Source organism: Mucilaginibacter sp. NFR10 (assembly GCF_900100445.1).
Taxonomy (GTDB): domain Bacteria; phylum Bacteroidota; class Bacteroidia; order Sphingobacteriales; family Sphingobacteriaceae; genus Mucilaginibacter; species Mucilaginibacter rubeus.
Window position 1 is genome coordinate 230,687 of sequence record NZ_FMTV01000007.1, and the last position, 115,343, is coordinate 346,029.

At 42.7% G+C, this 115,343-nt stretch carries 82 protein-coding genes and 1 tRNA gene (2 of these 83 running past the window's edge); 38 read left to right on the forward strand and 45 right to left on the reverse strand.

The window, feature by feature from the left end:
* The 6 genes from BLP33_RS21970 to BLP33_RS21995 all read left to right on the forward strand — a co-directional run.
* Positions 1-52: the end of a GntR family transcriptional regulator gene (locus BLP33_RS21970; protein WP_090533162.1), read on the forward strand. 683 nt of this gene lie to the left of the window's left edge; only the last 52 of its 735 coding nucleotides appear in the window; its start codon lies off the left edge, out of view; the stop codon is at positions 50-52.
* 70 nt (positions 53-122) lie between these two features.
* On the forward strand, positions 123-1,925 hold the full coding sequence (locus tag BLP33_RS21975; RefSeq protein WP_254780220.1) for a class I mannose-6-phosphate isomerase: 1,803 nt from the start codon (positions 123-125) through the stop codon (positions 1,923-1,925).
* A gap of 52 nt (positions 1,926-1,977) precedes the next feature.
* The gene (locus BLP33_RS21980; protein WP_090533163.1) at positions 1,978-4,860 is read left to right on the forward strand and encodes a glycoside hydrolase family 38 N-terminal domain-containing protein; all 2,883 of its coding nucleotides are present in this window, start codon (positions 1,978-1,980) and stop codon (positions 4,858-4,860) included.
* A 7-nt stretch (positions 4,861-4,867) separates the two neighbouring features.
* The gene (locus BLP33_RS21985; protein WP_090533164.1) at positions 4,868-6,274 is read left to right on the forward strand and encodes a sugar porter family MFS transporter; all 1,407 of its coding nucleotides are present in this window, start codon (positions 4,868-4,870) and stop codon (positions 6,272-6,274) included.
* Positions 6,275-7,356: 1,082 nt separating this feature from the next.
* Positions 7,357-10,497, forward strand: a complete 3,141-nt coding sequence (locus BLP33_RS21990) for a SusC/RagA family TonB-linked outer membrane protein (RefSeq protein ID WP_090533166.1) — start codon at positions 7,357-7,359, stop codon at positions 10,495-10,497.
* A gap of 11 nt (positions 10,498-10,508) precedes the next feature.
* The gene (locus BLP33_RS21995; RefSeq protein ID WP_090533167.1) at positions 10,509-12,062 is read left to right on the forward strand and encodes a RagB/SusD family nutrient uptake outer membrane protein; all 1,554 of its coding nucleotides are present in this window, start codon (positions 10,509-10,511) and stop codon (positions 12,060-12,062) included.
* A 443-nt stretch (positions 12,063-12,505) separates the two neighbouring features.
* On the opposite strand, the gene BLP33_RS22000 is transcribed toward BLP33_RS21995, so the two are convergent.
* Complete coding sequence (locus BLP33_RS22000) at positions 12,506-13,978, reverse strand: RICIN domain-containing protein (protein WP_090533168.1); 1,473 nt, start codon at positions 13,976-13,978, stop codon at positions 12,506-12,508.
* An 844-nt stretch (positions 13,979-14,822) separates the two neighbouring features.
* Between BLP33_RS22000 and BLP33_RS22005 the strand changes: the two genes are divergently transcribed.
* Entirely contained in the window at positions 14,823-18,938 is a 4,116-nt protein-coding gene (locus BLP33_RS22005) for a hybrid sensor histidine kinase/response regulator transcription factor (RefSeq protein WP_090533170.1), read from the forward strand.
* A 455-nt stretch (positions 18,939-19,393) separates the two neighbouring features.
* Here BLP33_RS22005 and BLP33_RS22015 read toward each other — a convergent pair whose 3' ends face one another.
* The 5 genes from BLP33_RS22015 to BLP33_RS22040 form a co-directional block, all read right to left on the reverse strand.
* Complete coding sequence (locus tag BLP33_RS22015; protein ID WP_090533173.1) at positions 19,394-20,992, reverse strand: RagB/SusD family nutrient uptake outer membrane protein; 1,599 nt, start codon at positions 20,990-20,992, stop codon at positions 19,394-19,396.
* 24 nt (positions 20,993-21,016) lie between these two features.
* Positions 21,017-24,169: a SusC/RagA family TonB-linked outer membrane protein gene (locus tag BLP33_RS22020; protein ID WP_175490086.1), complete on the reverse strand. Its 3,153-nt coding sequence runs from the start codon at positions 24,167-24,169 to the stop codon at positions 21,017-21,019.
* A 795-nt stretch (positions 24,170-24,964) separates the two neighbouring features.
* Entirely contained in the window at positions 24,965-27,343 is a 2,379-nt protein-coding gene (locus BLP33_RS22030; protein ID WP_229701682.1) for a glycoside hydrolase family 127 protein, read from the reverse strand.
* 165 nt (positions 27,344-27,508) lie between these two features.
* Entirely contained in the window at positions 27,509-29,203 is a 1,695-nt protein-coding gene (locus BLP33_RS22035; RefSeq protein ID WP_090533179.1) for a cellulase family glycosylhydrolase, read from the reverse strand.
* 778 nt (positions 29,204-29,981) lie between these two features.
* Entirely contained in the window at positions 29,982-31,565 is a 1,584-nt protein-coding gene (locus tag BLP33_RS22040; protein ID WP_090533180.1) for a GH39 family glycosyl hydrolase, read from the reverse strand.
* 816 nt (positions 31,566-32,381) lie between these two features.
* Between BLP33_RS22040 and BLP33_RS22045 the strand changes: the two genes are divergently transcribed.
* From BLP33_RS22045 to BLP33_RS22060, 4 genes are all read left to right on the forward strand, one after another.
* The gene (locus BLP33_RS22045) at positions 32,382-35,543 is read left to right on the forward strand and encodes a SusC/RagA family TonB-linked outer membrane protein (protein ID WP_090533182.1); all 3,162 of its coding nucleotides are present in this window, start codon (positions 32,382-32,384) and stop codon (positions 35,541-35,543) included.
* Positions 35,544-35,554: 11 nt separating this feature from the next.
* Positions 35,555-37,171 (forward strand): RagB/SusD family nutrient uptake outer membrane protein, encoded by a 1,617-nt coding sequence (locus BLP33_RS22050; protein ID WP_090533184.1) that lies wholly within the window; start codon positions 35,555-35,557, stop codon positions 37,169-37,171.
* A 34-nt stretch (positions 37,172-37,205) separates the two neighbouring features.
* On the forward strand, positions 37,206-38,414 hold the full coding sequence (locus tag BLP33_RS22055) for a glycan-binding surface protein (RefSeq protein WP_090533186.1): 1,209 nt from the start codon (positions 37,206-37,208) through the stop codon (positions 38,412-38,414).
* Positions 38,415-38,790: 376 nt separating this feature from the next.
* Positions 38,791-40,257, forward strand: a complete 1,467-nt coding sequence (locus BLP33_RS22060; RefSeq protein WP_090533188.1) for a cellulase family glycosylhydrolase — start codon at positions 38,791-38,793, stop codon at positions 40,255-40,257.
* An 89-nt stretch (positions 40,258-40,346) separates the two neighbouring features.
* Here the strand turns inward: BLP33_RS22060 and BLP33_RS22065 are convergent, their stop codons facing one another.
* The 10 genes from BLP33_RS22065 to BLP33_RS22110 all read right to left on the reverse strand — a co-directional run bounded on the left by BLP33_RS22065 (position 40,347) and on the right by BLP33_RS22110 (position 59,533).
* Complete coding sequence (locus tag BLP33_RS22065; protein ID WP_090533189.1) at positions 40,347-40,736, reverse strand: nuclear transport factor 2 family protein; 390 nt, start codon at positions 40,734-40,736, stop codon at positions 40,347-40,349.
* A 12-nt stretch (positions 40,737-40,748) separates the two neighbouring features.
* Complete coding sequence (locus tag BLP33_RS22070) at positions 40,749-41,588, reverse strand: MBL fold metallo-hydrolase (RefSeq protein WP_090533191.1); 840 nt, start codon at positions 41,586-41,588, stop codon at positions 40,749-40,751.
* A gap of 104 nt (positions 41,589-41,692) precedes the next feature.
* A complete protein-coding gene (locus BLP33_RS22075; RefSeq protein WP_090533193.1) occupies positions 41,693-42,274 on the reverse strand; it encodes a Crp/Fnr family transcriptional regulator in 582 nt (193 codons plus the stop codon).
* 334 nt (positions 42,275-42,608) lie between these two features.
* Positions 42,609-44,120, reverse strand: a complete 1,512-nt coding sequence (locus BLP33_RS22080) for an alpha-L-fucosidase (protein ID WP_217633209.1) — start codon at positions 44,118-44,120, stop codon at positions 42,609-42,611.
* A gap of 32 nt (positions 44,121-44,152) precedes the next feature.
* Positions 44,153-46,189 carry a beta-galactosidase gene (locus tag BLP33_RS22085; protein ID WP_254780222.1) on the reverse strand — a complete coding sequence of 679 codons (2,037 nt, stop codon included), beginning with the start codon at positions 46,187-46,189 and terminating at the stop codon, positions 44,153-44,155.
* An 85-nt stretch (positions 46,190-46,274) separates the two neighbouring features.
* Positions 46,275-48,683, reverse strand: a complete 2,409-nt coding sequence (locus tag BLP33_RS22090) for a glycoside hydrolase family 2 TIM barrel-domain containing protein (RefSeq protein WP_090533197.1) — start codon at positions 48,681-48,683, stop codon at positions 46,275-46,277.
* Positions 48,684-48,696: 13 nt separating this feature from the next.
* Positions 48,697-50,853 (reverse strand): glycoside hydrolase family 3 C-terminal domain-containing protein, encoded by a 2,157-nt coding sequence (locus tag BLP33_RS22095; protein WP_090533409.1) that lies wholly within the window; start codon positions 50,851-50,853, stop codon positions 48,697-48,699.
* Between the two features lie 32 nt (positions 50,854-50,885).
* A complete protein-coding gene (gene galA / locus BLP33_RS22100) occupies positions 50,886-53,756 on the reverse strand; it encodes a beta-galactosidase GalA (RefSeq protein WP_090533199.1) in 2,871 nt (956 codons plus the stop codon).
* Positions 53,757-53,826: 70 nt separating this feature from the next.
* Entirely contained in the window at positions 53,827-55,032 is a 1,206-nt protein-coding gene (locus BLP33_RS22105) for a glycoside hydrolase family 5 protein (RefSeq protein ID WP_217633210.1), read from the reverse strand.
* 346 nt (positions 55,033-55,378) lie between these two features.
* A complete protein-coding gene (locus BLP33_RS22110) occupies positions 55,379-59,533 on the reverse strand; it encodes a hybrid sensor histidine kinase/response regulator transcription factor (protein ID WP_090533201.1) in 4,155 nt (1,384 codons plus the stop codon).
* A 270-nt stretch (positions 59,534-59,803) separates the two neighbouring features.
* Between BLP33_RS22110 and BLP33_RS22115 the strand changes: the two genes are divergently transcribed.
* The 6 genes from BLP33_RS22115 (at position 59,804) to BLP33_RS22140 (ending at position 67,493) form a co-directional block, all read left to right on the forward strand.
* Positions 59,804-60,691 (forward strand): helix-turn-helix domain-containing protein, encoded by an 888-nt coding sequence (locus BLP33_RS22115; protein WP_090533203.1) that lies wholly within the window; start codon positions 59,804-59,806, stop codon positions 60,689-60,691.
* A gap of 489 nt (positions 60,692-61,180) precedes the next feature.
* The gene (locus BLP33_RS22120) at positions 61,181-62,827 is read left to right on the forward strand and encodes an alpha-L-fucosidase (RefSeq protein ID WP_090533205.1); all 1,647 of its coding nucleotides are present in this window, start codon (positions 61,181-61,183) and stop codon (positions 62,825-62,827) included.
* A 5-nt stretch (positions 62,828-62,832) separates the two neighbouring features.
* Positions 62,833-64,785 (forward strand): glycoside hydrolase family 97 protein, encoded by a 1,953-nt coding sequence (locus tag BLP33_RS27670; RefSeq protein ID WP_090533207.1) that lies wholly within the window; start codon positions 62,833-62,835, stop codon positions 64,783-64,785.
* A gap of 53 nt (positions 64,786-64,838) precedes the next feature.
* Positions 64,839-66,107, forward strand: a complete 1,269-nt coding sequence (gene fucP, locus BLP33_RS22130) for an L-fucose:H+ symporter permease (RefSeq protein ID WP_090533208.1) — start codon at positions 64,839-64,841, stop codon at positions 66,105-66,107.
* Positions 66,108-66,125: 18 nt separating this feature from the next.
* A complete protein-coding gene (locus BLP33_RS22135; RefSeq protein WP_090533210.1) occupies positions 66,126-67,142 on the forward strand; it encodes an aldo/keto reductase in 1,017 nt (338 codons plus the stop codon).
* Positions 67,143-67,157: 15 nt separating this feature from the next.
* Positions 67,158-67,493: an L-rhamnose mutarotase gene (locus BLP33_RS22140; protein WP_090533212.1), complete on the forward strand. Its 336-nt coding sequence runs from the start codon at positions 67,158-67,160 to the stop codon at positions 67,491-67,493.
* A gap of 238 nt (positions 67,494-67,731) precedes the next feature.
* On the opposite strand, the gene BLP33_RS22145 is transcribed toward BLP33_RS22140, so the two are convergent.
* A complete protein-coding gene (locus BLP33_RS22145; RefSeq protein ID WP_254780224.1) occupies positions 67,732-68,709 on the reverse strand; it encodes a glycoside hydrolase family 43 protein in 978 nt (325 codons plus the stop codon).
* 194 nt (positions 68,710-68,903) lie between these two features.
* Here BLP33_RS22145 and BLP33_RS22150 point away from each other — a divergent pair, with 194 nt between their 5' ends.
* From BLP33_RS22150 to hemN, 4 genes are all read left to right on the forward strand, one after another.
* On the forward strand, positions 68,904-70,091 hold the full coding sequence (locus tag BLP33_RS22150) for a PAS domain-containing sensor histidine kinase (protein ID WP_090533214.1): 1,188 nt from the start codon (positions 68,904-68,906) through the stop codon (positions 70,089-70,091).
* Entirely contained in the window at positions 70,088-71,140 is a 1,053-nt protein-coding gene (locus tag BLP33_RS22155; protein ID WP_090533216.1) for a response regulator, read from the forward strand. Before BLP33_RS22150 ends, BLP33_RS22155 begins: the two co-directional genes overlap by 4 nt.
* Positions 71,141-71,222: 82 nt before the next feature.
* Positions 71,223-72,260 carry a 2-hydroxyacid dehydrogenase gene (locus tag BLP33_RS22160; protein WP_090533218.1) on the forward strand — a complete coding sequence of 346 codons (1,038 nt, stop codon included), beginning with the start codon at positions 71,223-71,225 and terminating at the stop codon, positions 72,258-72,260.
* Between the two features lie 5 nt (positions 72,261-72,265).
* Positions 72,266-73,633, forward strand: a complete 1,368-nt coding sequence (gene hemN, locus BLP33_RS22165) for an oxygen-independent coproporphyrinogen III oxidase (RefSeq protein WP_090533220.1) — start codon at positions 72,266-72,268, stop codon at positions 73,631-73,633.
* 64 nt (positions 73,634-73,697) lie between these two features.
* Here the strand turns inward: hemN and BLP33_RS22170 are convergent, their stop codons facing one another.
* From BLP33_RS22170 to BLP33_RS22220, 11 genes are all read right to left on the reverse strand, one after another.
* Complete coding sequence (locus BLP33_RS22170; protein WP_090533222.1) at positions 73,698-75,473, reverse strand: hypothetical protein; 1,776 nt, start codon at positions 75,471-75,473, stop codon at positions 73,698-73,700.
* A 61-nt stretch (positions 75,474-75,534) separates the two neighbouring features.
* On the reverse strand, positions 75,535-76,221 hold the full coding sequence (locus BLP33_RS22175; RefSeq protein ID WP_090533224.1) for a sulfite exporter TauE/SafE family protein: 687 nt from the start codon (positions 76,219-76,221) through the stop codon (positions 75,535-75,537).
* Positions 76,218-76,637, reverse strand: coding sequence for a FixH family protein (locus BLP33_RS22180; protein WP_175490087.1), 420 nt, complete (start codon positions 76,635-76,637; stop codon positions 76,218-76,220). Before BLP33_RS22180 ends, BLP33_RS22175 begins: the two co-directional genes overlap by 4 nt.
* A 4-nt stretch (positions 76,638-76,641) precedes the next feature.
* Positions 76,642-78,015 carry a cytochrome c oxidase accessory protein CcoG gene (gene ccoG / locus BLP33_RS22185; protein ID WP_090533228.1) on the reverse strand — a complete coding sequence of 458 codons (1,374 nt, stop codon included), beginning with the start codon at positions 78,013-78,015 and terminating at the stop codon, positions 76,642-76,644.
* A 5-nt stretch (positions 78,016-78,020) separates the two neighbouring features.
* Positions 78,021-78,929: a cbb3-type cytochrome c oxidase N-terminal domain-containing protein gene (locus tag BLP33_RS22190; protein WP_090533230.1), complete on the reverse strand. Its 909-nt coding sequence runs from the start codon at positions 78,927-78,929 to the stop codon at positions 78,021-78,023.
* Positions 78,926-79,117, reverse strand: a complete 192-nt coding sequence (locus tag BLP33_RS22195) for a hypothetical protein (protein WP_090533231.1) — start codon at positions 79,115-79,117, stop codon at positions 78,926-78,928. Before BLP33_RS22195 ends, BLP33_RS22190 begins: the two co-directional genes overlap by 4 nt.
* Positions 79,118-79,125: 8 nt before the next feature.
* Complete coding sequence (gene ccoN / locus BLP33_RS22200) at positions 79,126-81,252, reverse strand: cytochrome-c oxidase, cbb3-type subunit I (protein WP_090533233.1); 2,127 nt, start codon at positions 81,250-81,252, stop codon at positions 79,126-79,128.
* A gap of 86 nt (positions 81,253-81,338) precedes the next feature.
* A complete protein-coding gene (gene ccoS / locus BLP33_RS22205; protein ID WP_090533235.1) occupies positions 81,339-81,500 on the reverse strand; it encodes a cbb3-type cytochrome oxidase assembly protein CcoS in 162 nt (53 codons plus the stop codon).
* Positions 81,497-83,881: a heavy metal translocating P-type ATPase gene (locus tag BLP33_RS22210; protein WP_090533237.1), complete on the reverse strand. Its 2,385-nt coding sequence runs from the start codon at positions 83,879-83,881 to the stop codon at positions 81,497-81,499. Before BLP33_RS22210 ends, ccoS begins: the two co-directional genes overlap by 4 nt.
* A gap of 158 nt (positions 83,882-84,039) precedes the next feature.
* Complete coding sequence (locus BLP33_RS22215; RefSeq protein WP_090533239.1) at positions 84,040-84,918, reverse strand: universal stress protein; 879 nt, start codon at positions 84,916-84,918, stop codon at positions 84,040-84,042.
* A 15-nt stretch (positions 84,919-84,933) separates the two neighbouring features.
* Positions 84,934-85,125 (reverse strand): hypothetical protein, encoded by a 192-nt coding sequence (locus BLP33_RS22220; RefSeq protein ID WP_090533241.1) that lies wholly within the window; start codon positions 85,123-85,125, stop codon positions 84,934-84,936.
* A 345-nt stretch (positions 85,126-85,470) separates the two neighbouring features.
* On the opposite strand from BLP33_RS22220, the gene queD reads away from it, so the two are divergent.
* From queD to BLP33_RS22235, 3 genes are all read left to right on the forward strand, one after another.
* Complete coding sequence (gene queD / locus BLP33_RS22225; protein ID WP_090533243.1) at positions 85,471-85,827, forward strand: 6-carboxytetrahydropterin synthase QueD; 357 nt, start codon at positions 85,471-85,473, stop codon at positions 85,825-85,827.
* 156 nt (positions 85,828-85,983) lie between these two features.
* On the forward strand, positions 85,984-87,018 hold the full coding sequence (gene adhP, locus BLP33_RS22230; protein WP_090533245.1) for an alcohol dehydrogenase AdhP: 1,035 nt from the start codon (positions 85,984-85,986) through the stop codon (positions 87,016-87,018).
* 285 nt (positions 87,019-87,303) lie between these two features.
* Positions 87,304-87,993 carry an OmpW/AlkL family protein gene (locus tag BLP33_RS22235; RefSeq protein ID WP_090533247.1) on the forward strand — a complete coding sequence of 230 codons (690 nt, stop codon included), beginning with the start codon at positions 87,304-87,306 and terminating at the stop codon, positions 87,991-87,993.
* A gap of 108 nt (positions 87,994-88,101) precedes the next feature.
* Here the strand turns inward: BLP33_RS22235 and BLP33_RS22240 are convergent, their stop codons facing one another.
* The 3 genes from BLP33_RS22240 to BLP33_RS22250 are packed head-to-tail and all read right to left on the reverse strand — an operon-like array spanning position 88,102 to position 89,098.
* Positions 88,102-88,305, reverse strand: a complete 204-nt coding sequence (locus tag BLP33_RS22240) for a hypothetical protein (protein ID WP_139160044.1) — start codon at positions 88,303-88,305, stop codon at positions 88,102-88,104.
* A complete protein-coding gene (locus BLP33_RS22245) occupies positions 88,283-88,597 on the reverse strand; it encodes a hypothetical protein (RefSeq protein WP_090533251.1) in 315 nt (104 codons plus the stop codon). The genes BLP33_RS22240 and BLP33_RS22245 overlap by 23 nt, the downstream gene beginning before the upstream one ends.
* 57 nt (positions 88,598-88,654) lie before the next feature.
* Positions 88,655-89,098 carry an Hsp20/alpha crystallin family protein gene (locus BLP33_RS22250; RefSeq protein WP_090533253.1) on the reverse strand — a complete coding sequence of 148 codons (444 nt, stop codon included), beginning with the start codon at positions 89,096-89,098 and terminating at the stop codon, positions 88,655-88,657.
* 369 nt (positions 89,099-89,467) lie between these two features.
* On the opposite strand from BLP33_RS22250, the gene BLP33_RS22255 reads away from it, so the two are divergent.
* Positions 89,468-89,953: a hypothetical protein gene (locus BLP33_RS22255; RefSeq protein WP_139160045.1), complete on the forward strand. Its 486-nt coding sequence runs from the start codon at positions 89,468-89,470 to the stop codon at positions 89,951-89,953.
* Between the two features lie 36 nt (positions 89,954-89,989).
* On the opposite strand, the gene BLP33_RS22260 is transcribed toward BLP33_RS22255, so the two are convergent.
* Positions 89,990-91,144 carry an ankyrin repeat domain-containing protein gene (locus tag BLP33_RS22260; RefSeq protein ID WP_090533257.1) on the reverse strand — a complete coding sequence of 385 codons (1,155 nt, stop codon included), beginning with the start codon at positions 91,142-91,144 and terminating at the stop codon, positions 89,990-89,992.
* A gap of 281 nt (positions 91,145-91,425) precedes the next feature.
* Between BLP33_RS22260 and BLP33_RS22265 the strand changes: the two genes are divergently transcribed.
* Together BLP33_RS22265 and BLP33_RS22270 are read left to right on the forward strand one after the other, a co-directional pair.
* The gene (locus BLP33_RS22265) at positions 91,426-92,724 is read left to right on the forward strand and encodes an epoxide hydrolase family protein (RefSeq protein WP_090533259.1); all 1,299 of its coding nucleotides are present in this window, start codon (positions 91,426-91,428) and stop codon (positions 92,722-92,724) included.
* Positions 92,725-92,798: 74 nt separating this feature from the next.
* Positions 92,799-93,209, forward strand: a complete 411-nt coding sequence (locus tag BLP33_RS22270; protein WP_090533261.1) for a cupin domain-containing protein — start codon at positions 92,799-92,801, stop codon at positions 93,207-93,209.
* 88 nt (positions 93,210-93,297) lie between these two features.
* Here BLP33_RS22270 and BLP33_RS22275 read toward each other — a convergent pair whose 3' ends face one another.
* The 3 genes from BLP33_RS22275 to BLP33_RS22285 form a co-directional block, all read right to left on the reverse strand.
* Positions 93,298-96,936, reverse strand: a complete 3,639-nt coding sequence (locus BLP33_RS22275; protein ID WP_090533263.1) for a family 78 glycoside hydrolase catalytic domain — start codon at positions 96,934-96,936, stop codon at positions 93,298-93,300.
* Positions 96,937-97,076: 140 nt separating this feature from the next.
* The gene (locus BLP33_RS22280) at positions 97,077-98,153 is read right to left on the reverse strand and encodes a YncE family protein (RefSeq protein ID WP_217633211.1); all 1,077 of its coding nucleotides are present in this window, start codon (positions 98,151-98,153) and stop codon (positions 97,077-97,079) included.
* Between the two features lie 212 nt (positions 98,154-98,365).
* Positions 98,366-99,013: an RNA polymerase sigma factor gene (locus tag BLP33_RS22285; protein WP_090533266.1), complete on the reverse strand. Its 648-nt coding sequence runs from the start codon at positions 99,011-99,013 to the stop codon at positions 98,366-98,368.
* A gap of 118 nt (positions 99,014-99,131) precedes the next feature.
* Here BLP33_RS22285 and BLP33_RS22290 point away from each other — a divergent pair, with 118 nt between their 5' ends.
* The 3 genes from BLP33_RS22290 (at position 99,132) to BLP33_RS22300 (ending at position 100,388) form a co-directional block, all read left to right on the forward strand.
* Positions 99,132-99,503 carry a hypothetical protein gene (locus tag BLP33_RS22290; RefSeq protein WP_090533268.1) on the forward strand — a complete coding sequence of 124 codons (372 nt, stop codon included), beginning with the start codon at positions 99,132-99,134 and terminating at the stop codon, positions 99,501-99,503.
* Positions 99,504-99,713: 210 nt separating this feature from the next.
* Positions 99,714-100,100, forward strand: coding sequence for a VOC family protein (locus BLP33_RS22295; protein WP_090533269.1), 387 nt, complete (start codon positions 99,714-99,716; stop codon positions 100,098-100,100).
* A 45-nt stretch (positions 100,101-100,145) separates the two neighbouring features.
* Positions 100,146-100,388: a hypothetical protein gene (locus BLP33_RS22300; protein ID WP_090533271.1), complete on the forward strand. Its 243-nt coding sequence runs from the start codon at positions 100,146-100,148 to the stop codon at positions 100,386-100,388.
* Between the two features lie 252 nt (positions 100,389-100,640).
* Here the strand turns inward: BLP33_RS22300 and BLP33_RS22305 are convergent.
* Positions 100,641-100,713 (reverse strand) — tRNA-Gly (locus BLP33_RS22305).
* Between the two features lie 313 nt (positions 100,714-101,026).
* On the opposite strand from BLP33_RS22305, the gene BLP33_RS22310 reads away from it, so the two are divergent.
* Complete coding sequence (locus tag BLP33_RS22310; RefSeq protein WP_090533272.1) at positions 101,027-103,132, forward strand: AAA family ATPase; 2,106 nt, start codon at positions 101,027-101,029, stop codon at positions 103,130-103,132.
* Positions 103,133-103,141: 9 nt separating this feature from the next.
* Here the strand turns inward: BLP33_RS22310 and BLP33_RS22315 are convergent, their stop codons facing one another.
* Complete coding sequence (locus tag BLP33_RS22315) at positions 103,142-103,363, reverse strand: DUF6965 family protein (protein ID WP_090533274.1); 222 nt, start codon at positions 103,361-103,363, stop codon at positions 103,142-103,144.
* Positions 103,364-103,589: 226 nt separating this feature from the next.
* Here BLP33_RS22315 and BLP33_RS22320 point away from each other — a divergent pair, with 226 nt between their 5' ends.
* The 4 genes from BLP33_RS22320 to BLP33_RS22335 all read left to right on the forward strand — a co-directional run bounded on the left by BLP33_RS22320 (position 103,590) and on the right by BLP33_RS22335 (position 108,291).
* A complete protein-coding gene (locus BLP33_RS22320; RefSeq protein WP_090533275.1) occupies positions 103,590-105,074 on the forward strand; it encodes a ligand-binding sensor domain-containing protein in 1,485 nt (494 codons plus the stop codon).
* A 320-nt stretch (positions 105,075-105,394) separates the two neighbouring features.
* Positions 105,395-106,438, forward strand: coding sequence for an SDR family oxidoreductase (locus BLP33_RS22325; protein ID WP_090533277.1), 1,044 nt, complete (start codon positions 105,395-105,397; stop codon positions 106,436-106,438).
* 14 nt (positions 106,439-106,452) lie between these two features.
* Positions 106,453-107,295 (forward strand): AraC family transcriptional regulator, encoded by an 843-nt coding sequence (locus BLP33_RS22330; protein ID WP_090533280.1) that lies wholly within the window; start codon positions 106,453-106,455, stop codon positions 107,293-107,295.
* Positions 107,296-107,490: 195 nt separating this feature from the next.
* On the forward strand, positions 107,491-108,291 hold the full coding sequence (locus tag BLP33_RS22335) for an SDR family NAD(P)-dependent oxidoreductase (RefSeq protein WP_090533282.1): 801 nt from the start codon (positions 107,491-107,493) through the stop codon (positions 108,289-108,291).
* Positions 108,292-108,370: 79 nt separating this feature from the next.
* On the opposite strand, the gene BLP33_RS22340 is transcribed toward BLP33_RS22335, so the two are convergent.
* The 3 genes from BLP33_RS22340 to BLP33_RS22345 form a co-directional block, all read right to left on the reverse strand.
* On the reverse strand, positions 108,371-108,622 hold the full coding sequence (locus BLP33_RS22340) for a hypothetical protein (protein WP_090533284.1): 252 nt from the start codon (positions 108,620-108,622) through the stop codon (positions 108,371-108,373).
* A 43-nt stretch (positions 108,623-108,665) separates the two neighbouring features.
* The gene (locus BLP33_RS27565) at positions 108,666-108,842 is read right to left on the reverse strand and encodes a hypothetical protein (RefSeq protein ID WP_175490088.1); all 177 of its coding nucleotides are present in this window, start codon (positions 108,840-108,842) and stop codon (positions 108,666-108,668) included.
* 70 nt (positions 108,843-108,912) lie between these two features.
* Positions 108,913-109,851, reverse strand: a complete 939-nt coding sequence (locus tag BLP33_RS22345) for a sugar phosphate isomerase/epimerase family protein (protein WP_090533286.1) — start codon at positions 109,849-109,851, stop codon at positions 108,913-108,915.
* A 142-nt stretch (positions 109,852-109,993) separates the two neighbouring features.
* Between BLP33_RS22345 and BLP33_RS22350 the strand changes: the two genes are divergently transcribed.
* Entirely contained in the window at positions 109,994-110,389 is a 396-nt protein-coding gene (locus BLP33_RS22350) for a hypothetical protein (RefSeq protein ID WP_139160046.1), read from the forward strand.
* Between the two features lie 2 nt (positions 110,390-110,391).
* On the opposite strand, the gene BLP33_RS22355 is transcribed toward BLP33_RS22350, so the two are convergent.
* The gene (locus BLP33_RS22355; protein WP_090533290.1) at positions 110,392-110,808 is read right to left on the reverse strand and encodes a VOC family protein; all 417 of its coding nucleotides are present in this window, start codon (positions 110,806-110,808) and stop codon (positions 110,392-110,394) included.
* Positions 110,798-111,301: a hypothetical protein gene (locus BLP33_RS22360; RefSeq protein WP_090533292.1), complete on the reverse strand. Its 504-nt coding sequence runs from the start codon at positions 111,299-111,301 to the stop codon at positions 110,798-110,800. Before BLP33_RS22360 ends, BLP33_RS22355 begins: the two co-directional genes overlap by 11 nt.
* 204 nt (positions 111,302-111,505) lie before the next feature.
* Between BLP33_RS22360 and BLP33_RS22365 the strand changes: the two genes are divergently transcribed.
* Positions 111,506-111,823 (forward strand): hypothetical protein, encoded by a 318-nt coding sequence (locus BLP33_RS22365; RefSeq protein ID WP_090533293.1) that lies wholly within the window; start codon positions 111,506-111,508, stop codon positions 111,821-111,823.
* A gap of 174 nt (positions 111,824-111,997) precedes the next feature.
* Positions 111,998-112,141 (forward strand): YjbQ family protein, encoded by a 144-nt coding sequence (locus BLP33_RS27895; protein ID WP_354486364.1) that lies wholly within the window; start codon positions 111,998-112,000, stop codon positions 112,139-112,141.
* Positions 112,142-112,188: 47 nt separating this feature from the next.
* Here BLP33_RS27895 and lysA read toward each other — a convergent pair whose 3' ends face one another.
* From lysA to BLP33_RS22385, 3 genes are all read right to left on the reverse strand, one after another.
* Positions 112,189-113,355 carry a diaminopimelate decarboxylase gene (gene lysA / locus BLP33_RS22375; protein WP_090533295.1) on the reverse strand — a complete coding sequence of 389 codons (1,167 nt, stop codon included), beginning with the start codon at positions 113,353-113,355 and terminating at the stop codon, positions 112,189-112,191.
* Positions 113,356-113,481: 126 nt separating this feature from the next.
* Positions 113,482-114,792, reverse strand: coding sequence for an aspartate kinase (locus tag BLP33_RS22380; RefSeq protein WP_090533297.1), 1,311 nt, complete (start codon positions 114,790-114,792; stop codon positions 113,482-113,484).
* A gap of 244 nt (positions 114,793-115,036) precedes the next feature.
* On the reverse strand, positions 115,037-115,343 hold the final stretch of the coding sequence (locus BLP33_RS22385) for a glycosyltransferase family 2 protein (RefSeq protein WP_090533299.1). Its footprint extends 824 nt past the window's final position; 307 of the gene's 1,131 nt are visible here — the last part of the coding sequence; the start codon falls outside the window, past its right edge — the gene reads right to left on this strand; the stop codon is at positions 115,037-115,039.

Below are 115,343 nucleotides of genomic sequence, written 5' to 3' on the forward strand. Positions count from 1 at the left end.
TTATAAAGCGGAAAGCTTTGTTTATACGGTAGAAAGCAGGCGCAGTTCCTAAATTTATTTTTTTTGACTTATTTGAATATAAACGAAATAAAATATGTTTGCACATTACAACATATTAATGCATGAATAAATCTATTTTATCGAACTCGGTTAATATCGAAACGATGAGGAACACCAAACAGTTTCTGCTTCCGGATTTGAAGAAAGCTGCGAAAAGGCAGGAGTATGACATTTACCCCACTTTCGACATTGCCGGGCCAATATATACCGGCTATAAAACTTTAGCCAATTGGATCATTGCATGCAACCATGATATCGTTATAGATGGTTATTCGGGCGTATATTGGGATGTACTTATCTCCTGTCTGAACGATGAATTTGCCGCTTCAGACATCCAGGCTAATTGGATTAATGTAAATAAAGCATTAAAACCGGAAAGCAATATTCATGAAATAACCGCTAATTACGATGGTGGCGATGACCCGTTATTTGGTAAGCTATACGATGGAGAATTGAGCGATTTTTTTGATGTAGAAAAGCTCCAAAGTCTTAAACCCGAACCAAACAAATTAAACATATTGTATGGTGCGGGTGCCGCTCTTGCCGGATGGAAATGTACATTGCTATATATCGATGTTCCTAAAAATGAGATCCAGTTCCGGTCAAGGGCCAACACAATCTGCAACCTTGGCGAAAAGCTGCCTTCCGATCCCAAAAATCAATACAAACGTTTTTATTTTATAGATTGGCCGGTACTCAATAAGCATAAAAAACAGCTTTTGCCTGCGATAGATGCAATCATCGATGAGCAAAGGATCAATAAAATTTCGTGGACAACTGGCGATGCGTTAAGAAACGGACTTAAAACCATGTCCAGTCACATGTTTAGGGCCAGGCCATGGTTTGAGCCCGGGGTTTGGGGAGGCCAATGGATTAAAAACAACATCAATGGCTTGAACAAAGATGTTGTAAACTATGCCTGGTCATTTGAACTTATCGCCCCGGAGAACGGCATTCTGCTGCAAAGCGGCAACAATATGTTAGAGGTATCGTTGGATACTTTGCTGTTACTGGATAACGAAGCCATTTTAGGCAAAGCGGCAGCCAGGTTTGGCGATGCCTTTCCTATCCGGTTTGATTTTTTGGATACTTTTGACGGTGGCAACCTTTCATTGCAATGCCACCCTTCTGTTGAATACATTAAAGATAACTTCGGCGAAGATTTTACGCAGGATGAAACTTATTATATCCTCGATGCAGAACCAGGCGCCGAAGTTTACCTTGGTTTCCAGGAAACTATCAATAAACAACAATTCAGGAGTGTTTTAGAGAACAGCTTTGAGCAAAACGAACCGGTAGAGATCAAAGACTACGTACAAACCTTCCCGGCAACCAGGCACGACTTGTTCCTGATCCCGAATGGTACGGTACATTGCTCGGGCAAAAATAATATGGTACTGGAGATCAGCGCCACGCCGTACATCTTTACCTTTAAAATGTACGACTGGCTCCGTCCCGATTTAAGCGGAAATCCACGAACGCTGAATATCGACCGGGCCTTTGAAAACCTCAATTTCGAAAGGAAAGGTGATGTAGTGACGGAAACCCTCATCTCCAAACAAACCACCTTAAAAAAAGGCCATGACTGGGAGATCATTAACCTATCAACTCATCCTGAGCACTTTTACGCTATTGAGCGCTTTGAGTTTGATACCGAGATAACTGAAGATACCAATAACCAATGCCATGTATTGAGCCTGGTTGAGGGCGAAAGTATTGCAGTGATCACTAACGATCGTGAACAGGTTATTCATTATGCCGAAACCTTTATTATTCCGGCCGCGGTTAAAAGCTATACACTTAAAAATACAGGCAAAACAAGGGTTAAGGTTGTCAAAGCTTTTGTTAAAGACGAATGTTGTTAATATCTCTGCTTAAATCAAACTCAAAACGCATCCTCTTAAAACCTTCTAAGTTATGAATAAGATTTTTTCCATCCTGTCGGCATTCATTTTCATATGCACATCAGCAATGGCGCAAACAGGTGGTAAGCATTTTAATGGAATCACCCTGCAACCAACAATAGCCTATATCAATTACCAGGGCGAGCCCCGCAGAATGGTCCGGCTGTTATTTCATGAGGGTAAAAACTGCGCAGCCACAGAGGCCACCGTTTCCTTCAATGGCATAACCGATCATGTTATAATACCGGCCAGTAAAGAGGGCACTGATGTATTTGAGCTTCCGCTTCCCGGCTCGCCAATAACTTCGGCAGCACAGGTTACGGTTATCTTAAATTCCGGCGGGCAAACCTATATGGCCCGCTGCATTGTTGAACCGGCCCGTAACAACTGGACCATATATATCCTCCCTCACTCGCATGTAGATATCGGTTACACCAACACACAGGCAAAGGTTTTGAAGCTGCACATGGATAATATTGATGAGGCTATTGATCTGGCTAAAAAAACAGCCAATTACCCAGTGGAAGCCCGCTATAAATGGACAACAGAAGCCATTTGGGTAGTTGATAATTACCTGAAAGCGGCAGATGAAGCTAAAAAAGAACGCTTTTGGGACGCGGTGAAAAAAGGATGGATTAATTTGGATGGTGCTTACGGTAATATCAACACCAGCATGACAGACTCCTACCAGTTGATGCAAATGTTCGCCAAATCGCAAAAACTGGCTAAGGCGAATGGGGTTGAGATCCATACCATGTTCCAGGGCGATGTGCCGGGCGCCAGTTGGGGTCTTGCTGCGCAAAGCGAACAAACCGGGATCAAATACTTTTTATCAGGCCCAAACGCATCCGACAGGATAGGCAACCTTGCCAAATGGCAGGATAAACCATTTTATTGGATTTCGCCATCGGGTAAACAAAAACTACTGTTCTGGCAATGCCAGCCTTACTCGATAGGCTATGCGCTAAAAGGAACCAGGATCCCTAATTTTTTTACTATAGAAGATCCTAAACCTTTTTACACTGGCCACCCATCGGATAATTTTCTAAACCCGCACCTTTTCCAATATCTCGGCGGCCTGGAACAAAATAACTTCCCGTATAACATGTCGTTGTTAACCTGGGCAATGAGCGATAACGCCCCTATCGATCCTGAACTTCCCGATGCTGTTAAAAGCTGGAACGAACATTTTGCCTCGCCAAAACTGGTGATCACCTCGGTAAAACAGTTTTTCCATGATTTTGAGAAACAATATCAAGACAAAATCCCGTCGTTCACCGGCGATTATACTGAGTACTGGACGGACGGCGTGTCGTCAGCGGCGAAAGAAACGGCCATCAGCCGCCAAACATCTGATAAGCTAAAACAGGCATCGGCCCTTTGGGCCATCCGTAATAAACGGGCCTACCCTGCTGATGATTTTGACGACACCTGGAAAAACCTGCTGCTTTACAATGAACATACCTGGGGCGCATATAACAGCGTTGACGACCCCGAAGATGCAAAAGTTAAAAGCGAGTGGACTATTAAAAAAGGCTATGCACTAAGCGCCCAAAAACAAACCGATTCGCTAAGCAATTTGATATTGGCTATAAAAACAGCAGCAGCAAATAAGGTAGACGTTTACAACACACTGTCATGGCCGCGTACCGATGTTGTTTATGTACCGGCCGGTTTAAGCAAAGCGGGCGACCTGGTTAAGGATGCAACAGGCAATGCAATCCCATCGCAACGCTTAAGCTCGGGCGAGCTGGCTTTTGTCGCCATCGGGGTACCGGCGTTTGGTAAAAAAACTTACACCATTAACCGTGGTAAAGCTTTTGCAAAGGGCAAAGCTGTCATTTCGTTAAACGGATTGGCTAACGGCATCTACACTGTCACAATTGACAGTAAAACCGGCGATATAAGCAAACTTGTAAAGATCGAGGGTGGCAAAAAACAGGTATTGGTGGATAGCACCGGTTTTAACAAATACATTTATATGCCCGGCGATTCGCTGCAGCGCCAGCAAACAAGTACCGACGCCATCATTAGCATTAAAGAAGATGGGCCATTGGTGGTGAGCCTTTTGGTTACCTCAAAAGCGCCCGGAGCCTATGGCTTAACCCGCGAAATCAAGCTGGTTAACGGGCTTGATAAAATTGAGCTGATCAATACCATTGATAAGGAAAGTATTCGCTCTAAAGAGAGCGTTCACTTCGCGTTTCCGTTTAGTGTTCCAGGCGCGCAGGTACGTTATAGTATTCCATGGGGAAGTGCTGCTGCCGAAGCCGACCAACTCCCTAACGCCAATAAAAATTGGTTTACCATGCAGCGCTGGGTTGATGTTTCAAACGCGGCGTTCGGTATTACCTGGTCAAGTCCGGATGCGCCTTTGTTTGAGATAGGCAAGATCACAACTGCCGATTTGCTTGGTGGTTTGCATCACGCGCCGCAGTGGCTAACATTCACGGCGCAGTCGCCAAAGATTTATTCGTGGGTAATGAACAACTTATGGCATACCAATTTCCGCGCCGAGCAGGAAAAAGGGCCGGCCACCTTCCGTTATATCTTCCGTTCACATGCCTTAGGATACGATAGTTTTGATGCCAACCGGTTTGGCCTTAATAATCATCAACCTTTAGTAGTTTCCGCTTCGGATAATCAGAATGACGAACTGTTTTTTAATATCGGTGGTAAGCAGATCTATGTAGAATCCTTAAAACCTGCCGATGATGGCAATGGCGTTATTGCGCAGATAGTGAGCACCGGTGATAGCGAAGTGAACATCACTCCGAAAGCAAAAGCGACGATAAAGATCTGGAAAAGCAATCTGGCCGAAGAAAAGGTGGCCGCGCTTGATAACAATTTTAAGATTCCGGCAAAAGGAATAATCACTGTACGCATCGAAAAATAAAATCGCCATGAAACAAAAACTATCGCCGGAAACCAAAACCTCCGCCCTGTTTTTAACCGCTGTAACCCTTATAGCCACATTAGGAGGCCTGCTTTTTGGTTTTGATATGGCCGTTATTTCGGGTGTGCTCCCGTTTGTGAAAAGCCAGTTCGCGCTATCGGCCGCTACCGAAGGCTGGTTCGTATCATCGGCACTCATCGGGTGTATTATCGGTGTAGCTTTTTCGGGGGACTTGAGCGACCGGGTAGGCCGTAAAAAAATGCTGATGTTATCGGCGGTGCTTTTCTTGCTTTCTGCCCTGGGTTCGGCCTTGTCATCGGGCTTTACCTTACTTATTTTAGCCCGGATGTTGGGCGGTATGGGTGTTGGCGTGGCATCAATTGTGGCACCGCTATATATATCAGAAATTGCCCCGGCACGGATACGCGGCCGCCTGGTAACTTTTTATCAATTGGCTATCACCGCGGGCATTCTTGTAGCTTACCTTACCAATGCCGGTTTACTTAATTTTTCATTACACCATAAGAGCAGTTACTTAGGTACAATTATCGATCTGGTGTTGGTTAAAGAAGTTTGGCGCAGCATGCTTGGCCTGGGCGCCATCCCTGCCCTGCTGTTTTTTGTTGGCCTGTGCTTTGTACCCGAAAGCCCACGCTGGCTTATTCAAAACGGAAAAACCGACGATGGCATTGCCGTCCTCTCAAAAGTAACCGACTATGCAACGGCTCTAAAAGACGTAACACTGATAAAGAACACCCAAAGCCGTGACATAGGCACCTACCGCGAGATATTTGCACCAGCTATGCGTAAACCATTGCTAATTGGCTTGCTGCTTCCGCTGTTCTCTCAGTTCAGTGGTATTAACGCCGTTATTTATTATGGCCCCAGAATATTGAGCGATGCAGGCATCAATATCAGCAACGCCCTGCTTAGCCAAATCATATTTGGCATTGCTAACTTTGCTTTTACGCTAATAGCTATTTGGAAAGTTGATAAGATTGGGCGCAGACCGTTATATATAGCCGGTGCTTTAGGTGCCACGGTTTGCCTTATTTTTACCGGCGTTTGCTTTTATACAGGTGCTACAACCGGCATTGCATTAGTTGTTAGCATCATCCTATTTTTAGCTTGTTTCGCGTTCTCGATAGGCCCGTTGAAATTCGTTATCGCATCCGAAATTTATCCAACAAGGATCCGAGGTCGGGCTTTAGGCTTAAGCATCATGACCATGTGGGTGGCAGATACAATCGTAGGGCAGCTAACCCCTATGTTTTTAAATTCAATCGGGCCGGCGGTCACCTTCTGGTTCTTTGCTGCGTGTTGCTTTTTTTCTTTACTGATTGTGTATAAAATGGTTCCCGAAACCAAAGGGAAATCGTTGGAGGAGGTTCAGGAAATCTGGGCTGGGCACTAACCTGAATTTGCATTCAGAAAGGTCACTTCAGAGTGCTGCTTAACCTTCCGCCTGAGGTTCATTCCCAGCAACAGGTTGGCAATTTTTTGAGTATCGCAGGTCGCCCCCAATCGTATTATTTAGGGCATTAACGTCCTTTATAAACTAAAAGGTATATTTTTAATCACTTAGTTTTTAGCTGAAGCAAATGCACCGCCTGTATGCCCGCCGCAGGACTTCCGGTCGGATAAATCGAGCTTTGTGAGGCCCCGGTAATAGCAGTACTTATCACCCAAAGCCTGATGGCATTAGCAGCGGTATTTACCGAATAACTTTGTGTAATAGTATGTCCTCCACCGATCTTCCAAGACGGGATACGATGCCGTCTTCCACTGGCAACGCTTCCATTGTACCCTTTGGAGCGATCTTCCGCCCGTCCGCATAGTTGATGCTGACCTGGCTTTATCTGTACTGGCTATTTTCAGCCTGGCATCATCAATCAACGCCTTTAATCCCTGGTACAGTGTAACTCAACGTGATCATTACTACAAGAAGTGCAGTTCATTTAACCGCTGGCCTTACATTGCCCAGTTGCCCGGTATGCGAATTGAATGGCGAAACCGGTGGCAATTGAAGACTATAAGTGCTACAAAACGCTTTCTCATTAGATGATTGCCTCCCTGGAGCAATATGCTGTGGTTTATCCACTAAGTGCTTTTTTCAACTAAAAATTTCCCTTTTGTCCCCTCTTTTTTGCTGGTTAGCCCCTTTTGTTTTCTGTGTTTTTCAAAGACTTTGCATCTCTCGAATGGTCATTAAGAGATGACCATTCGTGCAACCAATTATACTGTTAATTAAACCCATGATGAAAAAAAACCGAACGCAGCGCATGCTCCCAGGAAAAGGAAGCAGCATGCATCTTAATTGAAAACGATCTCGAGAAATGTCGGTATAAATACTGCCCGGGCAATTGTCCTTTATTGTTAACCCTGAAAGCTTCATTTAAATTATGCTTTTCGGTTGTTGGTGCCTTACATACCAACAGCGTTTACATAACTGTCTTTTGCCAATACCCAAAAATCTAAATTATTAATAACCCAATTATGAAACGAAAATTACTTATTTCAAATTATTTGTATTCCAGGGGTTTTCGCACCACACTTAAAACTTTGGCATTATTTATATTGCCAATCGGTGCTAACGCGTCAATTCCAAATTTAATTCACAAAAGCAGTCTGATAATCGCTCAAATAGTTCCTGATAAAGCTGCGATTACTGTAAAAGGATCCGTCATAGACGCCTCCAACGGCCAGCCCCTGGTAGGTGTTTCTATCAGTGTCAAAGGAACTAATAAAGGTACGCTAAGTGATATAAAGGGAAACTTTCAACTTAACAATGTGCCGGAAAATGCCGTGCTCGTTGTAACCTACATCTCTTACGAAAAAGTTGAAATAGCCGTAGGCGGAAAGACTGATATCGCCATAAAGCTTCAGCCATCGATGAAAACGCTCAACGATGTTGTAGTAGTAGGTTACGGAACGCAGAAGAAAGAAAACCTTACTGGCTCTGTAGGTATTGTAAATACGCAGGATCTGGAAAGCAGGCCTTTGACAAATACAGGTCAGGCACTACAAGGTACAGTTTCAGGTGTTTATGCGCTGCAAAGTTCAGGTAAACCCGGAGATGACAATACTGTCATCGACATCCGCGGCGTCGGAACTTTTGGAGATAATTCTCCTTTAGTGTTAGTTGACGGCTTTCCCGGGGCTATAGGCGACGTGAACCCTAATGATGTTCAATCAATTTCGGTGCTTAAAGACGCGGCATCATCGGCTATTTACGGTAACCGGGCTGCAAACGGCGTTGTTTTAATTACTACTAAACGAGGATCTGCAGGCAAAGTCCGTGTTAATTACAGCGGATATGCAGGTATTCAGAGCCCGACAAGGCTACCTAAAGTACTAAACTCGGTTCAATATACTACACTGCATAATGAGGCGGATATAAATAGTGGAGCGCCTCCTACATATCCCGACTCGATAATCCAAAAGTACGCGGCTCACAATAACCCCATGTATCCGGATATCAATTATTTTGATGTATACTATGGTAATGCTTACATGCAAAACCACCGGGTAAGTGCAACAGGAGGAAGTGATAACGTTAATTATTCTTTTATGCTTGGCCATTTGGATCAGGATGGGATTCTGGTTGCTACCAATTACAAGAAAACGGACTTCCGTCTTAACCTTGACAGCTATCATTTAAAAGATAAAAAGCTCCGTGTTTCGGGCAACATATCCGGCAACGTAGGGATAAAAAATGAACCAACCGATCTTTGGAACGCTGAATGGTACGCAACCTTAGCGCCAATACATCCGCTTAAAGATGCCAACGGCAACTGGGTTTCTGTTAATGGCGAACGCAACTATTACGGTGAAATTAAAGAGGGCAGTACAAACCTTACAAAACGCTATAATTTCAGCGGTCAGGCCGAAGCGGAGTATAAAATTCTGCCCGGTTTAAGTGCGCAGCTTACCTACGGTTATAACGTTATCTCTACTAACGGCAATGCCTTTCATGCCAATGTAACCTTACAAAACCAAAACGGAACAGTTACGCAGTTACCTTCTGATTTGACTACATCAAGCGAGATTGATGGCCACTCATTACTTACCGGTTTACTAAAATACAACAAGACCATTAACCGTCATTCATTCAATTTATTAGGTGGCTATAGCGAAGAGGAGTTTACTTACGATTGGCAAAGCGGCTATCGTGCACATTTTGTAAATAATTCTCAGCGGATATTGAATCTTGGCGATGCAGCTACGCAAACAAATAATGCCGGCAGCTATGCTCTTGGCCTTCGCTCATACTTTGGCCGTTTCAATTATGCTTTTGATGAAAAATATTTATTTGAAGCCAATATCAGGAGGGACGGCTCTTCCAGATTTGCACAAGGAAAACAGTGGGGTACATTTCCTTCATTCTCAGCTGGATGGGTGATATCGAAGGAAAGTTTTATGAAAAACCTGAGCTGGCTTGATTTTGCGAAAGTTCGTGCTTCCTGGGGCCGTTTAGGCAATCAAAATATCAGCAATTATTATAATGGCAGCGATATTCTGAATTCGGGCCAGAACTATTCGTTTGGCGGAACCCTTTACTCGGGTGTTGCCATTACCGCAATGACTAACAAAGATTTGACATGGGAAACAGCTCAGCAGCTTGATTTCGGCCTCGACATCTCTTTGCACAATAATATTGAAATTACAGCGGATTATTTTGACAAAAGGACTAAAAACCTGCTGTTGACCCAACCGATTCCACTAACAATTGCTCAATCGGCTCCAACGGCTAATGCAGGTGAAGTGCAAAACAAGGGCTTCGAACTCGGGATTTCGTATAAAAAGGCATTTGATAATGGTATTAAATTAAGGACTTCTTTAAATGTGTCGCACATTGTCAACAAGATCCTTGCTATGAATGTACCTCAGCAGTTTACATCACCAAAAGCTATTGTTGTTGGCTCTGCTATCAATTCATTCTACGGCTATCAGATGACGGGTATTTACCAGATCGCCGACTTTACATGGCAAAACAATAGTGATGCGTCTATACCTTATGCAAGCCGTACTTATACGCTTAAGCCAGGTGTTGTTAAAGTAAGTGATTATAACGCACAACCTGGCGATATTAAATATGCCGATCTTAATGGAGATGGTATAGTTGATCAAAATCATGACCGTAAAGTTATCGGGAAGCAGTTTCCAGGTGTAACGTATGCATTCAATTTCAATGTGGCCTGGAAAGGCTTTGACCTTGGCGCGTTTTTACAAGGCGTACAAGGTATGCAAGGTTATACCTACTATGAAATTGCTTCGCCTTTCAGCGGCTTTGCAAACCTTGGCACCTGGTGGTTAAACAGGTGGACACCGCAAAATCCTTCTAATACTTATCCGCGCATCACGTTAGATGGCGTAAAAAATAATATCCACTCTTCTTTTTATGTTGAGAATGCATCTTATCTGAGGATCAAAAATATTGAATTAGGGTACACCTTAAGTCCGGCTGCCATTAAGAAGATCGGTTTAAGCTCATTGAGGATCTATGCGAACGTGCAAAACGCCTTCACATTCACCAAATTCAAAGGCTTTGATCCCGAACAAACTACAGATCAAACAAGGGCCGAAGCGTATCCGCAGGTCCGTGTGATGACCGCGGGTGTAAATGTTAATTTCTAAATGATAAAATCATGAAAAATATATATAAAGTCTTAACTGTATTAGCTGTTATTAATCTTGCAAGCTGCAAGAAAGGTCTGTTGGACAAGACTCCAAATGACCGCTTATCACCATCAACATTCTACCAAAATGAAACCCAGGTAAAAATGGCCTTGGTGGGTATTTACAATGCGTTACAGCCCAATGCCACGCCGGCACAATTTTTCCAGTTTGATTTTGAATCGGATAACGCCTATTGCCAGGACGCGTGGCAGGGCTCGAAGGAAGTGGGGGAATGGCAAACAACATCCAACAGTTGGGCCCCATACGCTAAGTGGACGCAGGACTATACTATTATCTCCAGAGCCAATGAGTTCCTAAAGGATATTGCCGCTGCAAGCATTGATGCTACAGTAAAAAGCCAAATGACAGGAGAGGCTAAGTTTTTACGTGGTTACGCCTATGCTGATTTGATTGCTTATTTCGGCGATGTACCTTTAATTACCCAAGTTCAGTCACTTTCGGACGCATATGTTTCAAGAACGGCCAAAGCCACTGTGCTTACCCAGGTTGTAACTGACCTTACAGATGCCGCAGCAGCATTGCCAGCCTCTTACTCAGGTACCGACGTGGGCCGTGCAACAAAGGGTGCCGCCCTGGCCTACAAAGCAAAAGTGCTTTTGTATAATGGAAAATGGGCCGATGCCGCGCAGGCAGCGCAGGATGTGATTGATCTTAAAGCCTATAGTTTATATCCAAATTATGGTTTATTATTTGATGAAGCGCATGAAAACAACAGCGAGGTAATTTTTGATATCCAATATATTCCAACCACCCAACCACAACCATGGCCGTCATCTGCCCTATCTTTGAGCGTTTGGCCAACACCAAATGTTACCACCGATTTGATCGATTCATATTACATGACCAATGGATTGCCAATTACCAATTCGGCTTCTGGGTACAATTCGCAAAACCCTTATGTTAATCGCGACCCAAGACTGGCCGCTTCAGTGGTGCTGCCCGGCTCTCAGTGGGGTTCAACTACTTACATCCCCGCCACTGATGTAGTGCCGTCAGGGGCCCGTCCGCGTAAATACGCAGCAATTGGTATTGCCGACCCTAATAATTGCTCTTTAAATACTATCCTGATGCGTTATGCAGATGTATTACTGATTCGTGCAGAAGCCTTGATTGAATCCGGAAGTACTGCACCCGAAATTTATACACTCATTGACCAGATACGGGCAAGGGTAAATATGCCAACGGTAGAAAGTGTGGAAGGAGCCGGTTTAAGCCAGGCACAATTACGTGCCGTTTTGCGCCACGAGCGTAGGGTAGAGTTTTTTATGGAAGGCACCCGGTATGCAGATATGTTACGATGGAAAGATCAATCCCTTGTTCATGACGTGTATGGTTACGACAAATCGTTGCTAAAAAACCCGGCAAGCCCATCTACCTGGAAATTTAGCCAGGTTAAGTTAGAGACCAGGACATTTGACGCTGGCAAAGGGTGGCTTTGGCCTATTCCTCAGGCTGATATTGATATTAATAAAAAATTGTTGCCTAACAATCCGGGATATTAGGGCTCCCGGACATTACGTCAATAAATGATGTGATTGCCCCCCTCTTTAATTATACAACCCTCGATAGGACTGCCGATTGCGGCGAGCTATCGAGGGTTTTCGCATTATAAATGCATTTATAACGCATCTATCTTGTATCTTATTGAAAATTTTACGCCCTGTTAGTGAAAGATCGGAGAGTGTATGGCTGGTTAAAAGGGAATGTCTTTCGAATGTGATGCCGATCTATGTAAAACCTTCTCAAACAAAATTAAAACGCCCTTTGAGATATGATGGATATACTTTTCATTTATTTTAAGAAACGGCTTTTAAAGCCCGACGAATTTAGAATCTCTGTAATTATGAATTGATTGAAAACTAAAAAAGGCCGTCCTTTTGAGACAGCCTTCAACAATGTGTTTCTAAACTAAAGCCGGGTGCTTACCCTGGCAATTAAATATGTTCTATTGAGCAATAAGTTTCCATTGCTGGTTATAACTTGAACCCTGTGGCCACTGCTGTACAGCTGATCCATTGGCAGTTAAACCTCCGGTATCAAGGCATTTGCCTGTGGTTAGATTAATTACCCTATAATAGCCATCTCCGGTTGAAACAAGCGACCAACGTTGGTTTGTACTCGTGCCTACTACATACTGTAAAACATTTGACCCATCTGCGGTATTTGTACCCACATCAAGACATTCTTTTCCGGTAACACAACTTAAAGTATAATAACCGGCAGTGTAGCTTATATTCCATTTCTGGTTATTGCTTGTTCCTGATGCCCATTGCGCCACAGCTGCGCCATCGGTTGTACTGCCCAGGTTATCAAGCATAAGGCCCGATGCCCGGTTTTGAAGTTGATATCGCCCGTCAGCAACCGGCCCTATCCATACGGGTGCAGCGGTAAGCTTCCATGACCACCTGAACATATTTGCGGTACCCGGGCTAACCTCGGTAAGGTTATTGTTTGCAGTATACCACCGATAAGTATCAATATCATTAACGCCCGACCATGCTATTGTCCCCATTGAATTATCCTTGGCGTAGGCAAGCGATCCGGTGAGGAAGGCCTGGTCAACATATACGCCGGTATCCCATTGCCACCAGAAGCTCATGTTCCTGAAAGTTTCGATACCAACCTCGGTAACTATGGTACGTGACGCGTATGAACCTGTACGGGCCGACATGATATTATAGTAGCTTGACCAAACATTGTACGAGCCCCAGAACCACCAGTAGCAATGCAGTCCAAGATACTGGTTGGCTAACCTTGAATCGGCACCAACCGCAGTTACGTCGGCGGCATACCCTGTACCATCAAGGATACATTTTCCATCGGCCGGGCTATAAGTGGTTAAGAAACCAGCATATAAGTTGTTCAGGTCGGTACTTGAATAATCAACCGGCTCGTTGATAGGTTCATATAATACCGATGTATTGTTTTTATATACATTATTTACTGTTGTCCACATGGTATGCCATTGTGCAGTATCAGGTACATGATGTACCCCAACCGGCCAGTAACAAAGTATTACTTTACAGCCGTTTGCCACAACCGCGTTAATTGCAGCCTGGTAAACCGGCCAATAAGTCGAGCTTGAGGCAGTCCAGGGGTTTATCGGCATCCTGATGGTGGTGCCGCCGCTTGTTTTAACGGCACTGGATATATTAGTGGCCAAAGTAGCAGCTTGCGTAGCGGTAAGCGATGTAGTCATACCACTGGGCAATACAACCCTCCCATCTCCCTCGTTTCCGTTAGGGTCGGCCCAGTTTATACCCCTGAAACCGTTTGTATTGGTAGTTGAAAGGGCAAATGATTGTTTTCCAAATTTTTGGCCTGATAGGTCAGCGCCTTTTTGAATAGGGTTTTTAGAACAGCCCATGGCCAGGGCTAACAGGCAGTATAGTGCCCCGGTAGTTAAGTTTTTTCTCATAATTTTATATCAGGTGTTAAATAAGTAGCTCTTTTGATCAATCGGTTTTAATTTTTAATTATGGCGGGGCCCTTCCCAGCGTTAATATGAAGTGAATTATATGGGTTACCAGTAACCTGACCGAATGCATGTTCGGGCACAAATCAAATATTATCATGGCAGATGTTTTGAACAATAGATTTTCTGCCGATAATTAACTGTCAATCACTGCGGAATGTAACCATCAGTAATTTAATTAGCCGTTAAAAATGGCTATACGTAATATCGGAGGAAGAAAATCCGTGTTTATATGGTTGTCCTAAATTTCTTTTAAAAAGTAGGAATTGAAAAGGGGGTAAAGCCTCAATATTGGGGGGATAAAGTGGCATTTTATCAGGGTTTACTACAATAGCCCGGCTTTTAATTTGCTTTTTCGCCAATTCAACGAATGCCCTTTGCTCTTAATTATTGTTATAAATACAATTAATAATTATTTACATTTGGATGCCTTATAAACTTAGTGTTTCAGCATTATATGACAGGTTCTGCCAAAAGTTAAGCGAACTGACGAATCATTTTTCAATGAGTATTAAATGAGTTTTTGATGGTTACTGGCCCTGAGAGGAAAATTCATCAAATGAACATCTAATACCTGGATATTAGAAAATTATTTGCAGGCACTTCTGGCACAGCCAACAAACTCTGTTTTTACATTGCCGAATTGTTGAAGGTTACAAGTGTATTAAGTACAATATTAAATGCATGGCCCGCCTAAGCCAAGCGGCGATAACTGGTTTATAGTGTAAAAAATGTTAGTGATGATACGGAGTGTTGTATTTGCCTAATTAAAAATGATAACGGATTTATGCGTAAAGTTGTCTTGTTTTTTCTGATTAATCTTCTGTTTGTCAGTATTGTGAACGCGCAGGCTCCGGTAACTTTTCCAACTAACGATGCAAGGAATTTTGCATTAAAATCATATACCACTCATGATGGCCTGCCTTCTGAAAATGTAACAGTGGCACTTAAAGACAGCCGGGGGTATATGTGGATAGGGACGGATAACGGGCTTTGTAAGTTTGACGGCTACACTTTTGAAAGTTTAGTGAATATTCCCGGAAATACCGCGAGTATAAGTTCAAATTTTATCAGTGCGCTGGCCGAAGACAAGAACGGAAAGATATGGGTTGGCACCATGGACGGCTTAAACATTTTAGATCCCAATACCGAGAAGTTTGAACGATTTTATCATAGCGATAAGATCAAAGAGTCGGTAAGTAATAATAAGATTTTTTCGATCTGCTGCGACAAAGAAGGAACGATATGGATAGGTACGGATGATGGTTTTAATCAATACGTGTCAAATAAGCGATCTTTTGTTAGTTATAAACCCAATCAGAATGATCGATTTTCAATAAAAGGCAAGTCGGTAAATGCAATTGTTGAGGATGATAAAAAAAACCTCTGGCTGGGAAACTGGAATGGTGGATTAAATAAATTCGATAAGGTAAGTAAACATTTCAGCAATTATCCGCAGACTGAATCTCAGCTTAAAAAAAGCCCCAATGATATTTGGAGCCTTTTTTACGATAAAAAAAACGGTTGCATTTGGGTAGGTACCTATTGGAGCGGCCTTTTTTGTTTTAATCCTAAAAACCAGCAATATACACGGTTTTCGAGTCACGATAATATCAACGTAGGAGCTTTTAGCATTGATAAGGCTAATGACTCCACTTTAGTTGTTGGAAGTAACGGCGGGTTCTATTTTATAAATAAGGGTAATGGTCAATGGCGAAAGATTGGCGATATTAATAGTACTGCGGATGGATATGTTTATAATGATGGGGCCGGTATTATGTGGCTTTGTGGCAAAGACGCCTTAACAAAAGTTGATTTTACACAATATAAATTCCGTTTCATCCCCTTATCAATCGCCCCCCGCGAAGCAAAAAGTATGTTATTGCAAGGCAATATGTTGTGGCTGGCTACCAACGAAGGGCTATATAAGTTTGATTTACCGAAAAAGACAACAAAGTTATTTCAACATACCAATGATCCCTCAAGTATCAGCAGTAACCAGGTTGGTAAAATATATTTGGATAATGAGGGGGTGCTATGGGCAGCAACCGAAAATGGGTTTGATAAATTTGACAGCAGCAATAATAGGTTTATCCATCATTTTCACCATTCGGCCCTGAGTAATTTTTTTAATGAAGATGTTTTCAGGGATATTCTTGAAGTAAGGCCTCTCGAATATTGGCTCGCCACAGATGCCGGTTTAAAGATTTACCATGAAGAAACACAGCAATTTAAACATTATTATAATGACGACAGGAATCCCAATTCAATTGCCAGTAACCATATTTATAATCTTTTAAAAGATAGCAAAGGCAATGTATGGATCGGAACAAGCGGAAACGGTGTTGATCGTCTTGATCCTAAAACCGGGATTTTTCACCACTATACTTATAATGATAAAATTGCAGGCAGCCTCAGTAATAATATTGTGCATTGCATATTTGAGGATAGCAAAAAGAACATCTGGATCTGCACAGCCGACGGATTAAACAAATATGCTCCGGAAACCGATTCTTTTATTGTTTATTCACGTAAAAACGGATTTGCAAGCAACGTTTTCAACAGTGTAGTTGAAGATGAGGTGGGAAATCTTTGGATCAATTCTGCCACGGGGGTATCAAAGTTTACACCCCAAACATTAGCCATAACTAACTTTGATGAGGGCGACGGCGTATTTTCGCATTCGCTTATTTACAAATCCGCAGATGGGCAAATTTATTTAGCGGGAAATTCAGGTGTCGTGGTATTCGATCCGTCAAAAATTAAATTGAACGATAAAATCCCACCGGTTTACTTTACCGATTTTCAGGTGTTTAATAAATCTGTAAAACCGGGTGCTGATTCACCGTTGAAAAGACCTGTTGGTACAGCAGATACTGCCTTTCTTAATTATGATCAAAATGTATTTTCAATTGAATTTGTTTCGCTGAATTATACTCATCCGGAAAAAAATAGTTATCGGTATAAACTGGAAGGCTTTGACGAAAAATGGAATTTTAACGGTAACCAGCGAAGGGCTACTTACACCAATCTTAATCCCGGAACTTATAAATTTAAAGTTATAGCAAGTAATAATGATGGTATCTGGAACAAGACGCCCAAATCCCTGATCATCATTATTTCGCCGCCATGGTACCGTACCTGGTGGGCATATACAATTTATGCCATAATCATTGGCGGGGTAGTTTATCTGTATCTTTTATACCGGGACCGTCAGGCTAAATTAAAATATGAAATCCAGATAGCACATTATGAAAGCGAAAAGGAAAAGGAGCTCAGCGAGCGAAAGCTCGCCTTCTTTACCAATATTTCGCATGAGTTCAGAACACCATTAACATTGATCATTAATCCTATTAAGGAACTTTTATATAATGAAAATAAGACGGTAGATACCTCCAATTTAACCATCGTTTACAGGAACGCGCGCCGGTTATTAGGTTTAGTAGATCAGTTGCTGCTTTTCAAAAAGGCCGAATCGGAATCTGATCAATTGAGGATAAGTAATGTTAATATAATCGATTTATGCAGGGAGGTTTATTTATGCTTTGTACATGAAGCAAAAAGAAAACACATTCAACTTGAATTCATATCACCAACCGATTGTTTGAATGTTTATATCGACCGGGAAAAAACAGAGATCGTGCTGTTTAATTTGCTCTCAAACGCAATGAAGTTCACTCCAAAACTCGGTAGAATTCGGGTTTGTGCAGAGGAATTTGAACAGACAGTTTCAATAATCGTTGAGGATACCGGCTGCGGAATCCCACCTGAAGTTGGCGAAAGACTTTTTAGCCGGTTTTACCAGGTGTCTGATTTGGCCAGTACGTCAAACGGAGGGTTTGGCCTTGGGCTTTATCTTGTTAAAAATTTTGTAGAGCGCCAGGCCGGAACTGTTGAATATCACAGCGAAGCAGGAAAAGGGACAGCTTTTACAATCACTTTAAAAAAAGGGAAAGCGCATTTAAAAGATCAGATCATCTCAGAACAGCCAACAGCTACTTCTGAGTTTTTAAAAGAGTTGATAGATTCTGAAACTACAGCCCATGATATAGTGCCCGCAGCAGAGCCGGGAGAGGAAGTAATAGCGTCTGACCTCAAAACACTGTTAATCATCGATGACCACGAGGATATGAGAGAGTATCTCCGTCAGATATTTAAAATTGAATATAATGTTCTTGTAGCGCCAAATGGTGAGGATGGAATCAAAATTATTAATGAGCAGTGGCCGGATATAGTCATATGCGATGTGATGATGCAGGGCATGACCGGGATAGAAGTTTGCGCCGCTATTAAAGAGAATATGACAACATCTCATGTTCCCGTTATCTTATTAACCGCCAGTGCATCAAATGAAATTAAACTAAAAGGTATTGAAGGAGGCGCCGACGATTATATTGGAAAACCTTTTGACAAAGACATCCTGAAAGCACGGGTTAGCGGGTTGCTTAAAAGCCGAAACACACTTCAGCAATACTTTTATAATGAAATTACGCTGAACAATAACCCGCACACTATCTCTATCGAGTACAAAAGATTTCTGGATTCCTGTATCCGAATTGTGGAAGATCATATAACTGACCCCGATTTTAATCTGCAATCCTTAGCCTCCGAATTAAATATGTCTTATTCGGGGATCTACAAAAAAATCAAAATGATTTCAGGCCAGCCAGCTAATAGCTTCATAAGAGCTATCAGGTTAAGAAAAGCCGCGCAGCTATTTGTTCACAGCGATTTAAATATATTGGAAACCGCTTATGCTGTTGGAATAAAAGATATAAAATATTTTCGTGAGCAGTTTAAAAAGGTGTTTGATTTAAAACCATCTGAATACATCAAAAAATTTAGGAAGAATTTTAAAAACGCCATGGTTAATCAGGGGGCCGAAAGAAAAATAAACCTGTAATACCTGCCTTGTTTACCCTTTTTAAAAAAGTTAAACTTAATCTTAGCCAGTAGTTTATTGGCTATTTTAAACCTATCCCGGCTCATATGCGTTTGATTATACTTTACTTTTTTTGAAGAAGTATCGCGATAAAAACCGCCCCGGTAAACCGTTTCCCGACGGAAAAGCAAAACAATACTGCTTACTTAGTCCTATACGCTTTACAAGAAACGTGATGCATATTATGTGGTAAGGTTAGTGACAGGATTAGTGATGTTTTTGGCCTGTATCATGGTATTTATAAAAAGAGAAAGAAAAATTAAAGAAATCTTTCGCCAGGATTATGAAATAAGAGCAAGCTACAAAGCCTGCTCTTATTGGAATTTATGTTACTTAAAAGCTAAACCTATGGAAACGCCACCTATTAGTTCACGATCTGTATAGTTTAGTTGCAAACCAACTCCTTAATAGGCTTCTTAATTCCAGTCGCCTGAAATATCTTTTGCTATTGCAGAGTTGGCATTCTTTTCTGCCAACGGTATCGGGAACAACACATTTTTATCCTGGAAAGGTTGTGTGCCATCTTCAATTTGCCTTTCGGCGTTGATAGTTTGCTTGGCAATACCCCAGCGAATCAGGTCGAAATAACGAACTTGTTCTCCCGTTAGTTCCAATTGTCGTTCACGCATTAATATCCGCATTGCATCGGTTTGGCTGCCTAATGATGTATAAAGCGGCGCATTAACACTTGGCCTGCTGCGTACCTGGTTAATTAAGGCCAAAGGTTTATCACCCGTATTGCCCTGCTGAATATAACTTTCGGCCAACATCAGCAATACATCAGCATAGCGGATCACCTGGCCGTTGATACCGCTTTGCGGGCCACCAAAGGTAGCTACCTTGTTATAATATTCGTACTTAAGCCATTCGTAACCTTTTGTAGCGAAAGGATAAGCTATCGGACCGGTTGCACATTGTTGGCAATACTGTGTCTGTCCGCCGCTTGCGGCATCGCCGTAAAAAGTAAAAGCAGCACGTGGGTCAACGTAATTAACCGATGGATTTTGCGGGTTAGGGTAAGTGAACGCTTTAACAGCTGTTGTAGTTACATAAACGTTGTTCCAATCATTAAAGCCATATGATTGAGCGCGAACGGTATGTGTTGCCTTACCGCCCCAGGTTTCCTGGCCCCCAAACATATAATACTGGTTACCAATCCCCCAATCTGTCCACTGCTGGTTCATCACCTGGAAAATAGTTTCAGGGTTCAAGGCAGGATTATCCTGGTTAGGATCGTCAAACAGGTTATTATAAACTGGCGCCAGTGCATAGGTGTAAGGTTGCTGCGTTAGCTTGGTAAGCTCAGTCTGGGCCTGGGTCCATTTTTTTTCATAAAGGTATGATTTACCCAGCAACGCCACTGCAGCGCCCTGCGTGGCACGGCCATAGCTGGTTGCAGGGTAAGATATTGGTAAACCTGCTTCGGCATCTTTCAGATCCTGTTCAATAAAGGCCCATATATCTGCAACGGATGATCTCGGCATATTGATATCGGCAGGTGTTGGCAAGGGTAAATATTTGGTACGTAAAGGTACCCGTCCAAAACAATTAACCAGGTTAAAATAAGCATAGGCACGCAAAAATTTGGCTTCGGCAACATATTGCGCCTGGTCGGTCGTTTCTGCGGCGTTAGCTGGCTTCCACACCTGCGCCCTGTCAATAACTACATTAGCCCGAGCAATCAACTGGTAAAATGCCGACCAGGTGTTGTTCATTACGTCAAGGTCGGGGCCAAAATTATACTGGGCCACTTGCAAATAATCACCTAAAAGGGGCTGGTTGTTTTTAGCGTCATACCCAAGCAGGTCGAAAGTAGTATAATAATCACCAGACCAAAAGCCCGTATGCAGCAAAGCGGCGTAAGTGGCTACAACAGCCTGGTTTATTGCAACATCGCTATTAAAATAAGTATCGTAAGTGTAAGCACTTTTGTTTGTCAGATTCAGATCTTTTTTGCACCCTATTGAGAAAGCAAGAAGTGCTGTCATCAAAAGGAATTTTATATATTTTTTCATGTTTTTATTTTTAAAGAATGCCTTTTAAAATGCTGCTTGTATCCCGAATAAAAATGTGCGCGGTTGCGGTACCTGGCCGTTATCAATATTGCGGTTAAAAATAGTATCGTTTGAATTGTTATCGCCATAAACTGTACTTAACTCAGGATCATACCCTTTATAACCGGTGATAGTAAACAGATTTTCAGCGGCAACATATATGCGCAGTTTGCTTAAAACAGAACCTGAAAACGATTGCAGTGTGGCTTTACTAAAGGAATAGCCAAGGGTTATGTTACGCGCACGCAAATAGGAGCCGTTATCGATAAAAAAGTCTGATGGCCTTAAATTTCCGGATCCGGTTGCATTTTGCCCGGCTCTTGGCAGGAGAGCGTTATCGCCAGGTTTCTCCCACCTGTTTAATATAGCTGTTGAGGCATTATGTCCTGTTCCGGCAAACTCCAAACTCGATCTCAAATTGTTTCCAATCTGAACTCCCTGTACGCCTGATAATACCACATTAAGATCAAAATTACGATAAGTGGCCCCAAGGTTAATACCATATATGAACTTTGGAATAGCACTTCCCAAAACTTGCTGGTCTTTGCTGTCAACAACTCCATCCCCATTCAAATCCTTGAATATAAAATCGCCCGGAAGCAACCCTGTTTGATAAACCGCATTGGCATCGCCGGTTTTTTGCTGTGCCGTTTTATTCAGGGCGTCAATTTCGGCTTGGTCTTTAGCTACATGGCCAACCCTGTAACCATAAAATGAACCGATAGGATAACCTGCCTGTGTTAGTGTGTAAATTGCTCCTGTTCCACCAACAATCGGTGTTGGCGATTGTGTACCTAATGATATTGTTTTGTTATTATTGTAAGCACCGTTTACACTTACATTATAACTAAAACCGTTTTGGGGCTTTGAACGATAACCTAATTGAAATTCGAAACCTTTATTTTGGGCATCCGCCGCATTAACAATCTCGTTACTGTTTGATGTGTTTATACCCACACCCAAACTTGGCGGCAAAGGTATCGCTACTATAAGGCCGCTGCTTTTACGGTTATAGTAATCGGCCGAGAAAGTTAACTGGTTATTCAGGAACGTAAGGTCGATACCCGCGTCGGTTTGGTCGGTTGTTTCCCAATGTAATAAAGGGTTGGCGATAGTTATTACAGTTGTACCGTTAACAAACTGTTCGGTTTGGCCAAACGAATAAACGAGGTTTCCCGGCGGCCCGTTAAAGGTAAATACGCTGGTATTTGTAAGGCCAAATCTGTTATTACCTGTGCGGCCCCATCCTACGCGCAGTTTACCATCATTGATAAATGGCAATGCCGACTTGACAAAATCCTCCTGGGCAAAACGCCAGGCAAAACCACCACCCGGAAAGTTACCATAACGGCTTAACGGGCCAAAGTTTGACGAACCATCGCGCCTGATACTACCCGAAAGAATGTACTTATCATTAAACGAATAGATTAAACGGGCATAATAGGAAATGACGTTGCCAAATTGAGTGTAATAGCCCGATGAATTACCCTGCACGGTAAGCGTAGGCGCTACACCAATATCCCTTACAGCATCCGATAACATACCAGTGCCCAGTACGCTAAGATATTTGGTGCTGCCTGCATCAATATAACTGGTACCTGCAGTTAATGAAATATTATGTTTTCCGAAGCTGTGATTATATGATAGGTAATTTTCGATGGTATAATTAGAATAGTTATTTGACGCACGACCTGCCTGCCTGGTGTATGCAAGGTTGTTGGAGGTAACATATGGTATCTGGTACGAATCGTTCACGCTGTTGCCATATACACCTGATACCTGCGAACGAAGAGTTAACCCGTTGATAATTTTCACCTCGCCGAATACCTGCGGAAATAAAACGAGGTCGTGGCTGCTTAAGGTTTGTACACCTAAAATCTGCAATGGGTTTACAGCATTGCTGTTATCATCAACGTTGGTAAGGATAGAGTAACCACCGGGGATAGACGCATCATAAACGGGCTGATACGGTGCATAACCAAGCGCGTTACCAATACTTGTTACCTGGCCTGCAGTTTTAGTATACCGTAAGTTCAAGGTTTGTCCAAAATGGAAACGACCCAGTTTTTCATCTAATACAAACCGGTTATTAAACCTTCTAAAATTATAATCTTTAACTACGGCTTGCTGCGTAACGTATCCTGCCGACATGTTATAAGTAACCTTGTCGCTCCCTCCGCTTACGCTCAGGTCGTTTTGAGTTGAAACGGATGTTTTAAAAATCTCTTTCTGCCAATTGGTCCTGTCAACTAATACATATGGCGTGTTAAGTTTTGCCGGCACCGGGTTGTTATTGGTCGCGTCTATATCTTTAAGGAGCTTCACATAGTCGGCGGCACCCAGCAGATCAAGGTTTTTAGTGACGTTTGAAACACCCACCTGCGAATTAAATGTAATTTGAGTTGAACCCGCCTTACCTTTTTTGGTGGTGATGATCACAACGCCGTTTGCTGCAGCAACACCATATATTGCTGTGGAGGCAGCGTCTTTTAGTATGGTTATATTTTCAATATCCTGGGGGCTGATGGCGTTGAACAAATTGGCATCGCCCTGGATACCATCAATTACGTAAAGCGGACTAACATCGGTAAACGAGCCTGTACCGCGTACGATAATTTGAGCGCCCGAACCAGGCACACCGTTAGCCTGCATTACCTGAACCCCAGGTGCCTTGCCTATTAATAATTGAGCCGGACTTGTAGATGTGTTAGCCCCTGCGTCTTTAGCAGCTACCACATTTACCGAGCCTATCAGATCCTTTTTACGGGCGGTACCATAGCCAATTACTACTACTTCATTAAGGGCTTTACTATCACTTTGTAAATTTACATTCAGTACGGTTTTTCCATTTACTTTAATCCCTTGTTTTGTGTAACCAACAAAAGAAAATACAAGGGTAGCATCCCCTGTAACATTAAGCGAATAAGAGCCATCCGTCCGGGTAATAACTCCGTTTTCCTTTCCTTTCTCTGCAACTGTAACCCCGGGTAGCGGACTGTTATCATCGGCCGATTTTACGACGCCTTTAATGGTGACTGTTTGTGCCATTACGGGCAATGTGCTCATAAACACCAGCAGTAGCAGCAAGTGCCGTAATTTAGCTGCGCTTAGCAGCCTCGTAAAATTTGTAATTTTCATTTTCATAATTGGTTTTTGTTGTTAAGTAAAACTTTTATTTAACCACAATTAATTGTTAAATAAACACCAATATTAAAATACAATCGATTGCGAAAATATAGCAAGCATCTCCATCCTGATTGTAAGAAAATATTAAATGAGCTTTATGGTTTATATAATAAGTAATTCTGGCGTTCAAAAATACTTTGCGGAGTAGCGCCATTTGTTAAAAAATAGGTGTACAAATGTTTCAATTTGTATATTTTCATGTTCTTATCATGCATCGATAAGCGCATACCAATATTTGGCTGTTACCGGCATTTTGAATTATTGGTGTTCAAAAAACAATTGTTTGTATTAAGCGCTACTGGTTCCCAAGCTATGACGTTCGCATTGGAATAGTTTTGTTATTCAAGTTGTCATCATCCGAGTATGTTTATGCGGTAGAAAGGCAGCGTTCTAAGAATCGACAAGGTTGTTAAGGATTTGCTTAATGATACCTTATATGGTTGATTTGAGGTTCAACATTAATGACTATCATTTATCATTCATTGAAAATGAAGCGCGGTATTTGTTATCCCAAACCGATTCCACGGTTGCCCGGTAAAAGATTAAAAATTTTCTAAAAGTTTTACCAGACAGCCTGGTTTTAGAGGCAGGAATAATTTTGCGGTTAAACAGCGGTTTACTTCTGGAAAGGGCACAAAAAAGGGTCTTTTTGAGGCCCTGAATAGTATTTATATGTATCGAAAACATTTTACCACACAATAGTGAACCGATCCTGTTATTGCAACGACTTGGAATGGCTTTAAGCCCTCAATTATTCAAAAGTCGTATTTCATAAACAGGCCCGGCCATTGCACCCTTATCCGCCTGGAATTTTATCCGGAGACTTTGGTCTGCGTTGTATTTCAAATCTGCTGGCAAATCATATTCCACGGTATAGAAAGCGTCACGTTTACCATCCTTCAAGTCAACTCTGGCCAATTCCTGTTCATTGATAAGGATAGAAAACTTATGGTTCCTTTCAATTCCAAAATATGTGATACTAATTTTCTTTGCAGCTTTATTTTTATCGGTGAGCTTATAGCCGAACGAACCCGTTGCAGCCCTGAAGTGCCTATTGAAATTAACGCCGGCAAAAGAATTCTCTTTTTCCATGAAATGATCTGACTCAGGCTGTTGCTCACCCGGAGTTACCAAATCGATAGTATTGGCAGCCAGTTTTGCTTCCTTCATGTCCTCCTCCGCTAACTTAGCCTGCAATTCGTCAAAGCCTTTGGCCGATTCTTTTCGCCAGTACACTACATAACGGGCATCCTGTATCTTATAAAACGGCACCAGCTTCAGGTTTCGGTATTTAATCGGGTATATTAGTCGCCCGGCAGTAAAGGACATCGGTTTATTTTTATCACCAACTATCATGGGGGCATCATTAGCAGAATCGCTTACAAAAACCGGCATATCTGTAAGCTTATACAGGTTGCCCGCAGCAACATGGCCCATCCTGCTGTCATCGGCCTCACGGCCTTTTTGGGCAATTGTATCAATCACTGAAGCAAGCACGATCGGGCCATGCAATACGGCTTCATAATTGGAGCTGTCGGGAAGTTTCTCCGTCGTCGTCTGCATCGGTAATTGGACGGTGATGATATCTCCTTTCCGCCATTTTCTTTTTAACTGCGCATATGATGACGGCTGCGCTGTAACCTGAACAGGCCGGCCATTGATGTTAATTGAAAGTGCACCGGTTTTTACCCATGATGGATACCTGATGTTTATCCCGTATGCACTATTGCCAGTCTTCAAAATCTTCAGCGTAGTTGTTTCCTTGTCGGGGAACACGGTTTCCTGCTTAAGTTGCAAGCCCTTTTGCTTCCATATAAGCTGAGACGGAATAAACAGATTAACATATAGCTCGTTATCTGAATGGCTGTAGATCATTTCACCATACTTTGAATGATTTTCCATACCGGAGCCAACGCAACACCACATGCTTGTTTGTGGCTGGGAGTACACCCTGTAATGCCCGGGGCGCATCGGTGTAAAGTAAACAAAACCGCCCTTCTCCGGCCGCTGGGTTGTAAGGATATGATTATACAACGCCCGTTCGTAATAATCGATATAGGCAATATCCGGATCTGACCTGTACAGATCTTCGGTAAGCTTAAGCATGTTATAGGTATTGCATGTTTCGGGTCCTTCTACACTGGAGATCATGGTTGAGAAATCTGTAGCGGGGTTAAAATGTTCCCTTACGCTGTTACCACCTGTTGCTACCGACCGATGATGTACCACGGTTTGCCAAAAGAATACCGCAGCACAATTGTAGGCGGTATCACCGTTGTAATCAGCAATCCGCTTAAAACCTATCACTTTGGGGATCTGCGTATTTGCATGTAAATTATCCAGTTTATCCTGACCTTTTTCAAGCGGCTGAAGGAGAGCCTGGTGAGAGAAACTGTAGGCCGCGTCAAGGTATTTCTTTTCGCCGGTGATCCCGTATACATCTGCCAGTACCTCATTGACACCTCCGTGCTCATTCCCAAGCAGCTGCTGCATTTGTGACTGGCTAAGTGCAGTACTGATATTGTAAAACCAGTCTGCCAGTTTAATCAGCATGACTTTTGCTGTTTGATTATTTTCATACAGCCATGCATCGCGCAGCCCGGCAAATACTTTATGAATATTATAAAAAGGCACCCATTTCTTATTGAAATCTGTAAAATCACCCTTCATTACCTGGGGCCAAAGTTCGCGGCTTCCAGGCACGCCACCCAAATATCCGTCACCGTTTTTGTCCTGGCACAATTTAAGCTCATTGATCATGTAATCAAGGCGCTGGCGCATACGGTTATCACCGGTAGAAGCATACATCATAGCCAGGGCAGAAAGATAGTGGCCACCGATATGTCCATCCAGGCCCGAATTTTCCCAATTTGTATAACTTTTAGCTTTTTGTGGCAGCCCCGCCTCCCTCCTAAAAGGTGCAAGCAGGCGGTCGGGCTGCAGGGCAAGCATATAGTTGAGGTCTGTCTGCTCCTGTTCTTTAAAAATCCCCGGTAATAGCCTGACATCCTGTAGAGGAAAGCTTTTGACAACCTGCTTTTGTTGCGCCCACAGCAAAAACGGACTAAAAATCAATAAAAAAGCGATGCGTTTCATAATTGGGTTTTCATCGGCAAGATACATCATTAAGTGTTAAAACAACAATAAAAAGATAAAAGGCCTTCAAATCGCTAATTTGAAGGCCTTTACATTATTGTTCATTTTTAAATATCAACTACCGCTTATATCGCGGCGCATCTTTCATGCTTTTTGTGAAGAAAGAAAAAGATATAAGTTTTCTTAAGGGTTACATTATATTTTCACAAAGCCCCATTGCTGGTTACGCCCGCCAGAATAGGTCCATTGAACAGCAGCTACACCGTTATTAAGCGAAGCCCCGTTAACATCCAAAGCTTTCCCACTATTGGCATTGATGATTTTATAATATCCATTGTCTGTTAGCTGAATTGACCATTTTTGATTTGCGCCGCCATAGTAATCCCACAGGTCTACCTGTCCTCCGTCAGCTGTGTTCAAACCATAAACTTCGAGGCATTTTCCGGTTGCATGCATTGGAGTAAGCCTGTAATAACCGCCTCCCGCGTCTTCTACTTTAAATTGCTGGTTTGCCCCTGCTAAATAGTCCCACTGATCGGCCTGTGTTTGATTGGCAGTTCCCCAGCCCGCAAATTCCAGGGCTTTAAAACTGTTTCTGCTGTAAATCTGGTAAACCTGGCCAACCTGAATTATTGAAGAGGTATTATTTTGCGCTCCCTGCAAAATGGCGGCTAAACCTTGCTGATCGTAAACGCTGTTGTTCTGCCTGTTAAAAATCCGACCCGGATTGGTTGAGTCCGTACCACCTGAATCAAAATAAAATGGTTTTAATCCATATTGTAATGCCTGGTGGACAAAATAATTGAGGTAATAACCTCTGCTTGCAAGTTGCAGGTTTAACGCATCGCCGGTAAGACCTAATCTGCGGTTTACTGCATATTCTCCCAACATAACAGGAATGCCCTTATCAACAAACTTTGTTTTCATCAACGAAAGTTCTGAAGTCATATACGACTCTTCACCCCAGGTAGCATTTCGTGAAGCATCGGTTGTAGAATGATACCCGCTGCCCCAATAATAGAACATATTACCCCAGCTTGCATCCGATGTCAAAAAACAAAACTGAGCCGGATCATAATAATGTACTTCAACCATTAAACGGTTGCTTGCCGGATCAGTTGGAAGCGTATTCATCAAAGTGTTGGTGCCATCAATATTAGTACTTGGCCCTTGCACAAGCAGCACCCTGTAACTGTTATGCCCCCCGGTTGATCTGACCGCGTTAACAAATGTTTGATGATATGAAAGCAGCACACTCATCCCGGTAGCATCTGATACATTGGGTTCATTGGCGCTGGCAAAAATCACATGCTCGTCAAAACCACGCATTTGCGTGGCTATTTGCTCCCAAAAAGCTTTTTGTTTGGCGTTAACAGCGGCCTGTGCGGCGGTGGTACAATTGTTCTCCAGCCACCCGCCGTCCCAATGTATATTTAGTATCACATACAAACCGTCTTTAACGCAATATTGAACAACCTGTTGCACCCTGTTGAGCCATGATTGCTGAATTTGCCCCGTGGTTTGGTTAGAATACTGATCCCAATCGCAGGGGATACGAACTGCGGTAAAACCAGCTTGCTTAACTTTATCAATAAGTGCCTGGGTTACCAAAGGGTTACCCCAGGCTGTTTCGCTGCCTGATGCTTCGAGTGTATTACCAATATTCCACCCCAATTGGAACTTTGCTGCAAGCTGGGCGGCAGTACTGTTTACCCCTGTTTGATCAGGCGCAAGAGGCGACGTATTGTAATTTGGATAACTGGTTATAGCCAATGTTTTAACTGCTTTGGAAACAGGCGGCTTAACAACCGGGCTGGCAATTTTTTGCTTTTGGCAACGGGTAAGCAATAAAATCGCGGCTACCCCAAATAAATAGTTTAGTGTTCTCATATTTAAATATTAATTGATTCATAGCAAAAAAGAACAATTAAACAGTGCGCATAAACAAACGCTCTTTTAGCGATTGCGCTTCTGTTTTAAATCAGTTGCAGGTTATTTTTTGGTTAAAGCCACTCTTGGGCTATTGGTTTGGGAGCCAAATATATAGGCCGGTAAGGCCACAAAAGTGAATAAATAGGGTACCGAATGTTTAATTTAAAAGAAAATACAGTGCTAGTGACTATAATCTTGAATACTATAGGTATAATCCAAGATAAAATGTAACGAAAATTATTATCAACTAAGATTAAGGCCTTACTGAAGTAATTTAAACAAAACCAATTCGTTTTACTCCTTTAAGTTGTAAATAATATTAATTTAGTAATATCATTAATACCTCAACCTTCTTTAAATGATTAGCAAGATAGAAAAGACAGCCGCGACCATGTCTGTAGGCTCGCCGCTACAAAATTTCGAGTTTTATACTTCCATTACTTTATTAACGGCAGTGGTAATTTTTCAAATCAGGTCGTCAACGAAAAAAAAGAAGCCCTGAATATTATTTGAAGTACTCGTAAGATATTTATAAAATATAGAGTAATAAATGTTGCTCACCAGCAGGCAAATAAATATGCGTGCAGCTTAATTGAACTGCCGAAAATGAAAAGAAGACTGTAAGAGGCTTAGCTTTGCAAATTAAATAACAACCCATACCAGGAATACATCAGCAGGTGTACTCATTTAAAAGTATCACCTGCTGATGTATTAAAATGAGCTAACTGAAGGCTTACTAAAGTTTAACTATATTGATGAAAGCAACATCGTTTTCCCTGACAGGAAGATGCTTTAACACCTTACCTGATGCATTTACTGTAATATCCTCATGCCAGATGGCTGCACCACTATTTTCCTTTTTTAGCTTGTCAACCTGTGCTTTTGTCAGTTGATCAGGTTTATTGAAAGACAGGTACGTGGTGTATGGATCATTTACCTTATATCCCGTTTTATAGATTTCCATCCGATATTTGCCGCTGGGCATACCGGATATTACCAACTCAACCTCTCCTTTTGATTTAGCAGGTAGGTCGCGGACATAGTAAGCCTGGTTATTGACAGAATCAGGCAAAGTATAAGTGTAATCCCAAAGCAACACCTGAACATCCCCTTTTTTATTTTTACAAGCCCAGGAGGAGCTATCCTGATCTGTTATTTCCGTTTCACCCAATTTGTTTAAAAAAGAATAGGCAAAAAAAGCCGGCTTCTTTATCCCCTGAGTATTGAGTAAACCGAAACCTCCGTGGAATGGCGTAAACCGTGGTCCGGCTTCTTCAAAGATGTCAGTGAACGTCCAGTAAGACATGGAATTGGCTGCAGATCCGGTTTGCTTCAATTTTTCAAGTATATATGCAGCTTCGTGATAGCTATCGTGTATGGGATCTGACGGAGTATAAGATGAGCTCCATTCAGTATAATGTAACTCGAGGCCCGGAATTGTGGAGTTTTCTATTTGCTTGCGTGAATTCCGAACATCACCGCTAACGCTTCCTTTGTTTTTGTCAAGTACGGTACCGGTTGAACCGTACTCGTCCAAAAAGCCTTGTTTTACACCATAAGCATGGGTACTTATAAAATCAATAGGAACTGAATTTTTGCTGCAAAAATCTATCAAGTCAGGTACCCATGCCGCACCGGCAGTAGCCGGCCCTCCTACTTTATAGGCTGGGTTTACACTTTTTATCGCTTTCGCACTGTATTGATACAATTTAAAATAGTCATCTTGCGAACCGGTCCAAAAACCATCTTTGAGGTTCGGCTCATTCCAAACTTCAAAATACCATTTTTTTACTTCGTCAATTCCATACCGCTCGGTAAAATGCCGGGTAAGGTTACGGATCAAACCTTCCCATTTACTATAGTCTTTCGGGGGTGTTACATTTCCTCTCCACCAAAAAATTGTTTTATTACCACTTGCCAGCGCTCCCGGCATAAACCCCAGTTCAACAAACGGTTTCATGCCTATACTTAAAATATAATCATATAAAGCGTCAACGTATTGGTAATTATATTCCGGCTTACCATTCCTGTCTTCCCGGTAAACAGCCATATCGTCTGTAAGCAGGCCATGCATCCTGATATATTTAAAACCACATTCCTTTTGTACAGTGGCCAATTGTTGCTGCCAGTCGGCCCGCAAGCCTTCATTTGCACGCCCTGCTCCTACACATAAATTAAATGACGTATTAAAACGTCCTTTTTCTTTTTTAAAATCGATGTTAATAACCCTTTTAGCTTGATTTGCTTTTTCCGGGCTGTTACCCTGAGCAAAAACGTTACTAAAAAACAGGCTTCCTAAAATAATGGGTAAGATTTTCATATTGATTTTTATATCTCTGTTTACAAGACTTGTCTGATAATTATTACGTGGGATACAATATTAGTACGCAGCGATAAACGAAGCCAAACAATATTATATCAGAGGCGGCAAATTTATGTTGCACCACGCTCCTTATTGTTGGTAAATAGGGATACAAATGTTAATTTTCAAATGATGGAGTCTGCAATAACCCGCGCCGGTCTCTCCAACAAGTTTTAAAGTTGGTATTATTTTCGCATTTATTAGCACTTTTCGGCGATTTCACCTTCAAATTTCAATGTCAATAGCTGTTCTTAAACGCCTCTCTTTTACTTTTTTTGAGAATATTGTCGGCTCTGCAATGGCATTTCGCCTTCTATCATTGACGAAAATAAGTTTAATCAACTCATAATCAATTAGTTAATTTCAATTAACATTTGTACCCCCATTTGTAAACAATCGATTGCGATTTGTCATCTAATTTCATCCTCCATAAAGCGGCATATCTTCTATACCGATGCCGTAGTCTGATGCCTGAACAAAGGGACAGATGAGATAACCAATTTTATAATACCTAATTTAAACTAAGCATTATGCCAAAACGCGTACTTATTAATGCCTGTGCCATTCACGAGGCAGCCCATTAAAAAAATCAATTCAGGATTTATTGTAAATATCCCGTCCGCATTACATCGGTATACTTCTGTGTAAACATACCGATGCTGTCCCCGACTCCAGTTCCACAGCGTCAAATGTGAATATGACAGGATAAATCAATGTCCGAAACCAATCAAATAAACAAACCAAATAACCAAACAATTATGAACCCCAATTAACATGGAAAAAGATTTACGAAAAAGATTAAGACATGTAGTACTGCTGTTTACAACTTTGTTGTTGTTAAACCTTACAGGTTACGCACAAAGTGTTAAAATTACAGGTAAAATTACCAGTGCAGACAATAATCAGCCGCTGCCCGGTGTAACCATTAAAGTAAAGGATTCGCCAACAGGCACATTATCTGGTGCGGATGGCAGCTACAGTATCAATGCAAAAAATGGGGATGTGCTGATTTTTAGCTTTATAAGCTACAATTCCCAGCAAATATACGTAAGCTCATCTACAGTTATAAACGTAGCTCTCAAACCAGCAACCAGCGACTTGAACGAAGTTGTTGTAATTGGTTATGGTACCAGGAAAAGACATGACCTTACCGGTGCTATATCATCAGTAACAGCGGCAGACCTATTAAAAGCACAACCTACCACATTTGACCAGGCCTTACAGGGAAGGGTAGCGGGTGTAGTTGTACAACAGGTATCAGGCCAGCCCGGTGGTGATGTTAACGTGCAGATCCGCGGTTTGGGTGGTTTTACAGGTGCTCCTCCGCTATATGTAATCGACGGCGTACAGATCCCGCCGAATGGGCAATCGGCCATTCCCGGTAATGGCACCAACCCCTTATCCAGCATCAACCCTTCAGATATAGCTTCGATAGATGTGTTAAAAGACGCTTCAGCTACCGCTATTTATGGTTCGCAGGCATCTAACGGTGTGATAATTATCACCACTAAAAGAGGTACCGCGGGCCCGCCGCTTATTAGTTATGATGGCTACCAGGGCTGGCAGAAATTGCCGAAATATTATGATGTAATGGATTTAAGGCAGTATGCTACTTTCATGAACGAAAAATCGGCAATTATCGGTTATGACATGCGGCCGCAATTTGCAAATCCGCAATACCTGGGTGCTGGTACTAACTGGCAAAAAGCGCTATTCCGTACAGCACCTATGCAAAACCATAATTTAGCCATCAGCGGTGGTGATAACAGGACAAAATATTATATATCAGGCACCTATTTTTCACAAACAGGGATAGCGTTAGGCTCAGATTTTAAAAGGACTTCGGTAAAAGCAAATATCGATAATAAAACCACCGATTGGTTAAAGGTTGGTATCAACTTGAATATGGCGCATGTGGCCGAAAATGTTACCACTTCCAATACAGGTGTGATCTTGCAGGCGCTTAATCAAACGCCCGACGTAGCTGTAAAAAATCCTGATGGCACATGGGGTGGTAATGATCCCAATATTTATGGTGCGGTGGGCACTAACCCGTTTGCGATAGCAACTATTGTAAAAGATTTTAAAAGCCGCTACCAGTTGTTTAGTAATGCCTATGCAGAAATCCAATTCACCAGGGATTTAACCTTGCGCAATGAGGTTGCCGGAAATTTTGACTTTGCAACTGAAGATTATTTTAACCCAAGCTATGTTATGGGCGCTTACACCAAGAGCAATAACAGTGGTACTGCTTCAAGCGCGCAAAATTTCTATAACTCAATCTCGAATTATTTAACCTACCAGCACACATTTGCAAAAAAATATTGGGTAAACGTAGTGGCCGGCCATGAAGCCCAGTTGCTTAAAAATAGCGGCATATCGGCTACCCGAACCAATTTTGCAAGTAATAACGTACAAACAATCAGCAGCGGCGACGCCACAACTGCAACCAATACCGGTGTTAAAGGACAAGGCGCTTTAGAGGCCTATTTTGGCCGGGCTAACTTTACTTATGACGACCGCTATTTGTTAACCGCAACCGTACGTCATGACGGTTCGTCGAAATTTGCTGAAGCCAACCGGTGGAATACCACATACTCAGGTGCCCTTGCCTGGAAGATTAACCACGAAAGCTTTCTTAAAAGTGTAAAAACGATTAATGATCTTAAGCTTAGGCTCGGTTACGGATTGGTAAACAATCAAAATATTGCTGAATATGCTTATGGTTCAACTCTAAGTACAATATCCACCGGTTTATCGGGTAATTCGCAAATAACTACTACAACTGGTAACCCGAACATCAAGTGGGAAACTACAAAATCATATAACCTTGGTTTGGATGCAACTGTGTTAAACGGCAGGATCAGTTTAACGGCAGATGTTTATTACCGCAAAACCAACAACCTTTTGCTTAGCCTTACCTTACCGTATTATTCAGGCACATTTGCCGCCGGCGGATATTCACCCGGCGCAGTGCAGGCGCCATATGTAAACGTTGGCGCGGTAAGCAATAAGGGCTTCGAATTTTCACTTAATACACAAAATATCCGGTCAAAATATTTTAACTGGAGCACCAACATCAACTTTACCCGAAATATTAACAAAGTACTTGCATTGGTTGACGGCACCCCGGCAATCTACGGATCTGTTTCCAAAACTGTTGTTGGCCGTTCAATCGGCGAATTTTACGGATACCAGGTGCTGGGTATTTACAAAAACGCCGCCGACTTTGCAAAATACACCGCCTTGCCCCAAAATGGCAGCGGTCCTATACCTATAACGCCAGGCTCAGGTGGTGTTTGGGTAGGTGATGTTATTTTTAAAGACATTAACGGAGATGGTAAAATTGATGCAAACGATCAAACCTTTCTGGGCTCGCCCATGCCTAAATTTCAATTTGGCATCAATAACAGCTTTAGCTATAAAAATTTCGACCTGAATATTTTTATGGCCGGCAATTATGGCAATAAAGTTTATAACCAGTTAAAAGTTAACGGCGATAATCCAAATCAAAACTTTGGTTATTTCCCATCTGTGTTTAACTATGCAAAAATCGGGTTGATTAAATCGACCGGTTCAAGTTCGGATATTAATAACGTATACATTACAAACCCATCTACAAACATTACGCGTATTAGCCAGGCAAGCGGTAATGATAACCAGCGTTTCTCTGACAAATACATAGAAAACGGGTCGTTTTTAAAGTGCAAAAGCATCGCTTTAGGATATAGTTTTTCAAATAACCTTTTAAATAAGATTAAATTAAAATCATTGAGGGTATATGTCAACGTAACCAATGTGTTCACCATTACCAAATACACCGGCTACGATCCTGAGATTGGCTCATGGAACCCATTAGCAGCCGGTATCGATAATGGATATTACGCTCAGCCGCGTGTTTACACATTTGGCCTCAATTTATCCCTAAACAATTAAAATCAAGATTTATGAAACGTATTAAAATAAATATAGTCTTGCTGGTTATCGGTATAATTATGATAAGCAGCTGCAAAAAAGATTACCTTACCCGCCCCCCTCTAACCGGTATCACTACTGATAATTTTTATAAAAGCGGTTCGGATTTAAGATTGGCCACAGCTACACTTTACGCGCAGCCCTGGGCTACCTGGAATAACTTTCCATTGCTCGGTATCGGAGATATCATGAGCGGCAACATGTTACAGCCGTATAATGGCGATCTTGTTCAGCTTACTACCTTTTCCATCACGCCGCAAAACGGAACGCTAACATCGGCATGGCAAAGCTTTTTTAACGTTATAGCGCATTGCAATATCAATATTAAAGCCATTAATACCAAAATGCCCGATAGCGTAGCCGTAAAAAGTAAAACAGGCGCTCTTGGTGAAATCAGGTTTATACGTGCTACTTCTTATCTTTATCTTGCCCAGCTATGGGGCGCTGTGCCAATTATAGAAGATAACGACAAGTTGATAGCTAACCCATTGGTACCTCGCCATAAGCTTGAGGATGTATATAAGTTTATTATCAATGATTTAAGATATGCCGTTGCCAATTTACCGCGAACTGACCAGCCTGGCCGTGTTACTACGTGGTCGGCCCAGGGTATGCTGGCAAAAGTTTATTTAAGCAGAGCCGGTTTAAATCAAAAAGGCTCACGTAATCAGTCTGATCTGGACAGTGCTGCGTACTACGCCGGGAATGTTTGCAAAAGCAGCGGTTTAAGCCTTTTACCAAGCTACTACAATCTTTTCAGGACCCAGTATAATGACAATTCTGAATCACTATTTGCCTATCAGTGGGCGCCTGGCGTACCTTACGGGCAAGGTAATTCCATACAAGCCCAATTTGCACCAAGCGGCAGCATCGTTACAGGCGGGGGCGGCTGGGGCGGGGCGATTGGCCCAACAATAGATCTTGCAAACCAATATACTACTCAGGACTCGGTACGCCGTAAAGCCACATTTATGCTTACCGGCGACAAATACCGGGAGCTTAACGCGGCAGGCGGAGGTTACACGGCAACCGGCGTAAACGTCAAAAAACACATTGTTGGTACCGCCGCTGATAATAACTCACCAACTATGGACCTTTGGTCATCTATCGAGCATAATGCGGTATTACGCCTTGCCGATGTGTACTTAATTTATGCCGAAGCCCTATTAGGCAACAACGCATCTACAACAAACGCCGATGCATTACTTTACTTTAACCAGGTACGCAGCAGGGCCGGTGTTGATATTGTCACCGTCCTAACTCCTGATATTATCAGGAAAGAAAGACGGATTGAACTTGCATTCGAAGGCCAGTACTGGTTTGATCTTGTTCGTCTTTCTTATTACGATCCACAGGAAGCGATTAAGATACTTCATTTGCAAACTACCCCTACTGATAATCCGGATCCTAACAAGAGATATATACCCCGGTCACAATTTAGCTATGATCCGGCCACCGGAATTAAAACAGCTTCAAATAACAGCCTGATCATAACCCCGCCAAGCGCAAATACATTTACACTGCCTATACCGGCAAATGAGCAAACAGCAGATCCTAAGTTATTGGAGGCGCCTGTACCTTATTATTAGTAGTATTCTGAATCATTTGATAATTCTTAAAATCATGAAAAAATTAAATTATTATATCAAAAGCTGCCTGCTGGTTGCCCTGCTTGCTGCAGTGGTTTGTATGCAGTCTGGCTGCAAAAAGGATAATTCGTCATCATCAAAAGGGACCCCGGTAATTACCTCTATCCGTAATTATGTGGCCCATCCCGGCGATTCGCTTTTAAGCAGCGTGGGTACAGGCCAATGGATAGTTATTTCAGGTAAAAATTTAAAAGGTGCACTTGCTATCAATTTCGATGGCGTAAAAGGCTCGTTCAATGATGCCTGGTTTTCTGATACCAGCGCTATTGCCCTGATCCCGGCAGTTATCGCGTTCCCAACAATACCTTCAGATAAACTGAATACCATACAATACATAACCAATCACGGTCAAACCACGTTTTCGTTCCCTATTGTTCCCCCCGCCCCTACCATCTCGGGAATTTCTAATGAAGACGCTAATCCTGGTGATTCGGTTAAAATAAACGGCCTTAGCTTTTTCTTTGTTAAAAGTGTTAATTATGGCGGCATTGACATAACCAGCTATAAAGCATCAAATGACGGTACGTTCATCAGCCTGGCAGTACCTGCCGGCTTAACCAAAGGGCCGGTAACAGTATCCACCAAATCGGGGAAAGTTACGACTACTTACAATGTGCACGATTTTGTAACCGGTGTATTAAACAATTATGATAATATAAATAATTTTTCGTGGGGATCTGGTACATCCGATAATTCTGCCGGCTACCCTGGCAACACTGGCTATTATGGGATAATGAAAGCATCTAATGTTTCTGCGGGCGACGGAGCCTGGTGGACTGACGGTCATTCAATTAATATAAACCCGGCACAATGGGTGCCTAAAGCTAACTTAACAGATACCTTAAGCCATTATGCCGTAAAGTTTGAAATATCGGTGACTAAGCCATGGACAGACGGTTCAATCAAAATTCTAAAAGATTATGGAAGTTACACGGCGCTTTATCGCCCGTGGAATACAGCTTCCGGTTCAAAAGTCGCGTTTACTACAAAAGGCTGGCAAACAGTTACTATTCCGTTTTCAAGTTTTATAAACGACAAAGGTTTCCCTGCCGCAACACTTACAGATTTTCTTGGTTCAACCGGTGCTGGCGGCATCGAATTCCAATTTATCAATGACAGTTCAAACACAATCCAAACTTTTGAGGTGGCTATTGATAATATCAGGGTAGCAAGAATTAAATAAACGAGAGAGTTAGTTGATTATAAATGAATGCGCGGGGTCTTAACAGGCTCCGGCATTTTTTTAGCTGATGCCTGGATATAAAACTCTGAAAGCTGAGATACGGAGAAAACTCCGGTAAAGAATTTAATATAACTGTTCATAACCTGACAGCAGTTTAAATTAAAAAGTAAAAGTTAGTTGAATAAGTGAATGCCTGGGGTTGTAGCAGGGCCCCGGCATTTTTTAACGACATAAGCTAACAATGTTATGTGCGGTATGAAATTTAAAAACTATTCCGCATACATCAAATGACCATATCATAATTGTTCCAATACTTACCTAACCCAATAATCGCATGCAAAAACAAACAAAGAATTTATTACCAACCAGTTAAAAAATGAAAAAAACATTTTTCTTAAAACCAGTATTTTTAATAGCAATCGTATTGATTTCGTTTTTTTCGTGTAAAAAAACGAATAATGCACCGCCGGAACTTACCGTAAACCAAACAGCAATAACTTTTACACCTCAGGGCGGTACGCAGGATTTTTCTATTTCCTGTAATGCAACATGGAATATCGTTAATTCAGGCTCTACCTGGCTGCAGTTAAGCACCACCTCGGGCAACAGCGGCAGTATCGTCATTCATATCAAAACGTTATCAGAAAACGGTACAGGATCAACACGTTCCAGTACCTTGACCATAAACTCCTCAAACGGACAGGCACGAACCTTAAAAGTATCTCAAACATCTAACCTTTTTCCTAACTACAATACATCGCCAATAGCTCCTGATGCAACCGGGATGAGCAGTAACGCTGTTCAGCTTGCCGCGAAAATAAAATTGGGTTGGAATATCGGCAATACACTGGAAGCTTCTGGCGGCGAAACGGGCTGGGGCAATCCGCTAATCACTGAAGATTATGTAAAATTTGTAAAACAGCAAGGCTTTAATGCTATACGCCTTCCCTGCGCCTGGAACATGGGCCATTTAAGTAACCCGGCAACTGCGCAAATAGATCCAAACTGGATAAAAAGGGTAAAAGAAGTAGTAGGGTATTGCGTAAGCAATGACATGTACGTTTTGCTTAACATCCATTGGGATGGTGGCTGGCTTGAAAATAACATTACCCAAGCCAAACAAGATTCAGTTAATGCCAAACAAAAGGCATTATGGGAACAAATTGCAACAGCTATGCGCGATTTTGATGAACACCTGATGTTTGCCAGTGCCAATGAGCCCGCTGCAGATGATGCTGCGGCAACGGCGATACTTTCTACCTATCATCAAACCTTCATTAACGCAGTTAGATCAACCGGTGGTAAAAACGCCTATCGTGTATTGGTGCTTCAGGGCCCTTCTACTAATATGGAGAAAACGAGTGATTTCATGACCACTCTTCCGCAAGATCAGGTGACAAACAAGCTGATGGTAGAAGTACATTACTACTCTCCATTTCAGTTCTGCTGCCTGCTGGACAATGATGCAAGCTGGGGTAAAATGTTTTATTATTGGGGCACAGGGCACCACTCGGCTATTGAACCTGAACGAAATGCCACCTGGGGCGAAGAAAGTGATGTCGATGCCTCATTCAACCTAATGAAAACAAACTTCGTTGATAAAGGGATTCCTGTTCTTTTAGGCGAATATGGTGCCTACAGGCGTGACAATACTGCGCATGTCCCTTTAGATTTACCGACACACGAGGATGCGGTAGACTATTGGAATTTTTATGTTACAAAACAAGCGAAAACACGTGGCATGCTGCCATTTTACTGGGATACAGGCGGTGCCCTGGATAGAAGAAATTATACCGTAAAAGATCAGCGGACGATAACCGCTATTAAGCAAGGCGCAAATTAAAAAAAACGCCCGGGGCTTCCACTGACCCCGGGTATTTTTTTGTCGCCATCTAATCAATAATGAACTCAACTGAGCTCATTATTGATTATTCATTTTGTTGCGTCATTAACCGTTTTACTATCTACAAATTGTTCAAAAGATATTATGCTGTCGTTTTCCAATTGCCATAGATGCGCCACGCGCGCTTTAAAAAATTTGTTTGTTTCTTTATAGGTGCCGCTATAGGTACCAAAGGCAACTACTTTATCGCCGTCAGCAACATAATCCTCCGGCGTAAACTTATAATCGATCCACTCGGTAGCCAGGCGGTAAAATACATTTTGAGCAATCGCTTCAAAACCTATATAAGTGCCGGCGAGAGGAAATCCCTCGGCCTCTGTCCAAACAGCATCAGGTGCGAGAAATTTTTGAAGGTTTTTACCATTCTCTTCCGAAGATTTGCCTTCGTAAGTGCTCTTTACAATTTCAAGATTTGTCATTGCTTTTAATGTTTACCATTTCATTTCGCCTGTATTTACTTTAGCTCCAATCTGAAGTGCTATATCAAACTTAAGATCGGGATAATGGTTTTTTATAGCAGCAATCAACTCCGCTGATGTTTTATTTGCTTTCAGGGCTTCTTCGTAAAATAAAAGGTAGTTTTTAGTGTGGGACACTGACGCAGTATCGAAAGCGAAATACTGATCAGTATGGGCAGGAATTACAATAGATGGTGCCAGAGCAGTAATCTTATCCAGGATAGCAATCCATTTACCGCGGGCATCGGGCGTTTGTGCGTCGGCTGTCCATAGGTTGAAATTGCTGCCAAAAATATTAATGCCCCCTATTACAGCTTTTATAGAAGGGATCCATACAAAAGACCTCGAAGGGAACTCTTCAAGTCCGTATATTTCAATTTTTTCGTCATCCAATTCAAATGAACCATCCTTTAGCAATTGCGGCAATACCACATTTTTGGTAAGGGCATTGCCAAGGCGGCCTCCCCAAACGTCAAGCTTTTTTTGCGAGGTTGCTTTAATATGTTCAATAGTTGTATCATTTGCATAAACTGTGACTTCAGGAAAGTACCGTTTGAAGACCTCTAATCCAAAATAAAAGTCGGGATCGGCATAACTGATATAAATTAAAGATAATTTCTTACCCGAGTTTTTGATATGCTCCGCAACAACTTCCGCCTCGGCCAGGGTAAACTGGGCATCGATGAGTATTGCTTCCGTCTTCCCCGAAATAATTGTTGATGTTACGCCAAAACTGGTTTCTGCTGCAATAAATACATCAAGTGTAAGATTGCCTGATTGAAATTGTTTAAATTGCGGTGCCTGCGTTTCCATAGTTAAAAACCTTTTGTTAAACCTTGTTAATTAATAGAATAAACAAAGGTACCCATGGCTAAAACGAAAAACATTGAACAAGTTCAACAAACGCAAAAATACAGCTACTTCTCCTTTGCCAGTTTATTACGGATTTTGCTCAAAAACTCATGACTAATCCCCAGGTATGCCGCTATTTGCCTGTTGGATAACCGGTTGTATAAATCCGGGTACTTCGCTAAAAAATCCTGGTATCGTTTATCGGCCGTTTTACTCAAATTATCGATCATCCTGCGCTGCAAGGCTACATGCGTTTTCTGCGTCATGATACGGAACAGCTTCTCAATGGCAGGGAAATGCTCATAAGCGAGGTCCTTGTTTTTCCGGGAAATGACCAGGACTTCACTATCTTCCAAAGCTTCAATAAATAAATTTGACGGTTTTTGGTTAGAAAAACTGTCTATATCAGCAATCCACCAATCTTCGGGCGCAAAATAAAGAACTTGCTCAACACCTTTTGCGTCCACATGGTAAACACGAAAAAGTCCTTTCAGCACAAAACCTTCATGAGCACAAATTTGTCCTTCTGATAGAAAATAGCTTTTTTTCTTAAACAACCGGGGTTCAAAAAGATCATGAAACTGTTGCAGTTGATCTTCGCTGAGCGAAACGTGCCTGGCGATGTTATTACGCAGTAGTTGGTTCATAGAATATAATTAATAACACAGCACAGGAGAAAGCTAAGTCAAAGCATATTATATGACAACCTTTATACACCTGATATTTACTTTTCCATCTTCAAATACATTTTTAAATTAACAAATCTTCTATTAATTTACAGATAACGCGGTTTGATTTTTATAAAAATAAATATGGTAAAGAGCTGCTCATCGATTGCTTTAACGTAGCGAAAATAGTAGATCGAAGTTTATCATTGCAGGAATTGCACGCAGCTTCCTTTTAGTCTCCAGAAAAAGACAGGCCCTCCTGTTGAAGCAAAAGGGCCTGTCTTTTAATTTATTTATCTTAAGCCGATTTCCCTTAATCAGCAAGCTCAATCCTAAAACCTGATACCTTCCAGTCGGGCAAGTTTACGGGCTTTTTGATAACAAGTGCATCCGCTACCTGCTGCCATTGTATTTTTTCTTTGCTGCCCAAAAGTTTCACGGAGCGTATTTTTTTGATGTTTATTACCGACGATTTACCAAGCGATTTGATTCGAATATCCGCGGTGGGGGTGTCAAGCAGAAATGCATATAACTTATTGCCATTGCTGGTGAAACGGATATCTTCAGCAGTGTATTTCATCCGGTCTTCATTAAAGTTATCGGATTTAACTTTCACTGCGTTTTCCGGGCGTTCTCCAAATTTTTTCCATGGTCGTGATCCGTAGATCCCTTCGCCATTAGCAGCCGTCCATTTGCCTATCTCATCAAGTGTATTCAACATATCGGGCTCTAAATCCCCCTCGGGTGTTTGCACAATGTTTATCAGCAGGTTACCATTTTTACTTACTATGTCTACCAGCATTCTTATAATATCAGTTCCGCTTTTGTAGGTTTGGCCGGTACGATAAAACCAATCACCTATAGAAGTATCCGTTTGCCATGGATACGGGCTGATTGAATCCTGAACGCCCCGTTCAAGATCCTGTACCCACATACCCTGCGAAGGTTGCTTGCAATTATACACAGCGGTGAGCTGCCCATTGTTGTAGGCGACATTTCCGTTGTAAAAATTAGCTAACATGTCACGGCCAATATCCCCAAACGGGAAGCCGCCATCTGAATAAAGCAGGTCGGGGTGATAAGTATCTACCAGTTCTTTAATAGATTTATACCAGGTACGCTGCCATTCAGGATCTGTAGTATACCAGTCGCGATCATCGGCTTTCGCTTTCGGGTGATATAAGTCAGCATAAGCTGGATCATTCGCATCGTATGGAACACCCTTGTAAGCACCGGAGGTATCGGCATTATGTGAAGGCTGGTACCAGGTATAGCTTGCGCCCAAATGCTCCGACACGCCAAATTTAAGACCGTTCTTCTTAGCTTCCTTCTGCCAAATGCCAACCACATCTTTATGGGGGCCCATTTGTACGGCATTCCACCGGTGCAGTGAAGAGTTCCATAAAAAGAAATTATCATGATGAGTGCCCATGCTAACAAAATATTTTGCCCCGGCTTTTTTATATAGCGCCATCAATTTCGCCGGATCCCATTTTTCAGCCTTCCATAATGGTATGATGTCTTTATAACCAAACTTTGACGGATGCCCGTAATGTGCAACGTGATATTTATTTTGTTCGCTGCCCTGAATATACATGTTACGGGCATACCAATCACCCTGGCGGGGCACGGCTTGCGGCCCCCAATGCGCCCAGATACCAAACTTGGCATCTCTGAACCACGCAGGATACTGGTATTGTTTAAAAGAAGTATCCGAAGGCTTGAACGGGCCATTGTTAACGGACAGCTCTTGTCCGCGCAGCATCAACGACATCCCGGACAGGACGAAGCTAAGCGCGAAAATCTTTTTAAGGTTAGTTATCATTTTTTCAGGTATTTATATGTAAACAGAAAAATCTATCGCAGTTCGATAAATTCGGGCTCATACGGCGCAAGCGAAAAACTTCCGGCATAGTCTTTATCAAACAATATACTTTTAGATGCGTGTTTGGGGTCGATAGTCTGCGGCTTACTGGTTAAATTTAAATAAAGTATATGCTTACTGTCAATAAATCTCGCCATAACCCCTTCCGGTACTTCAGGGCCTTGCTTCAATGAAAACGAATCAGTAAGGCTATCAATTAAAGGATCTATTAATGCGGATTTAGCCGGGAGCCCAAGGTATATAGCAGTGCCCCTGCCATATTTGTTTGTAGTTATAACCGGGTAGCTTTTATCTAAACTGGTTATGCTGCCAAGCACTTTTGCACCCTGCGGATGAATGACATCAAAACGGGCTGATTCAGTTTTAATGTTCTTAGAACCGAAACCAACCTCTATATCCTTGTTTTTAAAATTTTTTGGCGAGATCTCGTTAAAATTTTCGGTTTCTTCATACCCGGAAACACGGATACCGAAAACATCGCTTAACAAACCCGGATGAGTTGCAGAAAAAACCTTTCCTGTTTCATTTGTAACCGCGGAGTTGGCCGTCATGATGACAGTGCTGCCGTTATAAATAAACTCCCTGATCTTTCTTGCGGTTACTGTGTCCATAACCGTAACACCCGGGATTACCAATAATTTATAGTTTAGCGGGCTTTTGGTAATTTCAACCACCCGCGTATCTATGTTCTTTCTAAAAAAAACATTAAAGCATTCGGCTAACTGTGCATCGTGCCTTTCGGGAAAGGCGCTGCTTGCTGTTTGGCTTGGGAAAGAAAATGCCAAACCCACATCTGCCTTAACTTTATAAGGAAAAAACTTTTCGATTTTCTTAAACTCGGATGCTATCTGCTTGTATTCGTCATATTTCCGGTTTACTCCGCCGTCCCAGTCCATCATGCCTTCCAGGTATTGCTCTTCACCGCCATGCATGCTTTGCCAGGTCCAGCCGCAAACCATTTGATTACCGTACATCAGTGAAGCGTAAGCTGATTTTCTGATGGAGTTTGGAACCGCTGTCATTGTTGTAAATTCTGTACACCAAAAGGGATTTGTACTCTCAAATTGGATCCTGGCGATTCCAAATGAGGCATCCATCAATCCGTAATTATTCACCAACGAGTTTCCAGGGTAAAAACCGCAGCCTTCTCGTGTCATTTTTCCTGAATAAGCAATTTGTGAATAATCAAAATAACGCTTATCGCTGTAATACCACGCGTTTGTATTAACAAATGCTTTGGGGGCATTAGTGTTCACTTTATCAATCACCTTCAGCAGAAATTCATTGATCTCATCTGATTCAAACCGGCGGAAATCCAATACTCTTTCCGGCGGCCCGCTGACATTGCCCGATGCCGGTAAGCCAACCTCATCAAACTCATTAATTTTTCGCGACCAACGCTGACCTGCCCATGCAATATTCAATTGCGCTATGGTTTTATATTTCTGTTTCAACCATTCAATAAACCGTAACCGGGCCTGTTCCGAATAAGATATCGGCCCGTCTCCCGACTCGTTATCAATGCCAAAAGCAAGCAAAGCCGGATGATGACCATATCTCTTTGAAAGCACATCGGTATATCTTACAGCATACTTTTGATATTCAGGGTCGCCAATATCCTCCATATACCGGTGGTTAGGATATAACCTGTTGCCCGAGGCATCGGTGACATTTATGGAAGGAATTTTATGCTGCAACCAGATGGGGGCCGGACGTATGGCGATATCCAAAATTACCTTGATACCGGCTTTATCCATCAAATCCATTACGGTATCGAACCATTTGAAATCAAAGTTCCCTTCAGAAGGTTCGTAGCTATCCCAAGCCAAATGCCCCATTCTTACAACCCTGAAACCGGCGTTCTTCATCAGTTGAATATCACTTTTCCATTTTTCTATATTCTTATCATCATGCGGGTGATAGTTGGTTCCAACAAACAGTTGCTGAGCGTTTAACCGTAAGGTAAATAGCAGCAAAAGCAGAATTGGAATGTATTTCATTCTTCTCATATTATATTAATTTTAGCCACAATATAGCCGGGCATTCATGTTAACTCTTTTTATAACCTCCTATTTGTTGCACATTTCCACCGGGTCAATGTGTGAGTGCTTTAACAGTTATGGTTGCTTCGGATAAACTTGCCGAACTAACGGTAAGCTTAATATCGCCGGCATTATGAGTGCTCCTGATTACCACCATGGCCCGGCCATGCCAGGCTTTGCGCGAATTGCCTATATATGGGTCGGTGTCCTTGACATTCGCATTATCCACTCCGGCTATTACACCAGGCCCTTCAATTTTAAATTGAAGTCGATCTGATGCGTTTGGTTGTAGTACGCCATCCTTATCAGTGATTTCAATTGAAACATAGGATAGGTCCTGCCCATTCGGCAATAGCTGCCTACGGTTGGCAATGAGCCTGATTTTAGCAGCGGAACCTGAGGTTTGCAGCGTAGTTGATTCAATTTCTTTATCATTTTCAACGCCCACTGCTTTGAGGGTCCCTGGCGTATAGGGTACCGAGAAAGTAGCTTTAAACTCCTGATTTACTGTTGTAGACTTTTCGCCGAGAAGTTTGTCATTGAAGTAAAGTCTTACTTTGGGATATTTGGAATATACGTCTACGTCTAATTTTCTGCCCTCAAAGCCTGGCCATGTCCAGCTTTCCCATGTAGGCCATACCGACCACCAGGTTTCTTTGATTTCCAGTGGTTCGGGCTTTGGTTCGCGGACAGCCATATACAACTTTTCCTTATCGTTGTACAGCATGCTGCGGTAGTGCGATATCGGCTTTCTCCATCCGGTTAAATCTATATCTCCGCAATACGCGCCATGCCACGGAAAGAAATCGTTTTCCCAATGCTCCCCGGGCACATCGCCCGAATAATACCAGCGGCCAATTCCCGATTCGCCTAAGTAATCTATCGCTGTCCATACAAAATCACCAATGATATAATTGTTGTTTTGTACCAGCTTCCAATTGGCAAAAGCATCCCGCGGGTATGATTCAGTCTGAAAAATAACACGGGAGGGCACCCTTTTATGATCTGCGGGAGCACCCTGCAGTTGATAATTATAACCGCAAACATCGTGAGCTGCCATAAGCGGATCTAAAGATTCCCAGTCGTTACCCCATTTTACAATCGCGGATGTTACCGGTCGTGTTTTGTCTATACCTTTCACAGTGCCCGCAAGCATTTTAGCGGTCGTAACAGCCTCCGGTTTGTTCCTTTCAACAACCTCATTACCAATACTCCACATAAAAATTGACGGATGGTTCCTGTCGCGAAGCACCATTGTTTCAAGATCAATTTTCGACCATTTATCAAAATATACCGAATAGTCGTGTTTGTTTTTACCAACCCTCCAGCCATCGAAAGCCTCATCAATAACTAACAAACCTAATCTGTCGCACGCTTCTAAAAAAGCTTCGGACGGTGGATTATGAGATGTGCGCACGGCGTTAAAACCGGCAGCTTTCATCAACTCAACCTTACGTTCTTCGGCCCGGTCAAAAGCAGCGGAGCCAAGGCAGCCGTTGTCATGATGGACACATCCGCCGCTAATCTTCACCGTTTTACCATTAAGCTGGAAACCATTTTCCGGCGTAAACTTTATTGAGCGGATGCCCAAAGTGGTCTTTGTCTCATCTATTTTTTCATCACCTTTTAATACCTGGGTTTGAGCCTGATATAAATGAGGGGTTTCCGGTGTCCATAATAATGGCTTCGATACTTTTATAATTTGAGTAACCTCTTTTTCGCTGTGTGCCGGTAACTCTACCTTTGTTGTATTATTTCCCGCATCTTTAAAGCTTCCGGACAGCAACCGGGTGGCAACTGCGATGTGCTGCGGAAAGTCGGTTTCATTTTTTACAGTAGCCTTAACCTGTACAGAAGCTTGTTTTGAAGAAACTTCGGGTGTTGTGATAGCTACTCCCCAATCGGCTATGTGCAAGGGATTGGTAACATCCATCCACACATGGCGGTATATCCCGGAACCACTATACCACCTGCTATTTATTTGCTGTGAATTATCCACACGTACGGCTATCACATTGTCTTTGTTAAAATCCAGGTAAGGCGAAAGATCATACCTAAATGATGAATAACCATAAGGTCGGATACCAAGGGATTTACCATTGATAAAAACCTCCGAGTTCATGTAAACGCCCTCAAAATAAACCGAAACGTTTTTTCCTTTCCACTCAGGGGCTACCTTGAACGTTTTTCTGTACCAGCCAATACCTGCCGGGAAATAACCACCTGCACCTCCTGTTGGATTTTTGAGGCTTACGCTCCCTTCAATGCTCCAATCATGCGGCAAGTCAAGGTTACGCCAGGCATTATCATTAAAATCCCGTAACCGTGCCAACGAATCATCGCCCAGGCTAAATTTCCAATTGTAATCAAACAAATGTTTTCGCCCGGAGCCAACCGAAGATTGGGCAAAACTTAGAACACTATAAGCCAAAAGCAAGATGACTATTGTTATTTTTTTCATAAAAGTAATATGCTTATTTAACTGCAATTTTTGTTTTGAGGATAATATTACGGGATGAATTACCTAATTCAAGAACGTATTCGCCGGCTTCAGTGTTCCAACCTTTTTTTGCTTCATCATAAAATGCCAGATCTGCAACTTTCACCTGCATTTCTATCGTCTTTTTTTCGCCGGCCTTTAAAAATACCTTTTTAAAGGCTTTGAGCTCTTTTTCAGGGCGCTGTACCGAACAAGCCGGATCATTCACATACAATTGCACAACTTCGGCACCACTTCTTTCACCTGTATTTTTGATCGTAAACTTCGCATGAATTATTTCGTCTATTTTATAACTTGATTTATCTGTAGAAAGCTTGCTGATTGAAAAATCAGTATAGGAAAGGCCATAACCAAATGGGAACAGCGGCACTATATTTTTAGTATCGTACCAGCGATAACCAACCAATATTCCTTCTTTATATTCGGCTGTGAAATTATCGCCTGGATAGGTGTTCAAATTAAATGCCGGTGAATCATTTAACGAAGCAGGAAAGGTAAACGGCAGCTTACCCGATGGGTTTATAGTTCCCTTCAACACATCGGCCAGCGCATTGCCGGCTTCTGAGCCGTTAAACCATGACCAAACAATAGTGTGATTTAACTTCTTGACTTCGTTCAGGTCAAATGGCGCGCCAGCCATTACTACAATAATGGTATTGGGATTAACGGCACTTACGGCGTTAACCAAAGCCTGCTCGCCAAAAGGCAGTTCCAGGCTTTTGCGATCATGGGCTTCACTTTCATATTCACGGTTTGAACCAATACACAAAATGGCAACATCACTGCTCTTTGCAAGCGCTACGGCTTCATTAATCAGGTCCTGATCAGGTTTATTATAGTCACCATTTTGTTCAGCAGTTTTACTCGCCTGGTACTTTGCCCTGTAACCCTGTGCAAACCTGATATCGGCGGTTTTACCGAACCTTGATTTTATCCCCGCTAATGCGGTAACCTCATATTTAGCCTTTACACCCGCGCCATATCCTCCTAACGCGAAAGTACGTACGGCATTATCCCCTATAACAGCGATGCGTTTGATCCCACTTGTTTTTAACGGCAATAATTGTTTATCGTTTTTCAACAGAACTATGGATTCTGAGGCGATATCATAGGCGGCTTTAGTGTGCTCCGGTGTTGCGATAGCGCCTTTTAGATGGTTGGTACTCATAGATGTATGGTACATGAGCCATAAAATCCTGCCCACTTTATCGTCAATAGTTTTTACTGAAACTTGACCGGCTTTAACAGCGGCAAGCAATGGTTTGGCCAGATACCATTGATCATAAGGTCCGCTTGAACCCATTTCAATATCCAGACCGTTGTTTGCTGCCGCGACAGTATGATGCGTGCCTGCCCAGTCAGACATAACTACGCCTTTAAAGCCCCAGTCTCCTTTTAAAACTTTGTTTAATAAATACCCATTTTCAGAACACCAATAACCATTTAACTTATTATAAGCCGACATAACGGTATAAGCATTGCCCTGCTGAACGGCAGCTTTAAAAGCAGGGAAATAGATTTCCTGCAAAGCCCTTTCATCAACCATTGTATTTACACTATCGCGGTTAAGCTCCTGATTATTGGCGGCAAAATGTTTAATACAGGCCGCCACATGCTGACTTTGAATCCCTTTTACCGATTGAATGGCCAATTGGCTATTTAAATAGGGGTCTTCTGAGTAATATTCATAAGTACGGCCGCAAATGGGCATCCTGCAGATGTTAAACGCAGGCGCAAGCATCACATTTTTTTTACGGGCATTCGCTTCCTCTCCTATCACCACACCGTATTTATTGGCCATTATAGGGTTCCAGGTAGCAGCTATTGCCGAACCATTGGGTAAAAACGTAGCCGAATCGGTTGTCCAGTTAGCCGAAGCCCAGTCAAAACGTTTTATTTCTTCGCGCACGCCTAATGGCCCATCATCACATGTCAATTCAGGGATACCTAAACGGGGCACACCTGCCGAAGAAAACAAAGCGTTGCCATGCAACATTTCTATTTTCTCTTCAAGTGTCATCTTTTTGATGATACTATTGATCTTTAATTTCAGGGCTGCCTCATTTTTGTTTTGTGCGGATACGCCACTAAACAAAAAAAGCGCGATAATACAGGTAATTATATATTTCATAAACATTATTTCTTCAAATTCTTTGTTTAACATTATTTATCAGCAGCTGTAATTTCAATAGCCGACTGCTTTAACCCCGGCGAGATTGCCTTCAAAACTATAGTGCCCGGCTGCCCGGTTGACTGAACAATAACCTGGGCATAACCACTAAAAAGTTTTCGCTTATATTGCTCTGCAGAGTAAACCAATTGGATAAGGCCGGGATCGGTATTAACGCTCGCCCAGATGTTTGCTTTAAGCAGGGGGGTAGCTACAATTGCGATGGTATTGTTGCCGGGGTGCAGTAATGAGGCTTCCAGTTTAAATTCGGTGTTCCCATCGCCTGCCTTGATTTCGTGCCCTATTTCCTTACCATTGATGTAGATGTTTTGAACTTTGCCGATATTTTTACTAAATAAAGTAGCCGTTGCGGGTGCCACATCAGCAGGCATAGTGAAACCAGCCCTGTAAACTACGGCTTTTACTTTTCGGCCAAATTCATCGTCCCTGGTATCTTTAAAAGCATTTTGCCAGCTACTATCGTCATAATCCGCTGCAACCTCGGCCTTTGCATTTAAATCGTCGACAAATTTCTCTTTGAAAGCGCCTATGTTAACAAGATCGATCCGTTCTAAATATTGATCCGCCTCCAGCGATGTTGCATCGCCGTTGCCCACTCCAATAATTTTACCGGGGCCTGTAATTGAAAAGCTCAGCTCATTTTGGGCGGTTGGCACCCGCAAGTTGTTTTTGTCATCGGCCTGTACGGTAATTATGGCAATATCTTTTTTATCAGCCTTAATCGCTTTGCGGTTGGCTGTTAACTTAACCTGATTTGGCGTAAGCGTAGTTTTAACAATATCATTACCGGCTTTAATGCCTTTTTTGTACCCTACAGCTTCCAGCGTCCCGGGCTCATATTTTACCTGCCATTCGAGGTGTCCGTTCGGCTCCATAGTTTTTTTGCCGAGACTTTTTCTGTTTAGGAATAGCTCCACCTCGTCGCAATTGCTATATGCGCATACTCTTATTTCCTGGCCTTCTTTACCTTGCCAGTTCCAGTGCGGCAACAGGTGCACCACTGTCTGGTTAGTCCACCATGATTTTAAATAATAGTAATCGTCCTTTGGAAAACCACAGGCATCAATCATTCCAAAATATGATCCTACTGAGGGCCATCCAAACGGCGTTGGTTCTCCCCGGTAATCAAAACCGGTCCAGATGAACATGCCGGCCAGGTATGGGCGCGAGGCATAATGTTTCCAGCCTTGTTCCAGGCTATAAAAAAAGTCGTTTTGTTTTCTGTCATATGCCACAAGCTGGTGCTTGTCCATATCATCCTCGTAAATCCCCCTCGAGGCAACTGTCGAGCCCTCTTCGGTACCCCAGCTAAATTGATTCGGATATTTTTTATGTTGCTCATCGGTATTTTTGGTAGCAACGTAGTTATAGCCGAGCACATCTATTACCGTTGATATCCCGGAGCCGATGCCGCCGCTTATAGCCGCGGTGATGTAACGTGTTGAATCAACCGATTTGGCAAAAGCCTGCATAGTGGCTGCTATCCGCGCCCCGGTAATGTTACCTTCAATGCCCCATTCTTCATTCCCTATCGACCAACTGATGATGCTGGGATGGTTACGGTCGCGTAGGATCATCCTTTTCAGGTCATTTAGTTGGGTGGATGTCACACCCATTAAGCGGTTTTCATCGATAACCAGCATACCTAACCTATCGCAGGCGTCAAGCAATTCGGGCGTTGGCGGGTTATGCGAACAACGATAGGCATTACAGCCCATGCCTTTTAAAGTCCTGATTCTGAAATCCTGTAAAGCATCGGGCATTGCTGCACCAACGCCGGCATGGTCCTGATGATTGTTTGTTCCCTGTATTTTTACGTGTTTGCCATTTAGAAAAAAGCCCTCGTTAGCGTCAAATCTTATGGTTCGGATCCCGAACGTTGTTACGTAACTGTCTATGATACTTCCATTCTCTTCAACTGTAGTAATCAGCTTATGCAAATAGGGTGTTTCTAATGACCAGAGTTTTGGATTGCTAACCGTCAAAATATTTTTAATATCCTGCGATGCGAAAGGCTTCAACGTAAGCCCGGTAGTCGTTTTCGTCGCAAGGGCTTTGCCACTATCATCAATAATTGTTTGAGTTATATTAAAACTTCTTGTTTTTTTGTCGTCATTGTTGATGGTAGCCGTTGCCGTAACATCGGCCACATTGCTTTTTACCGCTGTAGTAACGAACGTTCCATCGGGCACGATGTGAACCTGGTTTGTTTTGTTAAGCCACACATGGCGATAGATGCCCGCGCCTTCATAAAACCAACCTTCTTCCATAGTTACATCCGCACGTACGGCTATAACGTTGTTGCCGCCATAGTTTAAATATTCTGAAATATTATATTCAAAGCGATTATAGCCGCTGGGTTCGGTGCCTAAGTAATGTCCGTTTACCCAAACTATACTATTTCGGAAAACGCCATCAAACGCTATGGATATACGCTTACCAAGGTCGGAAGCCGGTATAGCAAAGGTTTTGCGGTACCAGCCCACGCTTGCCTCGGGGAAGTTACGGCCAATAGCTTTCGATCCGTGACTGAAACTGCCTTTCGGGCTAAATGGCTGTTCAACTGCCCAATCATGCGGAAGGTCGATCTTACGCCAGCCCCTGTCGTCAAATTCTGCCGATGCGGCGCCATCGCCATAACCAGTTTTGGCCAAATAGGAGAACCCGCCGGTCCCGTTATAGAAATCTTTAGAAACATCGTATGCATGGCCCAAAGCAAAGCGCCAGTCATTATCAATAGATAAATGTTCGCGTTTTGAAGCTATTTCAGGGGATTGGGCTATAGTTTTCCCTGTAGTAGCGAATATTAAAATCAAAAAATACAAAAAGTAGCTTGGTTTCATTTTTTTAAACAAGGTTTGGTATGAGCGTCTTATATGACAATCAGCGGATTTATTATCATTGCAAAAATTTTTAATTTGCACCCGCTACAAGGGCATTAATTGTGCGTTGATCAAGTATTTTATTATTTCGTCTATCCAGGGCAATACCTGTATCCCAAAAAAATGGTTTAAGGCCGTTGGCTATAGCTTGTTGGGTTGTAAACTTTATCCAATAATCTACAGCATCATTGTGTACCGCCAAATCTTTAGGGGCAGTTCGTCTGTAAGCGCCATATTCTCCCATCACAACAGGGATTCCTTTATCAACGAATTTTGTTTTCATGAGTTGGAATGTGCTCTTAACCTCAGCCTCTTCTCCATAAGTTGGGTTTCTCGCAGAATCCGATAATGAGTGGTGCCCGTTCCCCCAATAATAAAACATGCGGCCCCATGGTTCATCTTTTTCCATAAGGCAAAAATTAAAGGGAGAATAATAATGTACCTCAACCATTAACCGGCCTTTTACCTGATCGGTTGGCAGAGATGTCATAAAATGACTTGTTTTTTCCATGTTAGTAGATGGGCCCTGCAGTATCAATACACGGTAGGCGTTTTTACCACCGGTTGACCTAACCGCGTTAATAAAAGTTTGATGATAGGTAGCAAGTATTGCTGTTGCCGCGGCATCATCTGCAGCCGGCTCATTAGCGCTGGCAAACATCAAATGTTCGTCAAAATCGCGCATTGCTGTTGCAATTTGTTCCCAAAACGCTTTTTGTTTAGCGTTAACAGAATCCTGTTTTGCCGGGGTAATATTATTTTCAAGCCAACCGCCATCCCAGTGAATATTGAGCAACACATACATATCGTTTTTTACACAATATTGTACTACCTGTTTTACGCGGTTTAACCAGGCATCCTGTATTTTGGCAGTTTTTTTATCTGAATATTGATCCCAGGCGCAAGGGATACGAATAGCATTAAACCCGCTCCGCTTAACCAGTTTGATATAATCTTCTGTAATTAAAGGATTGCCCCAGCCGGTTTCGGCGCCGGGCGCTTCCATTGTGTTACCGATGTTCCAGCCTAATTTGATGTTTGCTGCCTGTTGCACAGCAGTGTTATCCATTCCCGTTTTATCAGGAGCCTTGGGCGAAATATTGTATGAGGGATAAATTGTTCTGGCAACGGCTGTATCCTTCATTGCCATTTGAGGACTATTGCAATAAGCGGCCTTGAGCGGAGAAGCCATCGAAAAAATAGCAGCAGTACACCAAAGTATACGTTTTAACATCATAATAAATTAAGCAGGTTTGAAAATTGGCTTAAGCAATGCCCAACTTTAATTGCGTTTTACAATAAAGAAACATTGAATTACGCTGCTAATCTAAATGCCGGGGTGCAATCGATTGTTCACAAATGGGGACACAAATGTTAAAACCACATATTTTGCTTATTTACAGCATGTTAAAGTATATTCACACCCAATAATCGGTCATAACTGAAACAGATGTTGTACTAAATTTAACAAAAAGACCCAAAAAGCATCAAGTTAAACCAATAGCAAAATCAGGTAAATCGTTTTAAAAAATAAAAAATGCAATTTCCTTGCGGTAAAACTGGCTGAAGGCTTATAAAAAAATTTATTTGTTCTTATTGCTGACGTACGCAGAAGGGAGACAATTAAATTCGGCCTTGAAGCATCGTACGAAATACTTTTGGCTTTTAAAGCCTACTTTGTAGGAGATCTGTGATATAGTTAACTGTGAATTCTCAAGCAACTGTGCTGCACGTTTGAGGCGGATGGTTCGGATCAGATCTACGGGAGATTTTCCTGTTAAAGCCAGCGATCTTTTATACAGGGTTACGCGGCTCACAAATAATTCGCTGCTCAATTCCTCTACCGAGAATTCGGCATTGTCAATGTTTTTTTCGATTATTTGTACCGCTTTTTTTATAAACGCTTCATCAAGTGATTCGATTTCTACTTCAGTTGGGGTAACGTCAAGCTGCTTTTGATAAGTTTTACGCATATCTTGCTGCATGGCCAATATGTTCTTTAATTTAGAAGTCAGAATCTCGAAATTAAAAGGCTTGGTCAGGTAATCATTGGCGCCGGTTTCAAGCCCTTCCAATTGCTGTTCTTCATCTGTAACAGCCGTAAGCAACACAACCGGTATATGTGATGTACGTTTATCGTTTCGTATTTTCCGGCATAAATCAATGCCATTCATTTCCGGCATGCTGATATCGCTGACTACCAGGTTAGGGTGAAGGGCCAGGGTTTTTTGCCATCCTTCCTTTCCATTGGCAGCCTCGATAATGTTGAAAGTATCATTTAAATTGTCTTTCAAATAAAAACGGAAATCCTCATTATCTTCAACCAGTAAAACAGAAAGCTTCTTAATTGAATTGCTGCCTCCCGCCTGCACCCAATCGGGGTTTTCGGATACTGCTGTCCGGGGGAAATCAGGTTCATTTATCGATACTTCTTCCTCTGTCACTAAATCAACAGGTAAAAGTATAGTAAAATAACTGCCCTGGCCGGGTTCACTTTGCACTGATATTTCACCGTTGTGCAGCTTTACAAATTCTTTGGTTATTGACAGCCCTATACCACTACCCTGGTTAACCATAGAGCCCGGCACCTCGTTTTGAAAAAAGCGCTCAAAAATTCTGTCCTGCTTATCTAACGGAATTCCAATACCCGTATCAATAACCTTTATCTCAAGCTGTCGCTCTTCAGGCGCTTTTTCAACCATCGCCAGTAAAACACTTATATGCCCGCCATCAGGTGTAAACTTAAAAGCATTGGAAAGCAGGTTGAAAATGATGCGTTCGATTTTATCGTGGTCAAAGTTGATAATCAGGTTTTGAATTTCCGAATCGAATACCAGCCTGATATGTTTTTTCTCAGCAACATCCGAGAACGAATAAACCATTTCCTTAATAAAATTGATAATATCACCACTCCGTGCATGCAGCCTAAGTTCCTGCACCTCCATTTTCCTGAAATCAAGCAACTGATTTACCATATTTAGTAACCGTTTGGCATTGCGGTTAATTAATTGCAACTGATTTCTCTGCTCTTCGGCCTCGGTTTGCTTTAAAATCTTATCAACAGGCGCCATTATCAATGATAAAGGGGTCCGGAATTCATGGCTTACATTGGTGAAGAACTTAATTTTCATCATATCAAGTTCATGCATACGCCTGGCCTCCTGCCGCTCATTTTCAATTAACAATTTAGCCTCGCGTTTCTCCTTTTCGATTTCAAACTGCCTTCTTATTTTTTGAATTCCGCGCCGGCGCATAAAAAATAGGATCCCAAATAAAAGTAATATATAAATAAAATAAGCTATTGTCGATTTCCAGAACGGGGGCAATACCTTAATTTTTAATGTGATATAATCAGGGTCCCACCGCCCTTCCTGGCTAATCGCCCTTACTTTAAAAGTATAATCGCCCCCATCAAGGTTGGTGTAGGTGGCTTTTCTCGTAGCATTATCGGCATCAATCCAATCCTTATCAAAGCCTTCCAACATATACTGATGTTTTACTTTGTTGGGATTAAAGAAATTAAGTGCGGCAAACTCAATGGTAAACACATTTTCATTGTGTGTCAGCGTCAGCTCGCGGGTAGCCGAAATAGCTTTTGACAATACCACATGTCCGTTAACTTCTTCATTAGCCTTGATACTTTTATTATAGAGCAAGAAATCAGTAAAAGTTAGTTTAGGTTTATTGATATTGGCATGTATAGCTATGGGGTCGAAAATATTGAAACCATGCCCGCCGCCAAATATGAGTTCGCCCTTGCGGGTTTTGAGCCCTGCCTGATCATTAAATTCCCGGCCTTGCAAACCATCCGTTTCATCAAAATTCTCAAACCTGAAAGCGTAAGGAGCCTTTTGGGCAATAAGCGTTACCCTGCTTAAACCATTAGCAGTACTCAACCACATTCTTCCTTTGCTATCTTCCAGTATTTGCAATATGGCATTATCTGGTAACCCGTTTCGCTTGGTTAACGATGTGAACTTGTTGGTTTCGGGATTAAGAATGCTTAACCCGTAGCGTGTAGCTATCCAGATCAAGCCGCGCCCGTCCTGGTTAATGCAGTTAATAGTATTACTAATCAAACTATTTGCATCATCTTTATTTATGCTGTAATGGATAAACCTGCCTGTATTTTTTAAAATCACATCGATACCAAAGTATCCTCCAACCCAAATATTGCCTTTGCGGTCTTCAAACAGAGCAGAAACGTAAAGGCACCTGATATCTGTTTGTTTAAAGGGACGGGAAAATTTCTTTTTTTCTCTGTCAAATATCTGGAGCCCGGCTGCAAATGTCCCTATCCATAACGTATGTGATGAATCTTCGAAAATACTCATCACCCGGTTATCGGCAAGGCTCCCGGCTATCTTATCGTCATGTTTATAGTGGGTAAACGTTTGTCCGTCAAAGCAATCCAGGCCGCCAAAATATGTCCCTATCCACAATTTTTGATCATGGTCGACACATAAACTGACAATAATATCATTGCTGAGACTGTTTGCATTTCCTGGTTCGTACTTATATTGTTTAAAGCTGCCGGTTTCACGGTTAAAATAAATCAATCCTCCTCCATTTGTACCAATCCAAATGTTCCCATTTTTATCTTCAACAAACTTGTTAGCATCTTCGAAACCCAAACTTTTAGGGTCTGAGGCGAAGTGCCTGTACAATGGGAACCGGATAATATTTTTGTGATAATAACTTACTCCTTCTTTAAAGGTGCCTGCCCACATAATACCCGAATCGTCCTTATAAAGGTTGATAACGCTGTTTTGACTTAATGATTTGGCATCATCTTCCCTGTTCAATAAATAGGTAAATGTGAAAGTTTTTTTATCTAACAAATTTATACCGCCGTGGTCGGTCGCTATCCATATTAACCCGTCATCAGCCTGGATAATGTTGCTGATGATATAAGATTTTAATTTGAGCCCCGAAGGTTCGTTAGCGATAGGCCTGAACGCCCTGCTTGAGGGACTGTAATAATACGCGTTGGCGTAAAAACCAGGTGTGTAAAACCATAAATCGTTATCCTTATCAACAGTAATGGCGTAATATGCATCTTTACTATTAACAGCTTTATTAAAAATATCTGTGCGGTAGGAAATTTTATTTTGACTGATATCAAACTTTTCAACCATTCCGTTACGGTATACCAACCAAAGGTTGCCGGCAGCATCCTGAGTTATGTCTGAAATGAGATTTGAATATAATGATACGCTTGAACGGTCGTGATAATACCGACGGGTTGTTTTGTTGACTCCATTATACCTGTAAAGACCGGAATCCGGGCACAAAAGCCAAAACTCGCCCTTACCACCGTGAATTATTTTAGATACGTTAGGATATCCAGGAACCTTTAACGAGCTCGTCATTACCGACATATCACTGTCAAACTGCTCCGTTTCCGGATTATAAAAACAATATCCTCCGCGGGTTGACACCCATAATTTTTTGCCGGGTCCTTCAAAAATACTGCTTACAAAATCATCGTTAAGTGACTTTTTATTATTAGCGTCGTGCTTGAATATTTTAAAACTATAGCCGTCATAACGGTTAAGGCCTGACGCGGTCCCAAACCACATAAAACCTTCAGAATCTTTAAAAATGCAGTTAACCTGGTTGTGAGACAAGCCATTGCTTCTGTTGAGCTGCGAAAACTGGTATTTGCCATTTTGCGCAAAAGCAACACGAAACGTCAACAACAATATAAGCACGCTTAGTGATAATTTATATCTCATAGCTTAGGAGTATTCATAAAAATAATCAATAAAAGACAGTGTTTGGTAAATATCGAATTTTAATATGCAAAGCAAGCCTGTTAATGCCTGGTATTAATGCAAAGTTTTGAGATATTCCTTCTTTATATTGGTTGATTCAAACCTACAGTAAGCCGCCATCTAAAAACTTAATTAAAATGGACTTTTTGTTGTAAAAATCCGACTTTACTATATTTGAGATATTCATATGCATTTAGGGATATCAATGCAATTTGCATATTTGTGATTCAGATGATCAAAAGAAATTTAAAACATACTTTCTCGCTCCTCAACGTTGACTATGTGAAGCTCAACTCCAAATGGAATTACAGGAATGTGATCAGTCCTTACTACCGTATTTATTATATAGATGATGGAGAAGGTGAAGTATCAGATGCCGCCAGTTCGTTAAAGCTTGAACCAGGCTATCTATACATCATTCCAAGTTTCACGCTATGTAACTTAGGGTGCAGTGATTATCTGGGCCAGTATTTTGTTCAGTTTTTTGAAGATTCGATAGATGGAAGTTCGCTTTTCGCTAACCACAGGGTTATATTGAGAACAAGGGCCACCGAAATGGATATCAACCTTTTTAACAGACTGCTTGAAATTAACCCGGGTAGAGGAATTAACCGGTCAGACAATCCCAAGGTATATGAAAAAGATATCTACTATAAGGAATATCAGGAACTTAATAATCAACAAAACACTTCCGTGTACCTGGAAACCCAAGGTATCCTGATGATGTTAACCGCAAAATTCCTTAACCCACAATTATTTAAGCATCCAGAACATAAATCTATACCCGTTAAAATTGCAGAAACCTTAAATTATATCCTTGTTAATTTACACATGGATCTAACTGTGAACCTGCTGGCTTCCCGGGCAAATCAAAATGTCGATTATTTTTCAAGGCAGTTTAAGCAGCACACAGGAACCAGGCCGTTGAATTATATAAATGAAAAACGAATTGAACGTGCACAATATTTGATGGCAACAAGCAGAATGGCTTACTCAGAGATTTGCACACAAACCGGGTTTGATAACCTTTCTTATTTTTCCAAAACTTTCAAAAAGCTAACCGGTATGTCGCCCAGCGAATATAAAAAACAGATGTACCAGGTTGGCTTCAATCATTAGTATCCTTATGCTTATCATTGTCGCTTTTTTCACCAATAATGCTGCAAATTGAGAATAGCATGGTCTGAAACAGCCAATACTTCCATTTTTACAATCCTGTTCCCAAGCTTTCTTTCACTACGCATCCTGACATGGCGTAAACAAACGCTTAATTTCCATTATTTGATAATCCTCAATAAATAAGCTATTTATAGTCAAACCTGAAAGATAATTTGATTTAAGTAGCATCCGATCCTTTTATCAATCTTAACTTCAATAGTAATATTAACCGCTCAAAAGTCGGTTTTGTATAAAAAAAAGTCCCATTAGGTCAACTATTTAAATATTATTTCAAAGAAATTTGATTGATGATCAATTACTGACCGACGTAAACTGAATTGCTCATCAACCAATTATAAATAACGATATATAGAAATTTACTTAAAGGCCTGGCTACTCGTTGCACAGCTGATCCAGACAGGTACTTTTTCAAAACTTCCAAACTCAATTATGAAAAGAAGAACATTAATAAAAGGCATGGCCACGGGGCTCTCGTCTTTGTATTTGTCAAAGGCTTTTGGCAGCAGTTTGCTGCAAACTAATTCAAACGCCGCAATTGCTTCGGGGCCTTTTAAACCCAGTTGGGATTCATTGACTCAGTACCAGGTGCCGGACTGGTTTCGCGATGCCAAGTTCGGGATGTGGGCGCATTGGGGCCCGCAGTGCCAGCCGGAACGTGGCGACTGGTATGCACGCGGCATGTACCAGGAAGGCAGCGACCAGTATAAATATCATGTTCAAAAATATGGGCATCCTTCCAAATTTGGTTTTAAAGACGTTATTAACGAATGGAAAGCCGAAAACTGGAACCCAGATGAATTGGTTGGCCTATATAAAAAAGCCGGCGCCAAATATTTTATGGCACTGGCCAATCACCATGATAATTTTGACCTTTATGACAGCAAATACCAAAGCTGGAACTCTACTAAACTTGGCCCTAAAAAAGACCTGATAGGCGGCTGGGCCAAAGCAGCTAAAGAGCATGGTTTGCCTTTTGGCGTAACCGTACACGCTTCCCACCCCTGGACCTGGTATGAGGTTGCCCAACGTGCGGATAAAACCGGCCCGTTGGCAGGCGTACCTTATGACGGCAAGCTTACCAAAGCTGATGGCGCAGGTAAATGGTGGAGTGGCTACGACCCACAGGAATTATATGCACAAAACCATCCTTTAAGTAAGGATAGCCTTGATGACAACAGTATGGGCAGTCACTGGGACTGGGGCAACGGAGCAAGCGTGCCCAGCAAAGCTTATTGTGATAAGTTTTTGAACCGCACCATTGAACTGATAGATAAATACGGCCCAGAACTAATTTATTTTGATGATACAGCCCTGCCACTATGGCCGGTAAGCGACGCCGGTTTAAAAATAGCTGCCCATATGTACAATACCAGCATTAAAAAGCATGGAAAACTACAGGCCGCGCTGTTTGCTAAAGTATTGAATGAGCAGCAGCGTAAATGCATGATATGGGATATAGAACGTGGCCAAAGTAACCAGATAGAACCTTTACCATGGCAAACCGATACCTGTATTGGCGGTTGGCATTATGATCGGCGCATATTTGATAATAAAGGCTACAAAAGTGCCAAAACAGTGGTACATACCCTGGTTGATATTGTAAGTAAAAACGGTAACCTGCTTTTAAATGTCCCGTTACGGGGAGACGGAAGTATCGACAGCGAAGAACGAACTGTTGTTGAGGGCATAGGAGCCTGGATGCAGGTTAACAGCGAAGCAATTTATGGCACCCGCCCGTGGAAAGTGTTTGGAGAGGGACCCGCAACAGATTCAGCGGCCCCAATTAGCGCGCAGGGCTTTAATGAAGGTAAAGGCAAACCATTCGGAGCCGAAGATATCCGTTTTACCGTAAAAGGCAAAACCCTTTACGCCATTATGCTGGGTTGGCCAACCGGGAATGAAGCCGTTGTTAAAAAGTTAGCAAAAAATAATGAAACAGGCAATGTAAGCAGTGTAAGCTTGCTCGGAAACGGCAAGTTGAGTTTTGAGCAGACTGAGGCCGGTCTTAAAGTAAAATTACCTGAGCAGGCGCCCGGTAAAGATGCGTTTGTTTTAAAAATAGAAGGAGCTGTTTAATTTATATGATGAACCTGAAAACTTGTTACGCCCTGATCACTGCCGTTTCACTGGCAGTTCCCTCTTTGGCGCAAACTTTTAAGCTGGTATCGCCGGATAAAAAAACCGTTGTGGAAATAAACAACACCAGCAACCTGCAATATGCTGTTTCCAGCAATGGTTTAACAATCGTCCACCCGTCATCACTCGGTTTCGAGTTTAAAGATGAACCGGCTCTCGGAACCGGCATGGCCGTAACCAGCCATGTGGAGCATTCTGTTAATCAAACGTGGGCGCCAATAGTAAAAGCTAAACACAGCATTGTAACCGACCATTACAATGAATTGGAATTATCACTGGTAGAAAAATCGGCACCAATGCGCCGCATGAACATATGGTTCAGGGCTTATAACGATGGTGTTGCATTTCGCTACCAGTTGTTCGGGGCTGATAAAATCGGCGACCGGCAAATAGTAAAGGAGCTAACCACTTTTAACTTACCGGCAAAAGCAAAAACCTGGGTTGCAGACTATGGCAGTTATACATCTTCACAGGAAACTGAATTTCAACCGAAAAACCTAAACCATATCACAGAAAAAACAATTGCGGGCTTACCTTTGCTGGTAGAATTAGATCAGCATCATTATGCGGCTTTTACTGAAGCCAATATTGATAACTATCCGGGATTTTATATAGGATCCTCAAAAACTGACACTGGTGCTACCGACAAAATCAGCCTGATCACCAAGCTATCGCCCTTGCCCGGTGAAAATGAGAATGGTGTTAAAGTACGCTTCACTAATAATTTGTTTACACCCTGGCGTGTAGTGATGCTGGCAGGTTCGCCTGGTAAATTAATTGAATCGGAACTGATACAAAACCTGAACCCGCCTAACGTATTAAAAGATCCCAGCTGGATCAAACCAGGCATGAGCGCCTGGGATAACTGGTGGAGCGGAGACGTAAAAGTAGACATGCTGACCATTAAAAAGTATATAGACCTGGCCTCGAAAGAGCGTTGGCCTTACATGCTTATTGACTGGCAATGGTATGGGCCATTTAACAAGCCGGAAGCAGATATTACCAAAGTGGCCCCGCAATTAAATATGCCCGAGATTTTAGCCTATGCTAAAGCCAAAAAGGTTAAATGCTGGCTTTGGTTATATAGCTCGGATGTTAACCGGAATGACAATTTTGAAAAAGCGTTTCCGATTTACGAAAAATGGGGCATTGCAGGTATAAAAATTGACTTCATGGACCGCGATGACCAGCAAATGGTGAACTGGTACCGTCGTATCATCCAAACGGCTGCAAAATATCATTTGATGGTTGATTTTCATGGTGCATTTAAACCCGACGGCATCGAGCGGACCTATCCCAACATGGTAACCAGGGAAGGAGTTTTGGGAGAAGAATATTCAAAATTTTCGACCAGGATAACAGCCGGGCATAATACCACACTCCCATTCACACGTATGCTGGCCGGGCCAATGGATTATACTCCCGGCGGATTCCTGAATGTAAAGAAAAGCGATTTCAGAAAGGGAAGCCCTACCCAGGTAATGAACAGCCGATGTGCCGAGCTGGCAAAATTCGTGATCTACGAAAGTCCGTTTATGGTTTATTGCGATGCGCCTGAAAACATTTTGGGCAAGCCCGGAGCCGATTTTTTAAACGATATACCAACCGTTTGGGATGATACAAAGGTACTCGGCGGTTACCCGGGCCAATATGTCATTATTGCCAAAAGAAGCGGGAAAGACTGGTATATCGGCGCGATGACAAACGATTCTGAAAGAACTGTACAATTGAAAATGGATTTTTTACCGGCGGGTAACTACACGTTATCATCATGGAGCGACGTGTTATCATCTCCTCAAGACCTAACCCGGTCTGAAAAAAAGATATCGGCTAACTCGGTGATCAGCGTCCATATGGATACAGCAGGCGGATGGGCAGCTAAAATAACTGCCCAGTAATTAATTGAGAACCTTTAATCCGGCATACAAAAGTTTAATACAATGATCAGATCATGACAAAGAATAAAACTCTTTTTCCATTTATATTAATAACCAGCCTATTCTTTCTGTGGGGGTTTGCACATAACCTCGACCCGATATTGATACCTCACTTAAAGAAGTCGTTTACGCTTACCACAGTGCAGGCTACGCTGGTGGATTCCGCGGTATTTATTGCCTATTTTTTGATGGCTTTACCGGCAGGTTTCATCATGAAAAAATACGGCTACAAAACAGGCATCATCACCGGCTTGCTTGTTTTCGCGGTTGGCTCCTACCTGTTTATACCGGCCGCCAATACGCAACAGTACACGTTTTTCCTGGTAGCTTTGTTTATCATTGCCTGCGGATTAACCATTTTAGAAACCGCAGCCAATCCTTATGCCTCCTCATTGGGTGATCCGTCAACTTCGATACAGAGGCTTAACTTTGCACAATCATTTAACGGGCTTGCTGCCACGCTGGCTCCGATAATTGGCGCACGTATTATATTAACCAAAGGTTATACAGCAGCACAATTAAGTGCCATGACAGAGGAAGGCCGAAAACTTGCACTGGCCGCCGAGGCTTCTTCTGTGAAAACACCTTATTTTATATTAGGTAGTGTATTGGTGTTCATAGCGATACTTTTTGCATTTACGCGGCTGCCCCGGATCCAGCAACACGAGGGACATGCTGCCAGCAAAAATATTTTCCACGCCTTGAAGCATCGTCATTTGGCTTGGGGTGTGGCCGCTCAGTTTTTCTATGTGGGTGCCCAGGTTTGTGTGTTCAGCCTGTTTATTCTTTACGCCACAAAATCTGCCGGCATCACAGAAGTAAAAGCGGCAGATTATTTGGGGTTATGTGGTTTTGCATTCCTGATAGGCAGGTTTATTGGTACTTTCCTGATGAGGTATTACAGCTCGGCTGTTTTACTTGCAGTTTATGCGGGTATCAATATTTTGCTATCCGCAATCGCCATTTTTGGTCACGGCATGATCACGGTTTACACAGTAATTGGGATCTGTTTCTTCATGTCAATCATGTTTCCAACCATTTTTGCCCTGGGTATAAAAGATTTAAAAGCTGATACAGAATTTGGCAGCAGCCTGATCATTATGTCTATTGTCGGTGGTGCTGTTTTACCAAGGATATTCGGTTATATCAGCGATGTAACTGGCAATATTCAAAATGGTTATGTGGTACCGTTGGTATGCTTTGCGGTGGTGGCCCTTTTTGGATTAAAAGGACATCGTGTAAAAGTGGGGCCGGAAAATGTACCGGCTTCAACTATCCTTTAACAATTCTCCATTTTCAATATGCAGGAAATTAATTTACCTAAAGTAATTTTTGGAACCAGCGGATTAGGAAATTTATATGTAGCACTTCCGGACGATGTTAAATGTGCTATTGTTGCCGAAAGTATCAGGCATTCTCCTAAACCGGCTGTATTTGACTCAGCAGGGAAATACGGCGCGGGGCTCGCGCTTGAATCATTGGGAAAGGCTTTGGCAATACTAAATGTCTCCCCATCGGAGGTACTGATCAGTAATAAATTGGGCTGGCTGCGTACGGAGTTAAAAAACCCCGAACCTTCTTTTGAACCGGGTGTTTGGCGCGACCTGAAATATGACGCCGTTCAGCGAATAAGTTATGAAGGCATCCTGGAATGTTATGAACAGGGAAATGAGTTGCTGGGCAATTATCGTGCACAACTGGTATCTGTACATGATCCTGATGAATACCTTAATGCAGCAAAAGATAAACAGGAACAAGCACAACGCTATCGGGACATATTGGAAGCCTACCGTGCGCTGAATGAATTGAAACGGAATGGCAAAGTAAAAGGTATTGGTGTAGGTTCGAAAGACTGGCGGATCATCAAAAAGATAACGCAGGATGTAAAATTGGATTGGGTAATGATCGCCAATAGCATGACAATTCATAGCCATCCGCCAGAATTAATTGAATTTATGCAGGAGCTTGAAAAGCAAGGAACTTTGATCATTAATTCCGCCGTTTTTAACGGCGGCTTTTTAACCGGGTCTGATTATTATAACTATCGGTTAACGGATCCGGTAAAAGACAAACATTTACATCGTTGGCGAGAGTTGTTTTATGGCTTATGTTCAGATTATAAAATAAAACCGGCGGATGCCTGCGTGGCTTTTGGGTTAAATGCTCCAGGCGTTAAAAGTATCGCCCTGAATACCACAAATCCCGACAGGGTTTTACAAAATGTTTCGCTGGCTTCATTAAAGATCCCAACACAATTTTGGAAAGAAATGAAAGAATATGGCTTAGTTGACGAATCATACGCTTCCGCTTATCTGTAAAAATTAAATATCACTATGAAAAGATACTGTTTGGCCCTCGATTTAAAGGATGATCCGCAATTGATAGCGGAATATGAACATTGGCATAAGGCTGAAAATAGTTGGCCGGAAATACGCAAAAGCATACTGGACGCGGAAATTCTTGATATGCAGATCTATCGCACGGGAAACCGGTTGTTTATGATCATGGAAACGAGCGACCATTTTGAGTCGAAAAAAAAAGAAGAAATGGACGCGCTAAATCCTAAAGTACAGGAATGGGAGCAACTCATGTGGCTATTTCAACAACCCCTCCCCTGGGCAAAAGAAGGAGAAAAATGGGTGATCATGAAACAGATTTTTAAACTTTAAGAACGGGTGATATACAGATAATATTGCGAAGAAACAGGGCTGAACGATCCATTGCGTAACGCTCAATAGGCAACATAAGATACTGATTTTTAATAAATTAAAAACACGACTCCCGATTCCGGGCATACAACGGGAAAGACACAAATCATAGCGGTCTTTCCCGTTTTCAGCTATTGGGTTATTTAGTGTTTATGACTTTCGGCTAAGGGCTAAACACCAATTTATCGTCAGCACTACATCAGTTAATTATTTTCACTTCGCCGTTGATTACCTCGAATGGTATCCACAAATAACCGGATTTCTCCAGGTCAAGTTTGTTCCACAAATCTCCCATGAAGATAAAATTTGAAGGTTTTCCGTTTATCGGCAAAACATAATTTCCCTGTGCAAAAAATGTTTGTTCTGCATTAGCACCGCTGCAGGGGTTGCCTATCTCAGTCCACGGCCCCATGATACTATCAGCAGTTGCGTAAGATGCCGCATTGGGGCTCCAACCTGAGCATCCCGAAGTAATCAGGAAATATTTGCCGTTTTTTTTGAAAAGTGCCGGGCTTTCGCGGTTTCTGTCGATCAGAATCCGGGTGTAATGTTCCGTTGGCTTCAAATAATCATCTGTCAGCTGGCAAACATGCATAGTGTTGTTACCTTCGGACGAATAAACAACGTAGGCTTTCCCATCGGTATCCTTAAAAAGTGTCATGTCACGCAGCATTTGGTTGTTTGGTTTGATACTGCCCAGGTATGTGTATGGCCCCCCGGGCGAATCGCTTATGGCAATACCGGCCTTTGAATCCTGGTAATCATTTCTGTCATTATGGAACCACATCACAAATTTTTTGGTTTTCTCATTGTAAAGCACCTTGGGCCGTTCAATTACCCTGCCGGTATCCAGATCATTTGACGGGTCACCTGTCACAGATCTTAATGCAGTTCCCAGATTTTTCCAATGTTTCAGATCCGTCGACGAATAACATGACACCCCGCCTGCAGGAACCCGGTAATCTTCCCAGCTTTGTCCGGGGACCAGCCAGGTTTTGCCTTTTTTAATTTCGCCAAACAGGTAATATACCTCATTATAATAAAGTACCCCTGCCCCATGAGCATTAATCTGATTTCCATCAGTGTCCTTAAAGTCTCCGCCCGAAATCATGTTTTGCGATCGTGCCTCGTTATTGAAAAACATGGATAAGATCAGGATCAGTACCGTATACTTCATATATTTTGTTTTCTATTTAACATATCGAATAGCGTTTAAAAATAGGTAAAAAAAGGATGGTTGCTCTACACTCAACCATCCTTTTACTTTGTGCCTCACCATAAAAAGTGATTGTGATCACTTTTTATGGTGAGGCACATCATATTGAAGACTAAATCCATTCGTGATCTTTGTCATTAAACAAGGAAACGCTGATGGAGAATGCCGCGCTGCTAAAAGCAATTATTGAAAATGCCATAGACGGCATTATTACCATAAACAGCCACGGAATTATCGAATCTATCAATCCGGCAGCATGTAATCTGTTTCAATACAGCCCCGGCGAAGTAATTGGTAAAAATGTATCTGTTTTAATGCCGCTGCCCGATAAGGAGCTGCACGATGGTTATATAAACCGTTATCAAAACACAGGCAAGGCGCACATTATAGGTTTTGGCCGCGAAGTTAAAGGTTTAAAAAAAGATGGCTCGGTATTCCCTTTCCGCCTGGGGGTAAGTGAAGTACAGTTTTCAGGCCGAAAAATCTATACCGGTTTTATCCATGACCTAACACGCGAAAAGGAGGCAGAGGAAAGATTAAAGGAGTACGCCGTCCATTTAGAAGAACTGGTGGAAGAGCGTACAATTTCTTTAAAGCATTCGGTAAGCGAATTGCTGCAGGCTAAAGAAGAAGTTAGCCTGTCATTAGAGAAAGAAAAAGAACTTGGCCAGATGAAAAGCCGTTTTGTATCAATGGCCTCGCACGAGTTCAGGACCCCGCTGAGCAGTATCCAATTGTCGGCCATCCTTGTTGAAAAATATGCGCAGGAGTTTAGCAATCCTAACATCAGCAAACACATCGCCAAAATAAAAACGTCGGTAGGTAACCTTACGGGTATCCTGAATGATTTTCTGTCGCTCGAAAAACTCGAAGCCGGCAAGGTCGAGCCCGTATTTACCGAATTTAACCTAGTAAAATTTGGCGAGGAAATAACAGAAGAAATGCAACTGGTAGCCAAACAAAACCAAAATATCATTTATCAGCATACCGGTACTACCAGTGTTTTTAAATTGGATCCCGCACTGTTAAAAAACTGCATCATTAACCTGATCAGCAACGCCATCAAATACTCGGGCGAAAATACCTTTATTGAATTTAACACGGAGGTAGCCAGCGATCAGTTGGTTGTTGTGGTTAAGGATAATGGTATAGGCATCCCTGAAAGTGACCAGAAGCACTTGTTTGAAGCGTTTTTCAGGGCACACAATACCGGCAATATATCAGGTACTGGTCTCGGCCTTAATATAGTGGCGCGCTACGTTGGCCTGATCAACGGCACGGTGCAATTTGAAAGCAAAGTTAATTACGGAACATCATTCACGCTCACATTTTCGCAATCATGAAAAAAAGTATCCTCATTATTGAAGACAATACCGATATAAGAGAAAGCACCGCCGAAATACTGGAGCTTTCCGGCTACTTGGTATTACAGGCCGGTAACGGCAAAATTGGTGTGGACTTAGCTATAAAGCATAAACCCGACCTTATTTTGTGCGATATCATGATGCCCGAGCTTGACGGGTATGGCGTGTTATTCATGCTCAGCAAATCGCCCGAAACGGATAATATACCCTTTATATTTTTAACCGCGAAAGCCGAACGGGTAGACTTTAGAAAAGGTATGGAAATGGGTGCCGATGATTATCTTACCAAACCTTTTGACGACATAGAATTGCTTAATGCCATTGATAGCAGGTTGAGCAAAAAAGAAAAACAACAGGCATTTTTTAGCAGGTCGCTGCAAAAAATAGAGCACCTGGCCATCAATTCGCGCAACGGCGCTGCCGAGTTAAACGCACTGATAGCCAGTCGAAAAATAAGGCAGATAAGAAAAAAACAAGTATTATTTTACGACGGCGATAGCCCGCAGGGAATTTACCTGGTAATGGAAGGCAGCATAAAAACATTTAAACTGGCCGAAGACGGCAGGGAACTGATGACCGGCTTATACAAAGCCGACGACTACCTTGGCGTACATGCCCTGCTACTTGATAATGCTTACGGCGAAACTGCCGAAGCAACCGAAGACGCGGCCATATGCCTGCTGCCGAAAGATACCGTTTTAACCATGCTTGACCGATATCCCGACGTTGGCCGGCAATTTTTGAAAATACTGTCAAACAATATCAAAGAAAAGGAAGAACAGCTAATCGAGCTGGCCTACCATTCGGTAAGGAAACGGCTGGCGCAGGTATTGGTAAGACTGAACAAACAAAACGGGGAAAAACAGGAATTTAAAATATCAAGGGAAGAAATGGCTTCAATGGCCGGTATGGCTACCGAAACGGTAAGCCGTACGCTTTCTGATTTTAAAGAGGAAGGCCTAATAGAAAAAAAAGGTGCAACTATCAATATAACAGACCTTAACAAGCTGGGAAAAATGAGAAACTGACAAAGGTCATTTTTTTCACTGACCGCACTCATGGTTTTGCCGGTGCCATCCGGGTAGTTTTGTTTAATATAAATGTGCACAGATGAAAGTTGTAGCTTACAGTATCAAGGCGTTCGAAAAGGAATTTTTGGCCAGAGCGAACCAAAAAAAACATGATATTACCCTTATCTCTAACCCATTAAATTCTGAAACCGCGGTTTATGCCGAGGGTAAGGAAGCGGTGGTTGTTTTTACCAATGACGATGTATCTGCCTATGTTATCAACCAACTGGCCGATCTTGGCGTTAAATATATTGCTACCCGGTCGGTTGGTACAGATCATATAGATAAGGAAGCAGCAGCTTTGCGCAACATAAAACTGGCCAACGTACCTGAATACTCGCCGCAGGCTATTGCCGAACATACCGTTGCCATGGCACTTGCCCTAAACAGGCATTTAACCGAATCAAACGCCCATAGCCATCTGTTCGATTTCAGGCTGAATGGCCTCATGGGGTTTAATTTATACGGCAAAACAATTGGCATTATTGGCCTGGGGCATACCGGGCAAGCGGTTGCCGCTATCTTTAACGGCTTTGGCTGTCGTGTTATTGGCTACGATCCGCTTGCCAAATCAAACTTGCCGGGAGTTGAACAAATGGCTATGAATGACCTGCTTGCTACCGCCGATATCATTTCATTACATGCCCCCCTCAGCCCTGAAAACTACCATATGATCAATAATGACACCCTTGCTTTGATGAAAGATGGAGTCATGCTCCTGAATACTTCGCGGGGAGGGTTAATTGATACTGAAGCGGCATTACAGGCCCTTGAAACCGGTAAAATAGGCTATTTAGGACTCGACGTTTATGAAAAAGAAAAAGGCCTCTTTTTTGAGCAGCATCAACATGATACCGATAAGGACCCATTGCTTGAAAAACTGATGACGTTTAAAAATGTCCTCATCACCCCCCATCAGGCTTTTTTAACCAGTGAGGCATTACAGCAAATTGCTAATCAAACCATAAAAAATCTTGATCAGTGGCAGGCTAAAAAGTGCGTTGGAAATGCGTGTGTGTGTGCAAAAAACTGCAAAGCGACCGGTGAGCTATCAACGGTTGATACTACCAAAGCTTAATATTTATGAAAATCCCTCAGCACCTTATTGATAAATACAACGTTGCTGCTCCCCGTTATACCAGTTACCCTACGGTACCTTATTGGAACACTGAAAACTTCGACGAAGAGGAATGGCGAAAGTCAGTATCGCTTTCTTTTAAGGAGAGTAACGATCGTGACGGGATCAGCCTGTATATTCACCTGCCATTTTGCGAAAGTCTGTGTACATATTGCGGTTGTAACACCCGCATCACCAAAAACCACCGGGTAGAAGAGCCATACATTAAAGCTGTTTTGATGGAATGGGCCATGTACCTCAATACCTTTGAAAGCAAACCCGTTATCAGGGAAATACACCTCGGCGGCGGCACACCTACATTTTTTAAACCAGAACACCTGGCCATACTGATCAATGGTATATTAAATTCATCAACTATCCATCCCCGGGCCGAGTTTAGCTTTGAGGCGCACCCCGCTAACACAACTGTTGATCATTTACAGGTTTTATACAATCTTGGTTTCAGGAGGATAAGCCTCGGCATTCAGGATTTTGATCCCAGGGTTCAGTTTATCATTAACCGGATCCAGAGTTTTGAACTGGTAAAACTGGTTACCCAGCAGGCACGACGGATCGGGTACACATCCGTTAACTTCGATCTGATATATGGCCTCCCGCTTCAAACCATCAACGGGCTAAAGGATACCATTGCCCAGGTGGCGAAATTAATGCCCGATAGGATCGCTTTTTACAGTTATGCCCATGTACCGTGGATAAAACCCGGTCAGCGCCGTTTTACCGAAAACGACCTGCCAGATGCTAATGATAAAAGAGCTTTGTATGAATGCGGACGCGAATTATTTACAGCGTTGGGCTATCATGAAATTGGTATGGACCATTTCGCCTTGCCCACGGATAGTCTTTACTTAGCCGAACAAAATGGTACGCTGCACCGTAATTTCATGGGTTACACCCATCAATATACCCAATTAATGATTGGTTTGGGCGTATCCTCCATAAGCGATAGCTGGTATGCCTTTGCCCAAAATGTAAAAAAAGTAGAGGAATACCTGCAATTAGTTAATGCCGGCCAGCTGCCGGTATTTAAAGGACATATGCTTACAACCGATGATCTGAGCATTCGCAAGCATATTTTAAATATCATGTGTAACGGCAAAACTTGCTGGAACCTGCACACTGAAGCAAGTGAAGCTTTTTTAGAAGGACTGGACCGCATGCGCCAATTTGAACGGGACGGACTGGTTGAGCTAAATTCATGGTGCATTACTGTTACCCCCATGGGTAAACGCTTTTTACGCAATATATGTATGGCGCTTGATGCCCGCCTATGGGCCGACAAGCCAACTACGCAATTATTCAGCATGACTGGATAAGGCTTTGACAAAACCAACTATCAGTTAAACAAAGAAACCGGGATTGATTCCCGGTTTCTTTGTTTTAGATATTTAGCAATTGCAGTTTCTCTTCTGATGAGAGCAGATCCTTTAACATCCGCTCCAGGTAATCCTGGGTTTGGTTGCTTATTTGTGGGATCAATTCTTTATAGTATGTGATACCCTGCTGTAATTGGTCTTTAAATTTGATCAGGTATTTTCCTTTCTTTTCGTTGAGGTTTGCTACATAGCCCGAAATGTCCTTTTTCAGGTAATCGATATAAAGGTTTAACTCATTGATAAACATGTTAGGGCGGGTTGCTGCCTCAAGCAGGTTGATGCGCCCATAAATGTGGCCAACCATATCATCAAGCGTATACACTCCCGAAAAGAAGGCGATATTCGGTCCAGGACAAATGGTTACCGCCTTGTTTTCCCGGGCTTTCAGGATATCGTTTTTGATATAAGCGGATGCACAGAGCCCTTCGCATAAGCAAACCTTTTCGGTAACAGCATCTATTTGCTTTTGAATTTCAGCTGCCGGAAGCTCACTGTGTTTTAGCTGCTTTATTTTCAAATGCTGGTACTCACGTGATGCTGTGCAAATGGGATGTTCGGTAAACTCGGTATTTGATACTAAATATTTTTTATTGCAGGGACTGCCCGGCCTGCCATTTGCTATCCTGCTAAGTCTTTGCTCTTCGCCCGAGCTTTTGCTGAAGTTATTAAACAGGATACCCAGCGGCGATGACGAGCTTACATAAAAATCATCATGGCCGGCGCCTGCCAATTGTTGTAGCGTATGTTCATCAACGTTGGTGGCTTCGGGTACCAGCAGGAACGGACTGCCCCAACCGGTAGCATCCATCTGATAATGCTCCCGCAAAAAAACATCTTCCTGCATAGTGCCTATCCCACCTTGTACGCTGATCTTTTGCGCCGGGTTGGTCTCTGTAAAACCCCTTTCGGCAAGTGCCGGTTGATAAAGGGCAAGCAGTTCGTGCATCATGTGTTCCCGTTTCAGTTTAAACTCTTCCAGGATCGGCCCGAGCAGCAGGCCATCAGTAGCAAAAGCATGCCCGCCGCAATTCAGGCCCGATTCAATTCTGAATTCTGATACCCACAGCCCCTTCTTTGCTAAAAACTTTGCCTGGATCAGCGCCGAACGAAAATCGCTCACCTTTAAAACGATCCGTTTACGGAGCTCGTTATTGCCGTCAGGATAAAAACACTTAAAAGTTTCCAGGTAACTGTACAGCCTCGGGTTCATTCCCGCCGAAAGTACTACTGATGAATTCAGCTCGCTCTCAGCAAAGCCTTTTAAAGCAGCAAGGGCGTCGGTATGGGTATCGCCGGTATAATTGCCGTCCGCATCAAAGTTCATTTTATCAACTTTGGCCATGATATTTACATCAATAGCGCCTTTGTTCATTCTGGCGCGCAAAAGATCTTGAAAGATCTGTTTACGTTCCCCCTCAGGATACTCGTTCATCAGTTCGTAACCCTGCTTTAAAGGCGAAGCCTCCGGTAGCAGGTTAAAGTAACGGTCGATGTCCATTCCCTGGTTAAATGGCATTTGTTTAAGTTCTTCAAACTGCTTATTTACCAGCTCGTTTAATAAATTAAGATAGGCCATAATCCGTTTTGAACGGCTGTCGGGCCCATTTTTTAAAATAGGCGTAAATGGCAAACCATTTTGAGTTGAGTGATACTGCCGCATACGCTCAACGAGTTCATCATCAACAATTGAAACAACGGACGAGATACCGTACCGGGCCACTTTTAGCGGTGTATCAACAGAGTATCCCAAACCTAAAACAGGTATATGAAAGCTGTGCATATAATTAATTTAATATTATGTATTTAGAATAAACATGAGGCTCATCAATGTACCTATGGTGTTACTTACAAATAACGGTTCCGCTGGCCGATGGCGGACTCAGATAAGGAATGTCAAGCGCGAGCCCGCGCAGTAAAAACCAGACGCCAAGGCATAGCATAAAATAGGGAACCATCCTGTTCATTTTTCTTCGGATGCCCTGGTTAACAAATCCACTGCCAACAGTGACTGCCAGCATTAAAGGCAGGGTACCCAAACCAAACCAAATCATGTATTGCACGGAAGCACCCACTGACGAAGTGTTTACCGCACCGATGAGCGCCAGGTAAACAAAACCGCAGGGTAAAAAACCGTTTAACAAGCCTATGGCCAAATGGCCGGCCCGATGCTGTAACGCATAAGTAAGCAACGCATTAAAAGGCTTCAGCAGCCAGTTGCTACTGCTGTTGTTACGAATTTTCACCTTCCACAATCTTGAACCGGCCGCCAGCAGGATCAGTATTCCGCTAATGATGCTTACCCCCTGCTGCAAACCAGAAAGCCATAATTGCTTACCGATGAGCCCGGTTATTAAGCCGAGGGTTGCGTAACTTATAGTACGCCCAAGGTTATATACCAACTTATCCCACAACAGCAGCCAAAAGCTACTGTGGTTAACCGGGATAGCGAAGGCGAGCGGGCCGCACATTCCTATACAGTGAACACTGCCAAACAAGCCTATAAAAAAAGCGATTTGACTGGTGCTCATGGTATAAATATTTCTTTGGTGTACAGGTATTTTTTGCCATTGTTTTCCCAATTAAAAACAAGCTGCCACCTACCTGACTTTACATCAGTTAGGGGAATATTAACATTACCCGTCAGGCTGCTCTCCAGATTAACATGCCTGTCCATTTTGCCGTTGTCCGGGCGCTTCAAATCTGCTGTTCCCTTTACAGGACCCGCAAACTTTACTAAAAGGATATTGTTGCTGATGCTGATTGATGGCTGTGCTTTATCGTTAAGTACTTGCTTCTCTTTATCATAATCGGCATTAAAGGCAAGCCCTTTTTCGTAATAATGCGGATCGACATCGTCGGGCTGCCTGAACATGGCAACGCCCATGGCTACAATGTAACTCATAAAAGCCAGCATGCCTATTACTATCCCTTTCCCCCAGTTCATATGTTTAATCATTTGTTGGTGCTATAAAATTGGTTTTGACAGATTGAACCACCTTACCGCCAAGCAACAGGTTCAGTTTAATGGTAGTTTTGGCGGCATATATTTTTGATGCAGGGAGCATGACAAAAAACACCGTTTTAGCCGATCCGCCCTTTGCAACCGGTCCGGGCGCCTGGATATAACTGATCTTAACAGCCGGATCATCCGCCCCTATCCTGATCACTCTATCCTGATTGGTTTTATTAATAATTTCGGCATTATAAATATTACTGATGTAGCCGCCCGGCTGTTGCTGATAAAGCATTCCCGCACTGCGCATAACGGTGATATCCATATCGCTCCGACTGAAAATAAAATAACCAAGTACAGCTACCAGCACGGTTATTACCGCGGTATATCCCATCATGCGCCCGGTAAACGAGGGCTTTTCTTTCAGCCTGATCATATTTTCGGAGAAGTAGCCAATCAGGTTGCGGGGCTTTCCTATCTTGTCCATTACCTGGTCGCAGGCATCTATGCAGGCGGTACAGTTGATACATTCAATTTGAGTTCCTTTACGAATATCAATACCTGTAGGACAAACAGCAACGCATAGGCTGCAATCAACGCAATCGCCTTTCAGGTTAAAGGGGTCCGCGTTACGGCTTAACTTGCCGCGTGGTTCGCCGCGCACATCGTCATAAGCTACTACTAAAGTATGCTCATCAATCAATACACTTTGTAAACGCCCGTAAGGGCATATCAATGTGCAAACCAGCTCACGTACCTGGCTGTAAATCAAATAAAATACAATCGTGAATACCCATATACTGATAAAACCGACCCAGTGGGCTGTAACAGGTTCAACAATAATTTTAACAAGGCTTTCGCTGCCGATGATATAAGCAAGGAAAGTGTTGGCTATCAGAAAGGAGACCAATACAAACAAAGCATGTTTGGCTGTTTTTTTGATGATTTTTTCCCGTGTCCAGGCACCAGCGTCAAGCTTTTTACGCTTATTGGCATCCCCTTCTATCCAAATCTCTATCTTTCTGAAAACCATTTCCATAAATATGGTTTGCGGGCAGATCCAACCGCAGAAAATACGGCCGAAAGCAATAGTAAATATTACCACGCAAACCAAAAAAACAAGCGAAGCCAGCATGAACAGAAAAATATCCTGCGGCCAAAACACCTGCCCCAGCAGTACAAATTGCCGGTCTATCACATTGAGCAGCAACAACGGCTGGCCATTGATTCGTAAAAACGGCCCGGCAAAAAAGAAAATGAGATAAAAATAGCTTAACCAGCTTCTCCATTTATAAAACCTGCCTTTACGTACCAGCGGATACATCCACTGCCTTTTCCCGTTTTCTTTTGCCGCCAGTAAACCGTCCATAATCGTTATATTTTTGCTATCGTTTTGCCTTTTGCCGCAACGTCATCTGCATCTTTTTCGCCCTGCGATTCTTTAGGATTAGCCGGATTGCTGCCATGCAATGATTTTATATAGTTTGCCACATCCGAGATTTGCTTGGGCGATAACTGTTTCTCCCAATTGGGCATCCCTTTGGCCTGTACGCCGTATTTTATGGTTTTAAATACATCATTGATCTTACCGCCGTGCAGCCAGTAATCATCGGTAAGGTTGGGGCCAACTACCCCTTGCGCGTGATCGCCATGACAAGGAACGCAGCTTTGTTTAAAAACCGCCTGCCCTGAAGCCAGTACAGCCTGATCGGTAACGAGTTTAACTGTGGTTTCGTCAACCCGGTTAGCGGCCTTGCTCAGGTATTCTTTTTTGGCAATGTCTGCCTGGGCCATCTCCGTTTTATATTCATCATATTGCAACTGCCCAACACCAAATACATGATAAATGAGTATGTAACCAATTGCAAAAATAATGGTGATATAAAACAGGTAGCTGAACCAGCCTGGAATAGGATTATTAAGCTCCTGAATACCGTCATAATCATGTGCTATGATCAGCTCCTTTTCTTCAGACATCGGTCTTAGCGACAGTAATTTGTTCCAAACCTCCGTTTTAGGCTTTTTAACTTTTTTGGCGGGTTTCATCTCCGCTATGATCTGCTCTTCTGTATACCCCTGCGCCCGGAGCGTTATTTTTGTCAATACCCTAAGCGCCCTGAGCAACACCAGCATTGCTACAATAAACAATGCCAGCATGGCTATAATTGCTCCATACCCTATCTCGTTCATCAAATCGCCCGGTATCAGGCTGTCATCGGCGGCCATTGCCGGATGTAACGGTATCATCAATACAAGTAAAATTAACAGGCGGCGGTATTTCATAAGTTGTAAGAATTAAGGGATTCACCATGACTATTCTTCAAAGGCAGATTACGCATATGATCTACATGCTGTTTCCTGAGCCTGAAAAGCAGGATAGCTACTACAATAAAAAATACGAGGAAGATCCCCAGAGAAAATAACAGGTAACCCTGGGCACCCGAAATGTGTTCTGTAAATTGCTTAAACATTGCTTTTGTTATTTAGCGGCGGTTTTGCTTGCTTTGATATCGGTACCCAAACGTTGCAGGTAAGCTATCAAGGCTACTATTTCTTTATTGTTTTTAACCTTTATATGATCGTTATACAGGTTATCGGCAATTTCTTTTTCCTGTTTACTAAGATCGTTGTTGGCTATTTTTTCATATCCTTCGGGATATGGGACGCCCAGTGTGCGCATGGCCTTTATTTTGGCGGCTGTGGTAGCCGTATCAAGATTTTGGGTTAACAGCCAATCATAATTTGGCATAATACTCCCCGGCGACATGAGGCGCGGGTCCATCAGGTGGTTATAGTGCCAGGCATTACCATATTTGCCGCCCTCGCGTGCCAGGTCGGGCCCGGTACGTTTTGATCCCCATAAAAACGGGTGATCATAAACAAATTCACCAGCCTTGCTGTATTCGCCATAGCGCTCGGTTTCTGAGCGGAAAGGTCTTACCGTTTGTGAGTGGCAGTTTGAGCAGCCCTCTCTGATATAAAGGTCACGTCCCTGCAACTCAAGTGGAGTATAAGGTTTTACCGCTGCTATAGTTGGGATATTTGATGATATAGTTAGCGTTGGCATCAACTCAATAAAAGTACCTACCAGTATAACCAGCAATGCGGCTATCATCATTTGTATTGGGCGGCGTTCCAATACCCGGTGCCATGTTTCTTCATGCCCGGTTTTGCTTAAAGTCGGCAGCGGCATAGCCTGGGCAGGCTCATTTGCAACGAGTTTGCCCTGCAGCGCGGTGCGGCAAAGGTTATAAGCCATTACAATAACACCCAGCAGGTATAATCCACCGCCTACAGAACGCATAACGTGCATAGGCAATATGCGCATGGTGGTTTCCAAAAATGCCGGATATTTCAGAATTCCTTCGGGTGTAAACTCTTTAAGCATTAAACCCTGGGTAAAACCGGCCCAATACATTGGCACGGCGTAAAACAGGATCCCGAGCGTGCCTATCCAAAAATGGAACGAGGCCATCTTCTTTGAATATAACTGCGTTTTATAAATACGCGGAATAAGCCAGTAAAGGATGGCAAAGGTTAAAAAGCCGTTCCAGCCCAAAGCGCCAACGTGTACGTGAGCAATTATCCAATCGGTAAAGTGGCCTATGGCGTTCACCTGTTTCAATGAAAGCATAGGGCCTTCAAAAGTGGCCATACCATAAGCAGTTAAGCCAACTACCATAAACTTCAGGATCACATCATCGCGAACTTTATCCCAGGCCCCTCGCAAGGTGAGCAAACCATTGATCATACCGCCCCAGCTTGGTGCTAACAGCATGATAGAAAAGGCCACACCTAATGACTGCGCCCAACCGGGAAGCGTGGTGTACAGTAAATGGTGCGGGCCGGCCCAGATATATATAAAAATGAGAGCCCAAAAGTGCAGAATACTTAACTTATAGGAATAGATAGGCCTGTTGGCCATTTTGGGCAAAAAGTAATACATCATGCCCAGGTATGGGGTGGTCAGGAAAAATGCCACCGCATTGTGGCCATACCACCATTGTACCAGTGCATCCTGCACGCCGGCATATACCATGTAACTTTTAAAGGCTGATACCGGCAGTTCAAATGAATTTACAATATGCAATACGGCAATGGTGACAAACGTGGCTATGTAAAACCATATGGCAACATATAAATGCCGTTCGCGGCGTTTAAATATGGTTCCAAACATATTAATGCCAAACACAACCCAGATAAGGGTAATGGCAATATCTATTGGCCATTCAAGTTCGGCATATTCATGCGAGGTGGTTAAACCTAAGGGCAACGTAATAACAGCCGAAACAATGATGAGCTGCCAGCCCCAAAAATGAATTTGACTAAGAGCATCGCTAAACATCCGCGCTTTTAACAGCCGCTGTAATGAATAGTAAACACCCATAAAAATAGCGTTACCCACAAAAGCGAAGATCACCGCATTGGTGTGTAAGGGCCTGATGCGGCCAAATGTAGTGTATTGGTTGCCCATGTTCATCCCCGGGCTATACAATTGTATGGCTACGATGAGGCCTACGGTCATCCCAATTATACCCCAGATCACCGTGGCGATACCAAAATTCCGGACGATCTTGTTGTCATAGTAAAAATTTTCGGGCTGCATATGATATTAAATAATTTGATGGTGTAAAAGTATTGAGGGGCTGCCGCCGACAGAATGATGACGGTTTGCCCGAATAATGACATTGGTCATTTTTTATCTTTATCATTTGGTTCATCATCCAGCAGGATCCTTACCGATGGGGTATACAGATCATCATGCTGGCCGTTACGCTGCGCCCAAAAAAAAGCGCCTAAAAACACGAGTGCAAGCAGCACGCTGCACCCGATCAGGAAATAAATAATGTTCATGATAATTTTCTTTTTTTAGCGGCGAGGTGTGTTGCTATGCTTGTGAACGAAATGATAGTTGCAGTACTTAAAGGCATCAATATGGCCGCTATGAGCGGTGAAAGCCTGCCGCTTACTGCATAGCTTAATCCTAATAGGTTATAGCAAAGCGATATAAAAAACGAGATGTGGATAATGGTGATACTATCCTTTGATAAATTAAGAAATGCGGGCAGCAACCTGAGCGAACGCCCATCTAAAATAGCATCGCTGCCGGGCGAAAAATTGTTAACGTTATCCGTAATAGCTATCCCCAAATCACTTTGTTTTAAAGCACCCGAATCATTCAAGCCATCACCTATCATCATTACCTTTTTACCGGCCAGCTGTAAAGCCTTTATAAAATCAAGCTTTTGCTGCGGCGATTGGTTAAACAGCATATATCCCTCCCCCTTAAAATAAGGCAGTAAATTTTTCCGCTCCCGGTCCTGGTCGCCTGATAACAAGTAAATTTTATAATCCGCGGCCAGCCGCGCAATATCTTCAAGCCCTTCGCGATACTTGTTAACAAAGCTGAAATAACCGGCGTATCGCCCGTTAATCATCAGGTGTACTTCGGTTGATTTTGCGATGTCTACTCCTCCTGTTAAAAACGACTGGCTGCCCACCTGAACATTATGCCCATCAACCCAGGCAGTGATACCTTTTCCGGCTATTTCCCGGTAATTACTTACCCGAAGTTTTTCTGCGCCCTTGAGGTAATCGCAAATCTGAACGCTTAAGGGATGCGCCGAATTACTGCAAATGCTGTATATGAGTTGTTCATCGTAACTGCTTAGCTGCGCATTGTTGCTTACACCGTTTTCGCCGCCAATAGTAATGGTGCCGGTTTTATCTAAAACGATGGTATTGATACGGGCCAGCTGTTCAACAACGGCGGTGTTTTTGAGGTAGAAAAAATTACGATCAAAAACGCTGAGCGCCGCCGACATAGTGAACGGAGTACTTAAGGCCAGTGCACAGGGGCAGGCAACAATCAACACAGCTGTAAATGCCGAAAAAGCACGGTAAACATCGACCGGCAGCCAAAAAACTAATGAACCCAATGCAATCACCAGTAAAACAATGCTGAAATACTTACTTACCTTTTGGTTAAAGGTTTGCATCCGGTTGTCCTGGCTACGGCTAAAAGCTTCATTGTTCCACAATTGGGTAAGGTAGCTTTGTGATACTGGTTTAATTACCTCCAATTCAATAGCTTCGCCCATTTGCCGGCCACCGGCATAAACCACTTCACCCCAAACCTTTGTCACGGGAGCTGACTCGCCGGTAACAAAGCTAAAATCAATCCGCGCTTCGCCATTTAGTAATATCGCATCGGCCGGAATAATCTCATTACTACGAATGCGGATCCGCTGACCTACTTTCAGGGCTGATAAGGGCAGCGGCTTTTCGATACCGTTCTCAACAATCTGTACGGCAACAGGGAAAAACGAACGGTAGTCACGCTCAAAAGAGATATGGTAATAGGTTTTTCGCTGAACAAATTTACCTACCAGTAAAAAAAACACCAGCCCACAAAGCGTATCGGCAAACCCAGCCCCCGCATGGGTTAGTACCTCAATCAGCGTACGCAAAAAAAGCACGGCTATGCCCAGCGCCAGCGGAAAATCGATATTCAATATCTTATTACGCAGATTTGTGTAGGCCGATTGGAAATATTCCCTACCGCAGTAAAAAACAACCGGCAACGAAAACAGCACGTTCAACCAGCCAAAAAAATGCCTGAAAGTTCGCTCATATTCCGACAATCCCAAATACTCGGGAAAACTAAGCAGCATCACATTTCCAAAACAAAACCCAGCTACTGCTATCTTTTTTACAAGATTATCGCCAGCACCGGTTTGTTGTTTTTTAATAACATCCTGGAGGTTAATAAGTGGCTCATAGCCGATATCAACCAACAGCTCCACAACCTGCCTTAAACTTATCTCCCTGTTATTAAAGCGCAGGTTTACCTGTTTCTTTAAAAAGTCAATCCGGCTGTAATAAATGGCAGGGTTAAACCTATTTAACTGCTCAAGCAGCCAAATACAGGAGCTGCAATGGATATAAGGAATATAAAGCGTTAGTATAGTAATATTTTCGTCTGTAAAATCAACCAGGTCGGCCATGATCGAAGGATCATCAAGGTATTCAAATCGCTTTTCCACAAGGGTCCGGGTTGCGCCGGGGTGTTCATTATAACTGTAGTAGTTACATAACCCACTACTGGATAGCACTTTATAAACACCTTTACAGCCAGCACAGCAAAAATCTTTGCCATCTAATACATAATGATCTTTATCACAATCATTACCACAGTGGTAACAGGTAGTTTGGGTAAGTATATTTACAGCCATTGATGATCTATTTATAAGATCAAAAATGGCTGTAATCCGGCACCTGAAAAATGATGGCTGTTGGATGGAAAAGTGATGAGTATCATTTTTCACAACTAAAAAACAAAGAGTAACACGCGTTACTATGTGATCTTATGCGCTCCCTCCCATCTCCTGTTTTAGAAATGCAACGGCGGAAGCCCTTCAGGCAACACCAGCAGAGGTATTTCAATATGATGCGAAAGTTTTTTAGTATAACTGATACCAAACAAACGCTCAAGGGGATTAACTTTACGGTGTACCATCACCAGCATATCGATCACTCCGTGTTCGCTGAGCCAATCGAGCCCGCGCATTATACCCGTACCTTTAATGTGCCTGTAATAAATTTTAGGATAGTTGGCTTTACAGGTAACTTCATTTAAAAAAGCTTCTACCTCCTTTTTTTCATCACCTGTTTCATATTTCTCGTCGGTTACATGGGCTATCAATAGCTCTGCATTAAAATAACGTGCCAGGCTTGCCACCGAATGGATCATTTCTATATCGCTGTTGTTCAAATCGGTAGCGAAAGCTATTTTGGTTACAGGGTGATATTTTGCTTGCGATGGGATGAGTAAAACCGGAAAGGCGGCATCGCTGATCATATCCTGTGTGTTGCTGCCTAAAAAAAATCTGCTCATAGCCCCCGCTCCCGACATGCCCATAACAACCATTACGCTCTTTTCTTCACCTATTTTGCCTGTTACTATATCAATTACCTCGCCTACGTCACAACAGGTATTAATAACACTATGGCCCGCACCCGCTTTGGCGTAAGGAGTTTCCTGTTGTAAGGTTACAGAAAGTTGTTCCAATTCCTTATCTGCATCTGCTTTGAGCGAAGTATAATCTTCTAAAGGCCAGGCTACCTGCGCTGCCATGGGCGTTTCTGAAGGTATTTTAATGGCATGACATAATATCAAGCCCGCTTTTATATTTTGCGCAAGGTTTATAGCATAGCTCGCGGCGTTTTTTGCAGGTTCCGAAAAATCGGTGGGTACTAAAATAGTTTTCATGGCTTAAAGGATTGATTAATGGATATGATTAATGTTTTCTATGATTCGTTCGATATTGTATAGCTGGCTCTCAACTTGGTTATCAAGGTTATATATGCCGTAATATTTAACCGGCTGCCCGTCAATAATAACCGCTGTATAACTATCATTTTTTTGCAGGTGTATTCTAAAAACAACAGGTATTTTATCGCTTTCAAGTGTTTTCATAACATCGTTCCTGACGATGTAAAGTTGCAGCGCAGCGGGTGTTAAAATAGTGACGATTGTCATTTATCAACCTGATTGTAAACATCTATAAAACAACATCTAACCCCAAAAACCAATAATAAAAAACTATTTGCCGCGTAAAAAACTTATACCGCATTGTGAACTTGAGGATACGGGTAAGTACTTCTAAAATCATTGCTGCCGGTATCGTAAATATAACCCGGAGATATTTTAACCAATGCGCGAGTGATTTCAATCAACGAATAAAGAAATACAGATCATTTTATCAGAGTACTTTTCGCGCTTCTTTTGCCCGCAAACTAAAAACTGCAAAAAGCGTATTATATGATCATTTACAAAAGCTTCACTTTCGATTCTGCACATTTTTTACCCAACGTTCCGCCGCACCACAAATGCAGGAACATACATGGTCATACCTACCATTTAACAGTTTATTTTGAAGGCGAGGTAACAACACCCGAAGGATGGGTGCTTGACTTCGCCCTGATCAAAAACGCGGTTAAACCGATAGTTGATCAATTGGACCATACCATTCTGAACGAGGTCCCTGGTTTGGAAAACCCCACGGCCGAAAACCTGGCCGTATGGATTTGGAACAGCGTAACAGGAAAATTGGATGGGCTTACTAAAATTGAATTGAAAGAAACGCCGACATCGGGAGTTATTTACGAGGGAAAATAGCGCGGCTATCTTTCCCATCTTGTATTTTCATGCAGTCTCCCCCCAGATTGAATGTGCCATATCATAACAGGAGGTGATTTTGATCACTATTTAAGCCGCTAAATTCCGCAAGCTTTGTATCAATAAAAAAATCATTAGTCATAAGCCATTGAAAATATGATACCTAAAAAAATGAAAGCCGCCGTAGTGCACGAGTTTGGCCAGCCTTTGCAAATAGAAGAAATGCCGGTTCGCGAGCCGGGCCAACATGAAATACTGGTTAAAGTAATAGCCAGTGGTGTTTGCCATACCGACTTGCACGCGGCAGACGGCGACTGGCCGGTTAAACCCAAAATGCCACTGATTCCCGGCCACGAGGCCATTGGTTATGTAGTAGCGCTTGGCCCTGATGTTAAAGGCCTGAAGGAAGGTGATATTGTGGGTGTACCCTGGCTGTACAGCGCCTGTGGATGCTGCGAATTTTGTATTACGGGTTGGGAAACCTTATGTAACGACCAGCGAAATGGCGGCTATAGCGTTGACGGCGGTTATGCAGAATATGTGGTGGCCGATTCCCGTTATGTTGGGCATTTCCCGGCAGGCTCGGATTGTACCGCGATGGCACCGATCATTTGCGCAGGTGTTACCGTTTACAAAGGCCTTAAAGAAACGGAAACCAAACCCGGCGAATGGGTAGCTATTTCCGGCATAGGTGGCCTTGGGCACTTAGCTGTACAATATGCCAAAGCCATGGGCATGCATGTTGCGGCTATTGATGTAGACGATACAAAACTGGAATTAGCTAAAAACCTTGGCGCCGAGTTAACAGTTAATGCCAGAACTACCGACCCTGGCGCGTTTTTACAAAAAGAAACAGGGGGGATGCATGGCGTGTTGGTTACCGCTGTATCACCCATCGCGTTTAAACAAGGCATATCCGCGTTAAGAAGAAAAGGGACTATCGCGCTGAATGGATTACCGCCCGGTAGTTTCGACCTCCCCATATTTGAAACCGTGTTGAACCGCTATACCATCAGGGGATCAATTGTAGGCACTCGTAAAGATCTGCAGGAAGCTATCGAGTTCGCCGTGGAAGGAAAAGTTAAAGCCACCATACATACCGCGAAGTTAGAAGACATCAATACAGTTTTGGCCGACCTGAAAAATGGTAAGGTAGACGGCCGGGTTGTACTTGAAATAGCTAAACCCTAATCTGCAAATAACAAAAACTTTTACCGCAGGCCGGATCAAACTGCTCATTGACGCAATATACCGTACCTAAGCGCCTCCTCAAACTAAGTTACAATAAAAAGATCCGCTCCCTGGGCGGATCTTTTTATTGCGGGCAACGTCAGCATTATACTCGTTTCCGGGTTGCTATCCGGTAATAAACCGGGTAAACGTGAAATGATAAGTATCATGAGAACAACTGTTTCCTGTCAGGCAAAATTTATCACCTGCGGGATACATTTGACCCATAATTTAATACAAATCATTATGAAAAAGATTTTCTTTACTACCGTAATCTTATTTTTATTAAACGGGATAACCGCTTTCGCTCAGCAAAAAAATGAATGGGACATCCGCATCAGGGCAATTGGGGTTATCCCCCAGGAAAGCGCGGCGATAGGCGTCATCGGCGGAGATATAAACATTTCCAATACTGTTGTTCCCGAGCTCGATTTCACCTACTTTTTTGCCAAAAATTTTTCTGCAGAATTAATCCTGGCGACAACAAAACACCAGGTAAAAACAAAAGGCTCCAACCTGAGTGCTATTGGTGCCGGCTCTTCGGCCGATGTTGATCTCGGTAAAGTATGGTTGCTTCCGCCTACGCTTACTTTGCAATATCATTTGCCCACAGGTACCCTTTTTAAACCCTATATCGGCGCGGGGCTTAACTACACTATTTTTTACAATGCCGATAAAGGTCCAACCGTAGGCGGCATTGATTACAACAACAGTTTTGCTTTTGCAACTCAGTTGGGTGCTGATTTCGATATCAGTAAAAAAGTATTCTTGAATATTGATCTGAAGAAAATATTTCTCTCTACCGATGTAAAGGTTGATGCATCCAATTTAACGCCTGCGGGCAAACCCGAACTTGCGCCGGTTTTGAAAAACATACCGGCTGATGTAAAAATCAGGCCATGGATCATCGGCGTAGGTATGGGTTACCGTTTTTAATCCCTTATAGCAAGGGATACCCTGCGAAAGCCTGGTGTATGAAGACCACACCCAATCAAGAAAGAAATACGATTTCACGAAGCTAAGGGCAGAACAACTGTCTTATTATTATATCGCCCAGTCATCGCTGTCTGTTTTGTTTATACGAAAAAGAATGCCCGATATCCAAAGCAAGGCGCCGGTGAGCAATAATTTCTGATTCATTTCGGGCAAGCGGTGACCTGGGCTGGTTAACCATAAAAACAATTCTGTCAATAACACCAGTATCGTGAGCATACCGATGAGCATTTCACTCCATTGTTGCCTGTCCATATCCGTTAAATTCTGTGAGGTTTTTCTGCCGGAAGATACCCCGGACAATCAATTTGATATTGCAGGTTAGCTCCTCAAGAGTACAGGATATCGACTTAATTTTTACCGGGATTTCACCCGTCGTTTCCATCAGGTCGATATGAAGTAAATCGGAGCCCGAATGTTCTCTGCCCTTAAAGCTGTCAAAAAGCAGGTCGGCGAAATTTCGGTCATTACCTAAAAAATACTGTCCATAACTATCAAATCCTGCCGGTGTTCTAACGCTCAGCAAAATATAAAACCCGAGTTCCATAGCTATAAATTAAAGGCTCCTGCTTTAACAGGAGCCTCATTTAAAAAACTAATCCACTTATTTAATTTCAATTTGCCTGCGTATAGCCTTAGCTTCTTCGCGTTTAGCAATATCGATCTTCAGGACGCCGTCTGTATAAGACGCCTCAATATTTTCGGCATTGGCGCTGTCGGGCAACGTAAACGAACGTACAAATGAACTGTAACTATACTCACGTTTACTGTAATTTTTTTGAACGTCGCTGCTTTCGTTTTGTCGTTCTACCGAAATGTGCAGCACATTGCGGTCAAGGTTAATTTTGAAATCTTCTTTTTTCAGGCCGGGCGCAGCCAGTTCAACATGATAATGATCCTCGGTTTCGCTGATGTTAGCTGCTGGAACGCGCGCTACCAGGCGGTCATTGAAAAAAGAATCGTTTAAGATTGATTCAAAAACATCATTAAATGACGGTAATAACGAACTGTTATTCTTTTTGTCGGCATTAAATTTAACCAATGTCATAGGTCTTCCTCCTTAAATAAATTAATGATTAAAACTTATATTAATTAAACCGGTTCATTCAATTCAAAGCTAATGCCAGTGTAATAAATACTTGAGATCACTGAAAAAATTTCACAAAAAATGCTTTTTTTTCAGTTCGACCTGACAAATATTCAATATGCCATTGCTTTTTAACATTCGTATTAAAGCAAAGCAATAATGGTTGATATTTTTACGACGTGTGCCGCTTTGTTCAAGCTAAAAAAGCATTGGTAGAATCGCGGCCAATTACCCCCCTCCGTTCTTTGGGGCCTAAAACAATAACTATTTTATTTTGGTTTAAATCATAAAGTACAAATCATGGTGCCTATCAGGTTAATAACAGATGATGTGAGCAGAAGAATCACTTATTTTTATTCCAAACCCTTTTATACCAGTTTTGGATTGATGTTTAATCTTTGCTTTGGAGCACCCTTAATAGTCTTTTTTGGCAGCATGGGCGGCTGGATAATATTTGTACCATTGTTGCTGGCCTGGGCTGGCATTTTTTACCTGATCCTTTCCGTTAAATCAAAAAAGATCAAAAAGGCCAAAGAGGTTTATGAATTCGGTTATGAAACAACTATCTATTTTCAGGGGATAGATTATAATTACAGCGTACAGGTAAACGGAGCGCCGCAACCGGTGATCCTCCTCCGCATAAACAGCGAAACTATCAGGGTTAAAACATTTAACCAGCGCGTGATCAGGGCATTTGACGTTCCCGTTCAAAAGGCTTATATGATGGATAAATACCCGGATATCATACTGCCTGAAAATCTTTTTTCGATGAATATGGCTAACCCATCGACTAAATTAAGATCGATTGACAGGTAGGAAAATTGCCATGCAAGCTCCTTTCATAGGGTCAGGCTATGTTTCAGCTCTTTTTTCATCGATATAAATTTGCCAGTCATCCTTAATAACTGCACCCGAGGCTATCAGTATTTCCATGATTTCCAGGTGGCCCGGCCTCCGGCTGTTGTACAGCGCCCAAAGCGTGGAGCCCAATACAGTGCCCCCGTATCCATTCAATGCTTCCATGTCTGCGCCTTCGTTCAGCAGCATCTTTACCAATTCTACCTGCCCCCCGTAGGCCGCCGAATGGAGTGGCGTGGTATTGTCCCAAACGGTGCGCACGCCGCAGCCGTGGTTCAGTAAAAATTCAACTACCGGGCGATGACCGCAAACACAAGCCCAGATCAGGCAGCCATCGCGCTTCGCAGCCATGCTTTTATTAATAAGTTCTCCCTGTTCATTAAAATAAGATTTAACCTTTTCCAGGTCGCCAATACCACCGGCACCTTCCAATTCAACTTCCGCGCCTTTGGAAGCAAGATAACGGACAGGTTCATAACGGCCATTATGCAGACAGGCCAGGATCAGGTTGCCATCGGTATAATCCGCAGCTACCGCATGATTGGGGTCGGCACCATGCCTGATCAGGATATCCATCAGCTCTTCCTGTATTCCTTTGATAACCGGGTGCACACTGGTGGCAACAAGTCCGAGTGTAGATGTTCCCCGGTACATATCGCCCCAGGCATCAACTTCTGCGCCTGCGTCTAAAATTATAGCCGCAATTTCCACGGCATTTTGTGGTGTTTTCTGGCGCCATGCTTCAAAGCCATTTGCACCAACATAATTTAACAATGTGCTGTGATGATTGCGCCGCGAACGCTCATTTATCAGGCCTGGCCTTTGTGCCAGCAGCTTTTTGAGCGTATCCGCATCTCCGGCAGCTATAGCATCTGCCGCTTGCTCAAATTGCTGCAAGGACGGATTTGCTGATAACCCGGTTTTAAATTTTTCATAATGTGCCCAGCTATCAAAATAGTTTGCATGAGATATAATTAACCGGGCATTCTCCTCGGGGCTATTTTCCGGTTGATAACCCGTATCCCCAAACCACTGCGACAACTGTGACCTATCGCCATAATTCAGTATAAAATCGGCCAGGGTAGTAACATTGCCATCGCGGGCTGCCTGGTCTGCTATACTCTTTTGGGTTATAGATATGTCAGTCATGATTTTATTCGTTAAAACTTCATTTTTTTAGAAGTATAAACTGGCAATCTTAAAGCCTGATTTAAGTGATTTATACATTGGCAATTGTTTATCAAATATACATTAGTCAAATCTTGTTAGCTATTCTTTTTCGGCCGGTAAGCGGTCATTTTCTCCTCCTTAACCTGACTTTTGCATCCGTTAATGTCTGTCTGAAGGATTAGTTAGTCCGCTTCACCATAAAGGAGCTTCATAACGGATAGCTACTGCTGTAGTTTTACCAAAAATTAGATACTCAAACAATGAAAACTGTAAAAAACCTTCTTGTAAGTACCATTATTGCAGGAACCTTTCTGGTGCAGGGCACAACCGGCTATGCGCAAACGGGAACTCCTGCCGAAGTACAATCCAATGAAGTCATTCGCCCTTTCAAGGTTTATATTCCTCAAAAAGAAATCACTGATCTTAAACGCCGCATAGCAGCAACGCGCTGGCCAGATCATGAAACCGTTGCCGACCGTTCACAAGGTGCTCAGCTTGAAAAGCTACAGGAACTTGTTAATTATTGGGGCAAGGGCTACGATTGGCGCAAAGCTGAAGAAAAACTAAATGCTTTGCCACAATTTACAACTACAATTGATGGCGTTAACATCCACTTTATTCATGTACGCTCACCATACAAAAATGCATTGCCGCTCATTATTTCACATGGCTGGCCTGGTTCTGTGTTTGAATTACTTAAGATCATTGGCCCGCTTACTAATCCGACCGCATTTGGGGGCCGGGCAGAAGATGCTTTTGATGTAGTGATTCCATCCCTACCGGGTTATGGCTTCTCTGGCAAACCAACCGAAGCTGGCTGGGGCCCAGAGCGCATTGCCCGCGCATGGGATGTGCTTATGAAACGACTTGGATACACCCTTTACGCGGCACAAGGCGGCGATTGGGGCGCAGTTATCACCGAAGCAATGGGCAGGCAGGCGCCGGCAGGTTTGGCAGGCATTCACCTCAATTTACCGGCCACAATACCTGTTGAAGTAGATGCGGCGCTTACCACCGGCAGCCCCGCTCCTGCCGGACTTTCAGGTAAAGAACTTGATGTATTTAATGCCTTAAGCAAATACAGAAAAACAGGCGCCGCTGCATACAACGTAATAATGACTGCCAGGCCACAGGCCATTGGCTATGGCTTAACAGATTCACCTGCCGGCCTTGCAGCCTGGTTACTAATTCATCCCGGTTTTTCACAATGGACTTATGATGATGACTCAGACAAATACCCAACAAAAGATGAAGTACTCGACGACTTTACTTTGTACTGGCTTACAAACAGCAGTACTTCTGCAGCGCGCCTTTATTGGGAAAATGCCGGACGCGGCCCCATAAGCGCCACTGCGCAAAAAACCACCGAGATCAAATTGCCGGTAGCTATTACCGTATTTCCGGAAGATGTTTATCGCGCTCCCGAAACCTGGGCCCGGCGTGCATACCCTAACCTTACTTATTTTCATGAGGTTGACAAGGGTGGTCACTTCGCAGCGTGGGAACAACCGCAATTATTTACTGAAGAGTTGCGTGCAGCATTCAAACAACTGCGTTAAATTACTTTAGGGCAATGGAGTAATCACATTGCCTGCTTTTAAATAAATTACAAACAACTAAAATCAAAAAAAACATGAAAACTAATAAAAACAAATTGGCTACTGCCATTATTATCACAGCTCTTGCAGTACTTACACTTCCATCATCTGTCTTGGCTCAGCAAACGGTAACTGGCCGCACGGAGTTACAGCGACATGACCTTAGTGTTCCTGGCCGCGAAATGGTGCAGATCCGTGTAGATATTGAAAAAGGGAAGGCTTATCCTGAGCATAAACACCCCGGCGAAGAAATTATTTATGTACTTGAAGGGTTACTGGAATACCAGGTAGCAGGCCAACAACCGGTAACACTTAAAGCAGGCGATGTTTTGTTCATTCCTTACGGAACCGTGCATTCGGTGAAAAATGTAGGAACCACCAAAGCGCGTGAGCTTGCTACCTATATTGTTGAAAAAGATAAACCACTTGTTACACTGATCAAGTAAGGTTCATTATAGATTTTGGAAGTATCGATCCCCAACCTCATCAATAATCATTACGATCAATACTTCCAAAATTGCTTCGGGCATAGCTTTATAAGCTTGATGTAAACCGGTAAGCTCCCGGCATCAAGCGATAAATTGCTTTGTTTCCTTCAAACCTGATAAAGCTGATACCCTTTGCCCCTGCCACAGGCTTACCACCTTCAGTTATGCCTTTAACAGTTACTGCCGGAAGAAACAATGTAGCTGAGGTATTCGCCGGAACAGTTGCATCATAGGTCAATGTTTTACCGCTTACGGACCAGCTACTGTTTATCCGTCCATAAGGCGAATCATAAGATCCTTTAGCCCAGCTCATCTCCCCGGTCGGGTCAGGTTCAGGCTGCAAAATAAATTTCTTAAAACCAGGTTCATCACGCTGAATCCCGATAGAATAAGCAATCATCCATTGACCAACAGCGCCAAATGAATAGTGGTTAAAAGAGTTCATGCTGTTATTACCGCCAAAGCCGTTTTCTACAGTATACCCGTTCAGCCTTTCCCAGATAGTTGTAGCGCCCTGATTAATAGCATACAGCCACGATGGATAATGCTCGTTCTGCAACATTTTATAAGCAAGGTCCGAGTGCCCGTTATCTGAAAGGGCTTTACTGATCGCGCCCGTACCTACAAATCCGGTCATGAGGGAATAAGACGGACGGACGATCCCCTGATCATCTTTATTCTCGTGTTCAACGGCAGCCTCAAGGTTCTTTGCCATATAACTGATATTTTCGTTGCTAAATACGCCAAGTGCCAAACCTGTTGCATAGGCCGTTTGCGTATCCGAAACTTTAAACTCTTTTTTACCGGGCTCGCCAAACATCCCACCACCAACAACACCTACGGCTTTTTTATCAGCGTTAACAAATGTTTTGTTGAAGAAAGCTTTTCGCTCTTCATATTTTTTCCTGAATTTCTCAGCATCATCTTTCTTTCCTAAAATGCCAGCCACCTTTGCCATAATGCCCAAATCATAAACATGATAAGCCGTAACCGGGAAAGCAGTGCCAAGCTGCATATACTGTGGCCCAAGCCAGTCGCCCAGCACACCATCCGTACTGAAGCCGGTTTTAGGATCAATAGTTGAGTCGATGTAATCCATATACCTACACATGGCATCATAATGTTCGGCAAGTAATGATACATCATTATATTGCTGGTAAGTTTCCCAGGCTACAGTAATGCCAGCGCTTCCCCAAATCACGCCGCCAAATCCGCCGCCAACAGGTGCAATATCGGTAAATCGCCCTTGCTCGGTTTGCAAATCGCGCATAGCCAGCATGTGCCTGCGCAGAAACTGATCGGCATTGGATACATAGGTTGCAGTACGCGAAAAAATACTGATATCGCCCGACCAGCCCATCCGCTCATTCCTTTGCGGGCAATCGGTTGGTATAGTAAGGAAGTTATCGATGTTTGACCACGTTAGGTTGGACCATAGTTTGTTCACCTTTGGATTGGAGGTAGTGTAATCGGCAGTGAGTTTTTTTACAGAACTTATAACCAGACCCTGTACATCCTCTAACGGCAGCGGCCTATCAATGCCGGTAATTTCGATATATTGATAACCATGCGATGTAAAATGCGGTTGGATCACCTGATCGCCATCCTTCATGATATAAAGATCCTGACTCAATGCTGCGCGGTAATTTTCGGTCATGATCATACCTACATTTCTACCGGACTCCTTCAGGTTGGGATACAGGATTTCGGCATAACGTAAGGTTAGTTTTTTTCCGGCGATACCATTTTTGATGCTGATCTTGGGCACACCTACAAAATTCTGTCCCATGTCATATACATAAACACCTTTTCTAACTTCCCTCACTCCTTTTGCAGTAAGGGTTTTATAAATTCCTGCCGATGTTCCGATCTGCCCGATCATCGAAATATGATCAAAATCCAGCGGGATCTTTTTCCCGAAATAGTCAACGTCATCCCCCGTATATGTTGTTCCTTTCAGAGATACTTCCTGCGCCTTTTGCCAGTTATGATCATCATAAGCTACCGTGTTCCAGTCTTTAACTGCAACTTCCTTTGTGGCATCGTCAACCTCGCCCATATCCAAGCTGCTGTAAACAACAGGGCCATCGTTAAAATATTTCCAGTTTTTGTTATTGGTTTTGATCACCTCCTGCGAACCATCAGTATAAGTAATAACCAGCTTGGCTAATAAGGATTGCCTGTCGCCAAAATGGTTCCAGACCGAGCCGTAGCTCAACAAACCGCTCCACCAGCCTTCGCCGAGCATAGCACCAATAGCGTTTTTCCCTTTACTTACCACACCGGTTACATCGTAGGTTTGATAAAGATGAGTTTTGTTATATTGTGTAAGGCCGGGGTTGTAATAATCGTTACCTACCCGTTTGCCGTTAAGATAGATTTCATAAATCCCCCTTGCCGTTACATAAAGCCTTGCCTGCGAAATACCTTTATCGGCATTAAAAACCGAGCGCAGCATAGGCATAGCGTTATGACTGGGATCGGCAAGGATAAATGCGCCTGCACTTCCGCCATCTACCTCATATTTCCCATCTTTTATAACTAAACCGGATGAAGGGGTAATAACAGCTTCTTTAAAAATCCCTTTGTAATTATGTTCTTCGGGCTTTTCGCTGAATAAATTGTTGCGCGGCGACCTGAAATTGGAAACCGTCAGCTCAGAAAATTCGGCTTTCTGACCTTTATCTACAGAAAAACCTATCTCCCCAAGCATTCCAAAAGAGATTACATCATGGCGGCCAAGCGGATTAAGTGTTATCACGGCGTCGCGGTTTGCAGGCACAGGCTGGGCTATAGCAGTTGCATCTTTCTCATCGGCTAAAAATATTTTATTATCATCAACAGTGAATGTAAGTGTACCAAGCTCATTATTGATCAATATGGAGTGCTGTTTGTTCTTATTACCGTTGCCAATCAGGTCGGTTTTTATTGGAAAGCTTTTAAATACTTTACCCAATGTATCTTTTTCCGAATACCCTGCTCTGTATACGTTGATCCGTGCATTGCTTCCCTGATCCAGACCTGAAATATCCACCTCCACTTTAAAATAAGATTGGTTCTTTTTATTGGCAAGCTGAAAAATGTTCCTGTTACTATCCATCAGCCGTGGGTCATTAGCGGCAAAAATCATGCTTGCCCTGGAGCTGCCCGGAGCGATAGCCACTTTATATTTCAGGTTATACAGCGGCAGGTAATGTGCATAAAGCACCAGGTCATTATCTCCTCCCCCTATCCATTGCGCGCCATCCCATGCCGACATTCCCGTGTCCATGAGCCCCGTTTCAAACCAGGAGCCCGAGGAAGAAACACCGCCTGCCTGATCCCAAACAGTTACCGTCCAGCTATAGCGGGTTGCGGCTTTAAGCGGCGAGCCTGCGTAAACCACAGCTAAGGCTGTTCCGCTTTTTATTCTGGTGCTATTCCATACCACTTTTCCCTGTGCATCTTTTACGATGATCTGATAAGCAACCTGGTTATAGCCTCTCGATCCTTCAGGGGCCAGCATTTGCCAGCTAAACCGGGGCAGTTTAACATCAATCCCAATAGGATGCTCAGTATATTCCACCTGTAGGTTAACTATCCGGGTCCCTTTTACAGCACCGTAAAGGTTAATTTGTATAAATGAAAATAACAGTAATAAAATCAGGGCAGCCGGTTTAGTTATCGGGGCAGGATTTTTTGTCATAATTGGGTTTACAGTAAAAATAATTGGTAAAGCAATATGCTAATAAAATGATACTTAACTGTCCCTTACTTACCCCTTTGATTGCAAATACTTTTTTATAGGACTAAAAGCAGAATACGAAGCCTAAAGCTAATAAATTATCACGGCATCAACGCCCAGGCCAAACCGTCAGCCCCGCGAATATCAATATGCCCGGTCACTTCTAATTTATTAAGGTCGATCACTGCCACATAATTATCACCAGTGCAGCCGATAAATGCACGTGATCCGTCGTCGTCTACCAGAATCCCTGCCGCCCCATGGCCTGCATTTATACGTTTTATTTCCTGATGCGAAGTAGCATCAAAAACGAACAAGTCGCCGGTACGAAGACTGGTAACCAATACACGTTTGCCATCAGGCGTAAATTTAAGCCGGTTGGCACCCGTTACCTTTGCATCAATTGTGGCAGTTACCTTTTTGGCCGTGATATCGATGATCGAAATATTGCCATCCTCAGCACCTGCAGTCCATAATTCGCGCCCTTTGGGTGATACATCAAAACCCTCAGAACCTTGAGCTACCGGGATAACGGTCTGTACCCAGTCATGACGTGCCGGAGGTGCAAAACCGCCCGGAGGCCCCATTGGCTTCAGCAAACTATCCTCCAAAATGCTTACCGTTGCTGAAGATACATTTGTGGTGAACACCTTTTTCCCATCATCGGTTACATAGATCATGTGCGTTCTATCCTGGCCTGTTCCCATGGCCCAGTCAAATTTGCCGGTTGCAGGATCATAGCGGCCAACAGCTTTAGCGCCTTCGGCCGAGAACCAAACTTTTCCTCCTGCAAATGTTAACCCATGTGGCCCCATCAATGGTTTGGTATCAATGGCGGGCAGCGCTTTTTGCGCCACAAGATCAATTACGCTCAGCTCGTGCAGGCTTCCTCCACCGTAGATGGAAACATAAGCCGTCTTTCCATCGGCTGAGGCAATAACTTCATGAGGATCGGAACCCACGGGCACGCGTGTAATAACCTTTAAAGTCAGCGGGTTGATGATCGCCAAATTATGATCGCTTTTTGAAAGTGCAAGTAAAACCCGTGAGGGTGTGGCCTGCGCTGAACATTTGTTTGAAATAAAAACCATCGGAATCCATAATATGCTTACGACGAGTAATTTGACCATGTCAAATCTCATCGCTTTAAAATTAGGGGCGAATGCTGTTTTATTCATGCGGTTTACTAATTGAAGGGCGGTTTATAAGTCGTTTAAAAGTAACGAAGCCGATCATTAAGAGTGATCTCTCCTTAAAACAAATATACTGATCCCGGCTTTGCTATCTCTGCCAGTGGCAAACAAATCGACGAAGACCAGATTGTTACCCATCGCGGTTTGTTTTTAATAGATTAACTATAGTAAAACCCAAATTTCTGATAACATTATTATCAACCTGCATTGATTTTATGCATCACATAATTAACGATCACATCGCAACGAGTAAGGTTAAATTCCAGAAGTTCTTCGGGCTGCCAATAACTATTTAACTCGGTGCGTAACATTTCTTTGGCCCGGTTCAATCTTATTTTAACATTAGACTCCCCTATTTCCAGCGCTTCCATTGTTTCATTAGTGGTCATTCCCTGTATCTCCCTCATTACAAATACCAACCTGTATTTTTCGGGGAGCGTTAATACCGCCTTTTCTAAAATAGCTTTTAATTCTTTGTTCATAAGATTATCTAAAGGTGTTTCAGGTTGGTGATCAATGCGAATATGTTCCGTAAGTTTTTTTTCTAATTGAGCTTTCCTCTTTTTGTGCAACAGGCTCTCGTTAATCAGGATCCGGATTAGCCAGGTGCTAAAACTCGATTGATGTTTGAAATTAGACAACTGGCGATAGGCGTTCAGGTAGGCCGTTTGCATAATGTCTTCAGCCTCCTTATCGTCGTTAATGATGGACATGCTGATCCTATACAATCTTTCGTTGAATTTGCGCATTAGTTTTTCATACAAATGCTTTTCGCCATTAACTACTCGTTTTACAATCTCCTCGTCACTGAAAGTATCGGTCATATGATCGGCAGGTGGGTTCATAAAATCTGATTTATATAATAGAGTACTGTAAAGCTAAAGGGTTACAGATTACCTCTAATTAAACTTTGTAACCCTTTGTTCAAAGGCAATCTCTAATGGATATTAATTCAAAATAATCATGGAAGATCAAACTAAAAACACTCAAACTCTTTTAAAGTTTACTTATGGTTTAGTGCCTGTTGTAGCGGGAGCCGACAAATTCACCAACCTATTGACTGATTGGTCACATTATCTCAATCCAACAATTAAGGCCATGCTTCCTTTCGGCGAACATGTATTTATGATGATTGTTGGCATAATTGAAATTGTGGCCGGAATATTAGTGCTTTTTAATCCGCAAAAAGGAGCTTATCTTGTTAGTGCCTGGTTAGTATTAATTGCACTTAGTTTATTGGCAAGCGGCAACTACTTAGATGTGGCTGTGCGTGATATTGTAATGGCCATCGGAGCCTTCTCATTAGCAAGACTATCTACTATAGTCAAAAATTAATATCATTAGCACCATACAGTTGTAGTCTTGTACAATTATTTATAATGGGGCCATAAAGGACATTATACTGCAAAATCTGTCGGGTAAAACTTATATCCGACAGACTTATTTATATATTCACATTATTTAGGAAGGAGAAACATATTTCACATATTGCCAATCCAGTACCTGCTTCATATATTTATATCTGCAGTCTTGTAAAATCAACTTATGAATCAGCCACATATAGCCGGCATTGCTCCATTCTTCATTGTAAGCAATGTCACAACGGCAATATCCTTTTATCTGGAAAAACTCGGTTTTGATACCGTTTTCCAGGAGCCGGATCACGATCCGTTTTTTGCTATTGTACAGCGGGATGGGGCAATGATCTTCCTGAAATCTGTAAGCGGGGATCCGCTTCCGAACTACAAGCAAGCCCCGGATGCCCGGTGGGACGCGTATGTTAGTGTACCTGACCCGGATACGCTGGCCGCAGAGTTTATATCGCGCGGTGTTAGCTTCACTGTACCGCTACAAAATACTCCTGATGGCTTGCGCGGCTTTGAATTGGCAGACGCTGACGGTTATATTTTATTTTTCGGTCATCCCCGTTGATAGAAATAGTTACTAAACGGGTATACTTTTTGCAAAAGGTATAGCATGGATCAAAATTATTTACTGAACTCCGTAGATGGGGTCGACGTTATCTTAATTCCCGGTTCAGGCAGTAGCGTCTGCGTTTTCGAACCGGAAACGCAAACCAGTGCGGGTTCGTCCCAACTATTGCGGGCCACAATACTGGATAAAGAACTGGTTTTCCAGCCCACAGGCAATAATATTATTTCAGAAGATGAGCTATTAAAAGTTATCCGCTGGTACAGTTACCGCAAAACTTTTTCCTGAAATATTGAGGCAATTTTTATAAGCAAACAGCTTTTACGCCCGCCCATAAGCTCAATTAGCGTATATAAACTTTCCCGAACCGGGGAAGAATTAACCCTGCCATGACGCTGCCTCGGCCAACCCTCACTATCTATCTTCATTGTATTGATATTGTTACAGATAGGCTTTTACTAAAATTATTCCTTCATCGGGTAGTTGAATAGATGATTAGAGGTATAAAAAAGCCTCTCCCTGGATAGGGAAAGGCGTAAGAGCGAAAGACGAGATTCGAACTCGCGACCCCGACCTTGGCAAGGTCGTGCTCTACCAACTGAGCTACTTTCGCATTGGTGGCCGCAAATATATAACTTCCACCAGGTGCTGGCAAAATATTTTTAAAAATTTTGCAAATTAAATTTAACACACTTTTAATCAAATACTTACACCCGTCGCCAGACCTATTATAGTTTGTAATTAATGTCCGTGTAAGAAACAGGCACTTAAAAAAAGGCAAAGAAGGTAATTAATTTATCCTTTTGGGTGTGTTTTATTTAAAGTCGTTTTCTGATATGTTGACAAACAGTTTCCAGCACTATCGCACCTAATTATTAAATTTGAAGATAATTTCCTGATCCGGGGAGCGATAATATAACAAGTGTATGGTGTTGGAGTCTTTTCATGAACTCGTCCTTAAATTTATTGAAAATACTAACCGGCCGATATTTTTAACAGGTAAGGCAGGCACCGGTAAAACCACTTTTCTCCGCTGGATCAGGGCAAACGTTACCAAAAATCTGGCGGTTGTAGCCCCTACCGCAGTAGCGGCTATTAACGCCGGCGGCGTAACCATTCATTCTTTTTTCCAGGTGCCTTTCGGGCCGCAGGTGCCTGTAACGGATTATAACAATCACAGCACCCTGCTCAGGCAGGTAAGCCTCGAAAAATCAAACATATTAAAATGCCTCGACCTGCTTATTATTGATGAGATCAGTATGGTGCGGGCCGATACGCTTGATTATATTGACACTGTATTGCGCCAGATTAAAGGATCGGCGAGGCCTTTCGGCGGTGTACAGTTATTGATGATCGGCGACTTGTTTCAGCTCCCCCCTGTTTATGAAAAAGACTGGCCTGTACTCAGAAACTTTTACAAAGGGCCTTATTTTTTTGATAGCCTTGCATTCCAAAAATTTCCGGTGTTAACATTTGAACTTACACAGGTTTACCGCCAAAAAGATCCGGTATTTGTGGAGATCCTGAACAGTATTCGCAATGGCTACGCCAACAACGAAATGCTGGACAAGCTTAACGCACATTATAACCCTAAGCTGAATGCCAACTGGCTTAAAGATTATGTAACCCTATCTACCCATAACCAACTTGTTAACGAAATTAACCAGCAGCGTTTAATGGAGCTTGATGGTGAAGCCCACACTTTTAAAGCCACCGTAACCGGCGATTTCCCCAAAGATGCCTACCCTGCCGAAGATGAGCTTGTTTTGAAAGTTGGGGCACAAGTAATGTTCATTAAAAATGACAGCTCTGGTAAAAAGCAATATTATAACGGCCGCACGGGGCGCATCGTTGCAATGGGACCGGGTAATATTCGCCTTAGTTTCCTTGACGACGGCACCGAGTTTGAAGTGATCCCAGAAACCTGGCAAAACGTAAAATATGCATTGGCCGAAAATGAGCAGAAAGTAAATGAACAAAATAACGGTTCGTTTAGCCAATATCCGCTTAGGCTGGCCTGGGCCATCACCATACACAAAAGCCAGGGACTTACATTTGAAAAAGCGGTTATTGATGTCGACGCCGCCTTTGCTTTCGGGCAAGCTTATGTTGCGCTAAGCCGTTGCCGTTCGCTTGAGGGCATGATCCTGAAATCGCCGGTACGCCCCGAAAACATCCGCACCGATCCGGAGATCATCAGCTTTATGCAAAATGCGGCTATCTCCATACCAGATGAAAATCTGCTGGAAAGCACCATCCGGCAAATAGCCCTGGAAGAAATGAAGGATATCTTTGATTTTTCGATGCTCACCGGTGCATGGAGACAGCTTAAAACCATCATGCTAAACAGCGCGATTAAAAATAGCTCCTTATCCGAAAACATCAACAAAACCGATCACAGCTGGGAAACTGAAATTAAAACTATCGGCGACCGTTTTATCAGGAAGGAATTGGGCACTTTACCTGATGACCAACTTGTCTGGAACAATACACCATTTATAAGCAGGTTAAAAAACGCTGCCAACTATTTTCTACCTAAATTAAACGCTTTCTCGGAAGCTATTAACGGCTTTTATACCGCTATAAACAACATCAACCCTCCTGCCGAGTTTTACGACAGTTTAAATCATTTATTAGTTAATCTGAAAGCAAAAACGGCGGCATTTGTACGCCTGCCTATTGCCACATCGGGCAGGGATGTTTTATCATCAGTACAGGAGGCCGGGATAAGTTACAAACCTGTATATAAAAACTGGAACCCTAAAGCGCTGCCAAAAGAGAAGGAAATTGTTAACCCCGAACTATACAAGCAATTACTCAACTGGCGTAAAGAAACCAGCCTCGAACGTAAAATCCCCGAACATACCCTGGTGTCTGAAAACATGCTGCGCGATATCACTGCTAAGCTACCACGGTCATTAAACCAGCTTTCGCAATTAAAAAGTTTTGGTGATGCAAAAGCAACAGACCTGGGCGAACCCATTCTAAAAATGATCAGGAGTTATTTAGGCGAAAACGACTTATTTTCCTAAACAGAACATCTAAAACCTCGGAATTTCCGGGCCGTTATATGGATTTTCGAGGGCATTCTTGAGCCTCATTAACTGGTATTGGTGACGCCAATTATCAGGATAGTTTTTCATGTTTTTCAATAATTGCTTAACAAAATCGGCAACATGGAGCTGGGTTGTAGCACGGTCTAACCTTAATTCATCGGGTAAAGTAACATTACTAAAGTATTCACTCAATTCTTCGTAGCTCATGATGCAAAAGTAAAAGATTTTAAAAGATTTTTTAAAAAACCCAGGCCGTCACTTTACTTTCATAGTTTTTAAACGTGTAGATCATCTATTTTAAACGTTTGTAATAAACACGCTAAAAACAAACTGCTTCATATTATCCTCATTTAGGATTTGTATCTTTGTTTAACATTATTTAACTATCATTCGCTTGGAGTTTCGGGTTTGCTTTCTTTTATTTATAAGCGTAATGCTGGCATTGTTATCCCCAACTAAAATCCGCAGAGTTTTATTTATCTGCCTGTTTATCTTTATTTTACCATCGGCCCTGTTTGCACAAAATCTTTTTTTGCAAAAGGTTGAGATGTGCAATATCACCAATTATTGCATGGACTGCGGCGATCCCAAGGCCAGTTGCGACCAGCTTGCCATTGATTTTGTTTCTGCGAGGATCAATAACCGTTATCTGCTAAAAGAAGCTACGGGTTCCATAACGTTCCAGGTTTTGGTGGATGAGCGGGGTTTTAGCTGCGTGCTTAGCCATAATGATGCGAGCAAAAGCGCCCTCACCAACGAGTTGATCACCTACCTGAACGGTTGTATCTGGAAGCCGGCCAAGGTAGATGGCAAGCCGGTGGCCTCATCTGTAAATGTGATCTTTCGCTTTATAAGCGGCGGCGTTTATGGCCAGGTACAGAGGTTGGATCTTGCCGAAATGAAACCACCCGGCGACCCAACCATTTACAATAAAACTTTCATCTACACCAATCCATCATTAAAAAACTACGACTTTACGGTATGGACAAAATATAACTCGCCCCTGGTTGATAACATCGCCAAATCAGCTGCTATGGATCAATCGGATCTGTTATGGTATGCTACCGAAAAAGGAATGACCCGCTTTGAGGGAACAACGTTTATCCCGGTTAATGAATATAATTCGCCATTCCCGTCAGATGCTAACATAAAGGAAGTGACCATCGACAGGGATAATAATAAATGGGTTTATTACGATAATAAAATATTTATGTACGGCAGCGGTGGCTGGCAGCTGTTTGATTTTAAGCAATTTTTGGCAGGTGGGGTTAACCAGGTGCTGAACAGTCGCAATGGCGAATTGCTTTTCACCACTCAAAATGGTCTTGTTGTAAAAAGGAAAGATAAAGTAGTAGTAATAAACAAAAAATCGATGCCTGAAATGCCCTCAAGCGATGTACTTTTTGCTTATGTAGATAGTCAAAAACGGCTTTGGATAGGTACGTCAAAAGGAACCATCATGATTGATAAAAGCGTTATCACCTCATTTAACAGCCTTAACAACACTCCGCTGAAAAATGTCAGTATTTCTGGCGCGGTGGAGGATGAAAAAGGAAATGTTTACTTCTCACTGGTTGATTGTAATAAACAAACTGGTGAAAATGATAGTGATAAAGAAGGTATAGCCGTACTAAAGTTTAATGGTAACTGGCTGCATTATAATGATAAAAACTCGGGCATGCCGGCTAACCATGTTAATACCATGTTGTATGATAAGTTTGAGCATGTTTTGTGGCTGGGAACAGACGAATCGGGCATTGCCAGGTTTGACCTGAATAATGGTTGGGAAAATTACCACAACAACAATTCGCCGCTGCCAGGTTTTACTATTTACCAGATAGTTCAGGATTCAAAAGGCGTTATTTACGCCACTACTGCTAATGGCTTGTTAAGGATCAGGAAAAAGACCGGGGCTTAGGGTTATATTAACAGCTTAAGCCTTTCTCCTCATTTGCCGTTTATCGAATTACTGTAGAACCGGGTATGTTTATGCCTGCCGGAACAGGGGGCATTCTAATAATGCTACTAACCATTAGTTTTCAGGCTATAAAAGCCGCGTTAATGAACCCGTAAAAAGTCTAAGAACGGAGTAGGCCGAATGGATTGGGTTATAGTTTAGGCTTTGTTCATTCTGCTTTTGGACTGATAAATTGATCTTTTAAACAAAGCATCTTCGGTCTTTTAAACAAATCTGCCAACAGCTATTTGCAGCAATTTTGCATTATAAATTCTAATGCAATGACAACAAATTCAAATGGCAATATCCAGGTACTGGTAACAGGGGGTTCAGGCTTTATCGCGGTGCATTGTATCCTGCAGCTCATAGAAGCGGGTTATAAGGTAAAAACAACACTACGTTCATTAAACCGCGAAGCCGAAGTGCGGGACATGCTCAGAACCGGCGGCGTTGAGGCAGGCGACCGACTATCATTTATAGCTGCTGATCTGGCTGCTGACGCGGGCTGGGAAGAAGCTGTGGCTGGCTGTACCTATGTTTTGCACGTAGCCTCTCCTACCCCCCTAAAAGGCTATAAGCATGAAGATGAGATGATTATACCCGCCCGTGAAGGTGTGCTACGGGTGCTAAAAGCAGCCAGAGATGCCGGCGTTAAGCGGGTTGTACTTACTTCAGCTTTCGGCGCGATTGGTTTTGGTCACAAACCGCGCAGTACACCATTTAATGAAACCGATTGGACACCGATAGATGATCGCGTACCGGCCTATCAAAAATCAAAAACACTGTCGGAGCAGGCGGCATGGAAGTTCATTGAAACTGAAGGCAACGATTTGGAAATGGCTACAGTAAACCCGGTTGCAGTCGCAGGTCCGGTTTTAGGCACTGACTATTCGCACTCCATTCAGCTGGTGCAAAGCATGTTGTTCGGCAAGCTAAAAGGCACTCCGCGGATCAATACCGGCCTGGTAGACGTACGCGATGTAGCTGATCTGCATTTACGCGCCATGACCAACCTGGCAGCAAAAGGTCAACGTTTTTTGGCTATTTCGGGTGAAAGCTTATGGATGATTGACATAGCTAAAATACTGAAGCGCCGTATGGGTAATTATGCGAAAAAAGTTAAAACCCAAAATGTGCCTAACTGGTTGGTGCGTTTAACTGCGCTTTGGAACCCGACCGCTAAAACTATTGTCCCAATGCTCGACCAAAATATGAACGCCACCAGCGAAAAAGCTCAGCGTATGCTTGGCTGGACGCCACGATCTGCAGAAGAAGCAATTGTTGCAACTGCACAAAGCCTGATTCAATTAGGAATAATTAAATAATTATTTTTACACTGATGGAACAACCGGGAGCGGCCAACAGGTCAATGATATTTGTATCGTGTAAGCGGGAAAAGCATTACAGTCGGGAAATGATCCTTCCGTGGCACGCATTGGTATGTGTGCTTTCGGGTGAAATGAGGATCGCTTCGGCCAACCAGCAATTTGTTTTTCATACGGGAGATATCGTATTACTGCCGCGAAACCAGTTGGGCAGAATGAACAAGGCACCTTTAAACGGAGAGCCTTTTAAATCAATATCCATTTGTTTTCCGCAAGAAGCATTACAACGGTATTACGCGGCACTTCCCCAGGTTCAGGTTGCTCCGGCCCCTCCGGATGTTAAATACTTCAATCAGCATCCGCTGCTGCAAAGCCTGTTTGGATCTTTAATGCCTTATTTTGAAGTAGCCGATGATTTACCTGAAGAGATAGCAAATATCAAAATAACAGAGGCTATTGCAGTACTTCGCGCTATCGATAAATCGGTTGACAACTTACTGGGACATTTTGAAGGTCCCGGCAAAATTGACCTTGCCGACTTTATGGAGAAGAACTATATGTTTAATCTTACAGCGGCAAAATTCGGTTACCTTACCGGTAGAAGCATAACTACTTTTAAACGTGATTTCAAAAAGGCCTTCGGCAACACCCCCGAGAAATGGCTCACCAAAAAGCGCCTCGAAACTGCCCACTACCAAATAGTTGAACAAAACCGCAAACCATCTGAGGTGTACTTTGAATTGGGCTTCGAAAACCTATCGCATTTTTCATATGCTTTTAAAAAGCAGTTTGGGTATAATCCAACTGCTTCAAAAACTAAACGTACCCGGTTTATCGGAGGGCAAATTAAAGGTTGAGTTTAAGCCGGATTTTAGGATATAAAGCAAAGAGTTATCAGGTTGAATTAATTGTAGGAAGTGTATAAATTTAACACGTGTCCTAAACACGCCCTTCATTTGTCATGTTTGCTCCTTCTCATAAACAACATTTACAATTATGTTTGTCATGCAGCCTGGCATTTTTGAGGATACCTTTATTAAAACTAACCAGTGATGACACTTCAAAATAAAAACGCGGTAATTTACGGTGCGGGCGGCTCATTGGGCGGCGCAGTTGCAAAGGCTTTTGCAGCCGCCGGAGCAACAGTATTTTTAACCGGGCCCAACCAGAAATCGGTTCAAAAGGTAGCCAACGAAATTACTGCGTTAGGCGGCTTAGCCGAAACAGCCATAGTGGATGCATTTGACGAGACAGCAATCAACCAGCATTTACAGCGAATAGTAAATAACGCCGGAACAGTTGATATTTCCTTTAACGCCGTTGGGGTTAATGTGGTGCAGAACGTACCGCTTACCGAAATATCGCCCGAAGATTTTGTAAAGCCGATTACGCTTACGATGCAAACCCGCTTCATGACGGCCATTGCAGCAGGCAAAGTAATGATGAAACAAAAATCCGGAGTAATCTTATCCCTTACAGCTACGCCAGGAGGTATAGGCTATCCTCACACAGGTGGCTTTGGCCCTGCTTGCAGCGGTGTTGAAAGTTTTTCGCGGACACTGGCATCCGAATTGGGTGCTTACGGCATCCGCGTGGTTAATATCCGATCGGGAGGCTCGCCCGATTCGCGCGTGTTTAAAACCGCAATTGACGCCACGCCCGATGTTATGGACCCTATCTTAAAAAAAATGGAAGCTGATACCATGCTCAAAAAACTACCATTAATGGCCGATATTGCTAATACCGCGGTTTTTCTGGCATCGGATCTGGCTGGCCAGATTACAGGCGTTACCATTGATGTAACCGGAGGTACAACTGCAGCATTAAATTACAGAGTAAACAGGCTTGATTAAACGGGTTTAGGAAAGAAACGCCATTAATTGATCCCAAAAAAAGACAAGCATAAAAATCAGGTCGGGGTATTGCAGTTAATTACTTTCCGCCCATAAATCCTATCGATTTTGCCGGAACCTGTTTCGTTACTACGCCTTCAATGTAAAGCTGACCATCTTTAATTTTATAATCAAGGGTACGGTCATCAACTTTATAGTCATCATCGTTAAAAAGGTCCTTCAGTTTGCTCAGCAATTCTTTGCGATCAAATACCGGGCTGATACTTAACTGATCGTCAACCGGGACAAGTATAATGCCATCTGCCTTGTATGAAAATATTTTAGATTCCATTTGATAAAGATAGGCTTATGCCGAACATCAGCAAAGCAATCTCCTATGATTTTCGCCGGTAAATCTTGTGCTTTGTAAAGCCTTTGCCGCTTTGATAAATCCCGTTAATAGGTTGTGTTTGTTTAAGCTTATCAGCCGATGTATCGTTAAAGCCATGTTTTGCTATTCCGCTATAGGCGGCAGGAATCCATTCCAACTTTAGTTTACAGGAGTTATCCATAGCTATATTCAAATAAATATAAATTTACAAAACAAGAAGCATTCATATCACGGACAAACCATACAATAGTTTATGCCAGCGCATCGGCAGCAAATTGGCGACAAATTTTCACCTCCTTTACCGCGTCTGACCCTTCAGGGATTTTATACTCCAGCTCAATGGTGGCCGGGAATTTATAGTGGTTATTTTTAAGCAGTTGCAGTACTTCTTTTATCGGAGTATCGCCCTGTCCCCAGGGTTGGTTGGGACCGTCATGAAACTTACGATCTTTGATGTGCATGCTGATTATACGGTCATGATATTTTTCAATAAAGGGAACCGGGCTGCTGCTGGTACCCGCTACATAATGGCCGATATCCAAATTAATTCCGTTATACTTTGACTGGGCCAGGGCCGCGTCCCAAAGGGTTGGCGTGGCCTGGGTGTGGGCATGGTAGCCAACCATCATTTTATGTTTGGCGGCTATATCACCAAGGCGTTTGGTTTGAACCTCATCAGGCAACTCAACAGTTACGTGATTTACACCCAAAGCTTTCCCTGCATTAAAGGCATAATCAATTTCGGCATCGCTGTTTTTAGTACCGAGGGCATTGGGTTTCCAGGCATAAATATTGACACCGGCATCATGGTACATCTTCCTGATCTCCTTAAACTTATCCATTGGAGCCGAGACACGCCATTCGGCTATCTTTTTTCCAAATGCAGCCCAGTCTTCGCCAGCTTCATGTTTAGGGGCACCGGCGTATATTTCGGCGGCATCGCCCATAAGTTCAATGGCGTTAATATTACAGTCGATACAGTACCTCAGTAAATCTTCGATTGTGCCCGGCATGCTCCTGAATGAGTAGGTGATCACGCCTATTTGTACGCCATTGATAAGCGAGTTGGGTTTATCAACCCTGCCTGAAACCACGCCGGCGAATGATGATTTTGAAAATGCTAAAAGCCCCGCTGCGGCAAGTGCGCTGCTGCCAATAAACCTGCGCCTTGATAAGTTATGCTGCTTCATAAATTTTATAGGAAATACATTGGTTTACACCAAAGTTATCAATTAATTGATGCCTGCAAATTGTGTATTGAAAGTGTTACTAACAAAGTTAATTTGTAGCGTTTTGCCTGGTATTAACGTAAAGTATTATAAACCTTATGCTATGAAAAAGCTGTTTTTATTTGGCGTGCTCGCCGTTTTATCAGGCTGTAAAAAAGACAATACCCCTAATAATGATCAGTTGATTGGCAGGTGGGAGTACCGCGGCACCAGTTGTTACTGCGAACCTCCTAAAGATCCCAATTCGATAAAGGCAGGCAACGGCAACATTATTGTTTTTACCGCCAGTACCTACAAACGATTTAAAAAAGACACCCTGATAAACAGCGGCACTTACCGTACCCGTAAATATGACAATGCACATGAGCAGATCATGTATGACAATGATACCTCGAGCAACAGCATCACATTTTTCAGGATAGAAGGCAAAATACTCACTTTCTACGGAACAGTTCCCCTTGCAGCAGACGGGCCGGAATCTCACTATGAGCGGTTATAATATTATGGTACAGGCCAGTGGAAGCACAGCTGATATCCATCCGGATCAAGCAGATAAATGGCTTTCCAGCCATAACCTGTAATTTGAGGTTGTTTAAGATGCATGCCCTTACTTAATAAATAGCTATATAGCATATCAATGTCGGGGTGGCCGAAATAAAGTGAAGTATCGGCATGGGCAGAAACACGCTGTTCATCGGGCTCGAAAGGGCGGCCTGGCTTTTCGTACACGGTGTTGAGCATTAGTTCTATACCATTAAGTTTCAATAAAACCCAATCAACATCATCTCCTTCGCCCGATGCCTGCACTATTTCAAAACCCAGCACATCGCGGTAAAATCCTAAGGCCACGGGCATATCAAAAACCTGAAGCAAGGGGGCTATGCCCTGTATTTGTTTTGTGGTAGTGCTATCGCTCATAATCTCCTTCTAATAATTCTAATAAAAAAGATTTACAGCTATTACTTTCCGAGTTGAAGCCATATATCATAATAAGATAAATGAATACCAACATACCAAATGGAGTTATTGATAAGGGATCAGACCTATCAGACATTGAAGAATGTATCCAACCGCCAAAACCCGCGACCATTAAAAAAGCAGCCATTCCAATGATAATATATTCTATTTCCTGGTGCATAGCCATGGTTATATAAAGACAACTTCCCGTTTCCGCAAACTCCACGCGCCCCTTTATCAAAGGTATAAACGAATTCCTACCAACAACTACGGGTTCAATTTTAAACTCACCAATATTTACATACCCTTTAAAAGGAGTGGGATACCTGTTGGTTAATTGTTCAAAGAAACTTCCTGTGAAAGCAGGGCTTACTTGTTCTGTCAATCTTAATCTTACCTCTTCGGGGTTGAGCGGACTTATAATGGAAAATTTTTCATATGGCCACCAATTCATAACTAACAGATATTTACGTTAAAAGTACCAATACTGCTCATCAAAACCTATTTAAATAATAGATACCCCTGCACGAAAACGAACAATAAATGTATCATAACGATGCACATTATTGCATTAAAAACAATAGCAATTAATTGAATATCAATATCATAAATACATGGCACTTAATTTGAGTTCATAACAAAGATTACTGTATATATCATGAGACACGGCAAACAACTGGAAAGGCGTACTTTTAACCAGGACCGTTTTGAAATACTTATTAAACGGCAAAAAAACGGTATAGCCACCTTTAACGAGCTCACCGAACTGGATGAGATCGTAAACCGTGACCCTGAGATCCGTGAAATTGTTTTGGAAGAAATGCAGGATGCCGATACCCCAAATCCTCCGGACGATGATCAAATTCAAATGGTTGAAAAACCGGTCAGGAAAAGTTTCATCGAAAAGATAAAGGCGTTCATTAATCGCCTGTTCGCAGTTGAAAGCGATGATCTGAATCCCGCCATCGCTGCATAGGCAATGTAAACCTGTAAACAATTTTTAATTGGCGCACCATTCAAAACAAAACGGAACAATCTTTATAGATATGTTTGCAACACTGTTATGAAGCAAACTGTTTATGAAAATATTTCAGCAAATGCTTCAGCTTAGGGAGCGCAAAAGAGGCTCACATCTTATGACAGCGAAGTAATGAATGCATTGCCTCAAATACAAGAGCTAAAAACCGGTATTTGCCAGGTATTTATTCAGCATACTTCGGCATCATTAACCATTAATGAAAATGCCGACCCAACCGTTATTTTATGCAGATTAAAATTATATGGCCGTTGTTGAAGCTGGTACCTATGTACAGCTAAGACTTGGCCACAGGTTCAGATATCTTATTCAGAATAAACGCTGCCAACCCTGTCGCGCAGGTTATAGCCTGATGCCATCACCTCACCATAAGCACCCGCGGTACGTACAGCTATCAGGTCGCCGCGGAATGACTCAGGCAGGCTCACATCCTTCTGAAAACAATCCGTGCTTTCACATATCGGCCCAACAACGTCATATTTCAGACCATGGTCTATGGTCCATGGTCCATGGCCTTTCCTGCTCAAATTCTCTATCTGGTGATAAGCCTGATAAAGCATCGGACGAATCAGCTCGGTCATGCCGGCGTCAAGGATCAGGAAGTTCTTTTTCTGCCCGTTTTTAACATACAATACACGCGATATAAGCGACGCACTTTGGGCTACCAGTGCACGGCCAAGCTCAAAATGAACTTCTTGCCCCGGCTTAACGTTCAGGAAGTTTTTAAACACCTGGAAGTAGGCTTCAAAATCGGCTATGTTGTTATCCGGGCTGTAATAATCAACCCCGAGGCCACCGCCGGTATTAAGCACTTTTATCGGGAAGCCACGATCTTCAAACCAATCCTGCATTTCATTAATGCGGGTACACAGGTTTTTGTAAACTTCAAGGTCGGTAATTTGTGAACCAATATGGAAGTGGATACCTAAAAACTGCAGGTTATCACATTTGCGCAAAGCAGCGGCAACATCAGGTAATTGCCAGGTATTGATGCCGAACTTGTTTTCATCAAGTCCGGTGGTGATGAAATGGTGAGTATGTGCATCAACATTCGGGTTAATGCGGATAGCCACGCCGGCTTTTTTGTTTTTTGCTTTAGCAAGGCCATCAATAATGAAAAGCTCCTGAATGGATTCGACATTGAAGCAGAAGATATCCGCATCAAGGGCCAGGTTTATTTCACGGTCTGATTTGCCTACACCTGCAAATACAACTTTGCTTTTATCAAAGCCATGATCAATAGCTGCCCGAACTTCATTACCGCTCACGCAATCGGCGCCAAAGCCATAGGTTTGTATGGTGTCAATGACTTTTGGGTTAAAGTTGGCCTTCATGGCATAATGCACATGGAAACCATGCTTTGCAGATGCATCGCGGCAGGCACTCAGGGTGTTTTTAAGCACCTCGAGATCGTAGTAATAAAACGGAGTTTCTAAGCCGTTGAATTTATCTATAGTTTTACTTGTGAACATGGGTAATATTTCATCAAATCATGCTGAACTATTGCATATCAGGGATTGCTTCGTTCCTCGCGATGACGTTTTAAATTAAAAATTTCAAATAAGGTAATTCCGAAATCGAAAATCCGATATCCGGAATTAAAACAGCCTGTTGTGTAAACTCCTTAAAGTCTCAACCTTATCCTCTGTTTTTACCAGCAACGACAGGTTGTGATCGCTGCCGCCGTATGATATCATCCTTAACGGGATATGTTTAACTGCTTCCAGTACCCGGGCCGCATAGCCATGTTTTTCAGCCCCAAAATCACCTACCACGCAAATGATGGTATGGTTCACGTCTATCTCAACCGAGCCGTATGCATTCAGCTCTTTAGTGATATCCCCCAAATAAGTAGTGTCATCGATAGTTACCGAAACCGCTACTTCCGATGTGGTGATCATATCGATAGATGTTTTATAGCGTTCAAACACTTCAAATACCTTACGCAGGAAGCCATGGGCCAAAAGCATTCTGCTCGATTGGATCTTGATAGCCGTAATGGCATCCTTAGCAGCTATAGATTTGATCTTGTCCTTTTCGCTGGTATTGGTGATTAGGGTACCCAGCGCTTTAGGATCCATTGTGTTTAATAAACGAACCGGAATCTTATATTTTTGAGCAGGGAACACGCTTTGCGGGTGCAGAATTTTGGCACCAAAATAGGCAAGCTCAGCAGCTTCATCAAACGATAGCTGAGCAATAGGCTGTGTGCCTTTTACAATCCGCGGGTCGTTATTGTGCATGCCGTCGATATCTGTCCAGATCTGGACTTCCTCGCTGCGGATGCCGGCACCAATCAATGAAGCGGTATAATCGCTGCCGCCGCGGCGCAGGTTATCTATCTCGCCATAAGCATTGCGGCAAATATATCCCTGGGTAATAAACAAGTTTACTTCGGGGTGCTTATCAAGCAGCGGGAGCAGGTTTTCGGTAATATGATCAACAATGGGCTCATTATCCTCATCTATCTTCATAAAATCCAGGGCAGGCAGCAATACCGATGGGATACCTATCTCCTTTAAATAAACATGATAGAGGGTAGTTGAAAGCAGTTCGCCCTGTGCAACGATGATCTTATCTTCAATATGGGTGAAAAGATCATTCGCCAGGTTGCTGAGCAACGAAAAATGGTAGTCGATAACCTCTTTGCCCTGGGCTAAAAATTCGGGTTTCGCAAACAATTCCTTAATAAAAATTTCGTACTTATCCTTTAGGATAGTAATAAGCTGCACTGCCTTCTTCTTATCGCCGGCGAGATATGCTTGTCCAATTTCTACGAGGCTGTTTGTTGTGCCTGACACTGCCGATAGCACCACTACCTGGCGCTCGGCCGGGTTAATGATATCAAGCAGCGCTTTCATCCGGGCGGGGCTACCTACTGATGTCCCACCAAATTTTAAAACTTTCATTTTTATGTTGCTGTTAACCGTATATGATCGGTGTTCCTGAACATCATTTTACTGATATTCAAGCACCAATATTTGAGGCGCTAAAAATAGTGTTTTAAAACGCTTTAATGTAATGTGATTGGAATTTAAATTTGACGGGCATATCGCTTCTGAGTTTTGAAATTCGTTGGGCTTTGATTGAGAAATGACATCTCCGTTCCGTCATTCGGTATAAGATGTCGGGATCGTAATAAACCCAATTTTATCACTTTCCCCTCAACATATCAAGCGAGTAAAAACTCTCGCGCCAGTAAATGCCGCCCTGTACAACTGTTATTATTGATGCTTTTAAAAAATGCCAGGCCAGAAATAGCCCCGAAAAGGGTATCATGAATGCATACCACCACTTATTTGGTGGCACTATCATCATATAAATAATATGGGATACCAGCATAATAGCAGCCATGATGCGGATACCTGCAGTGCCGAAAATAAACATCAACGGCATGGGCAGAGCTACTGTTAATAACATATTCAGCACGTTAATAATGGCTTGCACAAGATTATAGTTG

Coding starts and splice junctions, on each gene's coding strand:
- BLP33_RS21975 (WP_254780220.1), top strand. CDS start 123: ATGAATAAATCTATTTTATCGAACTCGGTTAATATCGAAACGATGAGG.
- BLP33_RS21980 (WP_090533163.1), top strand. CDS start 1,978: ATGAATAAGATTTTTTCCATCCTGTCGGCATTCATTTTCATATGCACA.
- BLP33_RS21985 (WP_090533164.1), top strand. CDS start 4,868: ATGAAACAAAAACTATCGCCGGAAACCAAAACCTCCGCCCTGTTTTTA.
- BLP33_RS21990 (WP_090533166.1), top strand. CDS start 7,357: ATGAAACGAAAATTACTTATTTCAAATTATTTGTATTCCAGGGGTTTT.
- BLP33_RS21995 (WP_090533167.1), top strand. CDS start 10,509: ATGAAAAATATATATAAAGTCTTAACTGTATTAGCTGTTATTAATCTT.
- BLP33_RS22000 (WP_090533168.1), bottom strand. CDS start 13,978: ATGAGAAAAAACTTAACTACCGGGGCACTATACTGCCTGTTAGCCCTG.
- BLP33_RS22005 (WP_090533170.1), top strand. CDS start 14,823: ATGCGTAAAGTTGTCTTGTTTTTTCTGATTAATCTTCTGTTTGTCAGT.
- BLP33_RS22015 (WP_090533173.1), bottom strand. CDS start 20,992: ATGAAAAAATATATAAAATTCCTTTTGATGACAGCACTTCTTGCTTTC.
- BLP33_RS22020 (WP_175490086.1), bottom strand. CDS start 24,169: ATGAAAATTACAAATTTTACGAGGCTGCTAAGCGCAGCTAAATTACGG.
- BLP33_RS22030 (WP_229701682.1), bottom strand. CDS start 27,343: ATGATGTATCTTGCCGATGAAAACCCAATTATGAAACGCATCGCTTTT.
- BLP33_RS22035 (WP_090533179.1), bottom strand. CDS start 29,203: ATGAGAACACTAAACTATTTATTTGGGGTAGCCGCGATTTTATTGCTT.
- BLP33_RS22040 (WP_090533180.1), bottom strand. CDS start 31,565: ATGAAAATCTTACCCATTATTTTAGGAAGCCTGTTTTTTAGTAACGTT.
- BLP33_RS22045 (WP_090533182.1), top strand. CDS start 32,382: ATGGAAAAAGATTTACGAAAAAGATTAAGACATGTAGTACTGCTGTTT.
- BLP33_RS22050 (WP_090533184.1), top strand. CDS start 35,555: ATGAAACGTATTAAAATAAATATAGTCTTGCTGGTTATCGGTATAATT.
- BLP33_RS22055 (WP_090533186.1), top strand. CDS start 37,206: ATGAAAAAATTAAATTATTATATCAAAAGCTGCCTGCTGGTTGCCCTG.
- BLP33_RS22060 (WP_090533188.1), top strand. CDS start 38,791: ATGAAAAAAACATTTTTCTTAAAACCAGTATTTTTAATAGCAATCGTA.
- BLP33_RS22065 (WP_090533189.1), bottom strand. CDS start 40,736: ATGACAAATCTTGAAATTGTAAAGAGCACTTACGAAGGCAAATCTTCG.
- BLP33_RS22070 (WP_090533191.1), bottom strand. CDS start 41,588: ATGGAAACGCAGGCACCGCAATTTAAACAATTTCAATCAGGCAATCTT.
- BLP33_RS22075 (WP_090533193.1), bottom strand. CDS start 42,274: ATGAACCAACTACTGCGTAATAACATCGCCAGGCACGTTTCGCTCAGC.
- BLP33_RS22080 (WP_217633209.1), bottom strand. CDS start 44,120: ATGATAACTAACCTTAAAAAGATTTTCGCGCTTAGCTTCGTCCTGTCC.
- BLP33_RS22085 (WP_254780222.1), bottom strand. CDS start 46,189: ATGAGAAGAATGAAATACATTCCAATTCTGCTTTTGCTGCTATTTACC.
- BLP33_RS22090 (WP_090533197.1), bottom strand. CDS start 48,683: ATGAAAAAAATAACAATAGTCATCTTGCTTTTGGCTTATAGTGTTCTA.
- BLP33_RS22095 (WP_090533409.1), bottom strand. CDS start 50,853: ATGAAATATATAATTACCTGTATTATCGCGCTTTTTTTGTTTAGTGGC.
- galA (WP_090533199.1), bottom strand. CDS start 53,756: ATGAAACCAAGCTACTTTTTGTATTTTTTGATTTTAATATTCGCTACT.
- BLP33_RS22105 (WP_217633210.1), bottom strand. CDS start 55,032: ATGATGTTAAAACGTATACTTTGGTGTACTGCTGCTATTTTTTCGATG.
- BLP33_RS22110 (WP_090533201.1), bottom strand. CDS start 59,533: ATGAGATATAAATTATCACTAAGCGTGCTTATATTGTTGTTGACGTTT.
- BLP33_RS22115 (WP_090533203.1), top strand. CDS start 59,804: ATGATCAAAAGAAATTTAAAACATACTTTCTCGCTCCTCAACGTTGAC.
- BLP33_RS22120 (WP_090533205.1), top strand. CDS start 61,181: ATGAAAAGAAGAACATTAATAAAAGGCATGGCCACGGGGCTCTCGTCT.
- BLP33_RS27670 (WP_090533207.1), top strand. CDS start 62,833: ATGATGAACCTGAAAACTTGTTACGCCCTGATCACTGCCGTTTCACTG.
- fucP (WP_090533208.1), top strand. CDS start 64,839: ATGACAAAGAATAAAACTCTTTTTCCATTTATATTAATAACCAGCCTA.
- BLP33_RS22135 (WP_090533210.1), top strand. CDS start 66,126: ATGCAGGAAATTAATTTACCTAAAGTAATTTTTGGAACCAGCGGATTA.
- BLP33_RS22140 (WP_090533212.1), top strand. CDS start 67,158: ATGAAAAGATACTGTTTGGCCCTCGATTTAAAGGATGATCCGCAATTG.
- BLP33_RS22145 (WP_254780224.1), bottom strand. CDS start 68,709: ATGAAGTATACGGTACTGATCCTGATCTTATCCATGTTTTTCAATAAC.
- BLP33_RS22150 (WP_090533214.1), top strand. CDS start 68,904: ATGGAGAATGCCGCGCTGCTAAAAGCAATTATTGAAAATGCCATAGAC.
- BLP33_RS22155 (WP_090533216.1), top strand. CDS start 70,088: ATGAAAAAAAGTATCCTCATTATTGAAGACAATACCGATATAAGAGAA.
- BLP33_RS22160 (WP_090533218.1), top strand. CDS start 71,223: ATGAAAGTTGTAGCTTACAGTATCAAGGCGTTCGAAAAGGAATTTTTG.
- hemN (WP_090533220.1), top strand. CDS start 72,266: ATGAAAATCCCTCAGCACCTTATTGATAAATACAACGTTGCTGCTCCC.
- BLP33_RS22170 (WP_090533222.1), bottom strand. CDS start 75,473: ATGCACAGCTTTCATATACCTGTTTTAGGTTTGGGATACTCTGTTGAT.
- BLP33_RS22175 (WP_090533224.1), bottom strand. CDS start 76,221: ATGAGCACCAGTCAAATCGCTTTTTTTATAGGCTTGTTTGGCAGTGTT.
- BLP33_RS22180 (WP_175490087.1), bottom strand. CDS start 76,637: ATGAACTGGGGGAAAGGGATAGTAATAGGCATGCTGGCTTTTATGAGT.
- ccoG (WP_090533228.1), bottom strand. CDS start 78,015: ATGGACGGTTTACTGGCGGCAAAAGAAAACGGGAAAAGGCAGTGGATG.
- BLP33_RS22190 (WP_090533230.1), bottom strand. CDS start 78,929: ATGAAATACCGCCGCCTGTTAATTTTACTTGTATTGATGATACCGTTA.
- BLP33_RS22195 (WP_090533231.1), bottom strand. CDS start 79,117: ATGTTTAAGCAATTTACAGAACACATTTCGGGTGCCCAGGGTTACCTG.
- ccoN (WP_090533233.1), bottom strand. CDS start 81,252: ATGCAGCCCGAAAATTTTTACTATGACAACAAGATCGTCCGGAATTTT.
- ccoS (WP_090533235.1), bottom strand. CDS start 81,500: ATGAACATTATTTATTTCCTGATCGGGTGCAGCGTGCTGCTTGCACTC.
- BLP33_RS22210 (WP_090533237.1), bottom strand. CDS start 83,881: ATGGCTGTAAATATACTTACCCAAACTACCTGTTACCACTGTGGTAAT.
- BLP33_RS22215 (WP_090533239.1), bottom strand. CDS start 84,918: ATGAAAACTATTTTAGTACCCACCGATTTTTCGGAACCTGCAAAAAAC.
- BLP33_RS22220 (WP_090533241.1), bottom strand. CDS start 85,125: ATGAAAACACTTGAAAGCGATAAAATACCTGTTGTTTTTAGAATACAC.
- queD (WP_090533243.1), top strand. CDS start 85,471: ATGATCATTTACAAAAGCTTCACTTTCGATTCTGCACATTTTTTACCC.
- adhP (WP_090533245.1), top strand. CDS start 85,984: ATGATACCTAAAAAAATGAAAGCCGCCGTAGTGCACGAGTTTGGCCAG.
- BLP33_RS22235 (WP_090533247.1), top strand. CDS start 87,304: ATGAAAAAGATTTTCTTTACTACCGTAATCTTATTTTTATTAAACGGG.
- BLP33_RS22240 (WP_139160044.1), bottom strand. CDS start 88,305: ATGGACAGGCAACAATGGAGTGAAATGCTCATCGGTATGCTCACGATA.
- BLP33_RS22245 (WP_090533251.1), bottom strand. CDS start 88,597: ATGGAACTCGGGTTTTATATTTTGCTGAGCGTTAGAACACCGGCAGGA.
- BLP33_RS22250 (WP_090533253.1), bottom strand. CDS start 89,098: ATGACATTGGTTAAATTTAATGCCGACAAAAAGAATAACAGTTCGTTA.
- BLP33_RS22260 (WP_090533257.1), bottom strand. CDS start 91,144: ATGACTGACATATCTATAACCCAAAAGAGTATAGCAGACCAGGCAGCC.
- BLP33_RS22265 (WP_090533259.1), top strand. CDS start 91,426: ATGAAAACTGTAAAAAACCTTCTTGTAAGTACCATTATTGCAGGAACC.
- BLP33_RS22270 (WP_090533261.1), top strand. CDS start 92,799: ATGAAAACTAATAAAAACAAATTGGCTACTGCCATTATTATCACAGCT.
- BLP33_RS22275 (WP_090533263.1), bottom strand. CDS start 96,936: ATGACAAAAAATCCTGCCCCGATAACTAAACCGGCTGCCCTGATTTTA.
- BLP33_RS22280 (WP_217633211.1), bottom strand. CDS start 98,153: ATGAATAAAACAGCATTCGCCCCTAATTTTAAAGCGATGAGATTTGAC.
- BLP33_RS22285 (WP_090533266.1), bottom strand. CDS start 99,013: ATGAACCCACCTGCCGATCATATGACCGATACTTTCAGTGACGAGGAG.
- BLP33_RS22290 (WP_090533268.1), top strand. CDS start 99,132: ATGGAAGATCAAACTAAAAACACTCAAACTCTTTTAAAGTTTACTTAT.
- BLP33_RS22295 (WP_090533269.1), top strand. CDS start 99,714: ATGAATCAGCCACATATAGCCGGCATTGCTCCATTCTTCATTGTAAGC.
- BLP33_RS22300 (WP_090533271.1), top strand. CDS start 100,146: ATGGATCAAAATTATTTACTGAACTCCGTAGATGGGGTCGACGTTATC.
- BLP33_RS22310 (WP_090533272.1), top strand. CDS start 101,027: ATGGTGTTGGAGTCTTTTCATGAACTCGTCCTTAAATTTATTGAAAAT.
- BLP33_RS22315 (WP_090533274.1), bottom strand. CDS start 103,363: ATGAGCTACGAAGAATTGAGTGAATACTTTAGTAATGTTACTTTACCC.
- BLP33_RS22320 (WP_090533275.1), top strand. CDS start 103,590: ATGCTGGCATTGTTATCCCCAACTAAAATCCGCAGAGTTTTATTTATC.
- BLP33_RS22325 (WP_090533277.1), top strand. CDS start 105,395: ATGACAACAAATTCAAATGGCAATATCCAGGTACTGGTAACAGGGGGT.
- BLP33_RS22330 (WP_090533280.1), top strand. CDS start 106,453: ATGGAACAACCGGGAGCGGCCAACAGGTCAATGATATTTGTATCGTGT.
- BLP33_RS22335 (WP_090533282.1), top strand. CDS start 107,491: ATGACACTTCAAAATAAAAACGCGGTAATTTACGGTGCGGGCGGCTCA.
- BLP33_RS22340 (WP_090533284.1), bottom strand. CDS start 108,622: ATGGAATCTAAAATATTTTCATACAAGGCAGATGGCATTATACTTGTC.
- BLP33_RS27565 (WP_175490088.1), bottom strand. CDS start 108,842: ATGGATAACTCCTGTAAACTAAAGTTGGAATGGATTCCTGCCGCCTAT.
- BLP33_RS22345 (WP_090533286.1), bottom strand. CDS start 109,851: ATGAAGCAGCATAACTTATCAAGGCGCAGGTTTATTGGCAGCAGCGCA.
- BLP33_RS22350 (WP_139160046.1), top strand. CDS start 109,994: ATGAAAAAGCTGTTTTTATTTGGCGTGCTCGCCGTTTTATCAGGCTGT.
- BLP33_RS22355 (WP_090533290.1), bottom strand. CDS start 110,808: ATGAGCGATAGCACTACCACAAAACAAATACAGGGCATAGCCCCCTTG.
- BLP33_RS22360 (WP_090533292.1), bottom strand. CDS start 111,301: ATGAATTGGTGGCCATATGAAAAATTTTCCATTATAAGTCCGCTCAAC.
- BLP33_RS22365 (WP_090533293.1), top strand. CDS start 111,506: ATGAGACACGGCAAACAACTGGAAAGGCGTACTTTTAACCAGGACCGT.
- BLP33_RS27895 (WP_354486364.1), top strand. CDS start 111,998: ATGAATGCATTGCCTCAAATACAAGAGCTAAAAACCGGTATTTGCCAG.
- lysA (WP_090533295.1), bottom strand. CDS start 113,355: ATGTTCACAAGTAAAACTATAGATAAATTCAACGGCTTAGAAACTCCG.
- BLP33_RS22380 (WP_090533297.1), bottom strand. CDS start 114,792: ATGAAAGTTTTAAAATTTGGTGGGACATCAGTAGGTAGCCCCGCCCGG.